This window comes from Marinomonas ostreistagni (assembly GCF_016461785.1).
Lineage (GTDB): Bacteria > Pseudomonadota > Gammaproteobacteria > Pseudomonadales > Marinomonadaceae > Marinomonas > Marinomonas ostreistagni_A.
In genome coordinates, this window is the sequence record NZ_JAEMUH010000006.1 from 1 (window position 1) to 115,343 (window position 115,343).

Annotated in this window: 112 protein-coding genes, 2 tRNA genes and 2 pseudogenes (1 of these 116 running past the window's edge); 53 read left to right on the forward strand and 63 right to left on the reverse strand. The window is 44.5% G+C overall.

The genetic code is table 11. From position 1 onward, the window contains the following. A partial coding sequence (locus JHD44_RS07060) for a retention module-containing protein (RefSeq protein WP_199462065.1) occupies nucleotides 1-636 on the reverse strand: 636 nt, incomplete at its 3' end. A gap of 210 nt (nucleotides 637-846) precedes the next feature. Between JHD44_RS07060 and JHD44_RS07065 the strand changes: the two genes are divergently transcribed. Both JHD44_RS07065 and JHD44_RS07070 read left to right on the forward strand, forming a co-directional pair. After that, nucleotides 847-2,331: a SulP family inorganic anion transporter gene (locus JHD44_RS07065; protein WP_199462066.1), complete on the forward strand. Its 1,485-nt coding sequence runs from the start codon at nucleotides 847-849 to the stop codon at nucleotides 2,329-2,331. 11 nt (nucleotides 2,332-2,342) lie between these two features. Next, nucleotides 2,343-3,188: a universal stress protein gene (locus tag JHD44_RS07070; RefSeq protein ID WP_199462067.1), complete on the forward strand. Its 846-nt coding sequence runs from the start codon at nucleotides 2,343-2,345 to the stop codon at nucleotides 3,186-3,188. On the opposite strand, the gene JHD44_RS07075 is transcribed toward JHD44_RS07070, so the two are convergent. After that, nucleotides 3,175-4,287: a GNAT family N-acetyltransferase/peptidase C39 family protein gene (locus tag JHD44_RS07075; RefSeq protein WP_199462068.1), complete on the reverse strand. Its 1,113-nt coding sequence runs from the start codon at nucleotides 4,285-4,287 to the stop codon at nucleotides 3,175-3,177. The two genes, JHD44_RS07070 and JHD44_RS07075, sit on opposite strands and share 14 nt — an antisense overlap. A gap of 178 nt (nucleotides 4,288-4,465) precedes the next feature. On the opposite strand from JHD44_RS07075, the gene JHD44_RS07080 reads away from it, so the two are divergent. From JHD44_RS07080 to JHD44_RS07105, 6 genes are all read left to right on the forward strand, one after another. After that, on the forward strand, nucleotides 4,466-5,932 hold the full coding sequence (locus JHD44_RS07080) for a RimK family protein (protein ID WP_199462069.1): 1,467 nt from the start codon (nucleotides 4,466-4,468) through the stop codon (nucleotides 5,930-5,932). A 194-nt stretch (nucleotides 5,933-6,126) separates the two neighbouring features. Next, entirely contained in the window at nucleotides 6,127-6,954 is an 828-nt protein-coding gene (gene proC / locus JHD44_RS07085; protein ID WP_199462070.1) for a pyrroline-5-carboxylate reductase, read from the forward strand. Between the two features lie 79 nt (nucleotides 6,955-7,033). After that, the gene (gene dctP / locus JHD44_RS07090; protein WP_199462071.1) at nucleotides 7,034-8,086 is read left to right on the forward strand and encodes a TRAP transporter substrate-binding protein DctP; all 1,053 of its coding nucleotides are present in this window, start codon (nucleotides 7,034-7,036) and stop codon (nucleotides 8,084-8,086) included. Between the two features lie 96 nt (nucleotides 8,087-8,182). After that, on the forward strand, nucleotides 8,183-8,683 hold the full coding sequence (locus JHD44_RS07095) for a TRAP transporter small permease subunit (RefSeq protein WP_199462072.1): 501 nt from the start codon (nucleotides 8,183-8,185) through the stop codon (nucleotides 8,681-8,683). Nucleotides 8,684-8,686: 3 nt separating this feature from the next. Further along, a complete protein-coding gene (locus tag JHD44_RS07100) occupies nucleotides 8,687-10,015 on the forward strand; it encodes a TRAP transporter large permease (RefSeq protein WP_199462073.1) in 1,329 nt (442 codons plus the stop codon). Between the two features lie 155 nt (nucleotides 10,016-10,170). Further along, entirely contained in the window at nucleotides 10,171-10,914 is a 744-nt protein-coding gene (locus tag JHD44_RS07105) for a helix-turn-helix domain-containing protein (RefSeq protein ID WP_199462074.1), read from the forward strand. Here JHD44_RS07105 and JHD44_RS07110 read toward each other — a convergent pair. The 7 genes from JHD44_RS07110 to JHD44_RS07140 form a co-directional block, all read right to left on the reverse strand. Further along, nucleotides 10,911-11,966: an ABC transporter substrate-binding protein gene (locus tag JHD44_RS07110; RefSeq protein WP_199462075.1), complete on the reverse strand. Its 1,056-nt coding sequence runs from the start codon at nucleotides 11,964-11,966 to the stop codon at nucleotides 10,911-10,913. The genes JHD44_RS07105 and JHD44_RS07110 overlap by 4 nt on opposite strands. After that, entirely contained in the window at nucleotides 11,966-13,423 is a 1,458-nt protein-coding gene (locus JHD44_RS07115) for a sensor histidine kinase (protein WP_199462076.1), read from the reverse strand. The genes JHD44_RS07110 and JHD44_RS07115 overlap by 1 nt, the downstream gene beginning before the upstream one ends. Continuing rightward, a complete protein-coding gene (locus tag JHD44_RS07120; protein WP_199462077.1) occupies nucleotides 13,386-14,069 on the reverse strand; it encodes a response regulator transcription factor in 684 nt (227 codons plus the stop codon). Before JHD44_RS07120 ends, JHD44_RS07115 begins: the two co-directional genes overlap by 38 nt. A gap of 91 nt (nucleotides 14,070-14,160) precedes the next feature. Continuing rightward, entirely contained in the window at nucleotides 14,161-15,678 is a 1,518-nt protein-coding gene (locus JHD44_RS07125) for a tripartite tricarboxylate transporter permease (RefSeq protein WP_199462078.1), read from the reverse strand. A gap of 3 nt (nucleotides 15,679-15,681) precedes the next feature. Continuing rightward, nucleotides 15,682-16,122 carry a tripartite tricarboxylate transporter TctB family protein gene (locus JHD44_RS07130; protein WP_133560157.1) on the reverse strand — a complete coding sequence of 147 codons (441 nt, stop codon included), beginning with the start codon at nucleotides 16,120-16,122 and terminating at the stop codon, nucleotides 15,682-15,684. A 66-nt stretch (nucleotides 16,123-16,188) separates the two neighbouring features. Next, nucleotides 16,189-17,181, reverse strand: a complete 993-nt coding sequence (locus JHD44_RS07135) for a Bug family tripartite tricarboxylate transporter substrate binding protein (RefSeq protein ID WP_199462079.1) — start codon at nucleotides 17,179-17,181, stop codon at nucleotides 16,189-16,191. Between the two features lie 280 nt (nucleotides 17,182-17,461). Then, the gene (locus JHD44_RS07140; protein WP_199462080.1) at nucleotides 17,462-18,691 is read right to left on the reverse strand and encodes a pyridoxal-phosphate-dependent aminotransferase family protein; all 1,230 of its coding nucleotides are present in this window, start codon (nucleotides 18,689-18,691) and stop codon (nucleotides 17,462-17,464) included. 700 nt (nucleotides 18,692-19,391) lie between these two features. On the opposite strand from JHD44_RS07140, the gene JHD44_RS07145 reads away from it, so the two are divergent. The 3 genes from JHD44_RS07145 (at nucleotide 19,392) to JHD44_RS07155 (ending at nucleotide 23,324) form a co-directional block, all read left to right on the forward strand. Next, nucleotides 19,392-20,216 carry an HAD-IIB family hydrolase gene (locus JHD44_RS07145; protein ID WP_199462081.1) on the forward strand — a complete coding sequence of 275 codons (825 nt, stop codon included), beginning with the start codon at nucleotides 19,392-19,394 and terminating at the stop codon, nucleotides 20,214-20,216. Nucleotides 20,217-20,278: 62 nt separating this feature from the next. Then, nucleotides 20,279-21,505 (forward strand): glycosyl transferase, encoded by a 1,227-nt coding sequence (locus JHD44_RS07150; RefSeq protein ID WP_199462082.1) that lies wholly within the window; start codon nucleotides 20,279-20,281, stop codon nucleotides 21,503-21,505. A gap of 64 nt (nucleotides 21,506-21,569) precedes the next feature. Then, nucleotides 21,570-23,324: an alpha-amylase family glycosyl hydrolase gene (locus JHD44_RS07155; protein ID WP_199462083.1), complete on the forward strand. Its 1,755-nt coding sequence runs from the start codon at nucleotides 21,570-21,572 to the stop codon at nucleotides 23,322-23,324. Between the two features lie 44 nt (nucleotides 23,325-23,368). Here the strand turns inward: JHD44_RS07155 and JHD44_RS07160 are convergent, their stop codons facing one another. Next, nucleotides 23,369-25,213: an ABC transporter ATP-binding protein gene (locus tag JHD44_RS07160; protein ID WP_199462084.1), complete on the reverse strand. Its 1,845-nt coding sequence runs from the start codon at nucleotides 25,211-25,213 to the stop codon at nucleotides 23,369-23,371. A 196-nt stretch (nucleotides 25,214-25,409) separates the two neighbouring features. Here JHD44_RS07160 and JHD44_RS07165 point away from each other — a divergent pair, with 196 nt between their 5' ends. The 4 genes from JHD44_RS07165 to JHD44_RS07180 all read left to right on the forward strand — a co-directional run bounded on the left by JHD44_RS07165 (nucleotide 25,410) and on the right by JHD44_RS07180 (nucleotide 28,170). Then, entirely contained in the window at nucleotides 25,410-26,612 is a 1,203-nt protein-coding gene (locus tag JHD44_RS07165) for a Bcr/CflA family multidrug efflux MFS transporter (RefSeq protein ID WP_199462085.1), read from the forward strand. Between the two features lie 14 nt (nucleotides 26,613-26,626). Further along, complete coding sequence (locus tag JHD44_RS07170) at nucleotides 26,627-26,974, forward strand: HopJ type III effector protein (protein WP_199462086.1); 348 nt, start codon at nucleotides 26,627-26,629, stop codon at nucleotides 26,972-26,974. A gap of 99 nt (nucleotides 26,975-27,073) precedes the next feature. After that, nucleotides 27,074-27,898, forward strand: a complete 825-nt coding sequence (locus JHD44_RS07175; protein WP_199462087.1) for an HAD-IIB family hydrolase — start codon at nucleotides 27,074-27,076, stop codon at nucleotides 27,896-27,898. Nucleotides 27,899-28,008: 110 nt separating this feature from the next. After that, nucleotides 28,009-28,170: a hypothetical protein gene (locus tag JHD44_RS07180; protein ID WP_199462088.1), complete on the forward strand. Its 162-nt coding sequence runs from the start codon at nucleotides 28,009-28,011 to the stop codon at nucleotides 28,168-28,170. 45 nt (nucleotides 28,171-28,215) lie between these two features. Here JHD44_RS07180 and JHD44_RS07185 read toward each other — a convergent pair whose 3' ends face one another. Then, nucleotides 28,216-29,706: a TyrR/PhhR family helix-turn-helix DNA-binding protein gene (locus tag JHD44_RS07185; protein ID WP_199462089.1), complete on the reverse strand. Its 1,491-nt coding sequence runs from the start codon at nucleotides 29,704-29,706 to the stop codon at nucleotides 28,216-28,218. A 146-nt stretch (nucleotides 29,707-29,852) separates the two neighbouring features. On the opposite strand from JHD44_RS07185, the gene JHD44_RS07190 reads away from it, so the two are divergent. Beyond that, nucleotides 29,853-30,806, forward strand: coding sequence for a LysR family transcriptional regulator (locus tag JHD44_RS07190; protein ID WP_199462090.1), 954 nt, complete (start codon nucleotides 29,853-29,855; stop codon nucleotides 30,804-30,806). Between the two features lie 37 nt (nucleotides 30,807-30,843). Here JHD44_RS07190 and can read toward each other — a convergent pair whose 3' ends face one another. The 5 genes from can to JHD44_RS07215 all read right to left on the reverse strand — a co-directional run bounded on the left by can (nucleotide 30,844) and on the right by JHD44_RS07215 (nucleotide 35,711). Further along, a complete protein-coding gene (gene can, locus JHD44_RS07195) occupies nucleotides 30,844-31,479 on the reverse strand; it encodes a carbonate dehydratase (protein ID WP_199462091.1) in 636 nt (211 codons plus the stop codon). Continuing rightward, on the reverse strand, nucleotides 31,469-32,323 hold the full coding sequence (locus JHD44_RS07200) for a putative RNA methyltransferase (RefSeq protein WP_199462092.1): 855 nt from the start codon (nucleotides 32,321-32,323) through the stop codon (nucleotides 31,469-31,471). The genes can and JHD44_RS07200 overlap by 11 nt, the downstream gene beginning before the upstream one ends. A gap of 115 nt (nucleotides 32,324-32,438) precedes the next feature. Then, a complete protein-coding gene (locus tag JHD44_RS07205) occupies nucleotides 32,439-34,445 on the reverse strand; it encodes a putative bifunctional diguanylate cyclase/phosphodiesterase (protein ID WP_199462093.1) in 2,007 nt (668 codons plus the stop codon). Nucleotides 34,446-34,509: 64 nt separating this feature from the next. Then, complete coding sequence (locus JHD44_RS07210; RefSeq protein WP_199462094.1) at nucleotides 34,510-35,364, reverse strand: DUF1853 family protein; 855 nt, start codon at nucleotides 35,362-35,364, stop codon at nucleotides 34,510-34,512. Continuing rightward, entirely contained in the window at nucleotides 35,361-35,711 is a 351-nt protein-coding gene (locus JHD44_RS07215) for a YqcC family protein (RefSeq protein WP_233401875.1), read from the reverse strand. Before JHD44_RS07215 ends, JHD44_RS07210 begins: the two co-directional genes overlap by 4 nt. Between JHD44_RS07215 and JHD44_RS07220 the strand changes: the two genes are divergently transcribed. Beyond that, nucleotides 35,703-36,842, forward strand: coding sequence for a DUF3549 family protein (locus tag JHD44_RS07220; RefSeq protein ID WP_233401877.1), 1,140 nt, complete (start codon nucleotides 35,703-35,705; stop codon nucleotides 36,840-36,842). The genes JHD44_RS07215 and JHD44_RS07220 overlap by 9 nt on opposite strands. An 18-nt stretch (nucleotides 36,843-36,860) precedes the next feature. On the opposite strand, the gene JHD44_RS07225 is transcribed toward JHD44_RS07220, so the two are convergent. From JHD44_RS07225 to rlmKL, 3 genes are all read right to left on the reverse strand, one after another. After that, nucleotides 36,861-37,121: a formyltetrahydrofolate deformylase gene (locus JHD44_RS07225; protein ID WP_199462095.1), complete on the reverse strand. Its 261-nt coding sequence runs from the start codon at nucleotides 37,119-37,121 to the stop codon at nucleotides 36,861-36,863. A 121-nt stretch (nucleotides 37,122-37,242) separates the two neighbouring features. After that, nucleotides 37,243-38,100: a formyltetrahydrofolate deformylase gene (gene purU / locus JHD44_RS07230; protein ID WP_199462096.1), complete on the reverse strand. Its 858-nt coding sequence runs from the start codon at nucleotides 38,098-38,100 to the stop codon at nucleotides 37,243-37,245. A gap of 89 nt (nucleotides 38,101-38,189) precedes the next feature. Continuing rightward, the gene (rlmKL, locus tag JHD44_RS07235; protein ID WP_199462097.1) at nucleotides 38,190-40,361 is read right to left on the reverse strand and encodes a bifunctional 23S rRNA (guanine(2069)-N(7))-methyltransferase RlmK/23S rRNA (guanine(2445)-N(2))-methyltransferase RlmL; all 2,172 of its coding nucleotides are present in this window, start codon (nucleotides 40,359-40,361) and stop codon (nucleotides 38,190-38,192) included. Between the two features lie 124 nt (nucleotides 40,362-40,485). Here rlmKL and rmf point away from each other — a divergent pair, with 124 nt between their 5' ends. Continuing rightward, nucleotides 40,486-40,695: a ribosome modulation factor gene (gene rmf / locus JHD44_RS07240; protein ID WP_199462098.1), complete on the forward strand. Its 210-nt coding sequence runs from the start codon at nucleotides 40,486-40,488 to the stop codon at nucleotides 40,693-40,695. A gap of 45 nt (nucleotides 40,696-40,740) precedes the next feature. On the opposite strand, the gene JHD44_RS07245 is transcribed toward rmf, so the two are convergent. Together JHD44_RS07245 and JHD44_RS07250 are read right to left on the reverse strand one after the other, a co-directional pair. Next, a complete protein-coding gene (locus tag JHD44_RS07245; protein WP_199462099.1) occupies nucleotides 40,741-41,781 on the reverse strand; it encodes a quinone-dependent dihydroorotate dehydrogenase in 1,041 nt (346 codons plus the stop codon). 37 nt (nucleotides 41,782-41,818) lie between these two features. Next, a complete protein-coding gene (locus tag JHD44_RS07250; RefSeq protein WP_199462100.1) occupies nucleotides 41,819-42,040 on the reverse strand; it encodes a DUF2835 domain-containing protein in 222 nt (73 codons plus the stop codon). A gap of 126 nt (nucleotides 42,041-42,166) precedes the next feature. Between JHD44_RS07250 and JHD44_RS07255 the strand changes: the two genes are divergently transcribed. The 7 genes from JHD44_RS07255 (at nucleotide 42,167) to JHD44_RS07285 (ending at nucleotide 49,949) form a co-directional block, all read left to right on the forward strand. Next, nucleotides 42,167-43,129 (forward strand): AAA family ATPase, encoded by a 963-nt coding sequence (locus tag JHD44_RS07255; RefSeq protein ID WP_199462101.1) that lies wholly within the window; start codon nucleotides 42,167-42,169, stop codon nucleotides 43,127-43,129. Nucleotides 43,130-43,132: 3 nt separating this feature from the next. After that, entirely contained in the window at nucleotides 43,133-44,026 is an 894-nt protein-coding gene (locus JHD44_RS07260) for a DUF58 domain-containing protein (protein ID WP_199462102.1), read from the forward strand. Nucleotide 44,027: 1 nt separating this feature from the next. Next, nucleotides 44,028-44,495, forward strand: coding sequence for a DUF4381 domain-containing protein (locus JHD44_RS07265; RefSeq protein ID WP_199462103.1), 468 nt, complete (start codon nucleotides 44,028-44,030; stop codon nucleotides 44,493-44,495). A gap of 256 nt (nucleotides 44,496-44,751) precedes the next feature. Beyond that, complete coding sequence (locus JHD44_RS07270) at nucleotides 44,752-45,480, forward strand: VWA domain-containing protein (protein ID WP_233401879.1); 729 nt, start codon at nucleotides 44,752-44,754, stop codon at nucleotides 45,478-45,480. Next, nucleotides 45,477-47,180, forward strand: a complete 1,704-nt coding sequence (locus JHD44_RS07275; RefSeq protein WP_199462105.1) for a vWA domain-containing protein — start codon at nucleotides 45,477-45,479, stop codon at nucleotides 47,178-47,180. The genes JHD44_RS07270 and JHD44_RS07275 overlap by 4 nt, the downstream gene beginning before the upstream one ends. After that, nucleotides 47,174-49,003, forward strand: a complete 1,830-nt coding sequence (locus tag JHD44_RS07280; protein ID WP_199462106.1) for a BatD family protein — start codon at nucleotides 47,174-47,176, stop codon at nucleotides 49,001-49,003. The genes JHD44_RS07275 and JHD44_RS07280 overlap by 7 nt, the downstream gene beginning before the upstream one ends. Before the next feature lie 19 nt (nucleotides 49,004-49,022). Continuing rightward, nucleotides 49,023-49,949 (forward strand): Dyp-type peroxidase, encoded by a 927-nt coding sequence (locus JHD44_RS07285; protein ID WP_199462107.1) that lies wholly within the window; start codon nucleotides 49,023-49,025, stop codon nucleotides 49,947-49,949. Nucleotides 49,950-50,007: 58 nt separating this feature from the next. Here the strand turns inward: JHD44_RS07285 and JHD44_RS07290 are convergent, their stop codons facing one another. The 8 genes from JHD44_RS07290 to JHD44_RS07325 all read right to left on the reverse strand — a co-directional run bounded on the left by JHD44_RS07290 (nucleotide 50,008) and on the right by JHD44_RS07325 (nucleotide 58,492). Continuing rightward, entirely contained in the window at nucleotides 50,008-51,837 is a 1,830-nt protein-coding gene (locus JHD44_RS07290) for a SurA N-terminal domain-containing protein (RefSeq protein ID WP_199462108.1), read from the reverse strand. 76 nt (nucleotides 51,838-51,913) lie between these two features. Continuing rightward, a tRNA-Asp gene (locus JHD44_RS07295) sits at nucleotides 51,914-51,990 on the reverse strand. Between the two features lie 7 nt (nucleotides 51,991-51,997). Next, a complete protein-coding gene (locus JHD44_RS07300) occupies nucleotides 51,998-52,270 on the reverse strand; it encodes an HU family DNA-binding protein (RefSeq protein ID WP_067038717.1) in 273 nt (90 codons plus the stop codon). A 120-nt stretch (nucleotides 52,271-52,390) separates the two neighbouring features. Then, nucleotides 52,391-54,784: an endopeptidase La gene (lon, locus tag JHD44_RS07305; protein ID WP_199462109.1), complete on the reverse strand. Its 2,394-nt coding sequence runs from the start codon at nucleotides 54,782-54,784 to the stop codon at nucleotides 52,391-52,393. A gap of 183 nt (nucleotides 54,785-54,967) precedes the next feature. After that, nucleotides 54,968-56,251: an ATP-dependent Clp protease ATP-binding subunit ClpX gene (clpX, locus tag JHD44_RS07310; RefSeq protein WP_199462110.1), complete on the reverse strand. Its 1,284-nt coding sequence runs from the start codon at nucleotides 56,249-56,251 to the stop codon at nucleotides 54,968-54,970. A gap of 16 nt (nucleotides 56,252-56,267) precedes the next feature. Further along, nucleotides 56,268-56,900 carry an ATP-dependent Clp endopeptidase proteolytic subunit ClpP gene (clpP, locus tag JHD44_RS07315; RefSeq protein WP_133560189.1) on the reverse strand — a complete coding sequence of 211 codons (633 nt, stop codon included), beginning with the start codon at nucleotides 56,898-56,900 and terminating at the stop codon, nucleotides 56,268-56,270. Nucleotides 56,901-56,972: 72 nt separating this feature from the next. Beyond that, entirely contained in the window at nucleotides 56,973-58,307 is a 1,335-nt protein-coding gene (gene tig, locus JHD44_RS07320; protein ID WP_199462111.1) for a trigger factor, read from the reverse strand. Nucleotides 58,308-58,415: 108 nt separating this feature from the next. Continuing rightward, nucleotides 58,416-58,492 (reverse strand) — tRNA-Arg (locus JHD44_RS07325). Between the two features lie 359 nt (nucleotides 58,493-58,851). On the opposite strand from JHD44_RS07325, the gene JHD44_RS07330 reads away from it, so the two are divergent. Further along, a complete protein-coding gene (locus tag JHD44_RS07330; RefSeq protein ID WP_199462112.1) occupies nucleotides 58,852-59,703 on the forward strand; it encodes a YihY family inner membrane protein in 852 nt (283 codons plus the stop codon). A 33-nt stretch (nucleotides 59,704-59,736) separates the two neighbouring features. Beyond that, nucleotides 59,737-60,285: a hypoxanthine-guanine phosphoribosyltransferase gene (locus JHD44_RS07335; RefSeq protein WP_199462113.1), complete on the forward strand. Its 549-nt coding sequence runs from the start codon at nucleotides 59,737-59,739 to the stop codon at nucleotides 60,283-60,285. Nucleotides 60,286-60,356: 71 nt separating this feature from the next. Here JHD44_RS07335 and sthA read toward each other — a convergent pair whose 3' ends face one another. From sthA to JHD44_RS07380, 9 genes are all read right to left on the reverse strand, one after another. Then, nucleotides 60,357-61,751 carry a Si-specific NAD(P)(+) transhydrogenase gene (sthA, locus tag JHD44_RS07340; protein ID WP_133560193.1) on the reverse strand — a complete coding sequence of 465 codons (1,395 nt, stop codon included), beginning with the start codon at nucleotides 61,749-61,751 and terminating at the stop codon, nucleotides 60,357-60,359. 18 nt (nucleotides 61,752-61,769) lie between these two features. Continuing rightward, a complete protein-coding gene (gene nqrM, locus JHD44_RS07345; protein WP_199462114.1) occupies nucleotides 61,770-62,003 on the reverse strand; it encodes a (Na+)-NQR maturation NqrM in 234 nt (77 codons plus the stop codon). 17 nt (nucleotides 62,004-62,020) lie between these two features. Next, complete coding sequence (locus tag JHD44_RS07350; protein ID WP_199462115.1) at nucleotides 62,021-63,037, reverse strand: FAD:protein FMN transferase; 1,017 nt, start codon at nucleotides 63,035-63,037, stop codon at nucleotides 62,021-62,023. A gap of 74 nt (nucleotides 63,038-63,111) precedes the next feature. Next, on the reverse strand, nucleotides 63,112-64,335 hold the full coding sequence (nqrF, locus tag JHD44_RS07355; protein WP_199462116.1) for an NADH:ubiquinone reductase (Na(+)-transporting) subunit F: 1,224 nt from the start codon (nucleotides 64,333-64,335) through the stop codon (nucleotides 63,112-63,114). Between the two features lie 42 nt (nucleotides 64,336-64,377). Continuing rightward, the gene (nqrE, locus tag JHD44_RS07360) at nucleotides 64,378-64,986 is read right to left on the reverse strand and encodes an NADH:ubiquinone reductase (Na(+)-transporting) subunit E (RefSeq protein ID WP_133560197.1); all 609 of its coding nucleotides are present in this window, start codon (nucleotides 64,984-64,986) and stop codon (nucleotides 64,378-64,380) included. Beyond that, entirely contained in the window at nucleotides 64,987-65,649 is a 663-nt protein-coding gene (locus JHD44_RS07365; protein ID WP_199462117.1) for an NADH:ubiquinone reductase (Na(+)-transporting) subunit D, read from the reverse strand. A 2-nt stretch (nucleotides 65,650-65,651) separates the two neighbouring features. Continuing rightward, complete coding sequence (locus JHD44_RS07370) at nucleotides 65,652-66,449, reverse strand: Na(+)-translocating NADH-quinone reductase subunit C (protein WP_199462118.1); 798 nt, start codon at nucleotides 66,447-66,449, stop codon at nucleotides 65,652-65,654. Beyond that, nucleotides 66,442-67,638 (reverse strand): NADH:ubiquinone reductase (Na(+)-transporting) subunit B, encoded by a 1,197-nt coding sequence (locus tag JHD44_RS07375; RefSeq protein WP_133560200.1) that lies wholly within the window; start codon nucleotides 67,636-67,638, stop codon nucleotides 66,442-66,444. Before JHD44_RS07375 ends, JHD44_RS07370 begins: the two co-directional genes overlap by 8 nt. 3 nt (nucleotides 67,639-67,641) lie before the next feature. Further along, nucleotides 67,642-68,979 (reverse strand): Na(+)-translocating NADH-quinone reductase subunit A, encoded by a 1,338-nt coding sequence (locus tag JHD44_RS07380; RefSeq protein ID WP_199462119.1) that lies wholly within the window; start codon nucleotides 68,977-68,979, stop codon nucleotides 67,642-67,644. A 399-nt stretch (nucleotides 68,980-69,378) separates the two neighbouring features. On the opposite strand from JHD44_RS07380, the gene folX reads away from it, so the two are divergent. The 3 genes from folX (at nucleotide 69,379) to JHD44_RS07395 (ending at nucleotide 73,928) form a co-directional block, all read left to right on the forward strand. Then, nucleotides 69,379-69,744 (forward strand): dihydroneopterin triphosphate 2'-epimerase, encoded by a 366-nt coding sequence (folX, locus tag JHD44_RS07385; protein ID WP_199462120.1) that lies wholly within the window; start codon nucleotides 69,379-69,381, stop codon nucleotides 69,742-69,744. Between the two features lie 30 nt (nucleotides 69,745-69,774). Continuing rightward, nucleotides 69,775-73,158, forward strand: coding sequence for a transcription-repair coupling factor (mfd, locus tag JHD44_RS07390; protein ID WP_233401882.1), 3,384 nt, complete (start codon nucleotides 69,775-69,777; stop codon nucleotides 73,156-73,158). Nucleotides 73,159-73,232: 74 nt separating this feature from the next. Continuing rightward, nucleotides 73,233-73,928, forward strand: a complete 696-nt coding sequence (locus JHD44_RS07395) for a hypothetical protein (protein ID WP_199462122.1) — start codon at nucleotides 73,233-73,235, stop codon at nucleotides 73,926-73,928. Nucleotides 73,929-73,984: 56 nt separating this feature from the next. Here the strand turns inward: JHD44_RS07395 and JHD44_RS07400 are convergent, their stop codons facing one another. The 3 genes from JHD44_RS07400 to msrP all read right to left on the reverse strand — a co-directional run bounded on the left by JHD44_RS07400 (nucleotide 73,985) and on the right by msrP (nucleotide 75,893). Then, nucleotides 73,985-74,230 (reverse strand): hypothetical protein, encoded by a 246-nt coding sequence (locus JHD44_RS07400; RefSeq protein ID WP_199462123.1) that lies wholly within the window; start codon nucleotides 74,228-74,230, stop codon nucleotides 73,985-73,987. A 66-nt stretch (nucleotides 74,231-74,296) separates the two neighbouring features. Next, entirely contained in the window at nucleotides 74,297-74,902 is a 606-nt protein-coding gene (locus JHD44_RS07405; RefSeq protein WP_325097057.1) for a protein-methionine-sulfoxide reductase heme-binding subunit MsrQ, read from the reverse strand. Between the two features lies 1 nt (nucleotide 74,903). Further along, a complete protein-coding gene (msrP, locus tag JHD44_RS07410) occupies nucleotides 74,904-75,893 on the reverse strand; it encodes a protein-methionine-sulfoxide reductase catalytic subunit MsrP (RefSeq protein ID WP_199462124.1) in 990 nt (329 codons plus the stop codon). Nucleotides 75,894-76,044: 151 nt separating this feature from the next. Between msrP and JHD44_RS07415 the strand changes: the two genes are divergently transcribed. The 5 genes from JHD44_RS07415 (at nucleotide 76,045) to JHD44_RS07435 (ending at nucleotide 80,189) form a co-directional block, all read left to right on the forward strand. After that, nucleotides 76,045-76,296, forward strand: coding sequence for a hypothetical protein (locus JHD44_RS07415; RefSeq protein WP_199462125.1), 252 nt, complete (start codon nucleotides 76,045-76,047; stop codon nucleotides 76,294-76,296). A gap of 44 nt (nucleotides 76,297-76,340) precedes the next feature. Continuing rightward, nucleotides 76,341-76,808, forward strand: coding sequence for a CreA family protein (locus tag JHD44_RS07420; RefSeq protein WP_199462126.1), 468 nt, complete (start codon nucleotides 76,341-76,343; stop codon nucleotides 76,806-76,808). Further along, nucleotides 76,783-77,562 (forward strand): endo alpha-1,4 polygalactosaminidase, encoded by a 780-nt coding sequence (locus JHD44_RS07425; RefSeq protein ID WP_199462127.1) that lies wholly within the window; start codon nucleotides 76,783-76,785, stop codon nucleotides 77,560-77,562. Before JHD44_RS07420 ends, JHD44_RS07425 begins: the two co-directional genes overlap by 26 nt. 84 nt (nucleotides 77,563-77,646) lie before the next feature. Further along, entirely contained in the window at nucleotides 77,647-78,891 is a 1,245-nt protein-coding gene (gene codA, locus JHD44_RS07430) for a cytosine deaminase (RefSeq protein ID WP_199462128.1), read from the forward strand. Nucleotides 78,892-79,106: 215 nt separating this feature from the next. Continuing rightward, nucleotides 79,107-80,189, forward strand: a complete 1,083-nt coding sequence (locus JHD44_RS07435) for a mechanosensitive ion channel family protein (protein ID WP_199462129.1) — start codon at nucleotides 79,107-79,109, stop codon at nucleotides 80,187-80,189. 8 nt (nucleotides 80,190-80,197) lie between these two features. Here the strand turns inward: JHD44_RS07435 and lldD are convergent, their stop codons facing one another. Beyond that, on the reverse strand, nucleotides 80,198-81,331 hold the full coding sequence (gene lldD / locus JHD44_RS07440; RefSeq protein ID WP_199462130.1) for an FMN-dependent L-lactate dehydrogenase LldD: 1,134 nt from the start codon (nucleotides 81,329-81,331) through the stop codon (nucleotides 80,198-80,200). Between the two features lie 115 nt (nucleotides 81,332-81,446). On the opposite strand from lldD, the gene JHD44_RS07445 reads away from it, so the two are divergent. After that, a complete protein-coding gene (locus JHD44_RS07445) occupies nucleotides 81,447-82,346 on the forward strand; it encodes a LysR family transcriptional regulator (protein WP_199462131.1) in 900 nt (299 codons plus the stop codon). A 49-nt stretch (nucleotides 82,347-82,395) separates the two neighbouring features. Here the strand turns inward: JHD44_RS07445 and ribB are convergent. The 9 genes and pseudogenes from ribB to rutA form a co-directional block, all read right to left on the reverse strand. Continuing rightward, nucleotides 82,396-83,019: pseudogene (gene ribB / locus JHD44_RS07450) on the reverse strand (3,4-dihydroxy-2-butanone-4-phosphate synthase); the annotation flags it as partial. A gap of 32 nt (nucleotides 83,020-83,051) precedes the next feature. After that, a complete protein-coding gene (locus JHD44_RS07455) occupies nucleotides 83,052-83,810 on the reverse strand; it encodes an SDR family NAD(P)-dependent oxidoreductase (protein WP_199462133.1) in 759 nt (252 codons plus the stop codon). 103 nt (nucleotides 83,811-83,913) lie between these two features. Beyond that, nucleotides 83,914-85,395, reverse strand: a complete 1,482-nt coding sequence (locus JHD44_RS07460; protein WP_199462134.1) for an NCS1 family nucleobase:cation symporter-1 — start codon at nucleotides 85,393-85,395, stop codon at nucleotides 83,914-83,916. A 140-nt stretch (nucleotides 85,396-85,535) separates the two neighbouring features. Beyond that, complete coding sequence (locus JHD44_RS07465) at nucleotides 85,536-86,099, reverse strand: flavin reductase (protein WP_199462135.1); 564 nt, start codon at nucleotides 86,097-86,099, stop codon at nucleotides 85,536-85,538. Beyond that, a complete protein-coding gene (locus JHD44_RS07470; protein ID WP_199462136.1) occupies nucleotides 86,092-86,682 on the reverse strand; it encodes a malonic semialdehyde reductase in 591 nt (196 codons plus the stop codon). Before JHD44_RS07470 ends, JHD44_RS07465 begins: the two co-directional genes overlap by 8 nt. A 9-nt stretch (nucleotides 86,683-86,691) precedes the next feature. Further along, complete coding sequence (gene rutD / locus JHD44_RS07475; protein ID WP_199462137.1) at nucleotides 86,692-87,468, reverse strand: pyrimidine utilization protein D; 777 nt, start codon at nucleotides 87,466-87,468, stop codon at nucleotides 86,692-86,694. A 19-nt stretch (nucleotides 87,469-87,487) separates the two neighbouring features. Beyond that, nucleotides 87,488-87,880: a pyrimidine utilization protein C gene (gene rutC / locus JHD44_RS07480; RefSeq protein WP_133560219.1), complete on the reverse strand. Its 393-nt coding sequence runs from the start codon at nucleotides 87,878-87,880 to the stop codon at nucleotides 87,488-87,490. A gap of 10 nt (nucleotides 87,881-87,890) precedes the next feature. After that, nucleotides 87,891-88,601: a pyrimidine utilization protein B gene (rutB, locus tag JHD44_RS07485; protein WP_199462138.1), complete on the reverse strand. Its 711-nt coding sequence runs from the start codon at nucleotides 88,599-88,601 to the stop codon at nucleotides 87,891-87,893. Then, nucleotides 88,598-89,689: a pyrimidine utilization protein A gene (rutA, locus tag JHD44_RS07490; RefSeq protein ID WP_199462139.1), complete on the reverse strand. Its 1,092-nt coding sequence runs from the start codon at nucleotides 89,687-89,689 to the stop codon at nucleotides 88,598-88,600. Before rutA ends, rutB begins: the two co-directional genes overlap by 4 nt. 415 nt (nucleotides 89,690-90,104) lie before the next feature. Between rutA and rutR the strand changes: the two genes are divergently transcribed. After that, the gene (rutR, locus tag JHD44_RS07495) at nucleotides 90,105-90,800 is read left to right on the forward strand and encodes an HTH-type transcriptional regulator RutR (RefSeq protein WP_199462140.1); all 696 of its coding nucleotides are present in this window, start codon (nucleotides 90,105-90,107) and stop codon (nucleotides 90,798-90,800) included. Nucleotides 90,801-90,983: 183 nt separating this feature from the next. Here the strand turns inward: rutR and JHD44_RS07500 are convergent, their stop codons facing one another. From JHD44_RS07500 to JHD44_RS07510, 3 genes are read right to left on the reverse strand one after another with little or no spacing between them, the layout of a single operon-like run. Beyond that, a complete protein-coding gene (locus tag JHD44_RS07500) occupies nucleotides 90,984-91,307 on the reverse strand; it encodes a DUF2834 domain-containing protein (RefSeq protein ID WP_199462141.1) in 324 nt (107 codons plus the stop codon). Between the two features lie 37 nt (nucleotides 91,308-91,344). Beyond that, nucleotides 91,345-91,878: a DinB family protein gene (locus tag JHD44_RS07505; RefSeq protein WP_199462142.1), complete on the reverse strand. Its 534-nt coding sequence runs from the start codon at nucleotides 91,876-91,878 to the stop codon at nucleotides 91,345-91,347. A gap of 34 nt (nucleotides 91,879-91,912) precedes the next feature. Further along, nucleotides 91,913-92,398, reverse strand: coding sequence for a GNAT family N-acetyltransferase (locus JHD44_RS07510; protein WP_199462143.1), 486 nt, complete (start codon nucleotides 92,396-92,398; stop codon nucleotides 91,913-91,915). 432 nt (nucleotides 92,399-92,830) lie between these two features. Between JHD44_RS07510 and JHD44_RS07515 the strand changes: the two genes are divergently transcribed. From JHD44_RS07515 to JHD44_RS07525, 3 genes are all read left to right on the forward strand, one after another. Next, nucleotides 92,831-93,610, forward strand: a complete 780-nt coding sequence (locus JHD44_RS07515) for an MBL fold metallo-hydrolase (RefSeq protein ID WP_199462144.1) — start codon at nucleotides 92,831-92,833, stop codon at nucleotides 93,608-93,610. A 73-nt stretch (nucleotides 93,611-93,683) separates the two neighbouring features. Then, a complete protein-coding gene (locus JHD44_RS07520) occupies nucleotides 93,684-94,652 on the forward strand; it encodes a GlxA family transcriptional regulator (RefSeq protein ID WP_199462145.1) in 969 nt (322 codons plus the stop codon). Between the two features lie 252 nt (nucleotides 94,653-94,904). Continuing rightward, on the forward strand, nucleotides 94,905-95,453 hold the full coding sequence (locus tag JHD44_RS07525; RefSeq protein WP_199462146.1) for a YbhB/YbcL family Raf kinase inhibitor-like protein: 549 nt from the start codon (nucleotides 94,905-94,907) through the stop codon (nucleotides 95,451-95,453). 51 nt (nucleotides 95,454-95,504) lie between these two features. Here the strand turns inward: JHD44_RS07525 and JHD44_RS07530 are convergent, their stop codons facing one another. Continuing rightward, complete coding sequence (locus JHD44_RS07530; RefSeq protein ID WP_199462147.1) at nucleotides 95,505-96,341, reverse strand: helix-turn-helix domain-containing protein; 837 nt, start codon at nucleotides 96,339-96,341, stop codon at nucleotides 95,505-95,507. 171 nt (nucleotides 96,342-96,512) lie between these two features. Here JHD44_RS07530 and JHD44_RS07535 point away from each other — a divergent pair, with 171 nt between their 5' ends. Then, on the forward strand, nucleotides 96,513-98,276 hold the full coding sequence (locus JHD44_RS07535) for a hypothetical protein (RefSeq protein ID WP_199462148.1): 1,764 nt from the start codon (nucleotides 96,513-96,515) through the stop codon (nucleotides 98,274-98,276). Nucleotides 98,277-98,357: 81 nt separating this feature from the next. On the opposite strand, the gene JHD44_RS07540 is transcribed toward JHD44_RS07535, so the two are convergent. Together JHD44_RS07540 and JHD44_RS07545 are read right to left on the reverse strand one after the other, a co-directional pair. Then, nucleotides 98,358-98,567, reverse strand: a complete 210-nt coding sequence (locus tag JHD44_RS07540) for a cold-shock protein (RefSeq protein ID WP_199462149.1) — start codon at nucleotides 98,565-98,567, stop codon at nucleotides 98,358-98,360. A 220-nt stretch (nucleotides 98,568-98,787) separates the two neighbouring features. Beyond that, complete coding sequence (locus JHD44_RS07545; RefSeq protein WP_199462150.1) at nucleotides 98,788-99,369, reverse strand: 3'-5' exonuclease; 582 nt, start codon at nucleotides 99,367-99,369, stop codon at nucleotides 98,788-98,790. Between the two features lie 282 nt (nucleotides 99,370-99,651). Between JHD44_RS07545 and JHD44_RS07550 the strand changes: the two genes are divergently transcribed. Both JHD44_RS07550 and JHD44_RS07555 read left to right on the forward strand, forming a co-directional pair. After that, nucleotides 99,652-100,959, forward strand: a complete 1,308-nt coding sequence (locus JHD44_RS07550) for a YjiH family protein (protein ID WP_199462151.1) — start codon at nucleotides 99,652-99,654, stop codon at nucleotides 100,957-100,959. 209 nt (nucleotides 100,960-101,168) lie between these two features. Continuing rightward, nucleotides 101,169-102,023: a PA4780 family RIO1-like protein kinase gene (locus JHD44_RS07555; RefSeq protein ID WP_199462152.1), complete on the forward strand. Its 855-nt coding sequence runs from the start codon at nucleotides 101,169-101,171 to the stop codon at nucleotides 102,021-102,023. A 55-nt stretch (nucleotides 102,024-102,078) separates the two neighbouring features. Here JHD44_RS07555 and JHD44_RS07560 read toward each other — a convergent pair whose 3' ends face one another. Beyond that, the gene (locus tag JHD44_RS07560) at nucleotides 102,079-103,161 is read right to left on the reverse strand and encodes a GGDEF domain-containing protein (protein WP_199462153.1); all 1,083 of its coding nucleotides are present in this window, start codon (nucleotides 103,159-103,161) and stop codon (nucleotides 102,079-102,081) included. Nucleotides 103,162-103,441: 280 nt separating this feature from the next. On the opposite strand from JHD44_RS07560, the gene JHD44_RS07565 reads away from it, so the two are divergent. Beyond that, nucleotides 103,442-104,782, forward strand: coding sequence for a GH1 family beta-glucosidase (locus JHD44_RS07565; protein WP_199462154.1), 1,341 nt, complete (start codon nucleotides 103,442-103,444; stop codon nucleotides 104,780-104,782). A gap of 66 nt (nucleotides 104,783-104,848) precedes the next feature. Here JHD44_RS07565 and JHD44_RS07570 read toward each other — a convergent pair whose 3' ends face one another. The 3 genes from JHD44_RS07570 to JHD44_RS07580 all read right to left on the reverse strand — a co-directional run bounded on the left by JHD44_RS07570 (nucleotide 104,849) and on the right by JHD44_RS07580 (nucleotide 106,573). Further along, nucleotides 104,849-105,193 (reverse strand): cupin domain-containing protein, encoded by a 345-nt coding sequence (locus JHD44_RS07570; protein WP_055461276.1) that lies wholly within the window; start codon nucleotides 105,191-105,193, stop codon nucleotides 104,849-104,851. A gap of 216 nt (nucleotides 105,194-105,409) precedes the next feature. Next, nucleotides 105,410-106,063, reverse strand: coding sequence for a peroxiredoxin (locus JHD44_RS07575; protein WP_199462155.1), 654 nt, complete (start codon nucleotides 106,061-106,063; stop codon nucleotides 105,410-105,412). A gap of 267 nt (nucleotides 106,064-106,330) precedes the next feature. Then, nucleotides 106,331-106,573: a DUF2442 domain-containing protein gene (locus JHD44_RS07580; protein ID WP_199462156.1), complete on the reverse strand. Its 243-nt coding sequence runs from the start codon at nucleotides 106,571-106,573 to the stop codon at nucleotides 106,331-106,333. Here JHD44_RS07580 and JHD44_RS07585 point away from each other — a divergent pair. From JHD44_RS07585 to trpA, 8 genes are all read left to right on the forward strand, one after another. Then, the gene (locus tag JHD44_RS07585) at nucleotides 106,572-106,997 is read left to right on the forward strand and encodes a hypothetical protein (protein WP_199462157.1); all 426 of its coding nucleotides are present in this window, start codon (nucleotides 106,572-106,574) and stop codon (nucleotides 106,995-106,997) included. The two genes, JHD44_RS07580 and JHD44_RS07585, sit on opposite strands and share 2 nt — an antisense overlap. 38 nt (nucleotides 106,998-107,035) lie before the next feature. Beyond that, nucleotides 107,036-107,950, forward strand: coding sequence for a LysR family transcriptional regulator (locus tag JHD44_RS07590; RefSeq protein ID WP_199462158.1), 915 nt, complete (start codon nucleotides 107,036-107,038; stop codon nucleotides 107,948-107,950). A gap of 125 nt (nucleotides 107,951-108,075) precedes the next feature. Then, nucleotides 108,076-108,423, forward strand: a complete 348-nt coding sequence (locus JHD44_RS07595) for a RidA family protein (protein ID WP_047460566.1) — start codon at nucleotides 108,076-108,078, stop codon at nucleotides 108,421-108,423. Between the two features lie 46 nt (nucleotides 108,424-108,469). Continuing rightward, the gene (locus JHD44_RS07600) at nucleotides 108,470-109,300 is read left to right on the forward strand and encodes a PhzF family phenazine biosynthesis protein (protein ID WP_199462159.1); all 831 of its coding nucleotides are present in this window, start codon (nucleotides 108,470-108,472) and stop codon (nucleotides 109,298-109,300) included. Nucleotides 109,301-109,335: 35 nt separating this feature from the next. Continuing rightward, on the forward strand, nucleotides 109,336-109,800 hold the full coding sequence (locus JHD44_RS07605) for a RidA family protein (protein ID WP_065302311.1): 465 nt from the start codon (nucleotides 109,336-109,338) through the stop codon (nucleotides 109,798-109,800). A gap of 56 nt (nucleotides 109,801-109,856) precedes the next feature. Further along, nucleotides 109,857-110,795: a nucleoside recognition domain-containing protein gene (locus JHD44_RS07610; protein WP_199462160.1), complete on the forward strand. Its 939-nt coding sequence runs from the start codon at nucleotides 109,857-109,859 to the stop codon at nucleotides 110,793-110,795. A gap of 871 nt (nucleotides 110,796-111,666) precedes the next feature. Continuing rightward, nucleotides 111,667-112,917, forward strand: coding sequence for a tryptophan synthase subunit beta (gene trpB / locus JHD44_RS07615; protein ID WP_199462161.1), 1,251 nt, complete (start codon nucleotides 111,667-111,669; stop codon nucleotides 112,915-112,917). A 2-nt stretch (nucleotides 112,918-112,919) separates the two neighbouring features. Next, nucleotides 112,920-113,705 (forward strand): tryptophan synthase subunit alpha, encoded by a 786-nt coding sequence (trpA, locus tag JHD44_RS07620; RefSeq protein ID WP_199462162.1) that lies wholly within the window; start codon nucleotides 112,920-112,922, stop codon nucleotides 113,703-113,705. Between the two features lie 26 nt (nucleotides 113,706-113,731). Here trpA and JHD44_RS07625 read toward each other — a convergent pair whose 3' ends face one another. After that, entirely contained in the window at nucleotides 113,732-114,463 is a 732-nt protein-coding gene (locus JHD44_RS07625) for a LysR substrate-binding domain-containing protein (protein WP_325097061.1), read from the reverse strand. Next, nucleotides 114,452-114,592 (reverse strand): annotated as a pseudogene (locus JHD44_RS18910) (LysR family transcriptional regulator); the annotation flags it as partial. The gene JHD44_RS07625 and the pseudogene JHD44_RS18910, both read right to left, overlap by 12 nt. Nucleotides 114,593-114,747: 155 nt before the next feature. Between JHD44_RS18910 and JHD44_RS07630 the strand changes: the two are divergent. Then, on the forward strand, nucleotides 114,748-115,343 hold the 5' portion of the coding sequence (locus JHD44_RS07630; protein ID WP_199462163.1) for a LysE family translocator. The gene runs 49 nt beyond the window's last position; only the first 596 of its 645 coding nucleotides appear in the window; the start codon lies at nucleotides 114,748-114,750; its stop codon lies off the right edge, out of view.

Genomic DNA, 115,343 nt, shown 5'->3' on the forward strand with positions numbered 1-115,343 from the left:
TGGCTCAGCTTCTGGTTCTGGCTCAGCTTCTGGTTCTGGCTCAGCTTCTGGTTCTGCGGCCGGCTCGGTTTGATTTGCTGACGCGGCAGCAGATTCTGAATTGTCATCCGTTGTTACAGTGCCATCATCAGCTTGTGCTTCAGTATCATAGCCGTAAGTAGGACTTGCTTCTTGACTTGAACGTGCGATATCAACTGTTACTCCACCAACATTATCATCTGCTGGCGTTTCACCTGCGGCCGGTGCCTCTTGAACTTGAGTAGGGTCTTGTCCAGCTAAGATGGCTTGCTGAAGCGCTGTAAGATCAGCACCACCATCAGCAACAAAATCGGCACCATTAGGGTTTTCCAAAAATAATCCAGCATCGCCCTGTGTATTTTTGGCTAAAGATAGAACTTCATCATTAATTTCAACCGCTGAGGCATCAGCAACAAATATTTCCGTACCATCAGTGAAGCTTACTGTTGCGCTGCTTTCTGCTGCCGCAACCAGTGTGTCCCCTTGAAAAATTGGATCGCCAACTTTCAATACTCGCTCTTGTCCGTTAGCTGATTGAGCTCTAACAGAGCCATCCAATTGGGTCACGAAGCCAACTGGTTCACCGAGTGTTACGAAAGATTGTTGATTGTCGCTCATGGTAGAATCCCTACTTAAATTTACACTTATTCCAAAGCTAGCCTCTTTAGTCGTACATATCTATTGTACCAAGGTACAGTCAGGGCGATTTCGATCAAATTGCGTTCACAATTATGTCTCTTTATAATGTGACGCTTCATTTAGCAGCGTATGACATGCAAGGTGTCGCACTTACTCAGCTGCGTTTTCTCTATTGAATAAAGGGTGTCCATGACTGATACATTAAAAAGAGAGTGGTTCTCGAACATACGTGGTGACGTATTGTCCGGTACCGTGGTGGCGTTAGCTTTGATACCAGAAGCGATTGCCTTTTCGATCATTGCTGGGGTTGATCCGAAAGTTGGTCTATATGCTTCTTTCTGTATTGCGGTAATCATTTCTTTCTTAGGTGGTCGCCCAGGAATGATTTCTGCTGCCACAGGTGCCATGGCTTTGCTGATGGTAACTCTGGTTAAGGAACACGGTTTAGAGTACTTACTCGCGGCCAGCCTTCTATGTGGTGTGTTCCAGATTATTGCTGGCTATCTCAAACTCGGTAGTTTGATGAGATTTGTGTCACGCTCAGTTGTCACAGGTTTTGTTAATGCTCTAGCAATATTAATCTTTATGGCACAATTGCCTGAGTTAACTAACGTTACGTGGCATGTTTATGCAATGACGGCTGCAGGACTGGGTATCATTTACTTATTCCCTTACCTACCTGTCATCGGTAAGTCTTTGCCAAGCCCGTTAGTTTGTATCGTTGTTCTAACGGCTTTCTCTCTTGCGGTCGGTTTAGACATACGAACCGTAGGCGATATGGGGGAGCTACCAGACTCTTTGCCTATCTTCCTTCTACCGGATGTTCCTCTTAACTTAGAAACACTGATGATTATTTTGCCTTACTCATTGGGTCTTGCGGTTGTCGGCTTGCTGGAGTCTATGATGACCGCCACTATCGTAGATGAATTAACTGACACCACTAGTGATCGTAATCGTGAATGTAAAGGTCAAGGGGTTGCTAACATCGGTGCTAGCTTGATGGGCGGCATGGCAGGCTGCGCTATGATCGGACAATCTGTTATCAACGTTAAGTCCGGCGGTCGCTGTCGTTTATCCACCTTTATAGCTGGTGTGTTGTTGCTCATCATGGTGGTTTTCCTAGATGACCTAATTGGCCAAATACCAATGGCTGCTCTAGTCGCAGTTATGATCATGGTTTCTATTGGTACCTTCTCCTGGGAATCGGTTATCAATCTTAAACATCACCCAATGTCGACAAACGTTGTCATGCTGGCCACCGTAGCCATTGTTGTCGCTACTCATAACCTTGCATTAGGTGTATTCGCTGGTGTTTTACTTGCTTCATTGTTCTTTGCCAACAAGATTGGCCGTTTCATGGTGGTAAAAAACGAACACTCTGCCGAGCACACAACTTACAAAGTCGTTGGCCAAGTATTCTTTGCCTCATCAGAGCAATTCAATCAGTCATTTGATTTCAAAGAAGTTGTGCCGAATGTGACCATTGACCTGTCTCAAGCGCATTTCTGGGATATCACCGCGGTATCAGCCCTAGATAAAGTCGTGATTAAATTCCGTCGCGAGGGAGCAAATGTTGATGTGATCGGGATGAATGAAGCGACTGCAACGGTAGTTGACAAATTTGGCGTACACAACAAACCTGAAGAAGCTGAAAAGCTTTTAAATGGCCATTAAGGAGAGGTTGTATGAAACAGATCATAACTTGCATTGATGGATCACCTTTAACTGAGCAAGTGCTTAATGCCACTGAATGGGTTGCAAAGAAAACAGAAGCGCCTGTCACCTTGCTTCACGCACTAGAGAAAGCAAACTCTCAAACTCATGATTTATCTGGCACCATTGGCTTCAGCAGTCGTGAGCATTTGCTGTCAGAGCTAACTGAGCTTGATGAAAAACGCGCTAAGCTTGCGTTGGAACATGGACGCCTGCTTCTTGACGGTGCACAAGCGCATTTGCAACAAAATGACATAAGCGCGACACCGCTTCAAAGACACGGCGATTTCGTCACAACGCTTAGCGATCTCGAGCAAGACGCACGAGTATTTATTGTCGGCAAACAAGGCACTGAGCATTGTCAGCAACATGTGATTGGCTCTAACCTTGAGCATGCTGCTCGTACGTTATCACAACCCATTTTGGTCATTCCAAGTGAGTTCTCGGCACCAAGCTCTTTCATGGTCGCATTCGATGGTCGCGAAACCTCTATCAAAGCGCTTGAGAAAATCGCCAATAGTCCTTTACTCAAGGATATTCCATGCCACTTGGTTATGGTTAAGCGCGATAAAACTGGCCAACAAGAAACCCTAGATCAAGCAAAATCCCAACTAGTTGATCTGGGCTTCAACGTAACAGGTCATATGATCGAAGGAGACAACATTCAATCTACACTGCTGTCATTTCAACAGCAGCATAATATTGATCTCATTGCCATGGGGGCTTACGCCCATTCAAAAGTTAGGCAGTTTTTTGTGGGAAGCAACACCACCAAAATGCTAACGGAAAGTACAGTACCCGTACTTATTCTGCGTTAGTTTTTGAAACTAAGACCGCCGCTCGCAACTGCGAGCGGCCAAACTTACTCATTTTCTCAAAGTCAGTGATTAACAAAGGCACATACTGACATTCGACTAAGGCAACATCATCCTCAAAATCTGGATCATGCACATATATATGCTGCTCATCATAACCCGTCACAACCACCCAGTGAGGAGCTTTCTTGCCATCAAAGCGATAAGTACTAATTAAGACTATCACCCATTGCCCCCCATCCACAGCCTGCTTTAAATCCAATACCGTCATAGGCTGACCATGGACTTGCACACCTTCTGCAGCACTCTCTTTCAAGAACTTACTATGGCAGGCAGCAAGCACTGTCTTCTTAAGTTCATCACGAACACCATCAAGGAACAACGGCTGATCATCATTCAACCAGACCTCAGCATCAAAGCCGCGACGCTTTGCGGCCAGCGCAAGCCCTGTTGGATGACATCCGCCATGACCACTGGTCATGTAAATAGTCGTGGCTTCACGCCAAATATCCAATTCATGCTCTAGGGAAACATCCGCACTTTCATCATTCGCCGCACACACCATTAACAAAGAAGCAGGACCACAGGTAAACGGCGTGCGCTGCCCAACATAAGGTACTTTTAAGAGCTTACTTTTGTCATCAAATGCTCGAATACGTTTATGCATCCGTACCGCATTACTGGTGTCTTCATAATAGTTTTGATAACTACCAAAGGTTCGATAACCTAGCTTCTTATAAAGCGCAATCGCAGCTTCGTTCCTTTCACTGACTTCAAGTCGCAAAGAAATACAGCCGTGCTTCGCAGCGTGCTTTTCGGATTGCGTAAGCAATAGCGATCCAACTCCCTTGCCACGGGCATGCTGCGATACCGCTAAGGAATACAAGCGAGCATGGGCGCGTCCTTTAAAGAAGTGTACCAATGCATACCCTTGAAGCGCTTCATCTTCATAAGCAACCAACATGACAGACGTCTCCGCCTTAATGGCATGCCGCAAACTACGGCGACTCATGCGGTCTCCTTGGAATGCCTCTTTTTCAAGGATATCTAGCGCTTCTAAATCGGAAAGCTGTGCAATGCGAACGTGTATGTTTGATGTCATAAAAAGGCCCTCTGAGCCTTAACCAAGACAATAATAATGAAGCGGATTCTAGGGCAACGGCCTATTGAAAATATAGTCCTAAATATGCTTAAAATTTGAATAATTGACTACTATTAGAAAAGCAAAAAAGAGCGCATTATCCGCGCATATCAACAAGCCTATAGAAGGACTTTTCTGCATGGCACAAACTTACATCGTGGTCGATCAATTAAAAGACTGGTCAGCATTTCTTCCAAGTGATCACGTCATCACCTTCCCCCAATATCTTTCCCTTACAACGAAGGCGAACGATCGCACACGCATTATTAACTTGTGTAAGAGCAGTCGCTATTTATCAGACGGTTACTACTGCTCTTTGCTTGCAGAAAGCCGTGGCCAGAATGTAATGCCATCGGTTCGCACTTTAAATGACCTTAACAAAAAGGCTCTTTACGACATTGAATTATCCCAATGGCTACCAGCTTTGGCTGAGAAGCTTGGCACACCGAACGAACCAACGACCATTAAAGGCCACGCAGTATTTGGTAACACTTTACGCCCAGAACTGAAGGAATTCGCACGTAAGTTGTTTGAGAAATTTCCGTCTCCAGTCATTGAGTTCACCTTAAGCTTTAAAAAACAGTGGCAAGTGAAATCTTTAAAAGCGACATCACACCAAGTACTAGACGATGCGGAAGAAACCTTGTTTGCCGAGGCACTTGACGGCTTTAGCAATAAGGTATGGAGCAAAGCGCGTAAAAGCCGCAGCATTAAGTTTGACTTGGCCATGTTGGTAAACCCAGAAGAAGAACTGCCACCAAGTGATAAGCAAGCCCTTAAAAAGTTTGTACAAGCAGGTAAGCAACTGGGTATCCAAGTAGACATCATTGGTCCAAAGGACATCGTACGCTTGCCAGAATACGATGGTTTGTTTATTCGCGAAACAACTAACATTGACCACCATACTTACCAATTTGCCAAAAAAGCCGAAGCCTATGGCTTAGTGGTAATGGATGATCCGCAGTCAATCATGCGTTGTACTAACAAAGTGTACTTAGCGGACTTGTTCAATACACACAAAGTACCAAGCCCGAAAACTCGCATTATCCATAAAGGTGAAAGCAATATTGAAGACGCCTTGGAACAGCACATTAGCTACCCTATGGTGGTTAAGATTCCTGACGGCGCGTTTTCAAAAGGTGTTTTAAAAGCCCAAGATCGTGCGGAATTGACCAAGTGTCTAGATGAGTTATTTAAGAAGTCGAGTTTATTGCTGGTACAAGAATACTTGTACACCGAATTCGACTGGCGTATTGGCATTTTGAACAACAAGCCGATCTTTGCTTGTCGTTACTACATGGTGAAAAACCACTGGCAGATTTACCAGCACGGCGAATCAAAAAGTGAAAGCGGCGGCTTTGATACATTGCCAACGTTCGAAGTACCGCGCCGTGTCCTACAAGCTGCGATCGCCGCAACCAAACCGATTGGTAACGGTTTATACGGTGTCGACATAAAAGAAGTAAAAGGTCGCGGCTATGTGATTGAAGTGAATGACAACCCTAGTATCGATCGTGGTGTCGAAGACAAATACTTAGGTGACGAGCTGTACATGCAAATCATGTCGGAATTCCTTCGTCGCATGCAGCAAAAGACTACAAATTAATACCGTATTAAGCCTCTGATTCATGGTCCGTACTTACGGGCCATGAATAACTTAAAATACCTTCCTCCATTTTTTGATCATGAAGTGCTGAGTTTTTCGCACGTTAATTCCTTCCGAGTTCCATAAAATCCTCTAAAAGTCGCGAAGTGGTTTACATATTCACTTCTCATTTGCATACCTCGAGGTTTTTTTAAATGTCACAACACATTGCCTTTATCGGTGCAGGAAACATGTCGAGTGCACTGTACGGCGGACTCATTCACTCCGGCTATTCTGCAACAGATATCACCGCAACTTCACCTGAGCCTCAGATTTTAGAAGCACAGCAGCAAAAATATGGTATTCACACCACCACAGACAACTTACTCGCGGCAACTAAGGCTGATGTATTGGTGTTGGCTGTCAAACCTCAGATTTTAAAGCATGTCTGCATTGAAATCGCATCAGTCATCCAAAACAGAAAAACACCACCTCTGATTATTTCTATTGCAGCAGGTGTTGATTGTTTCGCAATACAAACTTGGCTCAAGACAAATGTCGCTATCGTACGCTGCATGCCTAATACACCGGCCCTCATTGGTGTGGGTGCATCAGGCCTGTATGCCAACCAGCAAGTTACTAACCAACAAAAAAGCTTAGCTGAAACCCTATTCAAAGCAGTTGGTATGGTTGAGTGGGTGAACGACGAAGAATTATTAAATGCTGTAACCGCGGTATCCGGCAGTGCGCCAGCTTACTTCTTTTTAATGCTTGAAGCGATGCAGCAAACCGCCATGAAGCAAGGACTATCAAGCGAAGCTGCACGAAACCTAGCCCAGCAGACAGCTTTAGGCGCGGCCAAAATGGCCACTGAAAGCCCCCTTTCACTATCGACCTTAATGCAGAACGTTATGTCTCCACAAGGCTCCACGGAGCAAGCCATTTTCTCCCTGCAAGGCGATCACTTTAGCCAGATCATTGAACGCGCAATGAACGCCTGCATGGAACGAGCTCAAACCATGCAAAACGAGTTTGGAGTGTAGTCCCCACCCCAACAAGGTGCTCAGGGATGTAGCACCTATTTCTAAAAGGATGACCCAATTGAATGACAAAGGAACCAAGATGAAATTAAAAAAAGTATTCGGTCTTGCAACAGGTCTTTTGGCCGTAACTCTTTCCACTCAAACCCTTGCGGAAAATAACTGGCGTATGGCGACACCTTGGTCCGGTGGTCCTTGGCTAGAACGTGATGCGCAAGGCTTTGTGGACCATGTAAATACCCTAAGTAATGGCGGTTTTAATATTAAGCTATTCCCAGGTGGCACCCTTGGCAGCGCGCTGAAAGTCACCGATTCTGTTCAGTCTGGCGTCGCTCAAATCAGTCATAACTACATCAATTATGATTATGGCATGGACCCAACTACCGCATTATTAGCAGGTCACTCAAGTGGCTTAACCCCTGAAGAATTCATGCTTTGGATGTACCAAGGTGGCGGTGTAGAACTGTATGAACAATACCGTCTTGAGCAGTTCAATGTGGTTGCTTTTCCTTGTTCCATCTTGGGCACAGAGATTTTCTTACACTCCAACAAAGCCGTTCGTACACTGGAAGACTTCAAAGGTCTTCGACTACGCACCTCCGGTGCTTGGGCTGAAATTGCTTCGCGCCTAGGCGCATCAACCGTCGTAATGGCAGGTAGTGAGATCTACAGCGCTCTAGAACGCGGCGTCATTGATGCTGCCGAATGGGGAAGCCCTGAAATGAACAAGCCAACAGGCTTTCAAGAAGTTGCTAAATACGTAATCTTCCCTGGTATTCACCAATCCGGTGGCGTCTTAGAGTGTGAAGTCAACAAACGCGCTTGGGACAAACTATCCGATCAAGAACAAAACCTGCTTCGCCAAGCCGGCAAGCTGTCTGTATTTGATTCTTGGTTAGCAGCTTCCTATGCAGACTTAGATGCTTTTGAAGAACTGAAAGCAGGTAACAATGAGCTAGTCGAACTGGACCCAAGCTTCATCAGCGCAGTCCTAAAGGAAACAAAAGCTTGGGAAGACAGTCATGCCAAGGAGAACACTTGGTTCGCAAAAGTCTTAGCTTCTCAACGTGCTTTCAAGGAGAAAATCCAAAGCTGGCCTGAATACCGTCTGCAAATCGGTAAAACAGAAAGCTAAATCATTATCAATTTTGCCCCTAGCTGAAAGAAATACATCCACAGCAGAAGCCTAAGAGCTTCTGCTGTCCATCCAATCTTTACATTGAAAGCAACTATGAGACTCATCCACTTCCTCGATGGGGTAACACGCCTTTTTGGAGCGTTGGCAGCCCTATTGATTTTGCCACTGACGTTTGCGCTGGTTTATGAAGTATTCAGCCGCTACGTATTAAATCAACCTACCTTATGGGCTTATGAAATCAGCTATATGGTAATGGGCGCATTATTCATGCTGGGGATGGCCAATGCTTTACGTTTGAAGCAACACGTCAGCGTTGACATTGTCACACTACATTTGTCTATAGCAGCTGTCGCTTATCTGCGTACTGTATTTTACCTAGCACTGATTCCACTAATGTTCTGGCTTACATGGGAACTCGCCCACTACACCTATGAAGCCTTTGTACGCCACGAGCGCTCTGGCCGCTCAGCATGGAACCCTGTGATGTGGCCGGTATACACCTCTTGGTTCATTGGCTTTCTGCTTCTGGCCCTACAACTCATTTCCGAACTACTTAAAAACCTATTGATCATCACCACTGGAAAGGAGCACTAACCCATGGGCGAATATTTATCTTTACTCATGTTTCCAGCGCTGATTGCTCTGATTTTCTTAGGGTTGCAGATTTCGTTTGCAATGATGCTGAGTGCAGCGGCATTCGGTTACCTTGTTTTTGAAAATGTGGTCGCCTATCAATTACTGTCGAAAATAGAAGAAACCGCTTCCAATTCAGTATTAGCCGCTGTTCCTTTGTTTATCTTTATGGGCGCTATGCTGGAAAAGTCTGGTATAGCTGAACGTCTATTTCACGCGATCCATTTATGGACTCGCCGCCTACCTGGTGGGATTGGTGTTGGTACTATTCTACTAGGGACTATCTTTGCTGCCGCAAGTGGCGTAGTTGGGGCAACAGAAGCAGTAATTGGTCTATTAGCCATTCCCATCATGCTCAAGCACCAATATGACAAGCGCTTGTTATCCGGAGTCATTTGCGCAAGTGGTTCTTTAGGGACCGCCATCCCGCCGTCCATTACAGTTATCGTTTTAGGACCTGTTGCGGGGGTTTCTGTTGGGCAATTATTTAACGGTCTACTGCTTCCTGGTTTATTGATGGCTGGGTTGTTTATTCTGTATGTAATATTAGCCGCAACTCTAAAACCGAGCCTAGCGCCTTCAGACCATGAAGAGGCTGCGGCCGTACCATTATCTGAAAAGCTAAAACTGACCGTTACAGCACTACTGCCTGCGGCAGCATTAATATTCACTGTCTTAGGTACGATTTTATTAGGTCTAGCCACACCGACAGAAGCCTCAGCCTGTGGTGCCGTAGGTGCCGTGTTGTTGTCCGTTTTATATCGTAGCTGTTCACTATCCGTATTGTGGGAGTCAGTGCTACGCACCGTCAATATCTCTGCCATGATCTTAATGATCGTCATGGCTGGCAATATGTTTGCTGGGATTTTCTTTGCAACTGGTGGTATGGGAACGGTGCAATCCTTGCTAATGGACTCAGGTCTTAACCGTTATGCAGTGTTAGCCATGATCTTATTGATTGCTTTCATAGCGGGCTTTCTTTTAGACATGATGTCTGTTGTGTTGATCATCATCCCAGTAGCGATGCCAATCGTAAGACTTTTAGGCTTTGATGAAATTTGGTTTTGTGTAGCGTTCTTGGTCATTCTACAAACCAGTTACCTCACACCACCATTAGCGCCATCCATTTTCTATCTGCGGGCGATTTCGCCACCAAGCATTACCTTGAAACATATGTATGCAGGTGTCATCCCATTTATATTGATACAGATAATGGTTTTAACCGCTGTCCTAGCGATACCAGAACTGGCCACTTGGCTACCTGAGAAGCTAACCCAAACCACATGGTCGTAGCTGACCGTTTGTACAAACTTTCACGCAAAAGTAAATAGAAATCATTATTGAAAATGTGCCTCAGAAATGGGGCACTATTCGAAAAACGCAATTTAATTGAATACCAATTCAATTTAGGGAAAAATCCTCTTATAACAAACATAACAAGAACGCCTATGCAAATTCGAGATGTCCTTTTACCCAATCATTGTCATGCACACAGTCATGATTTCCATCAGATCATTTTTCACGTCAACGATGAAGCTCTGTTCGACATCAACGGCATTCGAGAAACCATGAATGCACAACGCGGTTGCATTATCCCTACAACAGAAAAGCATTGCTATAAAGGCTTAGGAGACAGCCGTCAGGTGATCATCGACCTACCGATTCTCTCTTTTCATACTCGGGTTGATTCACTCTTTGATAACCCATGCTATTTCGAGGCAGATCGCAACTTAGTACAACTGGTACGATGCATTCAAAATGAAGAAAGGTATTTTAACCATTTCCCAGAGGCGTACCTCAACATCTCAATGGGCTTAATGGCCTCTTTGTATTGTCGGATCGTAGGTGAAAAGCCAGATACAAAGTTTTACAATCGGCTTAATATTTCCTGTATTGAGAGCTTTGTCGAACACCATCTTGCAGACAAAATAAGCGTAGCACAGCTCGCGGATATGAATCACATGAGTCGTGGTCACTTCAATGAGCTATTCATCAAACAGACTGGCATCTCTCCCTATCAATTCATTTTGAAAAAGCGCCTAGAAGGCGCTCACGAGCTGATCGTTACGACCAGAAAGCCATTATCATTGATAGCAGAGCAAGTCGGGTTTAGTTCACAAAGCGCTTTAACTCATGCCTTTGCAAAGTACTTCGGTTATGCTCCTAGGCAATTAAGACAAGTAAGCTGTTAATCATCACTGCTAAGCTCTAGAGCCAGCTCCCAGTTCTTGATAAAGCGACGCTGCTTTACTAAATCACGCCCCACTAGCAGCTGTTGGTCTAAATCTACCGTTCGAATCGTCCGGGTCGGCCCGATGGGCATGGCAAAATGAGGCTCGTATTCAGAGGCACGTATCGGATACAGTAACTCCTCACTGGTCATCAGAGATTGCCCTTCATCTGATAGCAGAAAATCAATAAAAAGACCGGCATCTAGGGCATTTGGTGCATGTTTTGGAATAACTGCTGTACGCATAAGCATGAGGGTGTAGTCCTTGGGAATGATCATTTCAATGCTTGAATCATTATTGGCTCGCTGCGCAGCATAGGACCCTAACAAGTTGTAGCCGACCACTAATTTCCCGCTGGCAACATCATCAATAATATCACTGGAACAACAATAGGTTTTCACCCCATGACTGCCAAAAGCTTCTAACATACGTCCCCAGGTAGCATCTGCTTGCCTCGCATCTTGGCTGGCTAAAAGATAGCCCACTCCACTCTTGCGTATATCATAGGTTCCCATTCGACCGGATACGTACTCATCGTTCTGGCGAATATAACTGAGCAACGCTTGGCGATCTTGAGGCATGTCTATCTCTGCAAACGCCTTTTTATTCACCATCATGACAACAGGCTCATAAGAGAAAGCGAATACTTCACTGCGCCATTTCGCTTTACTTGGAAGTCGCGCAGTTTCATCAGAACGATACGGTTGCGTGAAGCCGTCATTCACTAGCTTTAACTGTAAATCCATGGCACTGCTAATCACTAAACTTGCGCTTGGTTGTGCAGACTCAGAAACGGTTAAGTAATACAGTTCAAGCGTATTAACATCGATGTAGCCGACGCGAATGTCAGGATGACGTGTGACAAAGCGTTCCAATAAAGGCCTAAACGAGCTCATATCCAACGTGGAGTTAATATACAGCACTCTTGTTGCACTCGTAGAACCGAACCAAATCGGCTCCGCATGCAGTACCGATGCGAATAGGCAACTAAACCATACGATAAATCGTTTCATTAGCTATCCTCCCGAAACTTAAAAGCAGGAAAATCAACCGTTACCACGGTGCCGTGAGGGTGATTATCAGACAAGGTAATATCAGCCTGATGATACTTTGTAATGTCTTTGACTAACGATAAACCAACACCTGAGCCTGCTATGTCATAGCGACCACGATAAAAACGCTCAAAAACGCGTTGCTTATCAACATCACTAATCCCTACCCCTTGGTCCATGACTTCGACACGATAAACATTAGGCATGGGAGTAATGCGAATCACCACTTCTTTTTGTTCGACGCCGTTTTCTAACACGCTATAGCGAACCGCGTTTTCAATTAGATTCTGCATCATTTGTTCGATTGCAACAGTATCCCCAACAATGATGGCTTCTTCCAGCTCGCTCTCAAAACACAGCATGACACCTTTGCGCAGTGCCGTTAAAGCTTGAGCTCGACAAGACTCACGGACAGGCTGAACCAGATCAATTAAGCCCATTGGCTGAGATTGCAGTCGATGGCTAATCGTCGCTTGGTTCAAGAGAAAACTTACCGTATCGCTTAGTGCCTCGCACTGTTCAATGATCTTTTCCAGAGCTTGGCGTTGCTGCTCTGGTCTACCGATATCACGCGCGTTTTCTGCTAACGCCTTAAGACTTGCTATCGGTGTACGCAATTGGTGTGCGGCGTTTCCTGTATAGTTTTCTAACTCTTCCAGGTTACTTTGCAAACGCAACATAAAATCATTGATGACGACTTTTAAATGATAGGTTTCTCGAGGAGTTTTCAATGTAAGCGGCGTCAGATCCCCTGGGGTTCGAGACTCTAAAACTTGCTCAATTCGATGCAATGGACGCAACACAATCTGACTGCCGATAACAATCAAAGCAATCGATACCAACGCCACCAGAGTAATTAGTTCAACGGCCCGCTGAGTAATAGAAGCCGCCATCTCTTCCCTAGATAAACGCGTGTGTGCAAGCACCGTTCGCACGGTACCACTAGCATCTGGCTCGGTGATATAACGTTCTAACCAAGCGAAGCGCAACACTTCACCAGAGTATGTTCGATCAAAAAACTGAATAGTGCCATAGTCGACGGGCAAAGCAGGCGAGGAATCTAAATTAAAGTAACCCGTAATAAAACCTTGGGAGGAGCTTTCAACCTTGTAGAAAACTCGGTCCTCACTTGCCTGAGCTAGCGTGGCGAAGGCTGACCAAGGGATATCAATAGTGATTTCACCTTCAATCTGACCAACATTTTCATCCATTTGCAACAAGGCGCTGCGTAACAAGCGATCGTAAGAAATATCAGCTAAGCGTTCACTGTAGTCAAACACCAATTTAATCGCCAATAAAGCAATCAAAATAATTGTAAAGGCACCAACTACAATGAACCGCCCCCTTAAAGAAGGAGAATGCTGATAATCAAGCTGACGCTCATACCCGTTTAACGGACGTAGAGATCTCCGCCACATAGCCAATGCCTCGCAAGGTGCTAATCACCAAATCACTTCCTGAGAGCTTTTTGCGTAGCCTTGCCACGTAAAGCTCAATCGCATTTGGGCCAGGAGTCTCATCAAAATTGAAAAGGTGTTCCGTGATTTCATCTTTACTTAGCACTCGACCTAAATGCCCTAAAAAGATTTCTAATAACCGAAATTCTCTATTCGTAATCGCACGAACTTCTTTGTCCACCATCACCTGACGGCTGTCCCGATCTACGGTGATATTACCATGCTCTGTGATGTTGGAAGCATAACCTTGTTTGCGTCTTAGCAAGGCACGACAGCGAGCTTCAAGCTCGCCAAAATCGAACGGCTTCGTTAAATAATCATCCGCACCTGCATCGAGCAGTCGAATCCGATCATCCACTTGGTCTCGTGCGGTTAAAATCAACACTGGCGTAGCATCTTCTCGCTGTCGTAAAGCTTGCAATATCTGTAAACCGGACACATTTGGTAGGTTTAAATCAAGAATGATGAGATCAACGGATTGATATCGCAAAAACTCGTTTGCTTGTTTACCATCTTGAATCAAGTCTGCACCATGGCCTATGCTAGATAAGCGATCACATATTGCTTGCCCTAGGACCTCAGTATCTTCTACCACTAAAATCCGCATACCTACTCCTTGCAGCCTAAAACGAAACAAGCCCGATTGATCCTCTCAATCGGACTTGTGGCCAACTAATGATTATTCAGTTTAGCAACCCTTAATCGGTCAGACCATCCTTCGAGCGCTTCATTTTCGTACGAAGAATCTTACCAAATACCATTGGTAGAATCAGTCCAGCAAGCGCAACGACCCACAGGCCAATACTCAAACCACTACTCCAAAGTACTGTCCAATCACCGTCAGATAGAACAAGCGCGTGGCGAAGGTTTTTCTCCATTTCAGGGCCAAGCAACATACCAAGAATGACTGGTACTAGTGGAATTTCCACTTTACGTAGTACGTAACCCATGATGCCGAAGCCAACCATGAAGTACAAATCGATCGCACTGCCCGTGATTGAAAAGATACCTACCGAAGCAATCAGTGTCACAATCGGCATTAGATACTTCGGCGGAATGCTAAGTAGCTTAACAAACACACCCACCATTGGGATGTTAAGCAGTAGCAGCACCAAGTTACCTACGAATAATGCAGCAATAACACCCCAAACTAGATCAGGACTTTGCTGGAACAACATAGGACCTGGGTTTACGTTTAGAGAGATCAGCATGGCAAGCAATACTGCTGTAGTACCACTACCTGGCACACCTAGGGTTAGCATTGGTACTAGCGCACCGGATGCAGCACCGTTGTTACCCGCTTCTGGCGCCGCAACACCGCGTGGGTCACCCTTACCAAATTCCCCTGTGTCAGATACTTTCTTCTCAAGCGTGTAACTAACAAAGCTCCCCAAGGAAGCACCCGCACCTGGCAATACACCTGAAACGAAACCTAACAGCGCACCACGTAACGAAGCAGGCAATACAAATAAAATGTCTTTAGCGGTTAATTTCAGCTTGTTGAGCGCCACTTGCTTAAGGCCGTCACCTGCATGTTGCTCTAGGAAGAAGAACAATTCGGAAATAGCAAACAAACCAACAATCGCAATAAGGAAGTCAATACCTTCAAACAGATGCAAACTGTCATAGGTGTATCGCTGAACACCAGACGAAATGTCTATACCAACGGTTGCGATCATTAGACCTAGCGCTGCAGCGATCAGTGTCTTAAATTGGTTTTTACCGGTAATACCACCCAGTGTTGCAAACGCTAACGCAAACAATGCGAAGTATTCTGCAGGGCCAAATTTCAAAGCAAATTTCGCTAGAATCGGCGCTAAAATAACCAGACCGATTGTGGCGATAAAACTACCGATAAACGATGCAATAGCGGAAGTCGCCAATGCCTCAGCAGCTTTACCTTTGACGGCCATCGGATAACCGTCTAGACACGTCATCATCGCCGGCTCATCACCCGGAATGTTTAGTAGAATCGACGAAATACGACCGCCGTACATCGCCCCTGCGTAAACAGAAGTTAAAAGAATTAAAGAAGAAGTAGGAGACAGCCCCAAGCTAAACGCTAATGGAATCAAAATCGCCACACCGTTCGCAGGACCTAATCCTGGTAGCGCACCAATCAAGGTACCTAAAATAGCACCGATCAATGCGAACATAATGCTTTCAGGTGACAACGCCACCGCAAAGCCTTGCATTAATAGTTCAATCGTACCCATAACTTACAGCCCCAAAATACCTGAAGGTAACGCCAACTCGAGCACACGCGTAAACAACACGTAAATCACAACTGATGTTATAGCACCGGTTAGCAAACTTTTTCCTGGGGTTGCCCCCATACGCCAACATAGGAACGCAACAGCAGGAGTTGCCGATAAAACAAAGCCTACATACTCAAGGCCAAAGGCGAATAACACTAATACCAAGCAGACAATACCTAACTCTATAAGCATTGAAACCGCTGGCCATTTTGCATCTTCGTCTGGCTTAACGATCATGTAGATAGAGCCAATCGCCAAAATAATAGACAGTAGAATCGGGAATGTTTCAGGCCCTACGGATTCCTGTCCACCAAAAGGTATAGGAAACTTCGTCGCTTCATAACCGTAGGTAACGGCTAAAATAAGCAATAGAACCCCAAACACACGGTCGGTAATACGCATGTATCTGCTCCAACAATAACAAGGAAAAAACTGAGGGGGAGCGGGTCCCCCTCAAATCGGGTCTAATTAGCGAATTAGACCGATATCTTTAGATAGGATTTGGATATCAAGAGTTTGGTTCTTCACGAATTGAGTGAACTCTTCACCTGATTTTTTGAATGGCATTAGACCGTTTTTGGTCATCACATCCTTCCATTCTTGAGTTTGGTACAACTCATCTACTGTGTTTACCCACCAGTCGTATGAGTCCTGGCTCGCTTCGCCTGGTACATAGAAACCACGCCAGTTTGGTGCAACAGAGCTAATACCCTGCTCCATAGCAGTTGGAATTTGATCGAATGGCGCTGGCAAACGTTCTTCAGATAGAACCGCTAGGACACGTAGGTCACCAGAGTCCATGAAGCCTTTAACTTCTGAGATATCACCTGTAAACGCATCAACGTGGCCGCCCACTACTTGAACAAGAGCTTCAGAACCACCGCTGAACGCCAGGTAACGAATTTTTGGAAGGTTTTCTACTTGCGCTTCTTTCGCAGTAATTAGGACTTTCAAATGATCCCAGCCACCCGATGCACTACCACCGGCAAATTTCACGGAACCTTGGTCATTTTTCAAGGCTTCCATCATTTGGCTTAAAGAAGTGTATTTTGAATCTTTACCTACAGCGATAACACCGTAGTCTGCACCCAGTGTGCCCACCCATTTAACTTGGTCAGCATTCATGCCTGGGAATTGGCCTTGAGCAAGGCGAGTTGTTGTAGCCGTACTTGCTGCAACAATTAGGGCTTCATCATCAGCACGTTTACTTACAGTGTGCGCAAAAGCTACACCACCACCAGCACCTGCCATGTTGACAGTTTGAACGTTACCTTTGATGTAGTCTAAGTCGGTCAATACCTTACCTACACTACGACATGTGAAGTCCCAACCACCACCAGGATTTGCTGGCGCAATACATTCCGCACTGCGTGATTGCTCGAAAGCTTGCGCTTGACCTGCGATCGCTAACGCCGCAGCACCTGAAACGAGAACAGACTTCATTGACATGGTCTTAAGCATGACTTTATCTCCTGCTTTTATTGTTTTTGTATTTAGATAAAAGATGTATCTATACATCCATGTTGTAGAACATACTCCGCTAACCTGTCACAACCCTGTCACTAGTAACGTTTTTGTGCAAAATGTGTAAAAAACACGCTTATCGATAATATTAATGTCATTCACACAACGAGAATTCAGGCTCTTTCGAAGCATAAATTGAGCTTAGACCAAAAATAAAAAAATCCCTGTTTTTTTGCTAAAACAGGGATTTCGATGACTTTAATGTCTAAAAAGTCAATTACGCTACATCTTGATGAATCAGTCTAGGTGTTTTCTGTAGATAAGCTTCCATTTCAGCCATACCGTTAGGCTGGTCTACTTTTACACCAAGGTCACGCATGGTGCTACCAAATGCATGAAGCGTTCTGAACAAGTTGTGTTCTCGGCACTGTTCACCCATTTGCCCAATTCGCACAATCGGCTGGCCAAAAGAGCCAGCAATCTCAACTCGATAAGTCGCTGAAATATGGTCACAGATTTGTTTTGCGGACAGCCCCTCTGGAATGCTAATTCCCACAACCGAGTTGAGTCGAGCAGGCGGCTCTATAAACAACTCAAGCCCCATACCTTGAATTCCGGATTGTAGCGCCTGAGAACAACGTAAATGACGCGCAAAACGCTGCTCAAGAGTCTCTTCACAAACTAGTTTCAGGGCTTCATGTAAGGCCATGATCCCAGACACTGGCGCTGTGTAGTGATAGCCATCGCGGTGCCAAAAGTTTTCCGCTAAACGGACATCAAAACACCAATGTGTCAGTGGCGTTGTGCGATTTTCAATAGCCCGCCAAGCATCATCTGAGAAAGCAACCAGTGATACCCCTGGGATAGACGACAGCCCCTTTTGCCCCCCTGTAATCACGCAGTCAACATTCCACTCATCCATTTTCAGTGGCATGGTACTTAGCGTACACACGGCATCCACTACGACTAAGCAACCATACTCTTTAGCAATCTTTGCTATGTCTTTTAATGTGTAGTTACACACGGTATTAGATGTCTCGCCCTGCACCATGCTGATCACTTTGGGACGAACTTGCTCGATCGCCTTACGCACACGGTCAGGGTCTGCAGCTTCATGTACTGGGATATGAAGTTCATGAACGTCCGCGCCAATGCGAGTTGCCATTTCAGCCATTCGATGACTAAAGAAGCCATTGTTCAAACACAAGATTTTTTCACCCGGTTGCAGCAAGTTCACTGCCGACATTTCCATCGCGGCGGAGGCAGGTCCCGCGACACCAAGCACCCACTTGGATTCCGTTTGAAACACGTAACGTGCCATGCTTTTAACTTGGTTAATCACTTTGGCCATAGTTGGGCCTAAATGATTAATCACAACTGAGTTGGCTTTGGCAACGCGCTCAGGAATAGGAACTGGGCCAGCTCCCATCATCAAAAGTGGCTCTTGAGGAAGAATATCGTCTAAGGATTGAAGTTGTGGACGGGGAATACCCGTTGAAGAGTCCATTATGACCTGCCTTTTAAAGTGTAAAATAAGAAAAATCCTTCTCGACCATCTCAGAAAGCAAATATCGAAATTTACCTTTTTTCAGAGTAAAACTCGGTATATTTAATATTTCCAAAATAATCATCTGAAATAATACTGCAAACAGCTCATGTTTAAGAGTATAGTTTTTGAAAAGAGTCGAATCACCCAAAACTAAGCAACTGACCCATACAAGTCACCAGTAATGGTTTTAAAAGGCAGCATTTTTTACTTCAAGACCAGATTCCTAGAGCTTGAGCAAGTCAGAAAACTCTTGTTCTACAAACTGGCATATTTGTTTCATATCATTGTGCAGACGCACAAACAGCGAACCATAATGGTGCAAAATCTATAACAACCACAACGCCAATCTTGAAGACTATTCACCGCACATCAGCAACCGATCTGGTTAATAAATGCTCACTTTGATAGGGCTTACAGCAATGACCTCATTCTTTTCTAAACCCTTTGAATTCAAGAGCTTTCGCTGTCACAAATCTGTGTTGAACAAACGCTAAATTAACACACACATTATTTTAATTTCGTGCTCTGGCAAGCATATTGCTTTCACTACTATGCCAATCGGTACAGTGAATGTCCCAAAACAGGTCAGAGGTACATTGACTGGTTTTTGCAAAGGAGGAAAGGTGAAGAACGCTATTAAAGCGACCTCACCGAATGTATGACGACTACTTTATTAGTCTTTACAGATTTAGATGGCACGTTACTAGATCATTACGACTATAACTTTTCTGCGGCCAATGACGCGCTTAGCAGTTTAAGAACACTAGGAATTCCTTGTGTTTTAAACACTAGCAAGACTTATGCTGAACTTTTAGAGCTTCGTCATGCACTGCGCCACAAGGATCCGTTTATCGTTGAGAACGGGGCGGCTATTTATCTGCCCATAAACAGCCGTTTCGATCCCAACCCTGAATGGGCACAATGTGGTGATTTTTGGGTGAAAGCATTTGGTCCCAATCGTCAAGAGCTTATTAAGGTTGCTCAATCCATGAAATCCCAGTTTGACTTTATTGGTTATCACGACCTTACGAAAGAGCAACTAATGGAGCACACTGGGCTCGACTTCAATACAGCAGCGCTCTCTATGCAAAGAGAGTTCACTGAACCTCTAATTTGGAATGATTCAAATAATGCTTTGGCTGAGTTTCGCAGTCTCATGGAAAAGGAAGGCATCAAAGTCCAAAAAGGCGGACGTTTTGTTCATCTTATGGGGCAAGACTGCGATAAAGCAATCGCCATGCAATGGCTTATAGAATGCTATCAATCTTGTACCTCTGATACGGTCAAAAGTATTGCTTTAGGTGATGGGGAGAACGACGTTGAAATGATAAGCAAGGCCAATATTCCTGTGGTAGTGCGTTCGCCAGTCCACGCGCCACCAGAAATCCCTAATCGAAATGACGTATGGATAACCGATTCATATGGGCCAAAAGGCTGGAGCGAAGCGATTAACCAAGCGCTAAAAAACGAAGGGTTTATTTAATTTTTTTCGGCTGGTGAACTGGCCCGCCGAACAAGCATGAACAATGCTAAAGGAGACAAACAATGGGTGACTTTTACCAAAACGGCATATTAACTACATTGCATAATTTGTCACAGCGACCGCTGGAAGAAATGGAAAGTGAGCTGTGTGAATTCGCAAAAAAACGCCCAATGGCCTTAATCTTACCTTGCTTGTATTCCGAGCTTGAAACGGAGGCGATGCCAAATATCATTCGCCACCTGAAGCAAGTTCCTTATCCGATTGAGATCATCATCGGCCTTGATCGTGCAACGGAAGAACAATACAAACACGCTTTGGAATTCTTTTCTGAGCTACCGCAGAAACATAAAGTACTTTGGAATGACGGCCCGCGCTTACGCGCCATTGATGAAATTCTTAAAGGTGAAAAGTTATCACCGAATGATCCCGGCAAAGGTCGTAATGTTTGGTTCTGTATGGGCTATGCACTCACATCATCCGATGCAGACGCTGTTGCCATGCATGACTGTGATATCGTCACTTATGACCGTAGTTTACTTGCTCGCTTGATCTACCCTGTCGCTAACCCTAACTTCAACTACGAATTCTGTAAGGGCTTTTATGCCCGCACGGCGAATGGAAAAATGAATGGTCGTGTAAGCCGACTGCTGGTAACGCCATTACTCTACTCGCTCAAGAAAGTTTTAGGTCATTTAGATTATCTAGATTACCTAGACAGCTACCGCTACTCACTAGCGGGGGAGTTTTCATTCCGCCGCGATGTGATGACAGATTTACGAATTCCGAGCGATTGGGGCTTAGAGATTGGTGTGCTATCAGAAATGTATCGCAACTACTCTACCAACCGTTTATGTCAGGTGGACATTGCCGATGCGTACGATCACAAGCACCAGGACTTATCTGCGGATAACGATGATGGTGGCTTATCTAAAATGTCGATCGATATTACCAAAGCGATCTTCCGTAAGCTGGCCACCAACGGCATCGTCTTTAACCAAGAAACCTTCCGCACCATCAAAGCCACCTATTATCGAGTAGCATTAGATTTCATCGAAACCTACCGTAATGACGCGGAGATCAATGGTTTAAAACTGGATGTTCACTCTGAAGAACGAGCTGTAGAGCTATTTGCCAGCAATATTATGAAAGCTGGCAACATGTATTTAGAAAACCCTATGGAAGCTCCATTTATTCCAAGCTGGAACCGTGTGGCTAGCGCCTTCCCAGGTGTAATGCAACAACTTGAAGAAGCAGTGGCACAAGACATGCTGGAGTATGGGCCAAAATAGCCCTTACTCCAAAGCACTGCTTAATATTCAATTTCATGCACAATGATTTATAAGGTAGTTATTTATGGATGCAGCGCCCCTCTCACATTTAGAACAGCGATTAATTGGCCACTTACAAGTTCTGTATCCTCATCTTGATGCAGGGGAAATGGCAAGAAATTGTTTAGCCACATTTGGTTTAGATCCAAAGACAGAATCTCCGCAACCCCATAGAAACATCTGGGATCAGTCGGATATCATGTTGATCACCTATGCCGACACCCTACGTCGTGAGAATGAGCCACCCATTAATACGCTGCATCATTTTGTCAAAACAGAGCTGGCTCAATGTATCTCTACTGTTCACCTGTTGCCATTTTTTCCATACAGCTCGGATGATGGCTTCAGTGTGATGGACTACACCTCCGTTAACCCATCCGCTGGTAAGTGGCGTGATATCTCAGCTTTAGCACAAGATTTCAAAGTGATGGGGGATCTGGTGATCAACCACTGTTCCAGCCGAAGCATGTGGTTTGAGAACTTTAAAGCGGGAGTTGAACCAGGTGCTAGCTACTTTTACGAGGCCGATCCTAACGCTGACTTGAGCAATGTTGTACGCCCAAGAACATCCCCTTTGTTACGTGAAGTCCAAACCAAGAATGGCACTAAGTATGTTTGGTGTACTTTTAGTCATGATCAAGTTGACCTGAACTTCGAAAATCCCAAGGTGTTGATGGAGTTCTTGCGCATCATCCGTCTCTACTTAGAAAAAGGCATTCGCTGGTTTAGGTTGGATGCGGTCGCTTTTCTTTGGAAGAGCCCTGGTACACCAAGCATCAACCTACCCAATACCCATGAAATGATTCGCTTACTGCGTTTGATGATCGAGCATTATGCGCCTGACGCGGTCATTATTACCGAAACCAATATCCCTAACCGAGAAAACTTAACCTACTTTGGTAACGCCAACGAAGCACACCTAATATACAATTTCTCGCTGCCACCACTTTTAATTAACACGCTGGTCTCGGGAGACTGCGATCACTTGAAAAATTGGCTAATGAGAATGCCGCCAGCCCAACAAGGTACGACTTACCTAAACTTTGTCGCGTCTCATGATGGTGTCGGTTTACGACCAACAGAAGGCTTACTAAGTGAATGGGAGCTGGACAACCTCATCAGCACAATGAAACGCTTTGGCGGAAAGATTAGCTCGAGAACAACACTAACAGGCGAAGCGAAACCTTACGAAATCAACATTAGTTTGTGGGATGCCTTAAGCGGTTCCGTTAGCAAAGGTCCAGACCAATGGCAGTTTGCCCGCTTCATGTGTGCTGCGGCAGTACAGTTAGCTTTGGAAGGCTTACCAGCTTTTTATATTCATTCTTTGTTTGGCACTGAAAACGATTGCGCACGTGTCGACAATACTGGGCAATTTCGCTCAATCAACCGCCATATCTGGGACATGGATGATTTAGAGCACAAGCTCAACACTCCTACTCATCACCAAAAAGTATTTCAGGCGTTGAGAAACCTCATCCAAATCAGACGTGCGCAGCCGGCCTTTCACCCTAATGCAACTCAGTATATCCTACATACCGGTAACAAATTGTTTGCATTTTGGCGCCAGAGCTTGGATCGTCGCCAAAGCTTGTTTGCGATCTATAATATCACCGATGAGCCACAAAGCTTTAACTTAGCTGAGCTTAACTTAATCGCTACGGACGATTGGACGGATTTAGTGACTGATCAGAAATACGAGGATAGACTTGCTCAAGTCACCTTGATGCCTTACCAGTTCTTATGGTTAGCCAACAAGAAAAGTAAGACTAAACAATAAATTAGCCTTACTACGATCAATTACTTAGCCGCGCTAAGCGCGGCTTATATATCGTCAATGTCTTCAGCAATAAACCCACCACTTTGATGCGACCACAGCTTGGCATAAATCCCGCCTTGCTTAATCAATTCAGTATGAGAGCCTTGCTCAACAATCGCCCCTTTATCCAACACAATCAAACGATCCATCGCGGCAATAGTAGAAAGTCGATGGGCGATTGCGATCACCGTTTTACCTTCCATCAAACGATACAAACTGTGTTGAATGGCTGCCTCAACTTCGGAGTCCAGTGCAGAAGTGGCTTCATCCAGCACCAATATCGGCGCGTTTTTAAGTAGAACTCGTGCAATGGCGATACGCTGTCTTTGACCACCTGAAAGCTTAATGCCACGTTCGCCAACCATGGCATCGTATCCGGTGTTGCCGTAAGGATCTGTCAGACTAAGAATAAATTCATGCGCTTCAGCACGTTTCGCCGCAGAAATCATTTCTTCTTCTGTGGCCTCAGGGCGACCGTACATCAAGTTATCGCGTACGGTGCGATGAAGCAGTGACGTATCTTGAGTCACCATGCCGATGCCCGCTCTCAACGATTCTTGTTGAACATCACTGATCACTTGACCATCTATTTTAATGGCTCCTTGTTCAACATCGTGAAAACGCATAAGCAAATTAACGATAGTCGATTTACCAGCACCTGAGCGCCCTACTAAGCCCACCTTTTCACCTGGCTTAATATGAAGATCTAACGCATCAATAACTGAAATATCTTCCTTGCCATAATGAAACGCGACTTGATCGAAATGGATGTCTCCATTCGAAATCGACAAAGGCTTAGCATCGTCTTTGTCCTGAATTGTGAGCGGTTTTGAAAGCGTTCCCATACCATCTGCAACCATGCCGATGTTTTCAAACAACGCGCTAACTTCCCACATGATCCACTGTGACATGCCGTTCAGCCGCAAAGCTAAACTCACTGCAATGGCGATGGCTCCAACACTGATGGCACTGCCTAACCAGAGGCCAATGGCCACTGCGGCAATCACAAATGCCAAAAGATAGTTTAAGCTCTGAACACAAACATTTAGCCCCGTTACCATGCGCATCTGCTTATGAACCGTTGCGAGAAACCCATTCATGGACTCCTTTGCATAAGACAGCTCACGTTGATTATGGGCGAATAGCTTGACGGTCGATATGTTTGTGTAGCTGTCCACTATTCGCCCCGTCATGGTGGATCTAGCGTCGGCTTGCTCTTCTGATATACGGCGCAAGCGAGGCACAAAATACAACTGAATAGCGATATAACCTGCCAACCAGCCCAACATTGGCAGCACCAAGCGATAATCAGCTTGGGCAATCAAAACCAGCATGGAAATGAAATACACCAAGATGTACATCAGCACATCAAGCAACTTCATCACTGTTTCTCGAACAGCTAACGATGTTTGCATGACCTTTGTCGCAACACGTCCAGCAAAGTCGTCTTGAAAAAATGACACACTTTGGCGCAATACAAAACGGTGAGCCATCCAACGTATGCGCATTGGGTAATTCCCAAGCAAAGTTTGATGCACAATGGCTGAGTGCAAAAAGGTTACCAAAGGCATTGCCACCAACACCATGATTGACATTGCAATCAAACGACCAGATTCCTCGCTCAAAAACGTTTCAGGGTTTTTAGTCACTAGCCAATCAACCAATTGCCCCATAAAACTAAACAAAGTCACTTCTAATATGGCGGCAATAGCCGTCAACACAGACATGAGCAATAAGGGAATTTCAGCCCCTTTGGAGTAGTAAAGACAAAACGCAAACAATGTCTTTGGTGCTTGTTTGGGGTCTACTTCAGGGTATGCGTTTAGCCACCTTTCAAAAAATTTCAACATAGGTTCTACTACAATCATTAAAGATCAAAAAAATGATACCAAGTGAATCATAGAAATGCGCGCAGCACTATCGTCAACTTTGACTGGTCGTTTAATTAAGAAGTCTTTCCTCAATTGAAGGTTTTCGTATTAATAAGACACCCTTATAATTGATTTAATCAACTAATTAATATTTACACCTTTTAGATGGAGATCTATGCAACTTACACTTCCTATTATTCTTGTCCTCGGACTCTTGTCAGGCATCACTCCTCTCGCCATCGACGCCTACCTACCCAGCTTTCCCAGTATGGCAAACGACTTAAATCAAGATATCAGTCACATTCAGCTTACTCTTAGCGTTTACTTGTTAGTATTTGCGATCTTCCAAATGATCTATGGACCAATATCAGACGCGGTTGGGCGCCGAAAAGTAGTGGTTAGCGGACTGATCATTTTTAGCCTTGGTAGCCTTGCCTGCTCGACTGCTAGTACCTATGAATGGCTTCTTATCGGACGTGTCATTCAAGCCATGGGAGGCGCGGCCGTTGCGGTAACCATTCCTGCTCTTGTTAAGGACAACCTCAGTACCAATCAATTTGCCAAAGCAATGTCGATGGTAATGTTGGTGATGGCTCTAGCACCACTGGTTGCACCAATAGTGGGGGGAGCTATTTTGGTTGTATTCAATTGGAATGCGATCTTTATTTTTTTAATGCTACTTGCCATTTTGGCCATTGCTCTATTCTTAAAAACTATTCCTGAAACATTATCATCAGAACAACGAACACCACTGTCGTTTACAACAGCAATGAGCAATTACTATAAATTAACTCGCCACCCCATCATTATGGGGTACATTATGGCAGGCTCCTTACATTTTGCTGGATTAATGTGTTTCGTTACTGGTGCATCCTTTGTTTACATAAAGGTCTATGGCGTAGACGAAGGTCTTTTTGGTTTCTTGTTTGGCTTAAACGTCATCACGATGATGTTGGCGACGACTATCAACGGCCGATTTGTTGAGCGTCTTGGGATCGACACTCTAATACGCCACGCTATGACCATTTTGATGCTGGATGTCATTTTACTGATTTGTATGAGCTTTATGGAGCAACCTCCTCTACCTGCGTTAATCCTAGGTATGATGTTTTTCACTGGTCCAATTGGTATTTTAGGGAGTGGTTTCATGGGGGGAGCAATGCGTCGAGCAGGATCATTGAATGGTAGTGTTGCCGCCCTTGCTGGCACAATTCGCTTTTCGCTTGGTGCATTAAGCGGTGTAGTTTTAAGTGTACTTCACAATGGTACTTTTGTACCAATGTTAGGTATCATGGCTTTTTGCGGACTGACAACATACATTATTTATCGCATCGTTCGCCATTTTGAACAGCTTTCCCCTATCAGCGAAAAACACTAAGTAAGAGTATTAGCATGTTAACAACGACTACTTTATTGGAAAAACTTTCTTCTGCACCAGAAACGGTCTCGTTTCAAGACACGATTAGTGTCATTGACAATGAGTATGAATTTACACCAACAGCATTCAAAAATGGTGTCCAGATTAACCAAGCCAACGAAAATAACGGCTCTTGCAAAATCTTTTACTTCGCGCAAACCCATCAAATTGACCAAGACCGTGTTCTCAACTTATTTGGTGATTTTTATCGTAAAGATGTATTAGAAAATCCAGAAGGGACGGATCACCAGAACATTCGTCAGTTCATCATTAATGGCTGGTCCGGCATCTCATTTGAGGGGCAAGCCTTAAAAGCAAACTAGTATATAAGGGCGAGTGATCGCCCTTTTTTAATCCATGCGGTGAACTTTTAACGTAGCTGATATTCTAAGTTTGTTGAATAATCGAAGGTGTAAGTTGTTATGGATTTAGTGGTTTTTGATTTAGATGGCACGCTTTTAAATAAACAGCAACGTTTGTCTGCCACCACCATCGACACACTTGAAAAGATGAAGCAAGCTGGCATCGCTTACACTCTAGCGACTGGGAGAACTCATCTGGCAGCGCAGCCTTGTCTCGAAGGCCATAACTTCCCACTCTGGCAAATCTATAAAAATGGTGTTGAATGGTGGCATCCTGAGCTACAGGTCTATCGTCACAATGGCTTGTTGGACCATGAAACCATTCGTGCCACCTTGAATGATTTTGCAGAGCAAGGTGTTACACCCTTTGTATTTTGCCTAGATGCACAAGGTCAACAACAAGTGTTTCATCCGGATACATTGGACAAGTACGGCGAAATGGTACTTGAAGAGTTGTCTGGGCATAATAACTTAACCAAACACAGCCTGTCAGGGCTCACGCCTGATACCCGCATTATTAACATTAGCGCTCTAGGACACCCATCACCATTACAGCAACTCGTAGAACGCTGTTCTAATTACGATGAATTGGTCGCCTACTGTGGTGGTGGCATTTATCACCCCGAAACACATTGGATCGACATACACCACAACAGCACCTGTAAAGGCTCTGCAATCATGCAGCTGATGGAAGAGCTCAGTGCAACGAATCTTATTGTCTTCGGTGATGGCGACAACGATTTGACCATGTTTGACATGGCAAACGAAGCCTACGCGACGGACAATGCACCAGATTATATTAAGCAAAAAGCAACGGCTACGGTCGGACATCATGATGCCGATGGGGTCGCTTTATTCCTTAGGGAGCGGTTTAATTTATCCTAATAGGATACGAATCTTCGTGACATTGTTACGAATTTGCAACAAAACTCTCTTTACGAAGAGAGATTATTAGCCCATATTAGAGTCATAACGAAAACAAGTGGAGAAAGATTATGTTTGAATTTGCCTTATTTGTCGCTGCCGTTGCTGGTGCGTTCTGGATGGCACATTCCCTAATCAGTACTGTATCTACACCTTCGATGAAAGCTCAACCAATTAAAATTGAGCAAGAGAAGCAACTAAAACAGCGCCCTCGCGATCGATTTCCTCGCTAGCTAGTTCTTAGTCGCCATCTTGATACCTAGATGGCGATGCACCTGCTAAACGATGTCATACTCTTTTAGTTTATTTGCAATAGAGCTGTGACTTACGTTTAGAAATTTGGCCAATTTTCGTGTACTCGGGTATTGCGGATACAACTTTCTCAATACCTGAGCTTCATAGGCTTTGACGGTTTTATCAAGCGAGCCATCAATCAAAGCAATTGGCATAGTTTCACCCACCTTTAATGGCAAATCGCTGGTTTCAATTTGCACTCCACTGGCAATATGCCTTGCTTGGTAAAGACACGACTCCAGTTCTTTTAAGTTACCAGGCCAATGATGCATCTTCAGTGATGCCATGGCGTCTTCTGATAACGACATTGGCGTCTCCCCCGAGCGTTCACCGGCATCCGCTAAGATTTCGCGTGACAACCCCGCCAAATCTTCCTTGCGCTCGCGTAAAGGCGGCACATGCAATTGATAGCTGCTTAGCATGAAATACAGCTCATCACGAAGATGGTCCTGCTCTCTTAAACTCTCATCACTTAGTCTCGATAACCCAATCACTCGACAAGGCGCTTGTGTTTGATACAAACGACTTGGCTGCTCTTTTAACCAATCAATTAACAGACCTTGGCAGGAGTCTGACATGCGCTCAACATCGTCAATGGCCAACCAACCACCTTGCTCCAAATATTCCATCAATATTTCAGGAACTAATGCGCCACCTCCAACGTATCGAATCGCTGACTCAAATTCTAAATTTTGCTTTTGCCACGCATGGAAAATAGCATCCAGTAAACGTTTTTTGCCAACGGCAAACTCCCCTGTCATCAACATCGGACTGTCTATAGAGACATAGGCATGAGCAAAGGTTAGGCAACGTTTCATGGCCACACTTCGACATACGCCTGTTTCCAGAAATCCTTGTAAGGCATGCTCAGCATCTGGGGCTTTACGCAAACTAGAGGCCTGCCTTCCCAACCTTTGCGCAGAACGAATATAAATAACGCCACCCGCACAAACATTTATAGCGTTTTCATTTGTCACAAAGTAAGGCTGCATTTCTAACAACATAAGCTGACCATTTAAACGAACCCGTTTCGTCACCCCATGCTGAAAAGTTTGCCAATCCAATCGTTCAAAATTAATACTGGGGATAAATTGACTCAGTGGCTGTCCAAACATCTGAGTCAGAGTACTCGACACATCTTCTGCAGCCTGTTGCGTTGCCATGGTAATGATGCCCTTTAAATCCACAGCAACGACGCCATCCGGCAGAGCTTCCAGCAAAGTATGTAACACGTGTTGCTCGCGCTCTGAGGGCGTGTATTGCACGGTTTTTACATCTGCGACACCACGCAAACGACGGATGTCTGCTAACAATTGAGTCAATTGCTTAAATTCAATATCATCAAAACCTACGTACAAGCAGCCAATACGACTGTTGACTTCCACTCGGCGCATGTCGATATGATAAGGCACCAGCAGATCGAGTATTTCCATTGCCATCCCAACTCGATCTTCACACCTAACTTCTAAACGCATATTTGCCTCAGTTTCGTTTCACATGACGATCTTATTTTAGTTGATCGATGCATACGACATTGGTCATAGTGCAGCCTATGACAAGTTCTATTCATTAGAAAAATACAGTATCATGCGTGACCATTACTAGTCGAAATGGTCTCCCTATGCAGCTCGATAAAATCGACCTCAATTTACTGCGTTACTTAGATTCTTTACTTCGTGAGCAAAATGTTACTCATGCTGCCAACCAACTTGGTATCACACAGCCTGCAATGAGTAATGGCTTACGCCGACTTAGGGACTTATTTCACGACCCACTTTTAGTTCGCACAAGTGATGGCATGATGCCAACTGCTCTAGCGATTCAACTGCAACCTCGGGTACGTAGTATTTTACAGTCTGTCGATGAAGTATTGCATCTGGGACACAACTTTGATGCAGAGTCCAGTGCCCGTGTATTCCGTATTATGGCCAGCGATTATGCCGAGGCGACACTTATTCCACCGTTAATGCAAAAACTGCAGCGCGAAGCACCTAATGTCATTATGGATGTCATGAACCCAAGTGACGTTAGCTTTCATGACGTAGAGAAAGGCAAGGTTGACTTGGTTATTAACCGTTTCGATACACTACCGCAGTCTTTCCACCAGAAATCTGTATGGGTAGACCGATTCTCATGCTTAGTACCAAATGATGATCGTTTTGACGAAGTCATGAGTCTAGAGGACTACCTAGAGGCGCAACATGTTTGGGTAAGCAAAACAGGTTTTGGGGTTGGCGTTGGTATTCAGCCTGAAGAAGTCCAAAAACTTGGCTGGGTTGATTCTACACTGGCAGAACTCGGTCACAAACGAAACATTCGACTTTTCACTCGCAGTTATAATGTTGCTATGCGCTCAACAGAACAACTTGGCCTTGTGGCTACATTACCATCTTTAGCGACACGTTTAATGGTTGATAGCTCAAGCGTTAAAGTAGTCGAGCCACCATTCGAGATCCCACCTATTGAGTTAAAAATGCTATGGAGCCCTTTGCTACAGCATGACCCAGGCCATATTTGGCTGCGCTCAACCATTGCTGGCTGTGCTAAAACGATTGCCGAAAACGCAGATCTATAACTAAAAAAGGCGCTATCACCAGCGCCTTTTAACTTTTTTACGGGACTGTATTTAATCGAAGATAGGCTTCTTCTTCATCCGCGACGGTTACATTTAAATCTGTGATATGGCCATTTTTAATAGAGTAACACCAGCCATGGATTGTTAACGCCTGCCCTCGCTTCCATGCATTACGCACTATGCTCGTTTGACAAACGTTTGCCACCTGCTCTATTACATTGAGCTCGCACATACGATCAAACTTGTCACAGTCATCGTGAATGTCGTCAACCTCAGCTTTATGAATTCGATAAACATCTTTGATATGTCGCAACCAATTATCTATTAAGCCATATTCCTGTGTTTCCATCGCCGCCTTGATACCACCGCAGCCATAATGCCCAACCACCATAATATGCTTTACTTGCAGCACATCCACCGCATATTGAATAACAGATAAACAATTTAAATCCGTGTGCACGACAACATTGGCAATGTTTCTATGAACAAACACCTCCCCTGGCAATAAATCGACTATTTGATTTGCTGGAACACGACTGTCTGCACAGCCGATCCATAGGTAATCAGGTTTTTGTTGCTCAGATAATTTATCAAAAAATTCTGGATCTTCAGCATTGACCTTTGCAGCCCAATCGCGATTTTTATCAAACAACGCCTCTAATTTATTCGGCATAAGTCTTTCCTTGCTTTTGATACCAACGCAACTTTACGTCTGCGGTCAAATCGATTTGCTGTAATGCCTGTGCGGCTCTTCGGCCTTCATAAGGCGCTTTATGGATATGCGGTGTCATACTGAGAAGCTGACCAATATCTTCTGGTGTTGAAAGAGAAAACTTAAATTGATGGTTCTTCTCTAACACCAATTCGAATCCTTCTATCCCTTCCAAAAACGTCGCACGATATGGCTTGATCTCAGGGTACAGTATCTTTCGAAGCTCAATTAAGTGATCTGCCCCCGATTCAATCAACAACAAATAACCCGCATCATTTAACACTCGATGAAACTCTTCAATGACAGGGAAACCGAATGCACAGATAAGCCAATCAAAGCGCCCTGAGGCCACCGGTACATGCGCATTACTGCCGACAATCCAGTCAATGCTTTTGCTGCGTTTACTGGCGTCTGTGATCGCCCATTTGGAAATATCCAAACCGACGGCCGATACCTCACGAGCCGCTGAAAGGTGTTCAGTAAGCTGTCGTAGATAATGACCTTCACCACAGCCAGCATCCAAAACATCTAATCTGTTCGCAGACGCGAGTGAATCAGGTAAGGAAGCAATAATCGCTTCAATAACAGGATCATAGTAACCGTTAGACAAAAAAGCTCTACGGGAAGCGACCATCTCTTTGCTATCACCGGGATCTTTAGAGTGCTTTTTTTGCACAGGCAGCAGGTTAATGTAACCCGTTTTTGCGATATCAAAGGAATGCCCATGCGCACAAACCAAAGTACGCTCTTGACGCTGCAAAACAGACTGATCAAGAGGGCAGCATAAATTTTCTAGATTAGACACTCAGGCTCCGAAATGAAGACGAAAGAACAATTACAGAATGGGCTGAATGTTAACAAAAAGCGAGTCACAAGCGTTAACTTAGAAACCAAGTAAATAGCAAATTACGCAGACTTTTCTAGCCTTCTATTGGGGGGACTATTTGCGTAAATGTTTCTAAGTACTTTTCAAAATCATCACAACACATAGGTTTTGCAAATAAATACCCTTGCACTTCTTGGCATTCGTAGTCGGTCAGTAAATTCATTTGCTGACGACTTTCAACGCCCTCAGCAATCACTTTAAGATTCAAGCTCTGTGCCATGGCAATGGTTGCTTTCACAATCGCATCATCATCCCCGTCAATTCCTAAATCTTGTATAAATGAGCGATCAATTTTAAGCGCTTGAATCGGAAATTTTTTAAGGTAAGCAAGAGATGAGTAGCCTGTTCCAAAATCGTCAATAGATAAAGTAATGCCCATTTCTCGAAAGTCGTGCAGTTTTTTAATGGTGCCGTGAGCGTCCGACATCAACATACTTTCAGTCAGTTCAAGCTCTAATAAGTTTGGATCAATTCCCGTCTCCAGCAATATTTGCTGCACTACCTCTACTAAGTCTGGCTGCAGGAACTGACGTCCTGATAGGTTCACCGATAGGTTTATTGGTGGTAAGCCTTGGTCCTGCCAAGTTTTTAGTTGCTCACAAGCCTTACGGATTACCCACTCACCAAGCGGAAGAATTAAACCACTCTCTTCAGCGACAGGGATAAATTGATCAGGAGGTATCATGCCCTTTTCAGGGTGATGCCATCTAATTAAAGCCTCTGCCCCCACTGTCACTTCGTCTGAAGAACGTATTTTGGGCTGGTAATACAATTCAAACTGGCCTTCTTCAATGGCTTTTCTAAGACCACCACCAAGAGTTAAATAGGCACTAAAGCCTTCGCTCATCTGCTCCTGATAAACACGATAGCCATTGTGAGCATTCGCTTTGGATCGATACATCGCAGCATCAGCATTCTTAAGAAGTGTATCAATATCACCACCATGATCAGGGTAGCATGCAATACCAATACTCGTAGTGATAAGCATCTCCATATCAGAAACAGGGTAAGGTTCAGCACCCGTTGCATTGATCAGTACGGCGATTTCTTCAAGTTCATTTAAGTGTTTGACATGCTCTAACACTACTACAAACTCATCTCCACCGAGTCGATACAAGCACGAACGAGAGGGGATGGTTGTCTTTATACGGTTGGCAACTTCCTGCAGCAGTTGATCTCCGACTCGATGCCCGAAAGTATCATTAACCACTTTGAAACCATCTAAATCTAGGTACATCACCCCAAATTGCCGCTCTCTCTTCTCGGCTGTCGCTTTCGCCTTTTCCAATTGTTGGTAGAGTAGATTTCTATTTGGAAGGTGGGTCAAACTGTCGTAGTTCTGCAACCTATAGAGCTTTACTTCATAATCGCGAAGTTCCTGTATATCCTGAGCGAACATATCAATATTTCCATTCGCAGGATTAATATGTGCTTCTAATTCAAACCATCGAATACCAGAAGCGGTAGAGAGGCGAATCTCTTGATGCACAGCCCCATCACGCTTCACTCTCTCTATAAAATGATTTGCAGCACTGTAGACGGCAAATAACTCTCGAATATTACCTATATTAGGGAATAATGTATGAGCACGCTGACTGACAAATTGTTTGTCACCTGACTTTGAGAATGAAAGAAGAATCAGTGAATTTAATCGTTCAGAAATAGAGTTTTTACCGTAGGTGTACGGCATGGCTTGAGAAACACTCGGCGGGCATGGAAACGCCTCAACAGAAAATCCAAGTGCCTCTTCGCTTCCTAACGAAATAACCGTTGCCGTACAGCGATACAGACTATTGCTAACATCACGAATAAGCCAGTGAAAGCACAAAAGCGAACTTGACTGCGACTGCGCTAAAAAATGCGACAAGTCACTTTTCAAGTCACGATTAATATACGTTAGACCATCGTGACTAACTCCAAGAGCATCTGCAAAGCGCTCCTTTGCAACAGAGTTACTCCATGACACAGTTCCTTGTGCGATATCTATTACCCAAGCCGCTCGTTTCGAGCTTGGCACTAAGAACTCAACAATGTCATTCATCTAATACATCAAAAAAGCGAAAAAAGTGGCGGATAAGTTTGAAGATGATTCAATTTTATATCATCTACCAATCATCTGGGCACACAAATAGCCAAAATAATTCGGAACTGTCTAATTTTATACTACTCACGCACGAAAACAAAACAGGTCTCTCATCACCACGAAAGCGAAGCGATAACTCAAGCATAAGATCATTATTTATCTGTTTTTTAACTGAAATATCTGAATTTGCAGTAATCCAATAAGGTTTATTAGCTTCACACAACTGACTTAAGAAAGGTTGAGCTAAATAAAGATCAGACAACCTAATCCATCCGCCATGCCAATCAGAATGAGCAAAAAAGTTGCACGTTTTGTTTTTCAAAGGGTAGAAGTGACGACCATATATCATCAGGTTTTTCTGGGTATCTGAACATTTAGAAACAGAAGTTAACCATTCCTTACCCTCATTAATGGTTAAAATTTTAAGCTGATGATTACGTGCATGACTCTCTTTTTTATGCAGATTGTCATTTTTATTGGGGCCTATCCAGATTCCACCCATCAAATCAGATCGATACAAGTAGAACTTCAAAGCTATTTCAAATTGATACACCTTACCTTGCAGCTCTGCTAAGAGGTCAACCTCACCATATGTCTTACCATCGACATGAATTTGCTGATGTTCCGCAATGACCCTTAGCGTTGAAAAGTGTTGTATTACAAAGGAAAACAACTGCTCAAAATATGTGCCGAGAAAATGTGATTTAGCAGACGCCATATGCTCCATAAGCTCATGTGGATTCGCTTTAAGCTCTTGTAACTTTTGCGGCCACGTTGGTAACAAAAACTTCGCCAACGGAATATCGATTACAAAACTCTCTCGCTCACAAAGCAACCACTCTAAGTCAGCAAATAGCTGCTTAACAGAATGACTCATTGGGTGGCAACCAATCGACTTAGAAAACGGTCAATTGCATCGGTAATTAAAATTAAATCTTTTACTTTTGCTGGTTCTAGACCACGAAATGCTTCTTCCACCATTGGTGAAATATGACAACGGTTTGGCAGAGGCTCTTGATGTTCGATCATTATTTTAAAACGCTCTATTAATACATAACGCAACCACTGCTCAAAAGTCATTGTATCAATACAGAAAGGTTGTTCTGATGCTAAGGCTTCTATCGATGGTTCGTCTATTTCCCAGACATGAGCGGACTGCATCGCCATCTGCAGTTCTAAAATTAAATCCGCCAGTTCTGAATAGTGTTGGATCGAATGAGACAACTGATTTCTCTCCTAAAAAACGGTATGATGAGGCCATTTAAGTTATTTGGAACGGCCACACTCGCCATGCAAAACATTGAATCTCTTAGCGACCTTTTCGATGCCGTAGGATGCAAAGCCACATTCTACGACGTTGGGCGCTATATTACTAAAATCACACCGCAACAAGTTGTACAGTTTGATAAGAAACAACAGATCTATCCTTACAGTTTTCGTAAACAAGCGTGGCTCGCTTGTGTTCTTAAACAAAGCTCTGACAGCATTTCGACAAACCAAGTTATTTGGTTTTTACGCTTGCCTCTAGATGAATCCGGCTGCCTCAACCTCGGCACCCGCGATCACTTCATCAAAACCATTGTTGACAAGATCATGCACAAGGGCGCGGAGCAAGGTGTTCAAGAAGCTCTGGAAGATAACCCGTATGCTTTTCAGCCAGATCAAGATCGCCTTGCAAGCTTTCATGCCATACTGGCAAGAGATCTAAAACAACCCGCATCAGAATACCTAGATGCCGTTCTCACGTACTTACGTAACGCAAACGCCTCCTTGAGCGATGAGTGGCAGGATCTAGGGGTTCAAGGTTTAGCAGATTTGGCAGCCCGAAATGAAAAAGCAGCATACGAGAAAGAAGTCATTAGAGCGCTATGCACAGCACCTGACGATGTACGTTTTCCTCTATGTCACGCACTAGAGCATCACCTACCAAGCAATGCGTTAGTAAAAGCCGTAAGCAACGAAATGACTGACTCTGTTACGACACCAGCCGGTGCCTCTCACCTCATTAGAGCCATTGCGCGAGGGGATTTTCCTAACGATCTCTTTATCCCACTGTTTACGATGCTCGGGGATATTACTGATTGCAGCGATGAGCAACTAGAGTTGATTGCCGCCTTGGTTTCTAAATGTCCTCATTGGCTAACGGCTCAGGGTCAATTGCTACGTATTATTCTAGAGAAATTGGCTCACCGAGATGATGCGCAGCTTGGCTTTAAACACATCGTTGCTGAGCTGACACAACAACAAGAGACACGCCAAGCTTGCTGGAATATTCTGCGCTCACCTCACGCCAGTGCGGCACTGCAAAAAGCCGTAGCAGATTTGTTTACTCCAAGCACTCAAACCTTACAATAAACAAAGACGCCGCCATACTTAGTGGCGGACGTGCTTTGACTCCACTAATGAGCGCATTTCCTTACGATGCTGTTTGAACTCTTCACTCAGCTCGTAAGTACCCTCTCGAGTGTACTTTAAGGCCCCTCGACTAACTAAAGCCTCTAAGGTTTTTGATAACACTTTTTGACGGCGTTTTCCTTTGACAAAGAAATACTGATCGCCAACTTGTATGAGCTCGAAACCAGTTTCCAGAAACCCAACACACAGGTTTTGGGTTGGTGTAAGTTTTAATTTCATCGCGTCACCCTCAACCAAACAAATAGATTGACTCAGGTAACTATAGTAAAAAAATGAAATAACTGAATGTTATTGAAGGGAAAGAGTAACCAGTTTCACCCTAGTTACCCTTTTTTGCAGTTTATTGAGCAAAGACGACAGTCTTGTTGCCATGAACTAACACACGGTCTTCAATGTGGTAACGCAAGCCACGGGATAGCACCAATTTCTCGATATCTTTACCAAGGCGAACCATATCTGTTGCCGAATGACTGTGACGAACTCGAATCACATCTTGCTCAATGATAGGACCCGCATCTAGATCAGCGGTCACATAGTGACACGTTGCACCGATCAACTTTACACCTCTCACGGCTGCCTGATGATAAGGCTTAGCACCGATAAATGATGGCAAAAAACTGTGGTGAATATTGATAACACGGTGACGATACTTCTCACACAAGTATTCAGGAAAAATCTGCATGTAACGCGCCAGTACAATGGTATCAGCACCTGACTCATCGATGGCCTTTTCAATAGCTTGAAAGGCTGGCATCTTGTCATCTTTAGGGACATTAATGCAGTGATAAGGAATGTTGTACCACTCAACCATTGATCGAAGATCTTCGTGATTCGCAATGACACCCACAATATCGCATTGCAATTCGCCAGTGTGCCAGCGGTGCAGCAAATCATTCAAACAGTGAGACTCTTTAGTCGCCATCAACATAACTTTAGGCTTTTCTTCACTGCTATTAATGAACCAATCCATTTCAAATTTGCTGGCTATTTCTGAAAATTCTTTGCGGAACGTATCAATATCAACACTCATAGTTTCCGCGTCAATTACGTGACGCATGAAGAACCATTTTTGCTCAGGATCAGTGTGATGATTTGCTTCTACAATAGAACCATTGCGCTCATTTAAATATTGGCTGACTGCTGCCACGATACCTACTCGATCAGGACAACTGATCACCAAACGAAATGTTTTACTCATAATATCAATTTACTTCTATGGAATATAATTACAGACCATTCGGTCAGATTTATCTTAAAATTATACTAACTTTCAGGAATGAATCCTAACTAAGCTTTGTGACGCAAAATCCAACACTGGTGAATTTTTTGGTTTCGTTCAAAATCAGGGTCCAACGATTGACGGGTGATATTCTCCACCTCGTAGCGCTCGCTTATCTCGGCATCCAACTCAAATCGACGGTAGTTGTTTGAGAAAATCAGCTCACCTTTAGCATGCAAGCGTGCCATTGCTAAATCGATCAAATCTACATGGTCACGCTGAATGTCTAATACACCTGCCATTTTTTTAGAGTTTGAAAAAGTCGGTGGATCCATGAAAATCAGATCGAACTCACCATCAGCCTGACGCAACCATTCGAAACAATCTGCACGAACAACTTGGTGATCTCGCTCAGAGAACTCATTTAACTCCAAGTTACGACGTGCCCACTCCGTGTAAGTGTTCGACATATCTACACTTAACGAGCTCTTAGCACCACCTTGTCCAGCGTGAACCGACCCCGAAGCGGTGTAACAGAACAAGTTCAGGAATCGAACACCGTTTGCCTTTTCTTGAATCAACTTACGTACAGGTCTGTGATCCAAGAACAATCCCGTGTCTAGGTAATCCTTAAGGTTCACGATAAAATCACAACCGTGTTCTTCTACCACCATTTCGTGTTGCTGCTGATCAACTTTTTCGTATTGTTGCTTACCAGATTGCCTTAAGCGCTGCTTCACCACGACATTAGTCTCAGGAATGTTCAAAGCGGTAGGTATTGCAGCTACGACTTCAAATAAACGCTGTTGAGCTTTTGTTTCATCAACACTCTTAGGCGCCTGATACTCTTGAACATGGGCCCAATCGTTGTAGATATCAATCGCCACTGCGTATTCTGGCATATCTGCATCGTAAACACGGTAACAAGCAATGTTTTCACGCTCTACCCACTTACGCAGTTTCTTTTGGTTCTTTTGTAAACGGTTGAGCACCATTTGCGCGCCTGCAGACAACCCCACCTGCTCGCGACTACCAGCTTTAATATGACTATCGCTGATTGGGAAACGGTAGGCTCGACATTCTAGTCCACCGTTTAAAACGCGCGAACTTTTTTCTGGACGGATTGGGATTTGTCGAGCAAGATTTTCACTGCTGGTAAGCAGCATCATTTCACCTTCTAAAGCATGCTCGATAGCCCAATCCCCAAGCTGGCGATACAAGGACACCAACGCCATTTCATCACCTAAACGCTCACCGTAAGGTGGGTTCACCATAACCAGTGTTGGCTGCTGTTGCCACTCAAACTCATGCTGCTGGAATGCAGACAAGCTGACAGTTACCACATTCGAAAGCCCTGCTCGCTTGATGTTTTCGCGCGCCGCAGCAATCGCTTTTTGCTCGCGATCCGTACCTTGGAAACTGACAGTTAAGTCTTGAGGTTGGAGTCGTTCGTTCTTAGCAAAGTCATTCAACTGTTGCCACAGACGATGATCGTGCTGTTTCCAACCCTTAAAGCCCCAATATTGACGACGTAAACCAGGGGCGATGTTTAGAGACATTAAAGCCGCTTCAACTAAGAAGGTCGCCGAACCACACATCGGATCAACCAGCTGTTGAAAACGTGTATCTTTGCCCCAGCCTGCACGCATCAACAGACCAGCCGCTAGGTTCTCCTTCAACGGGGCCATGGCTCCCTGCTGGCGATAGCCACGACGATGCAAACTTTCTCCAGTCATATCCAAACTCAACACAGCTTGATCTCGCTTGATCTTAAGGGCAATGCGCAGATCAGGGTTTTGTTTTTCAACACTCGGACGTCGTCCAGTTTTCTTAGAGAAATAGTCCGCAATGGCGTCTTTCGTTCTCACTGCACCAAACTGCGTATTGCGAATTGCATGGTTCGTACCATGACAATCAATCGCAATCGTATTGTCTGCGTGCATGTGATCCGACCAATCAATGGCAGCGACAGCTTGATAAAGCTCATCCGCTGAACCAACTTTAAATGTTGCAAGAGGCATCATGATTCGCGTTGCGACACGAGACCATAAGCAGGCGAGGTACATGCCACGCAAATCAGTAGTCAACTTAACCTGAGCCTCACCCAGCCGAGTCTCGGTTAAGCCTATGTCATGTAGCTCCTTTTCTAGAATATTTTCCAAGCCAATTGGACAGGTCAATTCAAGAGCAATGTTTTGTGTCTGGGAGTCACTAGAAGTGAGCTCGGAGTTATGTGTCATGTTTATTACTTTTTGATGAATTTTTAAATTTTATTAGAGCAAAGTGTTTTTAGACAAACACTCTGCTCTCTACTATTAATTAAAGTTCACTTACGTAAAAAAGAGAACTGAGAGGAACGTATTTATGAAGAAACAAAAACGAGATCTTCATCAAAGAGCGTATGTACGCGGTTATCGAGCAGGCATGGCTGGCCGTTCGAAAGCCCTTTCAGAGCAATGTCACGTATCTGCTCGCCCCGATTGGTTAGCAGGGTGGCGTGAAGGTCGCGGTGACATGTGGGATGGTCTCACCCCTGTTGATGGTACGTATAAAGCGGCCAGTTTTTCTCAGTAACTTTTCTTCTAGAAAAAGGCCTGTCTTATGACAGGCCTTTTTCGTTTACTTGTCCAGACTAGCCTCTCTAATGTAAGTATCCGTTGCTGTAACAGCCTCTTGGACTAGCTCAGGCCCTCTATAAATAAAGCCAGAATAAATTTGCACTAACTTTGCTCCCGCCTGAAGTTTCTCTACGGCATCAGTTCCGGACAGAATACCGCCTACACCAATGACAGGCAAAGTACCTTTTAAATGGTCGCACAATACACTGACAACGTGCGTTGACGCATCTTTCACAGGCGCACCACTTAAACCGCCTGCTTCATTCGCATATTTATGCCCAACCACTGCATCACGTGACAGCGTGGTATTCGTTGCAATGATTGCATCGACTTGCTGCTCTACTAAGGTGTCAGCCACCATCTTGATTTCATCATCAGTCATGTCAGGCGCTATTTTAACGGCTAGAGGCACTTGGCGACCATTTTCCTGTGCATAGCGTTTTTTCGCTTCCACAAGAGGTGAAATCAACTCAGCAAGACTCTCACCAAACTGAAGAGAGCGAAGTCCAGGCGTATTTGGCGAGCTGATGTTCGCAGTAATGTAATCAGCGTAAGGAATCACTTCTTCTAGACATGCCAAATAATCTGCCGCGGCATCTTCAACAGAAGTAGTCAGATTTTTACCAATATTAACACCTAAAACACCTTTATAAGCATGTTTACGGATACGCGAAACCATATGGTCTACACCTTTATTATTGAAACCCATACGGTTAATAATGGCGTCATGTTCCGGCAAACGAAATAGGCGTGGTTTAGGGTTGCCTGATTGTCCTTTTGGCGTAACAGTACCGACTTCAACAAAACCAAAACCTAGTGCCCCTAACGCCTCGAAAGCCTCTGCATTTTTATCTAATCCCGCAGCAAGACCTACGGCATTTGGAAACTCAATACCCATCACATTAACTGGCGTAGTTGTTTGCTGGCGTGCATACAAAGAGGTCAGTCCTAAACGACTGGATGCGCCAAGCATATCAAGAGACAATTCATGAGACACTTCTGGGTCTAATTTGAATAGCAAAGAGCGCGCTAAGTTATACATATAGTTCTGCCTTTTGTTCAGTCGAATGTGGGGGGGATTATAAAATTTTTTCGAGTTTGACGAGCTTTTTATTCTCATCAAACTCAATTTCAAAGGCACCATAAACGCCCTTGTGCGTAACAAAACGCTGAAAAGACAGAAGAGGCAACTGTATCATTCGACCATCACGACTTTTCGCAACAAGAAACTTCACTGAGCCCTGATACATTTCCTTGTATTTATATGCGGGTAAACTTACGTCAATAGTCACTTTGGCCATGCTGTACCTTAACTGTCATAACCTTTAATCAAACATATTGATTAAGAGGTTTTATCTTGATCACGATGGTGGTTATTATATTGTCTTGACGGAGATTTTGACAGCAGTATAAGGGCATACCAAGGTATGGAAACAGCAATAGCACAGCTAAAAGCGCAGTTGAATCACGCTGTAGTCGGTCAGACTACATTAGTTAATGATTTACTCATTGCTCTCATCGCGCAGGGCCATGTACTTTTAGAAGGTCCTCCAGGCATTGCCAAAACGACCGCAGCCAAATCGCTCGCAAAAGCAATTCAAGCCAGCTTTCAGCGTATTCAATTTACTCCAGATTTATTACCTGGTGATCTAACAGGTTCTGAAATTTTCCAACAGCATACTGGACAGTTTCAATTTAGAGCTGGGCCAATTATGCATGATATAATATTGGCCGATGAAATAAATCGCGCTCCCGCCAAGGTACAATCAGCACTACTTGAAGCTATGGGAGAGCGCCAAATTACCGTAGGCAATTCAACCTACCAACTCCCTGATCATTTCTTTGTTATCGCTACACAAAATCCGATTGAACAAGAAGGTACCTACCCTCTTCCTGAAGCTCAGCTTGATCGTTTTATTATGAAGCTAATCGTTGATTATCCCGATGCTGAAACAGAATTGCAGGTACTAAAGCTAATTAGGGAACAAAACAAACAAAACACCGCCTCGGACTCCTCAACAATTAGCATGGATGATATCAAATCACTCCAGCAGCAAGCTTTAAATGTGTATATGGCAGATGCGGTGGAGCAGTATATCATTCACCTTGTCATGGCGACTCGACAGCCAACCCAGTATTTTGAAGATCAAGGCCAAATGGCTGCACTGATAGATTATGGCGTCAGCCCAAGGGCCACGCTTGCGTTAGATCGCTGTGCTCGTGCGCACGCTATCCTCAGTGGTCGCGACTATGTTACGCCCGACGATGTCCGAGCCATTGTACACAACGTTTTTAGGCATCGCTTGATTCCATCATTTCAGGCCATCGCCCAAAATCTGTCCAACGAACAGTTAATTAACATGATCTTAGCAAAAGTACCTGTGCTGTAAATTATGGATAACTTGCTCATCCCGCCTTCTCCAGAACTCACCACCGAGGAAATACAGCGTTTCAGCAGTTATGCCAAACAACTTGGGAAGGCGCAATCTGCCCCAATACTGCGACACCAAAATGGGCAAGACATTAGCAGAAAGAAAGGGCATGGAATTGAACTAAGAGAGATACGACCCTATGTCTCCACTGACGATGTGCGTCATATGGATTGGCGAGTGACGGCTCGCACAGGAACGCCACATACCCGTGTGTACACAGAAGATGTTGAACATCGAACCTTCATTATTTGCAGTTTTTCCAAAGATGCCTACTTTGGCACAGAAACAACATTTATCAGTACACGCTTAACGCAAATTGCAGCGCTAATTGGCTGGCGCAGTTATATTACGCGCGACCCTTTGTCCATGCTTACCTGCCAAGAGCAAAGCTTTGAGCTGACAAATATTGTCCGAGACTGGCAAACTTGGGGACAGGGTTTAGCTTACCTTACAAAAATCGATAATCGAGCTTGCAGTAACCAGTATTTTAACTTGCCAAACCACCTACTAGTAAAAGGCAGTAACATTATTATTTTAAGCGACCAAATGTTTGTGAGTGAAAAAAGCAGAGCAATACTCACTCAATTAGCAAAGCATAATCGTGTTCATTGGCTGTCTCTGGAGGATGCAAACACCTTTTCCATCCCAGATGGCATCTACCAGTTTAGCCACCAAAAGAAAGCCATAGAGATTAATACCGCCCACCGTAAGGAAGCCAAGCAACGCTATCTCGAACAGTTTCAAAAACACCACCAGCTATTAGTAAGTTTAGGGATTCCCAAACTCACTTTTAATGTAAATGAATCCCCTATCGCTATTGTAAAAACGTTACTGAATATGGGGGCTTTACATTGAAATGAACACAACGATAGATTTGCCAAATAAAGCTTACTTATTGCCAGAAAGCATTGCTAACTGGCCACCAGCTTGGTGGTTTTGGCCGATCCTTTTCGTCCTGTTAAGTGGGTTTATATTTATAACCTATCTTTTTATAAGGCGTCATAAAAAACGCACTTATCGGCGCGAGGCTCTTGCGAAGCTTCAAGAACTTCATGAATTAAGTGACAGAGCACTGGTCGAGTTATGCTTATCACTTATCAAAAGATGTTTAAAGACAGAGAAAAACGATACGTTACTGCGCTTGTCCAACGCTGAGCTCATCCCTTTACTAGATAAACAAATGGGCAGAAAAAAATACTCATTCCAAAACTTAACTGAGGAGCTGATTGAGTTACCCTACCAGCCCAATACTCAATTAAGCCCAGATAAAAGACAAGCCCTTATAGATACAACCCGATATTGGATAAGGAGTCATCGTGCTTGAGCTTCAGTGGCCGTGGGTTTTACTGTTGTTACCTTTGCCAATCTTTATGCGGATGATAAATCAAAGCCAATCGTCATCACACACTACATATTGGCAGTACAACGAGCTTTTTAATACACATGAAAAGCCTCGCCTAAGACAATTATCCATCAGTTTACTTTTGCTTTATTTAGCTTGGTGTATATTGATAGCGGGGTTAAGCAGGCCCACATGGCTTGGAGAGCCTAACTATATCCCACCAACAGGTCGCGACCTCATGGTGGCTTTAGATCTCTCTGGAAGCATGCAAATACCTGACATGACTCTTAACGAACAACCTGCGGATCGACTTAGCGCAGCAAAAGAAGTGCTATCACAATTCATTCAAGCACGAAAAGGTGACCGGTTAGGTATCATTGTTTTTGGTAGTAAAGCTTACCTCCTAGCGCCACTTAGCTTTGATCTTGCAACCATTAACCAACTTGTCCAAGAGAGTCAAATTGGATTTGCTGGCGAGCAAACCGCCATTGGTGAAGCCATTGGTTTGGGAATCAAACGGTTACAAGATATACCTGCAGAACAGAGAGTGCTCATTCTTATGACAGACGGTGCCAATACTGCCGGTAGAGTCAGCCCTCTTCAAGCCGCCAACTACGCAGCTAAACAAGGCGTTACTATTCATACAATTGGTATTGGTGCGGAGCAAATGGTTGTTCAAGGCTTCTTCGGACCAAAAGTGGTTAACCCATCTAGTGACTTAGATGAACCCCTATTAACGAATATTGCCGAATTGACTGGAGGGCAGTATTTCAGGGCTCGTAGCACACAAGAGCTAAAGATGATTTATCAGCTGATTGAACAGCTTGAGCCAACCCCCTCCGAAGATGTATTTCAACGCCCTCAGACCTCACTGTTCCATTGGTTAGGACTTGCCTCTTTGTTTACATTAGGGATGAGCCTATTGAGTAGTGGTCGTCTTACACTGGCAGGGAAGCAGTCATCATGACCCTGTTTGAGCTAGTACATTTTAATCGCCCAATTTGGCTACTTTTAGTACCAATACTATGGCTTAGCTACCTGTTACTCGGCTTTAAGCCTAAATCCTCTCAGCTAAAGCACAAGGTTGCCTCTCATCTGATTCCCTTTATAGTTGAAACACCTTCTTCTAAACGCTATTTCCACTGGCTTGGTTTAGTCTCTGCCAGCTTTTTTGTAATTGGCATTGCCGGCATTAGCTTTCAGAAAACTGAAACCGAACTGTATGTAGCGCAGCAAAAAACGGTCTTTATTTTTGATCAATCATTATCGATGTATGCAACCGACATTCGACCAAACCGCTTGACTAGGGCTAAGCAGATAGTGAGAGATATCCTCAACGCTGATCTCGAGGGCGATGTTGCTTTGGTTGCCTTTGCCGGAGATGCTTATACCATCAGTCCTTTTACTCAAGATAAGCAAACCTTAACTCACTTCCTTGTTGCTCTTGAGCCAATCATTATGCCGCTATACGGCAGTAATTTAAAATCTGCCATTGAACAATCCCAAACACTCATAAGGTCGGCAACACCCTCATCAGTAAATCATTTTATTATTTTAACTGATGACATTAACGATGCAGATCGCATGGCGTTACAGCGAGCCAGCGAACAAGGTATTAAAATAGACTTAATTGGTATTGGCACTGAAGAAGGTGGGACCATGCTGCTGCCCGATGGACAGCGACTAAAAAAAGACGGAATCGACGCGATCGCTACCGCTCCGTTGTCAAAAATCAAAAACGCATCGCAATACTCTAATAGTCATTTCTATTTGCATACACTTGAGCGAAGTGAGATTGAAAATATTGTAAAAAGCACTGCCCCAAGTAATGCAGAACGATCACAGATATCTGGCCAAACATGGCAAGATCAAGGACACCTTTTCGCTGTACCTTTTCTAATTTGGCTATTACTGCAGTTTCGTCAAGGTTGGTTCATTGGCTTGTTTATATTTGCCCTACAACATCCAGCAACGAGTCATGCATCCCCATTAGATTGGTTTAAAACGCCAGATCAAAATGGACAAACCGCATTCAATAAAGGCCAATGGGAAACCGCGGCTAACTACTTTCAACAACCTCAATGGAAAGCTGCAAGCCTTTACGCAGGACAACGCTATGAAGATTCTGCTAAAGCACTTGAAAACATAGCCAGCAGTGCAAGTGATTATTATAACCTAGGAAATGCATTAGCTTTGAGCCAAAAACTCGATGCAGCAATTACGGCCTACACAAAAGCATTAACACTCAAGCCCAACTTCAACGAAGCACAACAAAACCTAGACTATGTTAAGAAGGTTAAACAACAAAGTGAAAACAATAAGGCGCAAGACAATAGCCGTCAGCCTGATAGCAATAATTCCCAAAAGCAAGAGCCTCCTTCAGAAGCTCAAAACAGAACAAACCAAGAGCACACTAACAAAAATAAGCAAAAGCAAGACAACTCAATTCAAAAGCAGGATAATAAAACATCGACTCAAGCCAGCGATACAAATCAAGATATTGCAAACGAGCAAACTCAAAAAGAGCAACAACAAGCTCTTAATCAATGGCTTAGACAGATTCAAGACGACCCAGGTAACCTACTAAAGCGCAAGCTTTGGTATCTACATCAGGAAAGACGTCACGAGAACCGCTTTAATCAAGAAGAAGGGCAACAGCCATGGTAGCTAACCTTTACTTTCTACCAAGACCAATTATTACAGTATTATGTTTTCTCACAGCCCTTGCGTTCTCAAGTTTTTCTATCGCAGATCAAGTGACAGCAGCTCTTGATAAATCCATTATCAGTGAAAGCGAAGCCGTACAACTAACGATTCGTACTGACTTTGCAAACACAGCAAATGGACCTGACTTATCACCTTTAAAGCGCGATTTTGAGATAGTTAGTCGCACTCAAAATAGCCAATTCAGTTTTAATTTAGGTACCAACCAGGCCCTAAACTTCTGGGTAGTAACCTTAATGCCCAAAGCTGTTGGTAACTTCCAAATTCCACCTATAAAAGTAGGTGAACTTCAGTCAGAGCCGCTTTATTTGGAAGTTAAACCTGCAAAACAAATGACGGACAAGCTGGGAAATCCACTCGTCATGCTCAAGTTCAAAAGTGACATCACAGAACCTTACGTACAGCAGCAAGTTCTTGTTACGTTGGAGCTTTATACAGCTGTGCCACTACAAAGCGCAAACTTGACAACACCAAACCACCCTAGCCTCCTACTGGAACGACTATCAGATGATCAAATGCGCTACGAGGAAATTAATGGTACCTCTTACCAAGTGCTAACCAGAGAATATGTGGCCTTTCCTCAATTAAGCGGCCCAATTGAGTTAGTAAATCAAAGCGTAGAAGCGATGGTCAACACTCACACTGGCATTCATAAAGTAAGCATCAAAAGCACTCCAATTTCATTAAATGTATTATCTATTCCTGCCTCTTATGGCAACAGTAACTGGCTTCCAACGAATGCTGTAACAGCACGATCAGTATTATCAAACGGTGCAAGCAACCCGCGCATTGGTGACACATTATTCTGGGACATAGATATCACCGCTCAAGGTGTTTTAGGCGAACAACTGCCCGTTATCAGCTACCCAAGCAATCGCGCTTATAAGCTATACCCTGCTTCGCCTAATTACGAAACCAACAAAAATATTAATGGTGTGACAGGTCACGCATCGATGCGAATTGAAGTGGTACCAACTCAATCTGGTCCCTTGAAACTTCCTGACGTGCAAGTCACTTATTGGGACCCAATTACACGACAAACAAAAGTTGCAACAGCAAGCGCCGCAGTAGTGGACGTGGCCCCCCTACCAAATAACTCTAGTACAAATCAAAGCGACCCAACGAATCCGATTACGGATTCTGAGAGCACATTGAAACAAGAGATTCCGCCTCAAAGTACTTCGGTTGCCCCGATTTCTTTAGCCAAGTCCAAGCAGCCGAATTCGACTCAAGAAAAAAGTATTGAGAGCCCTGAGCCCGTCGAGGTAATCATTACGACACCAAATAACTCATCGCCCCATTGGATGGCTATTGCCGCAGGAATCATTATGCTAATCGGTGGAATTGGTCTTGGGCTTTGGATCATTTTAAAGCGTCGTAGCAGCTTCGTCGCAGATGCAGCAAGCAGCGTCCCAACTCTTCAAGAGTTCGCACCTTTGTCATCTGGAAATGAAGAGGCCGCTTATCAGCAGCTTATTAAAGGGTGTCGTCATAGTGACCTAAATACTTTACGCCTAAACTTGTTGGAATGGGCTCGACACCGTTGGGGAGATGATGCCATACGAAGCGTCGATGACATTAAGCGTTTGACCGACACACCGCATTTAACGCAATTATTAATGGAAGCAGAGTTAGTCATGTACTCCTCTTCCGCTTCTTCTTATTGGAATGGCGACGCTTTAGCTGACGCTCTTGAAGAATATGTAACAGGCCAAACAAAACCATCACAGGCCAGTCAACTAAAAACTCTATACCCTAATTTCTAGCCTAAGGAGCTCTTTAACTATGACGCAGGTACACCAAACAGGCATTACTGCTGAAGCGTCCAGTGATGCATCTTTCATTGCTCTCAATGCTGTAGTTGGACAAGAAAAAAACTTAAGAGAAGCTCTTGCTTCTTTCCCTAAGTTAATCGAAGCAATACAGTCACAATTCCCTGACGCAGAGCTTCATGCAGCAATTGGCTTCTCGATTCATAGTTTTGAGCGCATAACACAATGCAAAGCACCTAAGCAGCTTACTCAATTCCCTTCACTTAGTGGTCCGCTACTGAGCGTAAAGGATCAAGCATTTGATATGATGTGGCACATTCGCTCAAGCCGTCATGATGTGACGCACCAATTGGCCATGCAGTTATATAAAGCTGTTTCAGGTTACGTGACACTAGAGCAACAAGTAAATTGCTTTAAATATTTAGACAACCGAGATTTCACTGGGTTTGTAGACGGAACTGAGAACCCTCAAGGAGATGACAGAGATGTTGTTGCACTCGTTTCTGATGATGAGCCCCAGTATCAAGGTGGTTCATACTTTAACTATATGAAGTTTGTCCATGATCTTTCTAAATGGGAGCAACAGGATCTAAAAGTCCAAGAGGACACCTATGGCCGAACCAAATACGACAATGAAGAATATGCCGGCGCAGACAAATCACCACATGCTCATACCAAGCGGACGTCATTAAAAGATGAAAATGGAAAATCATTAGAACTGCTGCGTCAAAGCATGCCATTTGGGGACTTATCAGAGCAAGGGCTTATCTTTGCAAGCTATTCTAAAACCCCTGACATTTTTAACTTGATGCTTAAAAGCATGGTAGAGGGCGATGAAGAAGGCAATGTCGATCATCTTATGCAATACACATCCGCCTCATATGGCAGCGTATTTTATATGCCACCGATAAGTTTTTTTGATCAGCTCAAAAATAAATAAGACGGTATACAAAAAGACCACGCTATGCGTGGTCTTTTTTTCACTCAAGGAAACAAAACTAGTTTCTAACAATCTCTGCAGAGTTTGTTAGAAAGTTTTGCTGAGCTCGCAAGGCCATGGTTGTCAGCGTTTGTGACAAATAGTTTTCATAAATGTCTCTTTGAGACGCTTCAACCGTTTGATCGCCGAGTAAAACCTCGTTTAATCGAATCGCAACCACATCACCATTTGCAGCGGTCTCAACACCTGTAGAGGTTTTACCATCAACCGGATGAGGCAAACCGAAAGCTAGACTCGTCACTTCGTCTTGCCCACGCTCTGCTTGCATTACTGAAGACCAATCACCTTCTCCTGATGCTAACGACTGCTCCGCCAATTGATTTAATTTTTCTACTGCTTTCTCTTGAACAACAATAGAAGTAATCGCATCTTTCGCTTCATCAAAGGTTTGTTGAGCTTCAGCTTTATGATCATTAATATGAATCACCGCAACCTGTTCGTCACTTAATTCTATCAGATCACTGTTGTGACCGTCTTCCAAAACCGTTGGGCTGTATGCTGCGGCAATAATTGCTGGAGCAGAAGTAATATCATCTGAACCGCCGTCACGACCAAAGTAATCTGAAGTCAGAACAGCAACCCCATATTCTTTAGCAATAGCTGAAAGGTCATCGCTCGCATATGCTAGGTCCGTAATGGTTTCATGCTGATCCAGAAGCTTATCTTTTGCCTTTTCAGCAACCAAATCAGACATCAATTCGTCACGCATATCTGCAAGTGATGGTGCTTCTGTTTTACTGACACTTTTCAGCTCAATTAGATGATAACCAAATTCAGTTTTCACCTCTTCAACACTGCCCGGCTCCATAGAAAATAACGTATTTTCAAATGGCTCAACCATTATTCCGCGAGATACAAAACCTAAATCACCACCTGAATCTTTAGAACCTAAGTCATCAGAATACTTGGCAGCAAGATCTGCAAACGAATCACCACTATCCAATTTCGCCTTAATTTCAGCGATACGCGCTTGAGCTTCGTCTTCAGAGCGTGATGAAGTATCCACCAAGATGTGCGCTGCTTCACGCTCTTCTCCTTGGAAGCTCGCTACACGCGCTTGATAGGCTTCATTTAGTTCTGTATCAGAGACTTCGATTTGATCTTGAAGATCAGCTGTGGAGATCACAACATAATCAAGCTTCACTTGCTCTGGGGAAACAAAGCTTGTTTGATGATCGTCGTAATATGCTTGTAACGCCTCGTCATCGACTGTGACTTGCTCAGATGCATCCGCAAGAGAAAAACGGATGTAGTCGTAGCTACGCTTTTGATTTTGTAAAGCAACAATCTCATCGACTTGACTAGGCAGAACAAATTCTGATCCTGCTAGCGCATTTCGTGTCTGCTGAATTAGCACGTCTTGCTTAATACGTTCTTTAAACGCTAAAGGCGTAAAACCAAGAGAGCGAATAAAGTTTAAGTATTTGTTCTGATCAAATTGCCCATCTGTTTGGAATTGCTCAGCCTGTAATAGGTAAGCATCTACCTGCGCATCTGACACACCTAAATTTAACTGCTCTGCCTGATTCATCATAACAGTACGTTGAATCAGTTCATCCAATGCACGTCGCTGTAAAGCATTCTCTTCAAGCATTGATGGGTCTATCTGACTTCCCATCATTGAAATAAGCTGACGACGCTGAGTTTCAGCAGATTGCAATAGCTGCGTACGCGTTATTTCTTTGCCGTCTACCTCGGCAACCGTATCGGTCGATGTAAAGCTTTGCACTAATGCTTCAACGCCGAACAGAGCAAAAGTCACGATCACAACACCAATAATGACCTTAACGATAATGCCTTGTGACTTATCTCTAATATCCTGGAGCATCTTGCCTCCACCTTAAAAACTATTATCTGTAAACAAAAAAGGTGCATTCCGCTGGGAACACACCTCTTTGCTCTAATGGCGGAACGGACGGGACTCGAACCCGCGACCCCCTGCGTGACAGGCAGGTATTCTAACCAACTGAACTACCGCTCCAAATTCATTAGTTCACTGCGTCTTTAAGGCCTTTACCTGCTTTAAAGCTAGGTACCTTAGCAGCACTGATCTGGATTTCTTCGCCAGTTTGAGGATTACGACCAGTACGTGCCGCACGCTCTTTTACTGAAAAAGTACCAAAACCAACTAAAGTTACTTGGTCGCCTTTTGCTAGCGCTTCTTCGATTGCAGTCAAAGTCGCATCTAGTGCATTACTTGCAGCAGCTTTAGACAAGTCTGCGGACGTGGCAATAGCATCAATTAATTCTGATTTATTCACGTTCTACCCCTTCAGTATTATCGTGGTTCCTTAGATTTTTAATTCGACCAAAAGTAACGGTCGGATTTAGATGAGCATTTATACAAGCCTATCTTAGGCCCTGTCAACACAGGGTTTGGCCTAATGATGACTCACAGATTCTTGTTCATCAACAGTTTTTTCCTTTCCCGACACAGATTCTTCACTTTTTGGTGAAGGAACATACTCTAATGCCACATCTAACACCTCATCGATCCATTTTACAGGAATAATTTCAAGATCAGACTTAATGTTATCTGGAATTTCTTTCAGGTCTCGAGTGTTCTCCTGAGGAATAAGTACGGTTTTAATCCCACCACGGTGAGCCGCCAGAAGCTTCTCTTTTAAGCCACCGATAGGTAGAACCTCTCCACGTAGCGTAATCTCACCTGTCATGGCCACAGAGGCTTTCACAGGCACTTTAGCGAGTACGGAGACAATAGCAGTACACATTGCAATACCAGCACTTGGCCCATCTTTAGGTGTCGCACCTTCGGGAACGTGTAAATGAAGATCTATTTTCTCATGAAAATCTTCATCAATACCTAAACCAACCGCTCTGCTACGGACAACAGTTAATGCCGCTTGAATAGATTCCTGCATCACATCACCAAGTGAGCCCGTTTTCACATGACGGCCTTTACCTGGAACTCCAGCAGCTTCAATGGTCAGCAATTCGCCACCAACTGACGTCCAAGCAAGCCCCGTTACTTGTCCGATTTGGTTATTCTCTTCGGCTTTTCCGTAGCTAAATTTATGCACGCCACAGTATTCCTCTAAATTCTCAGAGGAAACTTTTACAGCATCTTTACTTTTCTTAAGCGCTTGCTCTTTCACAACACGACGGCAAACTTTGCTGATTTCACGCTCAAGACCACGGACACCCGCTTCTTTTGTGTAGTAGCGAATAATATCCATCAAAGCCTCATCAGAAACTTCAATTTCTGACGCTTTCAAGCCACTAAGCTTGACTTGCTTAGGTAACAAGTAACGCTTCGCAATGTTTAACTTTTCGTCTTCGGTGTAACCAGGAATACGAATAATCTCCATACGATCCACCAATGGGCCAGGAATATTCATACTGTTTGACGTACAAATAAACATCACATCCGAAAGATCGTAATCCACTTCTAGATAGTGATCACTGAACGTATGGTTTTGCTCTGGATCTAACACCTCGAGAAGTGCCGATGCTGGATCGCCTCGTTGATCCATACCCATTTTGTCAATTTCATCTAGCAGGAACAGTGGGTTCTTTACTTTAACTTTTGCAAGCTTTTGAAGCAGCTTACCAGGCATTGAACCGATGTAAGTACGGCGGTGACCACGAATCTCTGATTCATCACGAACGCCACCTAATGCCATGCGTACATATTTTCGGTTGACCGCACGTGCAATAGACTGCCCAAGCGATGTTTTACCCACACCCGGTGGCCCAACCAAGCAAAGGACAGGACCTTTCACCTTCTTCACACGCTGCTGAACAGCTAGAAACTCTAAAATACGATCTTTAACATCCTGAAGACCAAAATGATCTTCATTAAGCACTTTCTCGGCATACGCTAAATCATTACGTACTTTTGAGCGCTTTGACCAAGGCAATGAAACCAACCAATCGATATAACCACGAACCACCGTTGCTTCAGCAGACATAGGCGACATCATTTTTAGTTTCTTTAACTCAGCTTCTGCTTTTTCAGTCGCTTCAGGAGTCATTTTGGCTTCAGTGATTTTCTCTTGCAGCAAATCTAATTCATTACTGCCTTCATCCATATCACCTAGCTCTTTCTGAATCGCTTTCATTTGCTCATTCAGATAGTACTCACGCTGACTTTTCTCCATTTGTTTTTTAACGCGGCTACGAATATTCTTTTCAAGATGAGCAATATCTAATTCCCCATCCATAAGCCCCATTAAATGCTCACCACGCTCAATAAGTGAATTCAACTCCAGCGCACGTTGCTTATCCTCAAGCTTCAGGCTCATGTGACCAGCAATGGAGTCGATCAATTTAGACAAGTCATCAATAGACTTAAGCGACGTTACCACTTCACTTGGAATACGCTTACTACCGGCAACATATTCGTCAAGTTGTTTAATCAAAGCGTTACGGATCGCAGGATATTCCGACTCATCGTCCTGGGCTTCCGCCGCCTCTTCAATGGATGCAGAAACCCACTCATCCCCCTCCTCTAAGCTTTGAAGGGCTGCGCGGTATTGACCTTCAACTAAAACCTTAACAGTACCATCTGGCAGGCGTAATAATTGAATTACTTTTGCAACCGTACCGATTGTATATAAATCATCACGCTTGGGATCATCTTTAGAAGCATCTTGTTGCGCTACCAAAAATACTAATTTATCGCCATCCATAGCCGACTCTAGAGCAGCTATGGATTTTTTTCGCCCGACAAAAAGAGGCAGTACCATATGCGGATACACGACGACATCGCGCAAAGGGAGCATTGGTAAAAATTTAGAATCTGATTCAGACATAATTACTTCCAACTGAACATCAATGAACTCTGCAATGATGTGTGATTTAACTGGTATACAGTAGAGATAAGGTCAACGAACTTAAAATACAAGCATTTATAAGAAGGGAATTAAAAAGAAAAACTAAAGTTTTGAAGAGTATGTCGCTTGGGTGAGGCCACCCAAGCGAAGAACGGATTAAAACTAACCGTTAGATGCGTCTTTCTGCTCACTCTCTAAGACCATTAGAGGTGCAGAGTCACCACGAATCGACGATGCATCCATGACCACCTTAGCCACATCAGTACGGTTAGGTAGTTCAAACATACAATCTAGAAGGGAAGACTCAAGAATACTGCGTAGACCACGAGCTCCGGTCTTACGCTCTAGCGCCAGATGAGCCGCTTCGCGTAAAGACTCTTCGGTAAACTCAAGCTCAACACCTTCTAGCTCGAATAAATGCTGGTACTGTTTAGTCAACGCATTCTTAGGCTGGCTCAAAATCGTCATCAAGGCTTCTTCGTCAAGCTCTGAAAGTGTTGCCACAACAGGCAAACGACCAACGAACTCAGGAATCAAACCAAATTTCACTAAGTCTTCTGTTTCAACGTCATGAATAGATTCAGAGAAAGAACGATTCTCTTCTTTGCTCTTAACCGTTGCCTTAAAGCCGATACTACTTTTCTCTGTACGATCACTGATCACACGCTCAAGGCCAGCAAAAGCACCACCACAGATAAATAGAATGTTCGAAGTATCTACCTGAACAAACTCCTGCTGAGGATGCTTACGACCACCCTGTGGAGGAACGGATGCAACAGTACCTTCGATCAGCTTCAATAGCGCTTGCTGCACACCCTCACCGGATACGTCACGAGTGATAGACGGGTTATCCGATTTACGAGAAATCTTATCGATTTCATCAATGTAAACAATGCCACGTTGCGCTTTTTCGACATCGTAATCACAGTTTTGCAGAAGCTTTTGAATGATATTTTCAACATCCTCACCCACATAACCCGCTTCAGTCAGCGTTGTCGCATCTGCGATTGTAAATGGCACGTCCAGAACACGGGCAAGGGTCTGAGCCAATAGCGTTTTACCACTACCAGTAGGACCAATCAAAAGAATATTACTCTTACCAAGTTCAATATCTTTGTTTGCCAAACCTTGGTGACGCAAACGTTTATAATGGTTATAAACTGCAACCGCCAAGACCTTTTTGGCTCGATCTTGACCAATTACATAATCATCTAACGCTGTGGCAAGCTTTGAAGGTGTCGGCAACTCATCTTTTGCCTCAGTTTCACCCTCACCTTGCATCAATTCTTGCGTAATGATGTTGTTGCAAAGATCAACACACTCATTACAGATATATACCGAAGGGCCAGCAATTAGCTTCTTAACCTCATCCTGACTCTTTCCACAGAAAGAACAGTACAGCAAACGATCAGAATGCTCACCTCGGCTGTATTTATCATCAGACATTAAAGTCCACCCTTTTTTAAACTTCGCGTTTTTCTAAAATATCGTCAATTAGACCGTATTCTTTAGCCAACTGCGGGCTCATGAAATTATCACGATCTGTATCTTGAGCAACCTTCTCAATTGGTTGACCTGAGTGATGCGCAATGATTTCGTTCAAACGATGCTTGATACCCAGAATTTCGCGAGTGTGAATTTCGATATCAGAAGCCTGACCTTGATATCCACCTAAAGGCTGGTGAATCATGACGCGTGAATTAGGCAAACAGTAACGCTTACCTTCAGCGCCAGCCGTCAATAACAATGCACCCATACTTGCTGCTTGACCAATACACATCGTACTTACATCAGGCTTAATAAATTGCATAGTATCATAAATAGACATCCCTGCTGTCACAGAGCCGCCCGGTGAATTGATGTATAGATGGATATCCTTATCAGGGTTCTCTGATTCTAAGAATAACAATTGCGCCACAACAAGGTTGGCCATGTGATCTTCTACTTGCCCCACCAAGAAGATAACTCGCTCTTTAAGCAAACGAGAATAAATATCAAAAGAACGTTCGCCTCGAGCTGTCTGCTCAATAACCATAGGGACTAGGCCATTACTTGTAATCGCGACAGGACCAGTTGTAGGGGTCATTAAATTCATATTCTATTCCTTAAAACGAAAAGGCCGGTATAGCTTTCGCTATACCGGCCTCATTAGAATTATAAGCTATGCTTATGCTTCTTCAGTCTCTTCTGCCTCGGCAGCTTGAGCTTCTGGCTTGATAGCGTCTTCGTAACCTAGAGTTACTTCAGTAATTTGAGCGCTTTCTAGCAGTTTATCAACAACTTGCTCTTCAAGTACAGCAGATTGAACTTGAGCTAGCTGCTCTTTGTTATTTAAGTAGAAGTCAACTACTTGTTGTGGTTCTTGGTAAGCTTGCGCCATATCTTCCAAGAATGCACGTACACGATCATCTTCTACTTTAAGTTCGTTCTTCTGGATCACTTCAGAGATCAAAAGACCGATTTTAGCACGTTTAGTCGCTTCTTCACTGAATAGCTCAGCTGGAAGTTGTGAAGGATCAAAGCCTTCCATGTTACCGAACTGACGAGCTGCTTGTTGACGAAGACCGTTAACTTCCTGCTCAACCAAGGAAGCAGGAACTTCAACCGGGTTAAGTGCTACTAGTTGATCGAAAAGAGAGTTCTTCAGCTTAGTCTTAACAGCTTGACTTAACTCACGTTCCATATTTTTCTGAACTTCAGCACGTAGGCTAGCTAGATCAGCAGTTTCTAGACCAAATTTAGAAGCGAACTCGTCATTTAGCTCTGGAAGTACTTGTTCAGCAACTTCTTGCGCTGTGATTTTGAAGGTTGCTTCTTTGCCTGCTAGGTGCTCAGCTTGGTAGCTTTCAGGGAACGTTACAGTAATGGTACGCTCTTCACCAGCTTTGATACCAACAATGCCATCTTCGAAACCAGGAATCATTGAGTTAGAACCAAGAACAAGCTTGTGACCTTGTGCTGCGCCACCTTCAAATGCTTCTTCACCTAAGAAACCTTCGAAGTCGATCGTTACTTGATCGCCATCTTTTGCTTCACGCTCAACTGCAGACCACTCTGCATTTTGCTTGCGTAACGTTTCTAGCATTGTATCAACGTCTGCCTCTGTTACTTCAGAAACAACACGAGTCACTTCGATTTTAGAAGCGTCAGCAAGTTCAATCGTTGGGTAAACTTCAACTTTTGCAACAAATTCAAGATCAGAGCCTTCAGCGATATTCTTTGGCTCGATTGCAGGCATGCCAGCTGGGTTGATAGATTCAGCTTGGATTGCTTCAACGTAAGCGTCACGCATAACTTGCTCTAGCGCTTCCATACGGATGCTTTGACCGAAACGCTTTTTAACAACGCTAACTGGCACTTTACCTTTACGGAAACCATCGATACGTACTGTCTTAGCTGTTTTAGCTACTTCAGCGTTAACTTTATCATCAATACGTGCAGCAGGAACGCTAATAGTAAGAACGCGTTCGATTGGAGACGTTGTCTCTACAGAAACTTGCATAAAACTTCCTCTTGGGAACGTGCTTTATTTGTTGACGCCGCCGCGAAGAATCACGACTCACTGTTATAGTCCAGTCAACAAGACCAAAAATTTATTAGAGTAATGTAATGGCACGCCTGGAGGGATTCGAACCCCCGACCATCCCCTTAGAAGGGGGATGCTCTATCCAACTGAGCTACAGGCGCAAATACTACATCACAAATAGTGACGCGCTATTATAGGGAAGGAATATAAATCGTCAACTCAAACACACAAAAAATCAACGACATAAAAAAGCCCAGCATGGCTGGGCTAAAAGATAATATATGACTTTTCGTCACCAAGGAACCGAGAATATATCTAAGCTATACCCTAGTCACTCAACAGTACAAATATCACAAAAGGAACGAAGTGAATATTAGACTTCGCCACCTCTTTTTGCAACCAAAATGGTTCACTTTTATTAATCTTGCACTATACATGTGCACTTGACACATTTTATGCACATTAGATTGAAGACACGTTTATCGATACAATCAAATTAGTTCTCTTGAGGTAAAAATGAATGGAAACAAAAGCTGTCAAGAATATTGCCGCTCAGGGCTACCAACTACTAAAGCTGGTTTGGAATCGCGCTTTACGCTACCAAGTATCACTACGAGCAGCTCACTTAACACTGGCAACATTACTTGCCGCCGTTCCAATTATCACGATTGTTTTTGGCATTCTTCGTCTCACGCCCGCCATGGTAGCGATGCAAGACTCCCTCATTTCGTATGTTGAAGCTCATCTTGCCCCAGGTAGTAGCAGCACTGTTATTCCATATTTACTGTCTTTTTCAGAACAAACTAAAAATTTACCCGCAGCAGGGATCGCTACACTAATATTAACCGCCCTACTATTACTAAATAGTTTTGAAGGTTCCGTACAAGCCATCTGGCAAATTAAGCAACGCCGTAAAATTCGCGAAAGGCTACTTACTTACTGGGCAATACTCACCCTAGGACCGATCATGCTTGCAGTTGTTATGAGCCTATATGGAACCTTGCTGTCTTATCAATTGACAGGAGATTATATCCCTAGTTTCTTAGAAGGACTCTTTGAATTCAGCAGCTATTTAGTTTATTTTCTATTGCTGTTCACCATAAACTTCTTGACTCCAAACAACGAAGTTAAGGCAAAATTAACAGCCATTTCAGCCATGTTAGGCGCAGTAGCAATTGTTATTTTAAACTCCATTTTTGCCAACTTCGCGCAGTTTTTTGCAAGTTATCAGATTGTTTACGGCGCCTTTGCAGCCCTACCTGTCTTCCTAATATGGCTACAAGTCAGCTGGTTAATTATTTTGCTGAGCGTCAGCCTCAACGCAACTTTGCACAAACTAGATCGCCTTAAAGATCATTCTAAGTTAGAATGATCGGTCAAACTTTTCTATTACCTAAATAATCCTATGCATAATATCGACGAACTGAATTCCATTATGAGCGAGGCAGATTGCCTAATTTCTGAGGAAGAGCTAAATCACGCCCTAGACAAAATAGCAAAGCAAATCACTGATGACCTATCAGATAAACTTCCTTTGGTCATCTGCGTCATGAATGGCGGTTTATTACCCACTGGCGCACTTATGCAGCGTTTGCAATTCCCACTTGAGCTAGACTACGTCCACGCTAGTCGTTATGGAATGGAAACCTCTGGCAGCACCCTAAATTGGACTCGCTACCCACAAACGGACTTTAAAGGCCGAGACGTTCTTATCGTTGACGACATTTTTGATCAAGGGCACACCTTAGAGGCCATCATCAAATGGTTTGAAGAAAACGGCGCAAAAAACGTTTACTCCGCAACAGTTGTCAATAAGTTACATGATCGAAAAGTAGATATGCGCCCAGACTACAATGGGCTAGACGTAGAAGACCGCTTCTTGTTTGGCTACGGCATGGACTACCAAGGTTACTTCCGTAACTTGCAAGGCATTTACGCAGTGAAGGGTAAATAAGAAACTCGAAGGCGCATACGAGAAGCACAAAAAAAGGCGCATGGCGCCTTTTTTTGTGCTTTCACCCGCTCTTAAAACACACGGTTAAAACCGTTTAATGCCGCAACACGATAAGCTTCCGCCATCGTTGGGTAGTTAAACGTAGTATTTAAGAAATACTTCAAAGTATTCAACTCACCCGGCTGCTTCATGATTGCTTGACCGATGTGAACGATCTCTGATGCTTGGTCACCGAAACAGTGAATACCAAGGATCTCAAGCGTTTCACGATGGAACAGTAGCTTCAACATACCCACTGCTTCACCAGTAATCTGAGCACGAGCTGTATTCTTAAAGAATGCACGTCCAACTTCGTAAGGCACTTTTTCAGCCGTCAGTTCCGCCTCAGTTTTACCTACTGATGAGATTTCAGGGATAGTGTAGATGCCTGTTGGAACTTCTGAAATAAAGTGCCCACCTTCAAGCCCCAACATGTTAGCCGCAACAGAACGTCCTTGGTCATAGGCCGCACTCGCTAAGCTTGGCCAGCCAATCACATCACCCGCCGCATAGACATTCTCAACTGCAGTCTGATACGTATCATTCACAGCCAGCTGACCACGAGAGTTCGTCTCAAGACCAATATTTTCAAGACCAAGATTCTCAGTATTGCCTGAACGACCATTACAGAACAACAATGCATCAGCACGGATTTTCTTACCCGACGCCATCGTCATCACTACATCACGATCAGAACCTTCAACTTTCTCAAACGTCTCATTATGGCGAATTAAAATCCCACCATCACGTAAGTGATAGCTTAGTGCATCTGTGATTTCATCATCCAAGAAGCTCAATAGTTTCTTGCCTGGGTTAATCAGCTCAACTCTTACACCTAGGCCACAGAAGATCGAAGCATATTCACAACCGATAACGCCCGCACCGTAGATAATCAAAGAACGCGGAGTATGGCTAAGCGTTAAAATACTATCAGAGCAGTAAATACGAGGATTTGTGAAGTCGATGTTCGCAGGATGATATGGTCGTGAGCCTGTCGCGATCACAACTTTCTCAGCCACGAGCTCTTCAGGGCCTTTCTCGTAGGTGTTTACTTCAATAGTGTGCGCATCCTTAAAACGGCCACGACCAAAAAACACATCAATACGGTTTCTTGCATAGTACTCAGTACGACCTAGTACCTGCTTATCAATAACTTTGTTTGCATGCTCAAGGACTTTTGGAAAAGAGAACCAACGCGGTTCACCGATGTCTCGGAACATAGGGTTGGTATTGAAAGCAATAATCTCTTTAACCGCATGACGCAGTGCTTTCGACGGAATAGTACCTAAGTGAGTACAGCTACCGCCGACTCGCGGACTAGCTTCAATGACTGCAACTCGCTTACCCGCTTTAGCTGCATTCATCGCAGCCCCCTCCCCAGCGGGACCGGTACCTAGTACCACGACATCATAATGTCTAGTCGTCATAAGATTTTACTACCTCATCTATTTCGTTGCGTCATAAAACTGATCATCAGAGACCTTGGCTGCTTGTGCTTTCTTAGTTTCCTTTTCGCACTTCCCTTTATCACCGCCACAAATATCACAAGCCACTTCCATGCCCAGAGCGCTCATGCCGCCACAGGAACCAGAAATAGGCTTACGCCCCATCAGAACACCCACTGCCATGGCTACTACCAAAGCAAGCATTAATACAAAAGCTAATACAATCGTTGTCATAATTACCTCGATGCAGCTTAATTAGAAAGATACGGTTCAAACGCGTCGGAATACTGTTCCGCGAAACCAAAGTCTTCTTTTACTAACATGTACGCTGCAATGTTGTTGTCTTGAGCAAACTTTAAGCCCGCCTCTGGACCTAGAACCGTTATCGCTGTCGCTAAGCCATCCGCGCGGGTAGCATTGGAATCAACTACGGTTACAGACACCAAGCGATGCGTAATCGGTTTACCAGTTGTAGGATCAATCGTGTGCGAATAACGCACACCATTCTTTTCAAAATAGTTTCGATAGTCACCAGACGTCGCAATCGCAATATCGTTTGCCTCGATAACACGCTGAGCAACATTATGACCACCCGCAGGGCTTTCCACCCCTACCAACCAAGCACTACCGTCAAGCTTAGTACCAGAAACAGACAATTCGCCACCCACTTCAACAAGATAGTTTTGAATTCCCGCATTTCTAAGCACTCGTGCAACTTCGTCTACCCCATAACCTTTAGCAATGGAAGATAGGTCAATATAGACATTACGAGTCTTGGTTAATTCATTACCCTCTAAATCAACGTAACGATATCCGACACTTTCTTTGGCCGCTTGTATTTCTTCATCACTTGGAACCTGATCTTTATGCTTACCCGGACCGAATCCCCAAAGATTAACCAGTGGCCCGACGGTTACATCATATTTACCAGATGTCATGTCACTGATTTTAAGCGCCTCACCCACTACATAGACCATATCATCAGAAACAGTGACTGTTGAACCAGCTGACTGTTTGTTAAACAGAGATAATTCTGAGCTTGGGTCATAGGTAGACATCAGTTTATTTACATGTACCAAGGCATCATCAACCAATGTTTTTAGATCTTCTCGGGACGGACTATCAGCTGTCGTAGTGTATTTAACGGTATACGTCGTTCCCATTGTTGGGCCTGAAAAGCTTTCCAACTCTGGAGAAAAAGAAACAACTTTAAAAAGAATGGTGACAAGAACAATGGCCACTAAAGCCATTAGAAATTTGTTTTTCATAGAGACCTAATGTCCTAACAGGGAAAGAAAAACAAAGACCCACCAGTTACGGTGGGTCTGTGTTTTACTCAGTGCTAGCCACCAAAGTCATCAAGAAGAATGTTTTCCTTCTCAACGCCTAAGTCTTCTAGCATCTTGATAACAGACGCGTTCATCATTGGAGGTCCACACATGTAGAACTCACAATCTTCTGGCGCTGGGTGATCTTTCAGATAGTTTTCATACAACACGTTGTGAATGAAACCTGTCTTACCTTCCCAGTTATCTTCTGGCTGTGGATCAGATAGCGCTAGGTGCCACACGAAGTTATCGTTTTCTTCTTGCAGCATGTCGTACTCTTCTGTGTAGAAAGCTTCACGCAAACTACGCGCACCGTACCAGAAAGACATCTTACGAGTAGAGTTCAAACGCTTAAGCTGGTCAAAGATATGAGAACGCATAGGCGCCATACCTGCACCACCACCGATGAATACCATCTCAGCATCCGTATCCTTAGCGAAGAACTCACCAAACGGACCGTATACTTTAATCTTATCACCTGGCTTCAAGCTGAATACGTAAGAAGACATTTGACCTGGTGGCACATCGTCTTTACCTGGTGGCGGTGAAGCGATACGAATGTTGAACTTAACAACACCTTTCTCTTCTGGGTAGTTCGCCATTGAGTAAGCACGAATAATGGTCTCATCAACCTTAGAAACAAATTTCCATAGGTTAAAGTGGTCCCAATCACCACGGTACTCTTCTTGAATTTCAAAGTCTTTGTAGTTAACCGTATGTGGTGGCGCTTCAAGCTGCACATAACCACCAGCACGGAAATCTACGTTTTCACCTTCCGGTAGACGCAACGTCAACTCTTTAATGAAGGTTGCAACGTTCGGGTTAGACTCAACAGTACATTCCCAAGCTTTTACGCCGAATACCTCTTCAGGTACTTCAACGTCCATGTCTTGCTTAACAGCAACCTGACATGAAAGACGGTAACCTTCTTTTTCTTCACGGCGGGTAAAGTGTGACTGCTCAGTAGACAGCATTGAGCCACCACCCGATGTCACTTTACATTTACACTGGGCACAAGTACCACCACCGCCACATGCAGACGATAGGAAAATACCACTATTAGCTAGGGTTTGTAGAAGCTTACCACCGGCTGGTGCTGTCACTTCCTTTTCCCCGTTAATTCGGATTGTCACGTCACCACTGCTAACTAAGCGAGCACGGGCGAACAAAATGATCGCCACTAGCGCTAGTACGATAGCGGTAAACATCACAACACCTAGAATGATTTCTAAGTTCATGCTAGTTAAACCTTATTCTTGGTTGTCCCAACAGTGCAGCGATTAAAGCTGCACACCAGAAAATGACATGAAGCCCAAGCTCATCAAACCTACAGTGATGAACGTGATACCCAAACCACGTAGACCCGCAGGTACGTCAGAGTATTTTAGCTTCTCACGGATACCGGCCAGAGCTGCAATCGCAAGCGCCCAACCAATACCAGCACCCACACCGTAAACCAAACTTTCAGAGAAGTTGTAGTCACGCTCTACCATGAATAGAGAGGCACCCATGATGGCACAGTTTACAGTGATCAGAGGAAGGAACACGCCCAGTGCGTTGTACAACGCAGGCATGTACTTATCCAATGTCATTTCCAAAATTTGTACGATCGCCGCAATAACACCGATGTAACTCAATAGACCCAAGAAACTAAGGTCAACGTTTGGCAGGCCAGCCCAATCCAACGCACCTTCAGCAAGAAGGTTTTGGTAAAGCAAGTTGTTCACAGGAACCGTTACCGCCAATACGATAACTACCGCAATACCAAGGCCAATCGCTGTCTCTACCTTCTTAGATAGTGCCAAGAACGTACACATACCTAGGAAGAAAGCCAACGCCATGTTTTCTACGAAAACCGCCTTAATGAAAAGACTAATTAGGTGTTCCATTTATAGGGCCTCCTGAGAACGAGAGTTTTTAGCAATAGTAAACTCTGGCTCTTCAACCTGCTCTTTCTTGTATGCACGTAGCGCCCAGATAACTAGACCGATTACGAAGAAAGCACTTGGCGGAAGAAGCATCAAACCATTTGGCTGGTACCAACCACCGTTTTGTACTGTTTCCAGAACAGGAACACCAAATAGTTTACCCGCGCCTAATAGTTCACGGAAGAAACCTACAATGATCAGCATTGCACTGTAACCTAGACCGTTACCGATACCGTCAAGGAAACTCATTGCTGGACCATTTTTCATCGCGTACGCTTCGGCACGACCCATTACGATACAGTTCGTAATGATCAGACCAACGAATACCGAAAGCTGCTTACTGATTTCGAAAGCAAATGCTTTTAGCACTTGGTCTACCACAATTACCAACGAAGCAATGATGATCATCTGTACGATGATACGAATGCTGTTAGGAATGTGTGAGCGGATCACCGCGATGAACAAGTTAGAAAATGCTGTTACAAGCGTCAGTGCAATGGACATAACCAAACTAACACTTAAGCTACTTGTAACCGCTAACGCAGAACAGATACCAAGGATCTGAAGCGCGATCGGGTTATTTGAAAGAATCGGCCCAAAGAGGACTTTTTTCACATCAGACATGCTTACACTCCCTCACTACGCAGCTTGGCAAGGAAAGGACCGAAGCCATCTTCACCCAACCAGTATTGAACTAGGTTCGTTACACCACGGCTTGTCAACGTTGCACCAGAAAGACCATCTACTTTATGAGACGCTTGTGGATCGTTAGGATCAACAGCACCTTTCGCTAAGGCAATTACAGCATCGCCTTGCTCATTGTAAACTTCTTTACCTTCCCACAATGCTTTCCAAGCTGGGTTATCTACTTCACCACCTAGTCCAGGTGTTTCAGCTTGCTGGTAGAAACCAAAACCAACCACTGTAGAGAAATCACCTTCAAGCGCCATGAAACCGTACATTGTTGACCATAGGCCGTAACCATGAACAGGCAAGATGATACGCGCATCTGCGTTTTCGTCTTTCACAACATAAACTGTTGCGAAGTTAGCACGACGCTTGATGCTTGCAGGATCCTGGTCACCGCTCAAAGAAACAGACAGCGCAGGGTCTTTAGCGGCAGCTTGTTGGTTGTAAGCATCAACCGTCACACCTGCTTGCGCAAGTTCTTCTTCTGTTGCGAAACGACCTTCAGATACATTTACTAGACGCTTTTCAACGTTAGCAAACACCTCGTCGATATTTTCACCTGGCTGAAGCATTTGTGCAGCGGCCAAGATATTGCGCTTACGGTCAAGGTCACGGTTTTCTTGCTGAATTGGTTTTAGACCAACCGCCGCACCCGCAACGAAAATTGAACACACCAAACACAGTGCAACCGCAACAATGATGGTTTTTGAAATGCTATCGTTACTGCTAGCCATTGCGAGCGATCCTCCGTTTGATGTTTGCTTGCACTACGAAGTGGTCAATGAACGGAGCAAACAAGTTAGCGAACAAGATCGCCAACATCATACCCTCTGGGTATGCTGGGTTAACCACACGAATCATCACAACCATGACACCAATTAGTGCACCGTAGAACCACTTGCCGCGGTTAGTCATAGACGCAGACACTGGGTCAGTCGCCATGTACATCATACCGAAAGCGAAACCACCGATAACAAGGTGCCAGTACCAAGGTGTTGCAAACATAGCGTTAGTGTCAGAACCAATTGCATTAAATAGCAAAGAGGTAGCCACCATACCAAGCATCACACCAGCTACGATACGCCAAGCAGCAATCTTCATAATTAGTAGTGCACCACCACCAATTAGGATCGCAAGAGTAGACGTTTCACCCATAGAACCTTGGATAACACCGAAGAATGCATCAGACCAAGCAACAGAAACAGCTTCTACACCGCCCGCTGCCATCTGGCTTAACGCTGTCGCACCAGAGTAACCATCCACTGCAGTCCAAACCGCATCACCAGACATAGATGCTGGGTAAGCGAAGAATAGGAATGCACGACCAGCAAGCGCTGGGTTAAGGAAGTTTTTACCTGTACCACCAAATACTTCTTTACCTAGTACCACACCGAAAGTGATACCTAGCGCAACCTGCCACAATGGGATCGTTGCTGGAAGCGTTAGAGCAAACAGGATAGAAGTAACGAAGAAACCTTCGTTTACCTCGTGCTTACGCACAGCAGCGAACAACACTTCCCAGAAACCACCCACAACGAACGTTGTTAGATAGACTGGCAAGAAGTACATCGCGCCATAAATCATGTTGTCCCAAATACTGTCCACATTGTATGCAGTTAACGCACCAATGATACCTTGACGCCAAGTATCAGCAGGCGCTGCACCCATTGCGTCAAGCGCAGTATTCGCTTGGAAACCAATGTTGTACATGCCAAAGAACATGGCAGGGAATGTACACATCCACACCAAGATCATGACACGTTTCATATCAACCGCATCACGAACGTGAGAACCACCTTTAGTTACGTGGCTTGGGCGATAGAAAATCGTATCAACCGCTTCGTACAATGCGTACCATTTTTCGTATTTTCCGCCTGAGTGAAACTCTGGCTCCATTTTATCTAGAATAGTTCTAAGACCCATGGATTAACCCTCTTTCTCAATCGTTGTGAGACAGTCTCGTAGAATCGGGCCGTATTCGAACTTACCAGAACAAGCGTAAGTCATTAACGCTAGATCTTCTTCGTCAAGTTCAAGAGCACCCAATTTCTGCGCCTGCTCAGTGTCGCCTACTACCAAAGCGCGCAATAATTGAGTTGGAAGAATATCCAACGGCATCAAACGCTCAAAGTTGCCAAGAGGCAGCATAGTACGATCACTACCATTCGTCGTGGTGGTCATATTGAACGTTGACTTACCTGTAAGCTTAGAGATAAACACGTTCAATACAGAGTGTTTCTCAAAGCCGGCACGTAAGTAATGTACCATTTGACGCTCACGACCTTCTGCAAGCACTACAACTTGAGAGTGGTATCGACCAAGGAAAGCGTATGGGCCAGTCGCTTTGCGACCAGACAACACAGAACCTGATATAATACGATTATCGCCTTCAAGTAGTTCACCAGCCAATAGCTGAGTTAGATCGGCACCCAACACAGTGCGTAGTAGTCGAGGCTTAGACACTTGTGGTCCACCAATCGATACAACACGTGTTACATCTAATACACCGTTAACAAACAGCTCACCAATCGCTACTACATCTTGGTAGTTGATTGACCAAACCGTTTTCTTATCGCTAACAGGGTCTAGGAAATGGATATGCGTACCCGCTAAACCAGCAGGGTGCTTGCCCGCGAACTCTTCGACAACAACATCAGATGTTGTTGGAATGCTGCTTTCAGGAGCCTTACAAAGGAACACCTTACCTTCAGTCAAACGAGTCAACACGGTTAAACCATCTGCAAACGCTTCAGCCTTATCAGCTAATACCACTGCAGGATCAGCAGCCAGCGGATTTGTGTCGATAGCGGTTACAAAGATTGAGTGCGGTACTGAATCAACTTCAGGAACCTTAGAGAAAGGACGAGTGCGGAGTGCAGTCCAAAGACCAGACTCAACAAGGTTTTCAACAACCTTTTCACGCTCAAGAGATTTCAACTCAGAACCAGAGTATTTGGCAAACTCAACTGCTTCATCGCCTTCAACTGTAATCACTACAGATTGAAGCATGCGACGCTCACCACGATTTATCGCAGTAACAGTACCTGAGGCTGGGGCGGTATACTTTACACCTTCTGTCTTTTTATCCGTAAAGATAACCTGCCCTTTTTTGACCTTGTCACCTTCCGCAACCAACATGGTCGGTTTCATACCATGATAGTCAGGTCCGATGACCGCCACCGATTTTGCTACAGGAGCATCCTCAATCACCTGATTGGGGGCACCACTGATCGGTAGATCTAGGCCTTTCGTAATTTTATACATATGTTCTGCCCAACAAAAATTGAACACCAAAGCGCACTTACGTTACTGAGCCAAATCCCCTCCGGGAAAGCATTTTGACCCTCACACCAGAAATGGTAGTTTTATAACGTAATATCACTTCACCGAAAAAACCGCTGTATTATAGAGATCATTACCATCGTTTACTACTCTTCGACACTCCCTTTACCCACATTGACGAGACAAAAACTTCGAAATAACAACTATAAACGCCATTTATTTTAGTATCTGCGACAGATTTTTTTGTTTTTTTCTTACATCATTAGTGAAGACTGAATTTGCTATTTTTTCCCTTGATGTTCCTACATACAAGGTTGCGGCAACGAGGCTTACGCGCCAGAATACGGACTAAACACGAATCACGTATTAAGGAAGCAGGTTATGTCTCAAGCTGTTGCTCAAATTCGTATTAAGAATTTACGCCTTCGAACGTATATTGGTTTTAACGAAGAAGAAAAGAAGAACCGCCAAGACATTGTCGTGAATGCGCTGATCGAGTATCCGGCTCAGAATGCTTGCCAAACGGATGACGTGGCCAATGCTGTGAACTATAAAACCATCTGTAAAGCGATGATCGCCCACGTTGAAACGAATCGATTCTTACTTTTAGAAAGCTTAACTGAGCAACTTTTGGACATCTGCCTCAAACCAGACCAAGTGACCTTTGCAGATGTCGAAGTCGATAAACCTCACGCTCTTCGCTTCGCAGATTCTGTATCCTTCCGTTTAGCCAAACACAAATCATAATTAGCCAATCAGATGACCAAACACAACGTAATGAATTTTTCTGCCGGGTTCAAAAACCATCTTGAGGCTCAGAACCTTAGCCACAAAGCAAAACAGATCGTTGATCTCGTTGCGCAACATAAAAAACCGCTGCTTTACATCGCAGCCAGTGCGACGGAATTAAATGAAATAGAAGACAACATCCGTTTCTTTGCCGACCAAGCAACGCCCGTATTACGTTTCTCAGATTGGGAGACTTTGCCCTACGACAGTTTCTCCCCACACCAAGACATCATTTCTGATCGTCTTAATACCTTAGCTCAAATTCGTGATTTGTCAGCTGGAATTGTTTTAACGACCACGTCTTCAGCCTTGACTCGAATCTGTCCTGAAGAGCACATCGATGCTCAGCGCTTTGAGATCGTGTTACAACAGAAGATCGATCAAAAGCAATTAGTAGATCGTTTGACCAATGGTGGCTACCTAAATGTTGAAACCGTCAACACTCATGGTGAGTTCGCTGTTCGCGGAGCCATTATGGATGTTTTCCCAATGGGGGTTGAGCACCCCATTCGAGTGGAATGGTTTGACGATGAAATCGAATCCATTCGCTGGTTTGATGTGGACAGTCAACGTACCATTGAAAAAGTCACCGAGATAAAGATTCTTCCAGCACGAGAGATCGCGACCACACAGCATGGTATTACCGGATTTCGTAAGCGCTTTCGTGAACGTTTCGACATCGACCCACTTAGCAGCCCCATTTACCAAGACGTCAGTGAAGGCATTATCCCTGGTGGGATCGAATATTATTTGCCACTCTTCTTTGATCAAACAGGAACGTTGTTCGACTATTTAACACAAGACACTTTGATTGCTCGAAACGAACAGATCAACGAATACGTCGGCGCCACATTACTTGACTATAAAACACGTCACGAATCATTAGCTTACGATATTCAGAAGCCGATTTTAAAGCCAAGTGAACTTTGCCTGATCGAAGATGAGTTTTTCGCCAAGCTCAACCAACACCCTGGTGTGATCTTCGGTGAGATAGCCGATTCTGAATTATTGCTACCCAACTTAGCGACAGATCCTCAAACCCGTTCTAGCTTTGATAAGCTCAGCCACTTTATTGACCAGCAAAACAGTACGTTAATTGTGGCAGAGTCAGCAGGTCGTCGTGAGGCCCTACTGGATCTACTACACGATGCCTCAATTCGCCCTAAAGTCTGTGAGGATTGGCAGGATTTCCTCACCAAAAACAGCGGTATTTTTATAACCGACGGTTTGCTCTCAAAAGGCTTTTTACTAGATGAGCAAAATGCACTTGTCGCCGAAAGTGATTTACTCGGTGAACGAGTCGCACAATCCCGCCGTCGTAAAGCCTCCAACATCGATGAAGATTCAATCATACGTAACCTCACAGAGTTGCGCATGGGCGCTCCTGTCGTTCACATTGATCATGGTGTGGGGCGCTATCTAGGTTTAACCAACTTATCAATTGATGGACAAGAAACGGAACTACTGACCTTAGGCTATGCTAACGACGCCAAGCTATATGTACCCGTTTCCTCGCTTCAGCTGATTTCTCGCTACACTGGTGCTGATGAAGAGCATGCACCTCTGCATAAATTAGGCACAGAAAAATGGAGTGCAGCGAAGCAAAAAGCCGCGGAAAAAGCCCGTGACACGGCTGCAGAGCTGCTCGACATTTATGCCAAACGTGAATCGAAAAAAGGTCATGCATTCGCTTCACCGGATGAGGCTTACAAACAATTCTCGGCCGGCTTCCCGTTTGAAGAAACGCCCGATCAACAACTGGCTATCGATGCAGTCATTCGCGATATGTCTTCAGCCAAAGCAATGGATCGCCTAGTGTGTGGTGACGTTGGGTTTGGTAAAACAGAAGTCGCCATGCGCGCTGCATTCTTAGCGGTTCAAGATGGCAAGCAAGTCGCCGTGTTAGTCCCTACCACTCTACTGGCACAGCAGCATTACGATAACTTCTGTGACCGCTTCGCTGATTGGCCTGTTCAAGTGGAGCTGCTGTCACGTTTTCGTTCAGGCAAACAGACCAATGCCGCCATTGAACGTATTCAAGAAGGTAAAGCAGACATTGTCGTCGGAACACATAAGCTAATCCAAGGCGACATTAACTTTGCCAACTTAGGATTGGTCATCATCGATGAAGAACACCGCTTTGGTGTGAAGCAAAAAGATCAGTTCAAGGCGCTGCGTGCGGAGGTCGACATTCTGACCCTTACTGCAACACCGATCCCTCGAACACTTAACATGTCACTGAGTGGTATTCGCGATTTATCGATCATCGCCACCCCACCCGCTAAACGTCTGTCGGTCAAAACGTTTGTAAAACAAAAAGACGACCATCAAATTCGTGAAGCGGTTCTACGTGAGCTATATCGTGGTGGCCAAGTGTATTACCTACACAATGAAGTCCAAAGCATCGAAAAAGCAGCGGAAGACCTCAAAGCATTGGTTCCGGAAGCACGCGTGATTGTGGGTCATGGGCAAATGCGTGAGCGCGAGCTGGAACAAGTCATGTCTGACTTTTATCACAAACGTGCCAATGTGCTGGTTTGTTCAACCATCATCGAAACTGGTATTGACGTACCCAATGCCAACACCATTTTGATTGAGCGAGCAGACAAGTTTGGTTTGGCTCAATTGCACCAGCTTCGTGGCCGAGTGGGACGCTCACACCACCAAGCTTATGCTTACTTGCTAACGCCAAATGATCGTAAGATCACACCAGACGCTGAGAAACGACTTGAGGCGATTAGCATGGCAGACACTCTAGGGGCAGGCTTCACTCTAGCTACCCACGACCTTGAGATTCGAGGCACCGGTGAACTGCTAGGTGAGGGACAAAGTGGCCACATCGAACACGTAGGCTTCTCGTTGTTTATGGAAATGCTAGATCGTGCGGTGCAGTCTCTGAAAAATGGCGAATCCCCTGATGTCGACATCAGCACACCATCGCAAACCGATATTAACCTGCGCATTCCTGCTTTGATCCCGGAAGACTACCTTGGGGATGTACACACTCGCTTAATGTTGTATAAACGCATAGCAAGCGCTAAAGATGATGCGCAATTAAAAGAACTTCAAGTAGAAATGATCGACCGTTTTGGACTCTTACCTGATCCGACGAAAAACTTATTCCGTCAAACGGCATTGAAATTCAAAGCAGAGAAATTAGGCATTAGTAAAATTGAAGCCAATCAAAGCGAAGGTAAGATTCACTTCAAAGCGAATACCCCGGTCGATCCGATGAAATTGATTGGCTTGATCCAAACCAAACCAGATCAATTCAAGTTATCGGGTTCGGACACCTTGCGTTTTATTGCTAAAATGCCGAATGCGGACGAGCGTTTTACTCACACATTAAAAACATTGGAATTGTTACATTGAAAGCCATCTCTCTAATTTTGTTAGGCCTACTGTGCAATACATGCGTTCAGGCCAATTCACTAGACTCATTAGACTTGAATAAAGCGCGTGCCTACCAAGCTTACGTTATGACCTTCGTATGGCCAGAGAATATGACCTCTGAAGACATCGAATACCAAGATATTTTTTCCCGTGAAGAAATCCAACCAATTGTGGACTGGGAAGATACTGAGAAAAGTGATGCCCTACCGGACTCGTCACCGTTTGACGCTTTTACTAAAACACTTTCTGCGCGCACCGAAGTATTAAGTAATAAAACATGGACACTAATTTTCCCTGATACAGGCAGTTCCATCAGTGAATCTTTTCATAGTACTCAAGCTACGCATGGTTATCCGCTGATGAAAGGGGAAGTTAAGTTCACTCTTGGGCGCTATCTTGAAAGTGACTTAGACTACAAACACTACCAGTTTGGTCAGCCGACTGACTCGGACGAAGCCCCCCTTAATGCTGAAATGGCCACCATTATCGATGGAACAGAAACGCTAACCTCGCAAGGCTACTCAGTCAGTACACCACAGCCAAGCCAAAATACTATTGCCTATACAAACAATGAGTATGCTGTTTGGAATGGTCCAACACAGGTATTGTCATTGCATTTTAACAATAAGACGGCCAGTAAAAAGCTTAATTATATTGACCACCCAGTCATTGGCACACTTATTTACTTTGAGCCGTTAGACTTAGAAGAAGCCATTGATATGGTTACTCAGCCCAGTCTTACACAGTAATACGAACAAAAAACCTCCTTTAATGCCTTAAAGGAGGTTTTACAATAAAAAAGGTTTTAGTGTTTAGTTGGCCCACGGCGAACCAGTTCTTTACCGTTTTCAAATACGTCTTGAGTAACCCAACGACCCAGCAACAACTGATGATTACCGTCTAGCACAGCAACAAATGGGCGGCCATCAGCATTATTTGTCGCCAAGGCAACTCCCGCTACATTGTTCAATCCGAAACTACCATTCTCTACCGCCAGCAAAAACGCCTCTAGTTCTTCAAGGTTATCAATCACTCGTTCGTCATTAATCATTACTAATACTCAATTACCACTTTAAAACAGATAGGATAACAGTTATCCGATTTAGCCAACACCTATTCACGAACTGTACAAGCGCCTTAAACGCTTTGAATGAGTAACCAATCGATAAGCCAGCAAGCCGCCCAATACCGATGAAAAGATAATCGCCAATGAGGTATCGCTTTTCACCTGCCACCACAAGTGCGCAATTATTGCTAAAGCAGCAAGATAGATAAAACGATGCAATCGTTTCCAGTTACGCCCTAATCGCTTCATCATAGGTTTGGTACTGGTCACTGCAAGCAGCAATAAGATAACAAGCGCTAACACCCCAGCATAAATATAGGGTTTCTCCACGAGGTCTGAGCGAATCCACGTCCAGCTTAGACCGGCAAACAACACCAAATAAATGATCAGATGCAGCACTGAGTAGAAAAACGCTGCCAACCCTGTAAAACGCCGATACCTTGCTAAGATTTTGAATCGTTGAAACGTCATCAATGGCGTTACCGATAATGCTCCCGCCATAAACACGCAAGCCCAAATGCCGCTTAAACGCATCAAAAGCTTGCCAGGATCAGGGAAATATTTTCCCAAGAATAACGAACAAAACATCCATAAGAATGGCAATAAGAACACTACCAAGACATAAGGCTTTTCTTTTCGATTCCAAAATGACTTCACGTTAGTAGTTTCTCTTTAGATCCATACCAGCGTATAGACTGGCAACTTCATCGGCGTAGCCATTAAACATTTGTGTTTCAATCACATTTGGAAACAGCACACCACTGGGCAATCTTCGCTCTTCTTTTTGCGACCAACGAGGGTGATCCACTTCAGGGTTCACATTCGCATAGAAGCCATATTCATTGGGTGCCAAAGTACTCCACGTGGTGATCGGCATACTTTCCACAAAACGAATTTTGACAATCGACTTAATACTCTTGAAACCGTATTTCCAAGGCACGACCAAACGCACAGGCGCACCATTTTGATTCGGCAACACGCTGCCATACATCCCTACACTCAACAGCGCCAAGGGATTCATTGCTTCATCGATACGTAAACCTTCTCGATAAGGCCAATCAATAGAACCGCCTCGCTGTTCTGGCATTTGCTTCGGGTCGTACAGTGTTTCGAAGTAAACATACTTGGCCTTTGAGGTTGGCTTAAACTTCTTCAGCACATCCGCCAGCGGAATCCCAATCCAAGGCACCACCAACGACCATGCTTCAACACAGCGTAGGCGATAGATGCGCTCCTCTAACAATGACTCTTTAATAATGTCATCTAAGTCGAAAACGCCAGTAACATCAGCCTCACCTTCAACAGTAATCGTCCAAGGTCGAGTTTTTAATGAACCTGCTCTTTTAGCTGGGTCACCTTTGCCGTAACCAAACTCATAGAAATTATTGTAAGACAACGTTACATCATACGGCGCTGGTGTTTCGTCTTTGCCATAAGGCGTTTCGATAACTCGATCAAACGCCGCTTGAAGAGGTTGAGCGGGAGATAAAGGATTGCCTGACTGCAATGCCGCAAACGCATTACCAAAACCCAAGCCAAATGCGGTACCACCTGTCACCTTCATAAATTGTCGACGGTTTAAATAAACGGATTGATCCGTTACTTCATTTTCTGAACAGTCAGACCGTTTCTTGTTTTTAATCAGCATATCGCGCTCCTTGGTTACTCTTAAGATGGACTATTAAAGTGTGTTCTGGTTCGAGCATTACCGTTATCGTCACATTTAAACCACAATCGTTGACAGGTACTCAGTGAGCAGTCAGGATGGCCCACTTTCCCGTCAACACGAGCGAAGAGTCATGGCAAAACCGAATAAAAAAGGCCCTACGAAAACCATCGATATTTATTGCCAAAACTGCCAAGCCCAGCTGTTTAAGTACCGAAAAGGCGGCAAAGGCGCATTAGTCAAATGCTTCAAGGAACGCATTGTTGAAGACTTCACCAACACACCTTGCCACTGCCCTCACTGCAACAAAGAATTCGCCCGTGACACATTAGTACGAGGTACACCTGCTTATAAGTTTATTGGTGGCAAAGTTTGGTTTAAATAATACACTAGCAACCCAACACAGAACGTTAACAGGGATTAGACGATATGAAGAAGCGATTTATTACAGCCATTTTTGCCCTCGCGCTTACAGGCTGTTCCGACGACGAAGTGGGCGATGTATCTCTTGGCCTATTTACCTTAAAAGACATAAAAATCTCGAACTTGGTGGATGATAAAATCCCAGGCGTTACCTGCCACATCGCATCGGTAGAAGCGAATCTAAGTTTTTCTGATCCAAGTGATAGCTCTATCGCCTGTCGTCAAACGGGGGCCATCACACCTGCAATGCTTGCAACCATTGATAAAAGCCCCTCCGGTGAAGTGGTGTTTAGGAAGTCCAAAAGCATCTTTTTCAAAACCATGAAAGTTCGCCGGATTTTTGATGCAGAAAACCAGACCTTGATGTATTTGTCTTACACTACCAAAGAAACCGAAGGAAGCTTTAAACATAGCCTTTCAACTGTACCGCTTTGGGGAACTCAGGCTTATGTTGAGTCAGTTCAAACACCATAAGCTCTACATTAGTGGCTTTTGCGTGCTATGGGCAACCAACGCTATGACTGAAAATTGGTATCAGCCTAGCGTAAAAACCACTTGGCAATGGCAATTACAGGGGCAACTTGATACACGTTACAACGTAGACGTTTACGATGTGGATTTGTTCGACACCACGGTGGAACAAATCCAATCTTTGCAACGTCAAAATCGTAAAGTCATCTGCTATTTCTCAGCGGGCTCTTTGGAAGATTGGCGTAATGACATTCGATCTATCCCTATAAATGCCATCGGCAAACCATTAGACGATTGGGCCGGAGAACACTGGCTCGATATTCGTAACAAGCAAGTTTGGCGGACTATGCAGAACCGCATTAAACTTGCTCTAAAAAAGGGCTGTGATGGCATCGAACCAGACAACGTAGACGGTTACCAAAATGACTCAGGCTTTCCTTTAACCGCTCAAGATCAAATTGCTTTCAATCGTTTCTTGGCTCAGAGTGCTCACATCTTAAAACTCTCCATTGGCCTAAAAAACAGCCTTGGCATCGTTCCGGAGTTGGTGAATGACTTTGATTTCGCTGTTAACGAACAGTGTTTAGAATTCCAAGAATGCGATTTATTAATGCCCTTTATCCGACAAAATAAAGCCGTATTCCATGCGGAATACCAAGCTAGCAGCAACATATGTCTTCCTGCACAATCCATGGGGTTTAGCACCCTATTACTGCCTCTTGAACTGGATGGCAGCTTTCGCAAAGCCTGCCCATAGCTTTAAAAACACAATCAGGGCTATTTTGCTTTGCGGCTAAAAGTGCGACGATCAAGATTAGGCCATTGAACTAAAGGGACGCTTATGAAGATCATCAATGCACGACTTAGACATTCTGATGCCTTATTTACCATTGAATGCGAACAAGGTGTTTTCACCCACATTCAACAACAAGAACAGCCACTCCAAACTACCTGCGATCTGGATGCTAAACAGAAGCTACTGTGCGCGCCATTCGTTGAACCACATATTCATTTAGATGCCGTACTGACCGCCGGAGAGCCCCGCTGGAATAAGAGCGGCACCCTATTTGAAGGCATAGAGTGCTGGTCTGAACGCAAAAAAATGCTCAGCCATGACGACGTACAGCAACGAGTTCTAAAAGCTGCAGAGCTATTGATCAGCCACGGTGTCCAGCATATTCGAACCCATGTGGATGTGACCGACCCAGAACTCACAGCTCTAAAAGCCATCGTGCCTTTGAAGCAGACCTTAGCCCCCTACTTAGATCTTCAGGTCGTTGCATTTCCCCAAGAAGGCATATTGTCTTACCCCAATGGCAAAGGGTTAATGGAACAAGCCTTAGAGATTGGTGCTGATGTGATCGGCGGGATCCCTCACTTTGAATTCACACGCGAATACGGCGTCGAGTCCATGCTTTGGGTGATCGAGTTGGCACAAAAACACAATAAACTGGTGGATGTACACTGCGATGAAATCGATGATGAAAACTCCCGCTTCTTAGAAGTACTGGCTACAGCTACGCTAGAAAGCGGTCTTGGCAATCGGGTAACAGCAAGCCATACCGTCGCCATGCATTCCTATAACAATGCCTACTGCTCTAAACTGTTTCGCTTGCTGAAAATGTCTGGCATTAACTTCGTTTCCTGTCCCACAGAAAACATTCACCTTCAAGGTCGTTTTGATACCTTCCCCAAACGTCGCGGCATTACCCGAGTGAAAGAGCTTCGGGACGCAGGAATTAACGTTGCCCTTGCCCAAGACTCTATCCAAGATCCTTGGTACAGCTTAGGCAACGGTAAACTGTTACGCCAAGTAGACTTCGCTCTGCACGCTTGTCATATGATGGGATACGACGACTTTAGTCACGCCCTCGACTTTATCACCGACAACGGCGCCAAAGTCATGCATATTCAAGATCACTACGGCATCGAAGTCGGCAAACCTGCTAACTTCATCGTACTTAACGGCGCTGATGATGTGGAAGTGATACGTGAACAAGCAGAGATAATCTACTCAGTTCGTAAAGGCGAGATCATGGTAGAGAGGCAACCCACTCTATTAGTAAACAATCCAAAATTGCTTTGATCCACAATGAAAGATGAAACACTCTGCCCATAATAATCCAGAGTGTTTCAACGTTTGTTAGGTATCTCTTAAACACCAACGTAAAAGCAATCCCATTTTCTCGAATATAGATCAGGCCCATCCATCCTACCAAAGCACAACTTTTTGGACATTCATGTGCTGGAGCGGAATAGAACTTGCAGTCAGTTGTATAACTTATAAACAAGGACGCTTTTATGAATGATATCCTTGCATTTCACCAGTTTATGCCTGATTGGGTAATTTCCGTTGCCATTGTTGTGGCCATTATCGGTGCGTTGTTACTCATTAAGCGTTTGGTTTTATCACGGCTGATACGTTTAGCGGGAAGAAGCCATTATTTCTTCGACTCATTACTACTCAATGCAGTCAAAGTACCATTATCCCTTCTAATTTTGTGCATAGGTCTATTCATCCTAGAAAGACTGCCCGCAGAAGACTCCAACTTTAGTGAAGCCATTGCAGGTTCTTCTACCTATGCTGTGCCAGTTTTACTAATCTTTGCTGCCGTGTTTTTCTTAGACCGGTTGATCACAGGCTCTATCAATCACTACAGCAATAAGTCATCACTCTTACAAAGCAGCCGTCCAATTGTAAAAGGTATCAGTCGATCCTTTGTCTTTGGTATTGGTGTGTTAGTGCTACTTGGTACACTTGGGATTTCCATAACACCATTAATTGCATCACTAGGCATTGGCTCTTTGGCAGTTGCACTGGCTCTGCAACCCACCTTAGAGAACTTCTTTTCAGGCGTTCAACTGTTAGTTGATCGCCCAATTCGTGTGGGAGATTTTATTGAGTTGGACTCTGGTGAACAGGGGTTTGTTGAAAAGATCGGCTGGCGTTCCACTTGGATTAAAATGCTACCTAACAACACAGTTATTATGCCAAATAGCGTATTATCCGAGTCCAAAATCATTAACTATTTTTACCCCTCAAGAGAAATGTCTGTTTCTGTCGAAGTGGGTGTTCATTACGACTCAGACTTGGAACACGTGGAAGCTGTGGTGATTGAAGAAGGTAAACAACTGATGGAAGAGCATGAGTTTGGCGTGCCAACACATACTCCCATTGTGTTTTTCCATACCTTCGATAATTCCAGCATAAACTTTACTGTCATCCTCAAAGGACAAGAGTTTTTCCATCAGTTTTTCTTACGTGCAGCGTTTATCAAAAAGCTCCACAAACGCTTTAAAGAAGAGAATATCGTGATCCCTTACCCCATTCGCGCGATTAACACCGAACAGGAAAATGCTCGTATTATTCAGCAAAATGAGTAAGGTAGATGTTACATCACCAATGAATCACGGCTGAGATCTTGAATGCTGTTCGCTCCAGTAAGCGTCATGGCTACACGCATTTCTTTTTCAATAAGATCCAGTACGTTTTCAACGCCAGCTTGGCCTGCAGTGGCTAACGCATACACAAAAGCACGGCCTAACAAGGTACAGTCAGCCCCAAGGGCCAACATACGAACCACATCCAGACCTGTTCGGATGCCGGAATCCACTAGAATTTTAATATCGCCTTTTACTGCATCAGCGATTTCTGGCAAGGCACGAACAGATGACATAACACCATCTAGCTGGCGGCCACCATGGTTGGAAACAATGATCCCATCAGCACCAAAACGTACAGCGTCTTTGGCATCTTCTGTATCTAGGATCCCTTTGATGATCATAGGGCCATCCCAGAAATCACGGATCCATTCGAGGTCTTTCCAGGAAATAGAAGGGTCGAAATTTTTGCCTAACCAGCCAATGTAGTCTTCCAGTTTCGTAGGTTCACCACGGTAGGTGGAAATATTCCCCAGATCATGAGGTTTACCATTAATGCCCACATCCCATGCCCAAGCAGGATGCGTCATGGCTTGTATGACACGACGAATCGCCGCATTAGGACCACTCATACCAGAGTGCATATCACGGTAACGAGCACCAGGTACTGGCATATCCACCGTAAACACTAGATTTTTAATGCCTTGGGCTTTCGCGCGCTCAAGTACATTTTTCATAAAACCGCGGTCTTTTAGAACGTACAACTGGAACCAAATCGGTCGCGTAACAGCCGCACTGACTTCTTCGATCGGACAAACAGATACTGTCGACAGTGTAAACGGAATGCCTTTGTTTTCAGCGGCTTTAGCCGCTTGGACTTCACCACGGCGGGCATACATGCCAGTCAGACCGACTGGTGCTAAAGCAATGGGTAATGACAGCTTTTCGCCAAATAGCTCAGACTCAAGGTTTAAGTCAGACATATTCTTTAAGATACGTTGGCGCAGCGCGATATCCGACAAATCATCCGTGTTACGTCGTAGGGTATGTTCTCCGTAAGAGCCACCATCAATGTAGTGGAACAAAAACGGTGGTAACTTCGCTTTTGCCGCCGCTCGATAGTCTGTCGATGCTGAAATGATCATTGTTGCACTCCCAAAAAGCGTGGAATTATTTTTGTTGTAGGAGAATCTAATGGTTTATCTTTAGATGATATATACCCATAATCAAAAACATTATTTCCAAAAACAACATAATCCTATGCATTCTGATGATCTGATTTTGTTTTCACAGGTGGTTGAGTTAGGCAGTTTTAGCAAAGCGGCTGAGTTAAATAACTTAACCAATTCTGTTGTTAGCAAGCGTATCGCGCGCTTAGAAAAAGCCCTCAATGTCCAGCTTTTATATCGCACTACTCGAAAGCTAACACTTACCGAAGGGGGCCAAGCGCTGTTTATCAAAGCACAAAAAGTAGCACTTGCCACACAAGAGGCTACCAACTCCGTCGCTGGATTTGGTGAAGCCATTCAAGGTCATATCAAGATGTCCGTGCCAACTATTTCAGGGGAGCTTTTGCTCGCTGATGCGGTCGCGGAATTTTGCAAAATGCACCCTGGACTTACGGTCGATATGTCGCTGAATAATCAGTTTGTGGATTTAGTGAAAGACGGTTTCGACTTAGTCATCCGCACTGGCTATCTGGAGGACTCCAGCTTAATCGCTCGCCATATCTTAGACTCTCATTGGATCGTCTGTGCTTCCCCTGGATACATTCGACAGCACGGCAAACCTCAGACCCCTGAAGAACTAGTCGGACATAACTGTTTGCTGTATTCCTTTCAAACAAACGGTGCCAATGAGTGGGAATTTAAAGGTGATGAGCAAAATTATCGCGTTACAGTTGAAGGGATCTTCTCCAGTGATAACGCCATCGCCCTGAGAAAAGCCGCATTAGGCGGCCACGGTATTGCGTACTTGCCAAGGTGTCTGGTGTACCACGACCTACGTAACGGTGAGTTAATCGACCTGTTACCTCAACAAGTCGGAAAAGTGATCGGTGTTTACGCGGTTTATCCGTTTACACGCCAGCTCCCCAAAAAGCTCAAGCTGTTGATTGAACACATTCGACAGCGCTATCTAGCAATAGAGCATTATTTTTAACCTATTAAGCGAGCTCTAATACTCGGGGATTCGCCTTTGCAGATCTAGCAGTATTTTGGTTTACCAAAGAGCGCCGGTATTCGATCAGATCAGCAATGGTGCCGATCTTTAGCCCATATAATTTAGCAAAGATTTCAAGGTCCGGACGGCGAGCCATACTGCCATCATCGTTGAGGATTTCAATAATGGCACACGAAGGTGTTAGACCCGCTAGTTGCGCTAGATCACAGCCGGCTTCAGTATGCCCATTTCGCTCCAGCACACCGCCCTTTTTCGCGACAATGGGAAAAACATGACCGGGTGATACGATATCCATCGACGTAGATTGCGGTGCGGCTGCGACGTGAATGGTTCGCGCACGATCAAACACAGAAATCCCTGTCGTCACCCCTTCAGCCGCCTCAATAGAGATCGTAAAATTGGTACCAAACTGCTCTGTGTTATGCGCCACCATCGCCGTTAATCCCAACTGTCTCGCTGTCGTTTCCGTCATCGTTTGACATAAAAGACCGCGCCCTTTTGACACCATAAAATTGATAATTTCAGGTGTGACCTTTTCAGCAGCCACCATTAAGTCGCCTTCGTTTTCTCGGTCTTCATCGTCCATTATTATCACCATTTTGCCTTGACGGATGTCTTCGATGATGTCTTCTATGGTGTTGAGTGCTGTCATAATGTACTCCTGCGTAATCGCTGGTTTAGACGTTATTCTCGGTGAATCGCGAACGGAGCCCAAGCTTGCATGGTAGGCATGACTTCCATTCGGTTTATACAAACATGAGGCGGCAACGTTGCGATGTAATACATGGCGTTGGCAATGTCTTCTGCGCTCAGAGCTTCCGTGTTGGCATACAGCGCATCTGATGCAGCTTGATCACCTCCGGTTCGCACCAAGGTAAACTCTGTTTCAGCAATCCCAGGCGCTAAATCTGTCACCCGCACCCCTGTTCCCAAAAGATCACAGCGCAAGTTGTAGCTAAATTGCTGAACAAAGGCTTTTGATGCGCCATATACATGACTTCCAGGATAAGGCCACTGTCCTGCGATCGAGCCGACATTAATGATGCTCGCCCCCTCTCCAACCTTGATTAACGTAGGCAGAAACGCATGGGTCATATTCACCAGCCCAGTAATATTGGTATCGATCATAGTGTGCCAATCGGCCAATTCAGTTTCCTGTGCAGGTTTGGGCGATAAAGCAAGTCCTGCGTTATTAATCAAACAGGCCACGTCATTAAACGGCTCAGGCAAATTATTCAATAAGTCGTTTATCTCATCCTGGTTACGTACATCTAAGACTTTATAGAACACAGGAACCGTTTCCATTAGCTCGGTTTGCAGTGCTTGAAGGCGGTCTTCACGGCGGCCAGTAATCACCAGCGCCCAACCTTCTGAAGCGAACTTGAGTGCAGCCGCTCGGCCAAAACCTGATGTGGCTCCTGTAATGAGTACAACTTTATTCATTCACATGAATCCTTTTTTTAAAGTGGCAACCTAACCCAATCGTGAAAACCATTGCATTAGGTGCCATCAAGATACGTTACATAAAAAATAGCGTTATCCAACGTTAAACATTAGATAGCTCTGAACTGACATAGGACTTAGGGCTAAACTGGCTAATGGCGTAATACAGCACGGCTCCACTCACGGCTCCCGTGAACCAACCGTAATTGTAAAACCACATCAAAGTATCAAAAGTGATTGCCACTATGGTCAGTGAGACAGGGATTAAAAATGCAAACATGCCAGTCCAATTAACCGATGGATAAGCATCTTCTTTATAAAGCGCCAACACATCCAATGACTGCTTTTTAATCATGAAGTAATCAACGATCATGATGCCCGCAATAGGGCCAAGTAAGCTTGAATAAGCCAGTAACCAGTTGGAAATAAAGCCTTCAACACTGACATCGGAAGCGATCCAACCTAGCTTTTTCATTAACTCCCAGCTCATCAACAAAATACCAACCAACCCCGTTAACAAAACACCCTTGGTATGATCAATGTACTTTGGTGCAATGTTCTGAAAATCATTAGTAGGCGACACTACATTTGCCGCGGTATTCGTTGACAAGGTCGCAATCACAATCATGACCATAGCAATCGCAACAATAAATGGATTTTCGATTTGACCGATCAGTGAAATAGGATCCGAAATAGTGACACCAAACATTTGTACCGATGCAGCAGTCATCACCACACCCAGAGACGAAAACATAAACATGGTCAATGGCAAGCCAATGACTTGACCAATGATCTGATCTTTTTGCGATTTAGCGTAGCGGCTAAAGTCAGGAATATTCAGAGACAAAGTGGCCCAAAAGCCCACCATAGCAGTTAAGCCAGAAAAGAAATATTTAGCAAAACCATCTGTTTCTGGGCGGCTGGCTGGGGTTGCTAACAACTCAACGTAGGACACCTTGCCGCTGGCCCAAAACAACAGGCCCAATGACACGATTAAAAGTAAAGGGGCAGAAAGGGTTTCTAGCCATTTGATGGAGTTGGCTCCCTTGAGTACGACTATGATATTCAGTAGCCAGAAGATGAAAAAGCCTATCACCTCTCCTATACCACCTAAGCTTGCCCAGGCAGACGAGATCGACGATAAAAACAGATGGATGGCCAAGCCTCCAAACATGGTTTGAATACCGAACCAACCACAGGCCACTAAGCCACGGATCATACAGGGAATGTTAGACCCTTTAATGCCGAACGAAGAACGCAGCATAACAGGGAAAGGGATACCGTATTTGGTCCCAGCAAAAGCGTTTAACGTTAACGGAATCAGTACGATAATGTTCGCGATTAAGATCGTCACTAACGCTTCCACTACAGATAAACCAAAGTAATTCGTTAAGATACCACCAAGCGTATAAGTGGGCACACAGATGGCAATCCCAACCCATAACGCAGCGATATTAAATTTACTCCAAGTTCGCTCGGAGACTTTTGTCGGCGCTAAATCTTCATTGAAGTTTTTGCTCGACTTAAGATCATCCCCTACTTCTAACTCGTAAAACTCATCAATCTTTTTCATGCTTGAATTCATTTCTACGTCTCCATTCGACTAGAAAACAGTTTTAGTTAATCACTCATTTCACCTACACATTGCACAAACATGACTTTGTTTTTATTAAGATTTCAGAGGTTTGCCGGATTTTCGTAAAGCTAAACAACTACCAAAACCAGTTAACTCAGGCTTTGATATTTGCGATTGAAATACACTAAGTTCGTCGCTTCCTCGGCTAACCCCACAGCAAGCACTTCGCAGAAAAATACTTCGTGAGTACCAACGGTATTACGCGATGTAATACAACAATCAAATACGGTTGCACTGGCGGTCAATGACGGAGCGCCCGTCACCATCGGCTGCCATTGGGTCAACTCAAATCGCTCTGGCTGGGTCAGTTTGCTGGCAAAAGTACTCGATACAGCTTCTTGCCCAGCCCCAAGCACATTGACACAAAGATGCTCAGCTTGATCAAAAACCGAGAACACCGAAGAAGAGCGGTTTAAACAAACCAATAACGTTGGCGGTGTATCCGTGACACTGGTGACTGCAGTGGCGGTGAAACCAACTGGCCCAACTGGGCTCATCGTGGTGATGACATTGACCGATGCGCCCAACCTCGACATGCCTTCTCTATAAAGCTTGGACACCTCTTCTTTCTGAATCGGAGACTCAACAGCAAGGGCGCTCACATCAAAGACAGTTGTTTGTCCATTAACGTTTGTGGAAATAGAATCAGACATACAGGCATGCCTCCTCTGCTGGTAGGCGTGGCAAACGTCCATACAACTTAGAGTCGTCGCCATAGCCAATGTTGATGATTAAATTTGCAGACCAATCAGTATCAGCAAAAAATTCGCGGTTAAGTGCCTCCACATCAAACCCAGACATCGGCCCGGTATCCAACCCCATGGCTCGTGCAGCAAAGATCAAATATGCTGCTTGCATAGAGCTGTTACGCATAGCGGTTTCTTGGGCTAGCGCTTCACTTGAGGTGAACCAACTTTTCGCATCCCCGTGAGGAAATAAGGTCGGTAATTGGTCATAAAACTTACGGTCGTAGGCCACGATCACCGTCAAAGGCGCGGTCATGGTTTTCTCTAGATTACCTTTTGATAATGTAGGGGCTAATCGAGCTTTGCCCTCTTCTGAGGTTACAAATACAAACCGAGCCGGAGAGCAGTTTGCAGAAGTTGGACCAAGGCTGGTTAAGCGATATAGCTCATCCAGTTGCTCTTTCGTTAGGCTTTTATTCAACCATCCGTTATGGGTTCTTGCCGCGGTAAACAGTTGTTCAATACTGGCCTGTTCTAATTCTGCTTTCATTTTTTGCTCCTAACGCAAAGCATCGTAAAACGTCTCAAGTATGTGGTTGAACGCCTCCGGTTCAGTCACATTGCATCCGTGACCGCCGTGTTCTAAGACATACAGACTTGATTGGGTTAATTTTTTATCAAGCTCCAAAGAGCAGGAATACGGCACCAGTAGATCATCTTTGCTGGCCACCACACCGACTGGACAAGCCAGCTCGGACAAGGATTGAGAGACATCAAAGGCTTCAATCGCCGTGATTCTTGCGAGCAAGTTGTCTTTACTAAAACCGGATGACAAAAGATGATCTAGCTCTCGATCCAGCAGCGCACGATTGGTTTTCATCCATTCGGATGGGTACAAAAATAGAGGCTGCGCTTGGAGATAGGCTTCCAAGCCGACCTGCTTAAGAATCGATTTTCGAATGTCGAAACAGCGCTTGGTATGCTCGTCGGTTTTATCCCAAGCATTAATAAGCAATAAACTCGAGACCTTTTCAGGGCTTTGCAAAGCCAACTGCAAGCCAATTAAGCCACCCAGGGCATGTCCGATAATATGCGCGCACTCGGTTCCACTTTGCGCCATAACGGTTTCGATTTCGGTCGCCATATCGGCAATCTTGTAGCCATTTGGCAGCACACCAGCACTTTTTCCAGTACCGTATTGATCGTAAATTACGACCTTAAAACGTTTGGCTAACTCCGGTACTTGCGCTTGCCAATACTGATGAGAACCTCCCAACCCTGAGGATAATAAAACCGCCTCAGAGTGGGATGCATCACCATGGATTTCGTAATACATGGTCTTCCTTAGCCTGTGCTTAGCTGTCTTTGCCAACATGAGCAATCGATGCGATCTCAATAAGCGCCGCTTCTTTCACAAGACCACATTGGATGCAGTATCGAGCCGGTTTATCGCCAGGGAAAAACTCCGCGTACACTTCGTTGATGGCGGCGTAATCACTCCAGTCTTTGATCATGATCATATTGAATGTCACGTCGGCCATGGTGCCGCCCGCTTCTTCCACTACGCCTTTGATAATCTCTAGAACATGGCGTGTTTGCGCACTCGCATCCCCTGGGTAGACCACATTGTTTTCACTATCAAATGGTAGGGTTCCTGATACATAAACAATGCCATCAGCCATCGTTCCTGGGACAAAAGGGGCAAGTGGCTTTCCGGTTCCTTTAGGCATTACAGTTTGCTTTGGCATGAATGATTCCTTATACAGAGAGAGCGTTTTGATAGTCTTCTAGGCTGGCAACCCAACCAAAAAACGTACTGATGTTTTTCAATGCTGCGTCATGGGCCGATGGCGGCCCTGCTGGATACGTTGCATCGGACAAAGCGATTCCAAAATATTCAAGATGGAAGCCATCACGCAGGGTCGACTCCACACATACGTTGGTGGCGATACCGGTAAACACGAGGTTTCGAATGCCGCGAGCACGTAACATGCTGTCTAAGTTGGTATTAAAGAAACCGCTGTAACGGGTTTTCGGAATGACCCAATCTCCTTCCTGAGGTGTTAGCTCATCAACCAAGGCATAATCCCACCCCCCTTTAGCCAAAAATCGGCCTTCCAGCTCAGGATTTTTACGCATGGTTTTTAAAGCATTGGATTTATGCCAGTTTGGAGAGCCTTCACCACCAGCTTCCACGTATTGTGGATCCCAGCCATTTTGTAAAAACACAACTTGAATGCCGGCTTTGCGGGACAGTTCAATGGCTGAATTGATATTCTTCACCACTGGCGCCGTCGCGGAGACATCAAATCCCGCTAGGTCCAAATACCCCTCAATGGTGGTGTAGGCGTTTTGCATATCCACCACGATCAAAGCCGTTTCACTCGGTTTAATCGAAATGGGCTCTGGCTCTGCTTGAATCAGCTTGCTCGCTTGCGCACCAGTATTTAAGGCATACCCTGAAATCATGCAGCGTACTCCCCATCAACCGTCACATGCTGACGGGTTTTCATCAGAGGTTGAATGCGTTCACCAAACGCGGTCACTCCTTCAACAAAATGATCAAAGGTCAACAAGACACCGCCCGTCCCTTCTACTTCCGCCACTTCATCCAGCAGCTTCGCCACGGTTTCGTATGAGCCAACTAACGTCCCCATATTGATATTGACCGCTGACGTTGGGTCCGACATTTGACGCACATTAGTATCCGAACCAGACGTTTTGTCTTTGGCGGCTTGAACACCTAACCACTCTAATGCTTCGTCGTCTTTACCTTCTTTGTAGCTTTCCCATTTAGCGCGCGCCGCTTCATCGGTTTCATCGGCAATCACCATAAAGAGAACAAACGAGCTCACATCACGACCTGTTTTTTCAGTCGCATCTTGCAAACGGTTGACCGCAGGTTGGAAAGCTTTTGGGGTGTTCACTCCTTTACCAAAAATAAAGTTGTAGTCGGCAAACTTCGCTGAAAACGCCATGCCCGCATCACTTGAGCCAGCACAGATGATTTTCATTTTGTCTTGTGGTTTGGGGCTTACGCGACAATCGTCCATGGTGAAGTGATCACCTTTGAAATCGGATTTGCCTTCGTCCCACAAGTCACGCAGTACTTGCGCATATTCAGACAAGTAATCATAGCGAGAGGCGAAAAACTCATCCCCTGGCCAAAGGCCCATTTGCGTGTATTCAGGTTTTTGCCAACCGGTCACAAGGTTCACCCCAAAGCGGCCATGGGAAATGGAATCAATGGTGGATGCCATGCGCGCCACAATGGCAGGAGGCAATGTCAGAGTGGCCGCGGTTGCGAAAAGTTTGATTTTTGAGGTGGCTGCGGCAAGACCCGCCATCAGCGTGAAAGACTCTAGGTTGTGATCCCAGAACTCGGTTTTACCGCCAAAGCCACGTAACTTAATCATGGATAAAGCGAAGTCCAGACCATAATGCTCAGCACGTAAAACAATCTCTTTATTGAGATCAAACGTCGGCATGTACTGAGGTGCATTTTCAGAGATAAGCCAACCATTGTTTCCAATCGGAATAAAAACACCAATTTGCATAAAAACTCCTTGTATCTTTCAAACTATTTTATTGATCACGTTTTGATCTATATCAAGAAAGATGCCAAATAATTTTTATTTATAGTTTACAGAGACTTAGCTAAAAACAGCCCTATCTTTTCAGACCAAATGGTCTGTTTTAAACCAACTAGAATGGTGCAAGCATTTTCATTACGCACTTAAATTGCTCAAAAAGTGCACTCGAAAGACGAATCAAAAACAGCCTAAAGAGTCAGAAACGCGTCGAAGCCAGCCCTTAAAAAGATGCAGAAATCAGGCATATTCAACACAGGAAAACTTAGATAAGAGACAAATAAATCAAGTTAGTCACACACAGCGAAGCAAGTGGTACAATCAATGCTCAATACAGCTCTGAGCGAAAAGAAAAACCCTCTGTAAGGAAGTAGCGTTTTCAATGACTAAAGCCGACATTTCTCTTAAAGGCACAAAGGTTCAACCATTAAAGAAGCCTCGTACCGAGTTGGAACCAGGTGCACGTAGACGTAAGAAGTTTGATGATAAAAGGCAATTCATTTTGGAAACCGCATTGTCTGTCTTCTCGAAATACGGCTTTCATGGCACGACCATTGAGCAAATCGCCAACAGTGCAGACATTTCGAAAACCAACCTGTTTTACTATTTCAGTAATAAAGAAGAGCTGTATCTAACGATCTTAGAAAACATCCTCAATGACTGGCTAAAGCCAATTACCATTTTTGAAGAAGTGGATGACCCTGAAGATGTGTTGAAAAACTACATCCGTTTGAAACTAGAACTGTCTCGCGATCAACCCGAAGCGTCTCGTCTATTCTGTCTTGAGATTATCCAAGGTGCGCCCATCCTAAAAGGCTACCTGGAAAACGAGCTGAAAAGCATCTTGCAAGACAAGTCCAAAGTTATCGAAAGCTGGGTCAGTAAGGGGAAAATCAAGCCGATCAATCCTATTCAATTGATCTTCTTTATCTGGTCAACCACCCAGCACTTCGCAGACTTTAATGTTCAAGTGAAAGCCATCACAGGCAAAGACTTATCGAATAAGAAATTCTTCGAAGAAACCTGCAGTGCAATCCAGCAACTGATTATTGATGGTTTGAAGCGACCAAGGCTTTAAGCCTCGCGCCGCTTAAAAGGCAGTGAGAGAATGGGGACAAAAAACAACTGGACGCTTAGTCAAACTACTTCCGGACTACAAACTCCCCAATGCGGACATCGTAGCACTGGTTTCGTCCACTCAAGAAAAGCGCCCTGCTAAAGTGAATCGGTTTATTGATTACTTAAAGCAGGGTCTAAAAAATTAATTGTGCGTTTCTAAGTTGCGCTCGCGCATATATAAATACAGAGGCAGCCCTAAGGACACTCCAACACAAAGAGTCGATAAAACAGGTAACCAAGGCATAGGAACGAAGTACTTTCTGCTATCCACCAGAATAAACACGATGAGAACCACAGCGGAAACAATAACATCTAGACCAAAAAAAGCGCCTATGCGTGTACTGAATAGCTCACGAAGAATTAAATCAGGTGCCAAGCCATATTCCATAAACCAAGGGATGAATTGAGAAAAAGGCAGTACGATGCCTGCGACACATAAAACTAAGTACAAGCTTTTTAAATTCATTGAGATACACTCCCTGATCTCTTGTGTGATTGGACGATTAAGATTCTTGATCAATTAACGCCAGTAAATCCGTTACACCAACCTCCTCACCCGCTTGCGATAATAACGTAGTCACTTGACCGCGATGGTGAGTTTGATGGTTAAAAAAATGAAGAATAAGACTTCCAAAATGCTTATTCGCAGGAATGCCTTTCGTATTGTAATAGCTTAAAAGTGAGTCTAGGTCTTGATCGGATAATTGCTCAACCCAATGGATTATATGATTATCTAGCCAAGCCCTTTGCTTCGCTAATTCGCCAATATCTTCAAAAAGAATCTGATCTAAGTGACTGGGTGTTGGCAACTCGATTACATCAGGCAAAGAAGGGCTTGTAGGATGAGAGGAAAATCGCTTCAGCCAGATAATGTCTCCCACATAGATATGATTCAACGTCCCAAGGATAGAGCCAAAAAAGGCCCCCCGATCTTTTGTTAATTCTGTATTGTCGAGTCGTAAAGCTGCGTCATAAACCTTGTTATTCATCCACTGATTATAAGTGGCCAACAATTCGAAATGTGCCTTAACAGTCATCTCTATTCCTTGTTATAAATGCCTTTAACACTTCTCATTCTAGCGCTCGCCTTACTACTTTCTCAACGTTCAATTCATAAGTAGTAAATTTATCTCCCATCATATTTGTCTCGAATGTACGCTGTGCAAGCTTATCTAAAAAGCGGTAGCTGGGACGTGTATGCAATAAATGAATATAAACAGTATGGTGTTGAAGCTCGTGACACCAAATCATCAATTGTTTAAAAACGGTTTTTCCTAATCCCCAGCTGCTATCGTCGAGCACAATCGCAATCTCATGACCTTGCTCAGATTGTTGAATACCGCACCAACCAATAAGCGTTTCGCCCTTTAGAATGGCGCGCACCAAACACCCCGCTTTAGCATCCTCCGCCATTTTGGCGTTTACCCATTGACGAACCAAGCTTTCATCAAAAACATCATGCTGAATTAGATGCTTTCGAGTACTCGTCTTGTTCAAGATGGGTAGCAACTTTTGCGGTGCGACCGTATTTAATGACTGGAATTGAATGCTGTCCATAGTCTTCCTACTGTTTTGATTTTTTATTCAACACTTCTTTGTCGGAGGAGGCACTGTATTTATTACAGCGAGATAAATTAAAAGCCTGCCCCTTCCTTTTCTTAGAAGCTCAAAATCACAGGGACCGTGACTTTTTAGCCCAGCTTTCTAAAAATGCATGAACCTCTCTTTGCGTGACGTCGTCATCAGCATTGCGATAGCGTACGCTTCGTTGAGCTAAGTGTTATTGTTCTAGCAGTCGACTGGCCTCACTTGTACTACGATGCATTTTCTAGACTGCTGGCCTTATCGCGAAAGGATTTCGCTCGTACAAAAGACAGTCTCATTTACTTTGGCCCAATTCCGTTGAAGAATGTCTCTAAGGCCAATTTTTCGTTATGACCATGACTTCTACTATATCCCCTGACTTAACCATTTTAAGCAGGAGTTATGATGAAGATTACCCAAATACGCAATGCGACCTTACACATTAATTATGGCGGTGTGCGCTTTTTGATTGATCCAATGTTGGCTGAGCAAGGGGCTTATCCAGGTTTGCCAGGCACAGTCAATTCGGAGGTCCGCAATCCAACGGCACCACTGCCTATGCCTATCGCTGAGATATTGGATGTGGATGTGATTTTGTTGACCCATTTGCATCCAGATCATTGGGATGCGAAAGCCCAAGAAGTGGTATCAAAGGATCAGCTGTTGTTGGTACAAAATGAACAAGATCGCCAAACGCTGTCTAAACAGGGCTTTAACAATATTCAAATTATCGAGAACGGTGCAGAATTTCGCGGGATTACGCTGACCACCACCGAGTGTCAGCACGGTTATGATATCTTGTTTGAAAACCCTGATATGGCAGCCCGAATGGGAGAAGTGACAGGGGTGATTTTCTCCCATCCCGCAGAACAAACTCTGTATTTGGTGGGCGACTCCATTTGGACGCCAGCCATTGAAAAGACTATGAAAGCAGCGCAGCCTGATGTCGTCATTATCAATGCTGGTTGGGCTCATGTTTTAGACTTCGGTCCGATTATCATGGGCAAAGAAGACATTTTGAAAACTCATCTGGTGCTCCCTCATGCTAAGATCGTCGCCAGCCACTTAGAAGCCGTGAATCACCTGTTGCTAACCCGAGCGGAGCTTCAAGAATACGTTCAGCTTAATCAAATTGAAGCCTTTGTGGCGATACCAGCAGATGGTGAAACCATCGTGTATGAATGATTAACAAGCTTTCTAACATCGAAGCTTTCTAACATCAAAGCAATACCAAACAGACAGACTAAAGGAATCGAATATGGAAGACACTATTGCACCATCGGAGGATTTACCGTCAGTCGCGGTGCTTGTATGTCAGCAATTTAGTCCGTTTCATATCTCGGTTCCTTGCTTGGTGTTTGGCTCGGAAATGCTAAAAAAAAGCCTGTTCCGCATCACCATAATTCCTGCTGATGAGGGGCCATTGCTTTCCCAGGAAGGTATGCAGATGCATAGCACTGGGTCCCTCGATCAGCTGAGCCAATTCGATATCATTATTGTGCCCTATTGGCGCAGCTTTGAAGAACGTCCTAATGATGCCTTGCTCGACGCCTTACGACATGCCTATGGGCAAGGCTCTACCCTCGTTGGTTTGTGTCTGGGAGCCTATGTTTTGGCTTATGCGGGGTTGCTAGATGGTAAGCGAGCCTCAACCCATTGGGGATTGGAGCAAGACTTTATGCAGCGTTTTCCTAAGGTAGAGATGGATTGTAACGCCTTATACGTGGATAACGATCGTTTAATTACTTCGGCCGGCGTGGCCGCGGGTATGGACTGCTGCTTACATATTTTTCGTAAGTTCTACGGGGCAGACATCGCCAATACCGTGGCAAGGCGTATGGTGCTACAACCCCATCGTGAGGGCGGACAAGCGCAATTTATCGAACGTCCGATGGCACCATCTAACGACTTACGAATCAATCAGCTCATGGATTTCTTACGACAAGATCTTTCGAGAGCTTACACATTAGATGAGCTAGCCAATCAAGTTGCCATGACACGTAGAACTTTTACGCGTAAGTTTCAAAAAGCGACGGGGATGTCTTTAGGTAAATGGCTGATGAATGAAAGGCTCCATCATGCTCAAACGTTACTGGAGAAAACGGATTGGTCAGTTGAACGTATATCTGCTGAGACGGGCTTTCTATCGACGAGCTCTTTTCGTGAACAATTCAAACAGAAGTTTTTTGTATCCCCCAGTGCTTGGCGCAAGACATTTCAAGCTTAAAGGCCACATTTATTGTTCAAAGGCATTAACCTTCACATATTTAAGACAACTAAGTGATGAATAAAGTAAACCTATACGAATATTAATTAAGCCCTAAATCAGTCTTACTCTATCAAAATTGGGCGTAGGTCTGCTGAAAAATCATCACCTATGACAGAAAAAGGCTAAAAATTGAAATGATTGGTGACAGCTGAGAGTCAGTGAAACTCATAAAATAATATCTCTCTAAACGACTTATTAAGGGAATAACTTATGAAACTTCGCTCAATCGTGCCTTCCGTTCTTATGGCAACATCCGTCTCTGCCATGGCGGGTGACTTCACTCTAACCAGTACCGACATTGCTCAGGGAAAAACGCTGTCCTCTGATCACGTATACCAAGGGTTTGGTTGTACAGGTGGCAACCTATCACCACAACTTTCTTGGAATAATGCGCCAGAGGGAACGAAAGCCTTTGCAGTATTGGCCTATGACCCTGACGCTCCAACAGGCAGTGGTTGGTGGCATTGGCAAATCGTCAATATTCCAAGTGATGTGAACACCTTGCCTAAAGGAATTGGCACCTCAGAGAATCAACATGTTCTTGGCGCTACGCAGTATTCAAACGATTACGGTGAAATTGGTTTCGGTGGTGCCTGCCCGCCAAAAGGTCATGGTCCACATCGTTACCAATTTACAGTTCATGCTTTATCGAAAGTGCTCGATCTGCCTGAGAACCCGACCTCAGCAATTGTTGGTTACATGGTGAACGGGCACACAATTGATACAGCATCCATTGAAGCTATTTACGAAGCAAAATAGCTTTATAAAGTTGAAGCTTAATAGACACGCATGATGCAATAAACTGCGTGTCTATTCACTCTGGGGCAAAACGATCGCTTGTCGGGTTTTTTTCAGCTCAGCTGGTGTGATGCCAAAGTGTTTTTTAAAACGCATGGAAAACTTAGAATGGGTCTGATAACCACAACGATCCGCAATGACTCCTATTGGCAAGTCCGTGGTTTGTATCAAATGCAATGCCGTCCCCATACGGAATCGATCTTTTATTTCCTTAATAGACGTGTTTTCTTCTTTTAGTTTTCGATGGAGGGTTGATTCAGATAAGCCAACCAGACGACTTATATAGGGAATATTGATGCTGTTTGCATCCGATTGCTTCATGATCTCGGTGATCTTATCCGTCAGTTTATGCGCCCTTCTGATTGCAAAAACACCTTCATAGCCAATCGAAATAAGAAGGCTAATAATCTCTTTGCGTCTTAACTTGAGTAACTCTTCGGGATAAACCGCACTGATTTCAAGAAACTGGGCAATGGATTCTCTCAACAGAGCATTCATGTCGCCAATGAAAAAATCTACGGGATCACTAGTCTCCCCGTTATCTTTTAGTGGCAGCTCATCGTCCTCAAACTCAATTAACACCGCATGATATGAATAATCTTTGGGGATATTTCTCATACCAATCGAGTTGGAGCCAGCAATAAACACAAATTGATCGTGATAACAGGTTTCAACTCTCCCCTTAGACTCAAGTTGCTTTTCGCCACTGCAGATAATAATCAGAACAGGTTTAAGAATCGGAACATTCAGTAGATCTTGCTGGTAGACAGGGGCATACACTGAAAACGCATCTGACTGAAGTGTTTTACGTTGAGAGAGGTCTTTTATGTTTGCTGTCTGATTAGCCATTATCGTTTCCGTTGAAAGCCTGATTCCTTACGAAAACCGATTATAAGCCCTCTTTATTTTTAAACACACAACTTGAGGTAACAAACCAAAACACTTCTGCTCAAGTTTTAACCATATCCGCCGCTAACATTCCATTGGCTCAGAAAAGTGGCTTATAAAAGGATTTAAGGTATGGCGCATATTTCCATCACTGGTTTGAACTCAACAACACTCTCGTTATCCAGTTCTCGTTCAATCGACACGACAGTTACTCAATCCTCTTCCAGTGAACTGCAGGCCGCTCTGACTGAGTTAAGTACGTCCATCGTGAAGCAAAGTGACTCAGACATTCTCGCTGATTCAACTTTTTCTTTAACTCGCCCCAAAGGCGATCCATACAATTTGTATGAAGATCAACCCGAGCTTAAAGAGCTCGCCAAAGCGTTAGCAGAACGCTTAGATGGGCCTGTTCATGAAGCCAATTCAGACCACTTTTTTTATCAAGACAGCATGCGTGATTTTCTACGGGCCGGAGTATTAACCGACCCAGAGTTCCTAGATATGGCAACTTCCATGAGTGATGAGGAGCTGGCAGATTTTGCCGTAACGATTAAAGCGATGATGTTGCCTGCCTCTTTAAACTACACAAGTCATAACGAAGCCGATCGCTCTTACAAGGATAAAGTGGCCGAGTTTGTTAACGTATTAAAAGACAGCAATACGACTGACCGCGCAGCCATTCTCAATCGCTCTGCGGACTATGCGAACCAGGTGGATCTCGATGCTGCGGTGAGCTTTGAGCAAAATGTCTTTGGCCAAACGCTGACAAACTTTAAGTTTGATCCTTATCGAAGCGATACCTCGGCCAACAATTTACATAATTATATTTCCGCTGTTGTCACGACCGAAGATCCTGCTGCACTCACTCAACAGCTTGATAATATGAGCGATGAAGCCCAAAAAGGACTGCTCAATATTTATGGTTTAGATACTGAACTTGGTGAGCGCTTATCAACACTCATTGGTACAGAAGGAAGTAATGTTCCAGCCTCACTACTCAGCGCTCTGGGAGAGATGGCAGATTCGGTCAAGATTTCCTTAATCACTTCGGATGTGGACAAACAGTTTGGTTACTCTTGGCTCGGTAATGAAGCGTTATTAAAAGATAATGAAGAAAGCCAAGGACGAGACTTTGCGCTAGATGCTGTTTCCGGCATGATCACAACACTGGAGCGATACGACTTTTCGCAAGAGCAAAAAGAAACCATGGGCAGTGAGTTAAGTCATTTATCGAACCCAGAAAAGCGTGCTTACATCGAGATCACCACCACTGGCCTTGATGATATGTTACAAAGCAAAGTAGATGAAAGCTTTAACAAAAAGAACCTAGATGAAGCGATCGAAGTGGTAAGCACTCTTCGCAGTAATCAAAATGTGCTCTCACTGGTGAATGGCGCTCGCTATCATGACGTAACACTTATTGAACGACCTGATATCGAAGAGGGACAAACCGTGGTAGCGCTAGAAGGTGCCGCCGTGTTTAAAGACTTAAATACAGCTATACGGGAATCCCGAGTTTTATTAAACGCATTTCCAGAACGAGCGAACATGGTGAACGGTCACTCTGAAAAAGGCCATGAAAGCGAAAATCTTTACAGCGCCAAAAGCTTTGATGTGTACAAACAAGACGTCAATAACCTCGTTAGCACATTGGTCGCCTTTGAAAGCCTGCGTGGTGACAGCACAGCCGCTGAAACGGCCTCTCTCGACCAATTTGCCGAGACTCTGACAGATATGCATTCCGGTATTCGTGATGAAACCTTAGCACGAGTCAGCGAAGAGCTAGATACCAACACACTTCGAGAAAAAGCCACGGAAAACACTCAACTGGCCTTCTTCTCAAGCCTCATACAGCAAATGGCGTTTGAAACTGAGCGAGATTTTCGGAACCAGTAATAGCATATTTAACTAAACATACTTCCAAATAAAAAAGGCTGCACAATGGCAGCCTCTTCTAAAACGATTAATCAATACTGATTAGATCGCTACAATGTTCTCAGCTTGAGGACCTTTTGGACCTTTAGTCACAATGAACTCAACCGCTTGGCCTTCAGCCAATGTTTTGAAGCCAGAGGTTTGAATAGCACTGAAGTGAGCAAACACGTCTGGACCAGACTTTTGCTCGATAAAGCCAAAACCTTTCGTTTCGTTAAACCATTTTACGGTGCCAGTAGTTGTCGTAGACATAATATGTATCCTGTAGATATAAAAAAGAGTGCCTTGAATAGGCGATATAGCATGGAAAGAGAGACAAAGTTTTAAATACTGCAGGACGGAGAACTACGAATAACGCTACGCAAAGAGGAAGTAAAAAGACGCTGTGTTTCTAGCTGCGTTCAAGATATAGACAATAGTTAACTGAGTCAATGTTTATTTAATATATTTATTAACGCAGAACATAGACGATTCAAAGCTCTTTGATCGTATGCTGAATACAAATCGCAGAATGGGCATCGTTGGCCGCGTACAATATTTGGCTTTCAGTTAAAGGATAAGCACCCCAATTAGATTTTTGTGCGCCCTTACCCAGACGCGCATGCAACACCATCGCTACTCCAGCTCTGGCGCCAATGTCATTCTTATCACAGGCTAAGCGTTTCAAGGTTTTAGCGAGGTCTTCTGTATTAACGATGCTAATGCCAAGCTTGCCACGTAACTCGCGGTTATCGTCCTTTAGACCAAAGCCTACTTTTTGAATCTGAGGATTTGCTAAGATTTCCGCTGCTGCGTCAAGTGCTTCAGGAAAACGTGTTGGGAATAAAAAACCCTGCGTCGCCGTGGCCAGTTGTATCAATGTTGGCCCAGGACTCACTTCACCTTTCCGGAAAATCGGTTTGCTTTCCGTGTCATAACCAACACTGGCTTGTTGTCGCAATACTGCCAATGCTTGAGCCGCGTCTTCTTCGCTCTCGACGACCAAGATATCGGCCAGCGCTAATCCCTTATAAGTGGGCAATTGATTAATCTGTTCTTTTGTTGGCCGTTGCATCGCGCTGCTCTTTTCTTGTCTCTAGGTAGGGCTGTTTATTTACGCGAATTATATAAACTTGTCGAGCTAGGATCGTATTCAATAGCGAAATATAAGAAGAGAAAGAGCTGCCTCATTTGTATATACAAATAAATACAATTTGCACAATTTATGTGCTAATTTGACATTTGGCGCACTCTAAAGCGCCATAAAATAAAAATAAACACATTGAGATTGTATATACATGCTGGCATAAGAATTGCTATCCCATGTTTATCCATCTCATCAAAAGGGAGCTACCTAATGGATACTAACCAGGTTCAAACAGCCTCAATGGGCTCATCTGTTTTCAAACTGATTCTTTTCAGTCTGATCGGCATTGTGTTCTTCTTTGTGCCCATCACGATCAACGAAAAAAACACTATTCCTCTTGATCACATCATCTCTTGGCTGCGATCTGATCATACGTCGACCATACGAATTTACGCCTTAGCGGTAGTCATTGCTGGTGGCATTTACCCTTTTGTAAATGGCTCATGGAAGCAAGGCACCACCAATGTGGTGCTATCGGCCCTAAAAGTCTTAGGGATATTTGCCGCAATACTGGCATTTTTCAGCGTTGGACCTGCATTCTTGTTCGAAAAAGACATGCTGCCATTCCTGTTTGAAAAACTCGTCGTTCCTGTAGGTCTGATCGTGCCGATTGGCGCTATCTTCTTAGCCTTTCTACTTGGCTTTGGACTACTTGAATGGGTCGGCGTCTTACTCCAACCGGTGATGAAGCCGCTGTTTAAAACGCCTGGTAAGTCGGCCATTGATGCGGTCGCTTCTTTTGTCGGTAGCTACTCAGTTGGTCTATTGATCACTAATAAGGTTTACAAAGAAGGCCAATACTCAGCCAAAGAAGCGGCTATTATCGCTACGGGCTTCTCGACAGTCTCTGCCACATTTATGATCGTTGTTGCTAAAACCCTAGGCTTAATGGAAGTGTGGAATACCTTCTTTTGGAGCACTTTAGTTATCACGTTCGTTGTAACCGCTATTAGCGTGCGTTTGCCACCCATTCGCTCAATGGATGACACCAAAGCGCAACCCGAAACTACGGACTTCCCACATTCTCGTTGGAAACAAGCTATGACAGAAGGCCTAGCAGTGGCTCAACAAGCGGAGCCGTTATCCAAACTGATCCTTAAAAATGCGAAAGACGGCTTGATCATGGCCATGAGCATCTTACCGTCGATTATGTCTATTGGCCTGATCGGGTTGTTACTTGCGAAATACACTCCAGTGTTCGACTGGTTGGGGCTACTGTTTTACCCATTTGCTTGGTTACTTCAATTACCTGACCCTGCTCTCGTGGCGAAAGCCTCAGCAACGGGCTTGGCTGAAATGTTCTTACCAGCCTTGATCGCAGCGAAAAGTGTGTTTGTAGTGAAATACGTGGTGGGTGTGGTCTCTATCTCGTCGATCCTGTTCTTCTCTGCTTCTATCCCATGTATTTTATCGACTCAAATCCCGATCTCGGTTAAACAAATACTGATTGTTTGGTACATCCGAACCGTACTGACCATGATCCTAGCCACACCTGTTGCTTACTTCTTAGCTGGCTAACCTCACTAGCGTTAACCTTTACGTAACTTTTGGCGGCGGATGAATGCTTTTTTATCCGCCGCCAATGCTCCCCTCTTGTATATCCAACCTAAGCATCCGATACTCTGCGTTTAGCTTATTCATTACCATTTCAAGGAGCTTGTTAATCTAGTGCCTGCTATTCACGTTTCCACTTCCCTGTTACGAATTTCTCAAAGCAAAGGATTGTTATGAAAACGCCCAAGAGACTACAACCCCTTATTGAAGACGGCTTAATCGATGAAGTCATCAGCCAACTGATGAGCGGTAAAGAAGCGACCGTGTTTATGGTCCGCTGTGGGTCAGAGATTCGCTGTGCCAAGGTGTATAAAGACGCAGGCAAACGCAGCTTTAAACAAGCGGTACAATACCGTGAAGGCCGTAAAGTGCGTAACAGTCGCCAAGCCCGCGCCATGGCCAAAGGTTCAAAATACGGTCGTGAAGAACAAGAGTCTCTATGGCACAACGCCGAAGTGGATGCGCTCTACAAACTGGCCCAAGCCAATGTGCGTGTGCCTAAGCCCTATGGTTGCATTGATGGCGTACTGTTAATGGAACTGATCACCGATGCGGACGGCGATGTGGCACCGCGTTTAAACGATGTGAAACTCACACAGGAAGAAGCCCTAGCACATCACACGCAAATCATCCGCGATGTGGTGCGCATGCTCTGCACTGGCCTCGTCCATGGAGACTTATCCGAATTTAACGTGCTAGTCGACCAAGATGGCCCCGTGATCATCGACCTCCCTCAAGCTGTCGACGCCGTGGCGAATAACCATGCAGAATGGATGCTAGAGCGCGATATCAACAATATGCGCGATTTTTACGGCCAATTCGCCCCCGAGCTACTTACTACACAGTACGCCAAAGAAATTTGGGAGATCTATGAGTCAGGCAAGCTTACCCCTGAAACAGAGTTAACTGGCCACTTTGATGAACCGACTGAATCCGCTGATGTGGATGCCGTATTGTCAGAGATCCAAGAAGCATTTAAAGAAGAGCAAGAGAGATTGGCACGGATGCAAAGCACGGATGAGGATTGAGTAATTCGGTAGTCAACTAGGGCAGAATGGACCAATTTGATCTGCCCTAACATTTCTAAGCAGATACCAGTCTGTAGCAGTTTTTGCCGGACATTTTGGCAGAATACAAGGCTTCGTCCACCGAGCGTAACGCTGTACGATGCGCTTTAGAGTTATGCCGCACTCCACCCAAGCTAATCGTAACTGAGCGCCCGATGCCAAATGAATGATGTGAGATGCTTTCTAACAAACGTTCAAGTTTAGCAGTAAAACCATCCTCACTCTCACCGTACATGACGAGAATAAACTCTTCGCCCCCCCAACGGCCAGCAACGCCATTCTCGCCACATATACTGCGCATAATATCAGCGATGCCCACTAATACCTCATCACCAGCACTATGACCAAATTCATCGTTCACTTGTTTGAAATTATCAACGTCCGCCATAGCAATAAACAAATCTTGGTCAGAATTGAGGAGTAAATCCTCCATATAACGACGGTTATAAAGACCTGTCAGAGGATCCGTCAACGCTTGTATTTTCAGTTTTTCATTGGATTCTTGTAGCAGTTTATGGGATGCCCGACGACTGAATTCGTAGTAGCACGACAAGATAAACAGCAGCAAATAGATCACAACTGTATTTGAAAAAGAATCAATGTCCCATGGGGCAGGCTGCCATACACCTAGGTTGCTCTCAGCAAACCAAGCAATAAAAACTAAATACGCAACGCTGTACAACGCACCATATAGAAACCCTAAAAGGAAGACACTCAAGACAGGGGTAACAAATGCCCAAGCCAACGAATAATCCAGGTTGTGACGATCTAAAATCACCATCAAACAGACACCGGAGACCATTAACAACAATATGAAGGACGCCAGAAGAACGCGCCGAAAGAACAGCAAAGCGGATAATGAGATAAGCCCCATTAACGTACCAACAGCGTCCACATATAAAAGAGGTGGGTAGTAATCAATGACTAAGTTATAAAAGGCAAAAAAAGCAGCAGCACCCGTACAGGCAAAGATGGAGATCAGTACCAAACTGAGGTGGCGATATTGTTCATCTGATTTAGACACGCCTAAATATTTCACTAATAGAGATTCAATCACCCTTGCACCTTTCATTATCAGCGTGGCCAATCCTTTCCTCATCCCTGTACTTCCTTGCAAGAATTATCCAGACGATAATACATAAAAAATCGCTTTGATACTTTAGGCGCAGGTCAAAACAGCCTATTTGAAATTGGCATTGCTTGATGACATTAAGTCATGAGAGGAATACATGACGCTTAACATTCACCTGCAACCCCCTACCCTCTACTTAAAATCATCTTAAATTCTCGATGTACCGCCCTTCGTGTTGACCAAATTTACGTATCTCCATTACCTTTGATGACAACATCCCATTACAAGCTAGGCACGAGGGGAACTTATGACTATAAGCTTACCGACAAATTCTAAAATGCTGACGAAAGAGTTTACTTTCGGTGTCGCAACGGCCTCCTTTCAGATCGAAGGTGCCACCAGCGCTGATGGCCGCTTACCTTGTATCTGGGACACATTTTGCGCAACACCCGGCAAAGTATTGAATGGTGATGATGGCTCTAAAGCCTGTAACCATTACAACCTTTGGCAAGAGGACGTACAACTCATCAAAAGCATGGGAGTCGATGCCTATCGGCTTTCGATTGCATGGCCAAGGCTAATGGATGAGAAAGGACAAGCCAATGAAAAAGGCATCGAGTTTTATCGTAACCTCCTAAAATCTCTAAAAGCAGAAGGTTTAAAAACCTTTGTGACACTTTATCACTGGGATTTACCCCAATACCTTGAAGATCGTGGCGGCTGGGTCAACCGAGAAACGGCCTACCGTTTTGTCGAGTACGCTGAACTGGCGACCAAAGAGCTCGGTGAGTGGGTGGACTCTTGGGCGACCTTCAACGAACCTTTCTGTGCCGCTATTTTGGGTTACGAATATGGCATCCATGCTCCAGGGCTAACCTCTCCTAAATATGGCCGACAAGCAGCGCATCACATTCTATTAGCCCACGGTTTGGCATTGCCTGTGATTCGTCGTAACAGCCCCAATAGCCAAGTTGGCATCGTACTCAATATGAATCGTACCTACCCAGCTTCAGCCAAAAGCGAAGACCAGTTCGCAGCCTTGGTTCGTGAGACCCTAGATAATCAATTCTTTATCGAGCCATTGCTTAAAGCACAATATCCGAAACTGCTGAAAAAAGTACTACCAGACCATCTACCGACAGTACTGCCCGGAGACATGGACATCATCTCTCGCCCTATCGACTTTCTAGGTATGAACTTCTACACCTGCAATCATAATGAATTCGATGAAAACACTTTATTCAAAGACGTTAAGAGCAAACAACAGGTTGAATACACCGACATCGGCTGGGAAATCGCACCCCACGCCTTCAGCGAACTGCTGATCAACCTAAATGAACAATATTCACTACCACCTATGTTTATCACTGAAAATGGTGCCGCCTGCGCAGATGTGATGATTGATGGAGAAGTAAATGATGAGCAGCGCGTTCGCTACCTAAACGGCCATATTAACGCCGTGAACGACGCGATCGAAGCCGGTGTGGATATTCGTGGTTACTTTGCTTGGAGTTTAATGGACAACTTCGAATGGGCCGAAGGATACAGCAAACGTTTCGGGCTTTGTTACGTCGACTACGAAACCCAAAAGCGTACCATCAAACGCAGTGGCAAAGCTTATAAAGCCTTACTGGAAAGTCGCAGCTAAGCCCGACTCGATTTAAGTTTTAGGGGCCGCTAAAATAGAAGTAATTTTAACTGCCCCTTAAGAAACTTACGCGAATACGAAGTATTTGCGAACGGTTTCAACCACTTCCCATGTACCTTTCATACCTGGCTCGATCACGAATACATCACCGCCTTTAAGGTGCTTAGGCTCTTCACCTTCTGGCGTGATGATGCAGTAACCTTCTAGAAAGTGACAGAACTCCCATTTGTCGTAAGCAACTTCAAATTTACCAGGAGTGCAAATCCAAGTGCCCATGATCTTGCTGCCATCTTCGGATAGGTAAGCATTTAGGTTTACAGTATGTGGCTCACCTTCGATACGCTTCCATTTTGTTGCATCAACAACAGGTGTAGGGCAAGTTTCACGCATTACGGTAATGAAATCAGACATCACAGTTCCATTTATAGAGTTAATGAGACTGCATTGTAGAGCGCACAAAAGCGCTAGGGTTGCCTCGTTCCGACCAAATGTTGTGTGATTCCTGCTCTACTCTACTGGTTGGGAAACGATAAGGGCTGGTATGACTTTGAGTTTTTTGGCTGACACTGATTGTTTAAAAAAAACCGGCTTCTGATATGAAGTCGGTTTTTCAGTATCGAAACTAAGCTATTTATCGAGCTTAGTAGTACGTAGATAAGGTAACTTGATGTCAACCTCGCCGTATTTGGCTTTAGCCTGTTCATCATTTAAAGATAATGCCACAATCACCTCATCACCCACCTGCCAATTTGCTGGCATAGCGATAGGTTCTCCGTAGCTCGCTTGCAACGCGTCCAAAGCTCGTAGCACTTCAGCAAAGTTGCGACCAACTGACATTGGATAAGACATGGAAAGCTGAAGCTTTTTATCTGGGCTAATAATAAAGACTACACGGACACTCGCTGAATCCGCTGCGGTACGTCCATCCGGCAAATAAGCGTCAGCTGGTAACATGTCTAATGCTTTAGAAACCGCCAACGATTCGTCCGCTATGATTGGGAAAGTAGGCGTAGCACCAGAGAAGGTCTCAATGTCTGCCTTCCACTGCTTGTGTTCTTCAACACCATCAACAGATAACCCCATCACTTTCGTACCGCGTTTTTCCCACTCTGCTGCTAACGTCGCTACAGCGCCGAATTCTGTTGTGCAAACCGGTGTAAAGTCTTTAGGGTGACTAAAGAGAATCGCCCAGCTATCACCAATCCAGTCATGTAGTTTAAAAGTACCTAAATCAGTTTCTAGCTCTAGGTTAGGTACAGTGTCATTGATACGTAGTGCCATATTGAATACCTCTTTGGTAGATTGATTTTGCGTTGCTTTGATATATTCAAATATAGAATAAGCTTATAACTATTTAAACTACAATTTACATATCACCTCAATAGTATTTCACTATAAAGACTCGTAGTGGTAATGGATCAGTAAGTTAGTTTGATGAATGCAAACGAAAGATGGTCAGGATTCAAGAGGTCTGTGCAAAGGAGCAAGTAAGACTAGCGAAGGTGGGGAGTGTTGAGCACGATTTCTTCTCAACTCAAAGATTAGAGCCTAATGGTTAGGCTCTAAATGGGCTTTTAAAAACTCTGGCGCTAAATCCGCACCGTTCGGCCAAACTACCGTTTCCAACTCAGGATCGACAGTAAACGCCTTAAACTGATCAAGTTCTTGAAGGGGCTCAAAGATAGGACCTTTTAGAAGATTTGATAAATTCACCACACCGTCAGAGCCGTCGTCGAAGGACACCCAGATACGGTAGTCAGATAGATATTTAGCGTCTAGTACATGCAGCATGGTTTGTTCTGATGGGAATTTTTTATCTGAGTCTGATTGTTTGGTGATTGGCTTTGAGGCAGATGATCTTAATTTTCATCTGACCCCAATAGTTGTGAATCAGCCAATCGATTTTACCTTAGATGTGTCAGAACGTTTTTTTGGACAAAAGTTTGCCAATGCTCTTGCTAATTTAGTAATCAATGAATTACCCCAAGTAGCTTATGAGACCGTAGAAATTATTACCGAAATAGCCTTAGTCTCTGCGGGCTTAGGTTGCACGCTAGTAGGCGAGTCAATATCGAGTTATCAGAGTCATGGTGTAGTGTTTATTCCAGTTGATGATCTTAAAATAAAAAGTGTTGTGGGAGCGATTTTCCTAGCTGACGAAAAAGGCGTACTGATAGAGAAATTTCTTGATTGTTTGAGCTTAGACCAAGAATAATCACGTATTGCGTTTACTTGACCGTAGGCCCCCTATTTATGATGAAAATTAACAGCCAACATATTGATGAAATTGCGGCACTGCTAGCCGTTGCTTCTAACGACACTTTTGCCGCAGCCGGAAAAGCAATTGGACGGCATCCTACCATTATTTCTAAACGTATCGCTTCATTGGAGACCCGCCTTGGTGTTCGTTTGGTCGAACGCACGACACGCCAAGTTCAACTAACAGATACAGGCAAACATCTCGCTGATAAATATAGGGTAGCGACTGACCTTATAGAGGAAGCGCAGGAAGAAGCGACTGAAAATGCGAATAATCTAAGTGGAAGACTAAAACTGGCTTTTCCAGCCACTATGGGACGTTTGTGGTTAGCACCCAAAATTCCGGAGTTCATGGTGAAGTATCCCAATCTAGAGCTAGATATTAGCTATAGCGATAATTATGTCGATCTTATTGAAGGTGGCTTTGATGCTGCCATTCGAATTGGGCATCTAACCGACAGTCGTCTCGTTGCTCGTAAGCTGACCAGTCATAAACGAATACTCGTTGCGTCACCTAATTATTTGCAACAGCATGGAACGCCTACAGAGCCAGACCAACTACTTGAGCACAATTGTATCGGTAACCCAAGTCTTCACTCCTACCCAATATGGCGCCTTTCCGATGGACAGCAACTAGCTATGGTTCGTACCAACGGAACCTTAGTCACTAACGATAGTATCGCCATGCTAGAAGCGGCACGGGCTGGCATTGGAATACTTGGTGCTGGTGAGTGGCTTGTTGCTCAAGAGATACATACAGGAACCTTAGTACAACTGATGCCGCAATGGCATTTTGATAGTGATGGCGGCATCTATTTGGTTCGAGCGTCGCGTCACTATGTATCAGCTCGAACGGACGCATTTGGTGAATGGATTTCACAGCTATTTCAGCCAGTACCATGGAAATAGTTAGTGCTACTTTAAAGCATGATTCATGCAAATAATGCATGAGTATTGTGCAAATTTAAGATATTGCCTCCCACGGTGCATGTGACACAATCATCTCCAGCAGAAAAAATACAGGAGATTTCGATATGCCACACCTTTCCCCAGCAATAAAAACAGGCTCGCTACTTTTCTTATCTGGTCAACTTGCGTTTGATAGCAACGGCAAAATCCAAGGGGATATTGAAGAGCAGACAGCTTTAATTCTTGCTCATCAGTTTAAGGTCCTAGCTGAATATAATTTGGGGCCAGAAAACGTCGTAAAAGCCGGTGTATGGATTACGGAGCGAAATAATTTTCAGAAATTTGATGCCGCATTTGCCCGCGCATTTGGCGACCATTTGCCAACTCGTTCTACCGTTATCTCACAACTGGCTCTTGAAGATGCTTTGGTTGAAATAGACTTAGTGGCTTCCTTTGAACCACTTACCCGTTGATATATTGACATATCTTTGTAATTCCCTAATTTCGGAGAAAAATATTATGAATATTCAGCGTATTGCTGCATTCTCAAACGGTTCAGAAGGGGGAAATCCCGCCGGCGTTGTTCTATGTGAATTGATGCCTGACACCAAAACCATGCAAACATTGGCAGCAGAGATTGGTTATTCGGAAACTGTATTTGCAGCTCCTAACGATGCAGGTTGGCGAGTTCGGTATTTTTCACCAGAAGTTGAAGTAGACTTTTGCGGTCATGCAACCATTGCGCTCGGCTCCGCTCTTGCGCGAGATTTTGGGCCTGGAACCTTTCAATTAACACTCAATCACGCGCAAATAAGTGTCGAAGGCTACTTCTCGGAGCAGGACTGGGGGGCTTCATTTATCTCTCCACCTACTCATAGCCGCCCAATTGGTAAGGAATTACTCTCTGAAGCCCTCGCTTTATTTGGCCTCAGTGAGGCAAATCTTGATCTACGAATTCCACCAGCTATAGCTCATGGCGGTGGAGATCACTTGATCCTTGCCTTAAAAGACAGACAAACATTGCAAGCGATGCAGTATAACCAAGAAGATGGTCGTCATTTATCTCTTCGAGAAAAGCTTGTGACATTCAACCTGATTTACGCTGAACAGAATCAAGTATTCCACTCGCGAAATCCGTTTCCTGTTGGAGGAGTATTTGAAGACCCTGCAACTGGAGCGGCGGCAGCAGCACTTTCTGGATATCTCAGAGATATCACTTGGCCTCATCAGGGATCTATCGTGATTTATCAAGGGGAAGATATGGGTATGCCTTCACGCTTAACCGCTGAGATCTCACCTCAAATTGGCTCTGGGATCAAAGTGTCAGGCAGCGCACGATTGCTTAGCTGATCAAATAACATTCACTAATGATTGAGAAGATTGGTATGCCAATATCACCAGAGAAAGCACTTGAATCACTTAATATTATTTTACCCTCAGCTCCTAAACCGGCAGGTCAATATCAACCTGCACGTTTAGTTGGAAATATGCTTTATTTATCTGGGCAAGGACCAAGAAGCGAAGATGGGCAATTTATAGCAGGAACTTTGGGTAACGATCTTACCGTTCAGGAAGGTTATTTAGCTGGGCGCAATGTGGGGTTGCAAATACTGGCCGTTGCTAAAGATGTATTAGGTGATTTATCACGTATTGATTCGGTCGTTAAATTATTTGGTATGGTCAATGCCAGCGATAGCTTCGTTGATCATGCCAAAGTTGTGAACGGTTGCTCTGACTTACTGGTCGAAGTTTTAGGCGAAAAGGGCTGTCACACTCGCTCTGTTATGGGTGCGAATTCACTGCCTTTCAACATGATTCTCCAGGTAGATGCCATTTTCGCCATCAAATAAACACAACTTTAATAACCCCCTACTTCTAACGCTAAAAATATCTTTCAGGAATCAGCATGTCATTCATTGAAATTATTCTGTCTTCAGGTCGGTTCTCTGTTGATATCGCGCTCTATACGCTTCTCCCTGTCATGATAGTCATGCTGTGTATCATGAAAGTACTGGAAACAAAGGGGATAATGGATATCATTGTTAAGAAGTTGACTCCAATTTTTAAGCCGTTTGGCTTAACGGGAATGAGCACCTTCGCCTTACTTCAGATGAACTTTATCAGTTTCGCGGCTCCACTTGCTACATTGTCTATTATGCAAAGTCGAGGTGTATCAGACAGACACTTAGCCGCAACCTTGGCGATGCTATTAGCAATGGCGCAAGGCAATATTCTCTATCCAATGATCCCTTTAGGCCTCAATTGGACGGCGGCAATTGCCATTTCTATCATCGGTGGATTATGTGCATCTTCATTGACTTGGTATTTCTCAGGGCGAAATTTATCAGATAAAGACAGCCATTCTTCAGACCAAGAATCAAATGACAGTTCGTCCCATAGTGGTTTAATAAAGGTGATTAATGATGCCGGCCTTGACGCAATTCGATTAGCTGTAGGTGCTATCCCAATGCTAACTTTGTCAATTACTATTGTCGGCATTCTCAAAGCCGCTGGAGCCGTTACAGCTCTAGAGCAAACATTATTGCCTCTGTTGAACGCCGTCAATATATCTTCCATGTTTGTTATGCCCACTCTGGCAAAATACCTAGGTGGAGGGACTGCTTATTTAGGTGTTGCGACCGATTTGATTCAACAAGGCAATATGTCCGCTACGCAGATAAATACCTCCGCCGGATTTCTGGTTAATACATTCGACTTACCGGGTGTAGGGATATTCTTAGGTTTAAGCTATCGTTTTGTACGACTATTTAAATATGCAATACCAGGAATATTATTAGGGATCTTGGTGAGAGCATTACTGCACTTTTTTATTTTCTACAGATAAAAAACAATCTCTTATAATATTACGTGACGTCGATTACCTGTTAACAACTCATATTCATACAACTTTATTTTTGCGGCTTCGAACAACGACTCTTGATCCTCTCCACCGCCAGAAATTGCCTATCATTCACCATTCAATTCACCATTGCCTGTTCAGCAAGCAATCAGGAAGGCGTGTTCTGATATTTCAATTTTATATGGGTATACCAGTACCTGAAATGGTGCTCTCGTTGAATTGGATCCATTATTATTACGCTTCAATAGATATTACAACCATTAGGAAAAGTCAGATAATTCTCAGCTTAAATTCTTCTCGGTTTTGTTGCACAAACTTGGAATGGGGCACAAACAAGTTACAGTGATGAGCTATTGGGGTCAGATGAAAAATTCTTGAGCTGGTCATCAGGAGCTTAGCGATATTTATCCCCGACAGAGCCGGGTCGTACGACTTTGAAGCTTCGATTTGTCGTGGAGGTTGTTGGTTTTGTCGCGGGTACAACCCGCTCACACAAAAGATAGTTTGGTTAGTGGTTTAGCAAGGTTTTCGAGTTTGCAGGTTGATCCCTCGGGAACCGAGGTCCTACAACTTTGATTCTTCGATTTATCTCAGGAACTGCAGGTTTGGTCGCGGAACAGAGTCCGCTCGAACGCGTTGGGGCTTCGACTTGCCGTGGAGGTTGTTGGCTTGATCGAGGAACGGAGTCCGCTCGTACAAGGGCTGTAGGACGCTCCCAAATTATTAAATGAACGATATAGTAAAGAAATTCGCGTAAACCTATTGACCCTCGGCTTTTTCTCCATTAATTTTACCTTATCGTTTAGTTATTAATTTTGATGCCAAAGAGGCATTTTTCATCCGATAGGAGTCTTTCATGCAAAGCAATAATGGTTACTACGGTGAGTTTGGTGGGAGTTACATCCCTGAGATTCTCTACTCTAGCCAGCAGCAAATTCTTCACGCTTTTGAAGAGGCGAAGAACGATCCAGCGTTTATTGCGGAGTTGAAGGACACTTGGCAGAACTATTCTGGCCGCCCTACACCGTTGACGTTCTGTAAGAACCTAACCGACCACTTCGGCGGTGCGCAGATTTATCTAAAACGTGAAGACTTGAACCAGTCTGGCGCGCACAAGATGAACAACGTGATCGGCCAAGCGCTGTTGGTGAAGCGTATGGGTAAAAAGCGTGTGATCGCGGAAACCGGTGCGGGTCAGCACGGTGTGGCGACGGCGTTGATCGCGGCCCGTTTGGGTCTTGAATGTACTATTTACATGGGCGCCAAAGATGTGAAGCGTCAGTATCCGAACGTGTTCTGGATGAAACAGTTGGGCGCGACGGTTGTGCCTGTTGCTGAAGGTGCGCAAACTCTGCGTGACGCTTTGGACGAAGCATTACGTGACTGGTCTTCGAGCCATGAAGACAGCCACTACCTGATCGGTACGACTTGTGGTTGTGCGCCGTTCCCAGAGATGGTGGCGTTCTTCCAGTCGGTGATTGGTGAAGAAGTGAAAGAGCAAAGTATGGCGCAGTTTGGCCAATACCCTGATCGCTTGTACGCGTGCGTGGGTGGCGGTTCCAATGCTTGTGGTTTGTTCTTGCCATTCCTAGAAGAGAAAAACGTAGAAATGGTCGGCGTTGAAGCCGGCGGTAAAGGATTGGAGCTGGGCCAGCACTCGATCCGCCTATCCAACGGTTTGGGTCAAAAAGGCATCGCGCAAGGCTTTGCAACTATGTTCTTGCAAGACGATAACGGTCAGCTACAAGAAACACATTCGATCGCGGCGGGTCTGGATTACGTGGGCGTGTCCCCCATCATTGCTCACTTGGCGCAAGAAGGTCGCATTCAGATGACCTACGCCATGGACGACGAAGTGGTTGCAGCGTGTGCATTGTTGCTGAAAAAAGAAGGCATTATCCCAGCGTTGGAGTCGTCTCACGCTCTAGCGGGTGCGTTTAAAGATGCAGCCAACTTGCCAAAAGAATCACGTATTGTGATTAACTTGTCAGGCCGTGGCGATAAAGACATCTTTAACGTGGCGAAAGCCATGAACGATGCGACCTTCCCAGAGTTCTTGGAAGATTACTTAGCCGACTACAACACAGACAATCAAGGGGAAGCGTAAGCATGAGTCAGTTAGCACAATACATCGCTGAAAAGCGTCAGCAGAAGCCTATTTTGTCCATGACGCACGTGGTTTACGGCTACCCTACAGTAAAAGATAGTTTGGATTGGATGGCAACGCTATTAGAAGCGGGCGCGGACTTTATCGAAGTGCAGTTCCCGTTCTCTGATCCAGTGGCCGATGGCCCGACGATTGTGGCGGCTTGTCACGGTGCCCTACACGATCAGCAGTTATCTGTTGAACAGTGTTTAAAAGACATCGGGCAGTTAGGCCGTGATTTTCCTCAAGCGCGTATCGCGCTGATGAGCTACCTCAACCCAATGTACCGTTACGGCTTGGAAAAGTTGGTCAAGCGTTGTGCCGAGGAAAATATTCTTGGTTTGATCCTACCGGACTTACCATACGAGCAAGCCGCTGATTTGCGCGCTTACTGCGATGCTAATGGCATTGATCCAGTATGGTTGGTGACACCTGTGACGCCAAAAGATCGTTTGGCGTTCTTGGCGAGCGAAGCGCGTGGTTTCCTGTACTGTGTAGCGCGCTCTGGCGTAACGGGTAACTCAAATCATAACGGCGGCCCACAGCAGTCATTAGATGAATACTTAGCGGAAATCAACGAGCATTCCAATGCGCCAATTGGTGTTGGCTTTGGTATCCGTGAAAAAGCCCATGTAGACGCGCTAAAAGGCAAAGCTGACGTGGCAATTATCGGTTCTGCGCTGCTGGATGCGTACAACAAAGGCGGTAAAGAAGAAGGCTTGAAGCTGTTTAATAGCTTGTTTAACTAGTCACTGATCCGTTACGAAAAGACGCTTCAATTCGTTGAAGCGTCTTTTTTTGCTTTAAATAACGACAGTAACCAGTTTTCCAGCTGAATCACTCTTGAATCTGGTGTCGGTTTATCGAGGCTTAACACTTGATAGCAATAGCAAGTCGGCTCCACTCCCCAAGGGGCCACTAATAGTCCTTGCTCTAAATCTGTCTCGATCACGGGATAAGAGCCAATGGCCATGCCTAAGCCACTTTGTGCGGCCTGTAATGTATAAAAGAAATGATCAAAATATCGATCATCTCGTACTGCATCGTGCTCTTCCGGTACCTCCCTTCCTTGACGCGCTATCCAGTCACGCCATGCCGCAGGGCGTGTTCGGCTATGAAACCGAACGCCTTTATTCCAATCTTGTGCGATGGATTGAGCATAGGCTTCGGTACACACTGGGCCTGCCAGTTCTTCCACAAAAGGCGTAATGCGATAGTCATCCGGTACGCCAAAGTCTGAACGCCTGATCGCCACATCACAGCCTTCGGCTAAAAGGTCAATCGGGCCACCTGCCATGCGCACATCCATACTGATCTCAGGATGCAGGCGATAAAACGCCCCTAACTTTGGCAATAACCAGCGCATGGCTAGGGTTGGCTCGCAGGATACAACAAAGATAGGAGACGTAGTAGATTGGCGATGAATCTTTTCCACCGCATCGTCTAGGGTATCTAGGCTCTTTTGTGTGGCTTTGAACAGCAACTCCCCTGCATGGGTAAGCACCACCCGTCGATTACGGCGATAAAATAGGGGCGTGCCAAGGCGCTCTTCCAAACCCGCAACCGCACGACTCACCGCCCCATGAGTCATATTGAGACTTTGCGCGGCTTTAGAAAAGCTCTCGTAGTGGGCGTCGGCTTCGAATACCGGTCACGCATTGAGCGATGTCACCACTCTCTTTCTGTGAAAATCACTCACACATATTCCCATTTATTGTCGATTTTAAAGCATCACAAGATACTTCATGATTGTTTTATTCACACAGTAAAGCAATCTTTTTAGGAGTTTCAATGGACTATTTCACAATTGAGTGGGTCAGTGTTGTGTTGATTAGCAGCCTTGCGATTATTAGCCCTGGTCCCGATTTCGCCATGGTGTCTAAAATCGCCGTGAGCAAAGGTCGACCAGCAGGCGTTTGGTGTGCGGTAGGCATTGGCATGGGCGTCACCGTGCATTTGACCTACACCTTACTCGGTTTTGGACTGTTGCTCAGTCAGCAAGTTTGGTTGCTGAATACCCTAAAAATCATTGGCGCGAGCTATTTGATCTGGCTGGGGCTGCAAGCCTTTTGGCCTGATATTAAGGCCCGTTTCTTTCCAAGCCCTACTATTGAGCAAGCTGTGAAGCCGAAGCCCAGATGGATGCAACTGAGCCAAAGCCCTTTTTTCACGGGTTTTCTGTGTAATGCGCTAAACCCTAAAACCATGCTGTTTATTGTGGCGTTATACAGCCAAATGGTGTCACCCGATACCAGCATAGCAATCGAGCTAAGCTATGGTGCCTTTATCGCAACCGCACATGTGGTTTGGTTTGCTTTAATCGCTAGCTTGTTTACTGGTGGACATTTTAAGCAGCATCTGGCGCGATTTAAGCGGATAATCGAGTG

What these genes read in the sequence shown, in the direction of transcription:
- JHD44_RS07065 (WP_199462066.1), top strand. Translation starts at nt 847, where the DNA reads ATGACTGATACATTAAAAAGAGAGTGGTTCTCGAACATACGTGGTGAC.
- JHD44_RS07070 (WP_199462067.1), top strand. Translation starts at nt 2,343, where the DNA reads ATGAAACAGATCATAACTTGCATTGATGGATCACCTTTAACTGAGCAA.
- JHD44_RS07075 (WP_199462068.1), bottom strand. Translation starts at nt 4,287, where the DNA reads ATGACATCAAACATACACGTTCGCATTGCACAGCTTTCCGATTTAGAA.
- JHD44_RS07080 (WP_199462069.1), top strand. Translation starts at nt 4,466, where the DNA reads ATGGCACAAACTTACATCGTGGTCGATCAATTAAAAGACTGGTCAGCA.
- proC (WP_199462070.1), top strand. Translation starts at nt 6,127, where the DNA reads ATGTCACAACACATTGCCTTTATCGGTGCAGGAAACATGTCGAGTGCA.
- dctP (WP_199462071.1), top strand. Translation starts at nt 7,034, where the DNA reads ATGAAATTAAAAAAAGTATTCGGTCTTGCAACAGGTCTTTTGGCCGTA.
- JHD44_RS07095 (WP_199462072.1), top strand. Translation starts at nt 8,183, where the DNA reads ATGAGACTCATCCACTTCCTCGATGGGGTAACACGCCTTTTTGGAGCG.
- JHD44_RS07100 (WP_199462073.1), top strand. Translation starts at nt 8,687, where the DNA reads ATGGGCGAATATTTATCTTTACTCATGTTTCCAGCGCTGATTGCTCTG.
- JHD44_RS07105 (WP_199462074.1), top strand. Translation starts at nt 10,171, where the DNA reads ATGCAAATTCGAGATGTCCTTTTACCCAATCATTGTCATGCACACAGT.
- JHD44_RS07110 (WP_199462075.1), bottom strand. Translation starts at nt 11,966, where the DNA reads ATGAAACGATTTATCGTATGGTTTAGTTGCCTATTCGCATCGGTACTG.
- JHD44_RS07115 (WP_199462076.1), bottom strand. Translation starts at nt 13,423, where the DNA reads ATGTGGCGGAGATCTCTACGTCCGTTAAACGGGTATGAGCGTCAGCTT.
- JHD44_RS07120 (WP_199462077.1), bottom strand. Translation starts at nt 14,069, where the DNA reads ATGCGGATTTTAGTGGTAGAAGATACTGAGGTCCTAGGGCAAGCAATA.
- JHD44_RS07125 (WP_199462078.1), bottom strand. Translation starts at nt 15,678, where the DNA reads ATGGGTACGATTGAACTATTAATGCAAGGCTTTGCGGTGGCGTTGTCA.
- JHD44_RS07130 (WP_133560157.1), bottom strand. Translation starts at nt 16,122, where the DNA reads ATGCGTATTACCGACCGTGTGTTTGGGGTTCTATTGCTTATTTTAGCC.
- JHD44_RS07135 (WP_199462079.1), bottom strand. Translation starts at nt 17,181, where the DNA reads ATGCTTAAGACCATGTCAATGAAGTCTGTTCTCGTTTCAGGTGCTGCG.
- JHD44_RS07140 (WP_199462080.1), bottom strand. Translation starts at nt 18,691, where the DNA reads ATGGACTCTTCAACGGGTATTCCCCGTCCACAACTTCAATCCTTAGAC.
- JHD44_RS07145 (WP_199462081.1), top strand. Translation starts at nt 19,392, where the DNA reads ATGACGACTACTTTATTAGTCTTTACAGATTTAGATGGCACGTTACTA.
- JHD44_RS07150 (WP_199462082.1), top strand. Translation starts at nt 20,279, where the DNA reads ATGGGTGACTTTTACCAAAACGGCATATTAACTACATTGCATAATTTG.
- JHD44_RS07155 (WP_199462083.1), top strand. Translation starts at nt 21,570, where the DNA reads ATGGATGCAGCGCCCCTCTCACATTTAGAACAGCGATTAATTGGCCAC.
- JHD44_RS07160 (WP_199462084.1), bottom strand. Translation starts at nt 25,213, where the DNA reads ATGTTGAAATTTTTTGAAAGGTGGCTAAACGCATACCCTGAAGTAGAC.
- JHD44_RS07165 (WP_199462085.1), top strand. Translation starts at nt 25,410, where the DNA reads ATGCAACTTACACTTCCTATTATTCTTGTCCTCGGACTCTTGTCAGGC.
- JHD44_RS07170 (WP_199462086.1), top strand. Translation starts at nt 26,627, where the DNA reads ATGTTAACAACGACTACTTTATTGGAAAAACTTTCTTCTGCACCAGAA.
- JHD44_RS07175 (WP_199462087.1), top strand. Translation starts at nt 27,074, where the DNA reads ATGGATTTAGTGGTTTTTGATTTAGATGGCACGCTTTTAAATAAACAG.
- JHD44_RS07180 (WP_199462088.1), top strand. Translation starts at nt 28,009, where the DNA reads ATGTTTGAATTTGCCTTATTTGTCGCTGCCGTTGCTGGTGCGTTCTGG.
- JHD44_RS07185 (WP_199462089.1), bottom strand. Translation starts at nt 29,706, where the DNA reads ATGCGTTTAGAAGTTAGGTGTGAAGATCGAGTTGGGATGGCAATGGAA.
- JHD44_RS07190 (WP_199462090.1), top strand. Translation starts at nt 29,853, where the DNA reads ATGCAGCTCGATAAAATCGACCTCAATTTACTGCGTTACTTAGATTCT.
- can (WP_199462091.1), bottom strand. Translation starts at nt 31,479, where the DNA reads ATGCCGAATAAATTAGAGGCGTTGTTTGATAAAAATCGCGATTGGGCT.
- JHD44_RS07205 (WP_199462093.1), bottom strand. Translation starts at nt 34,445, where the DNA reads ATGAATGACATTGTTGAGTTCTTAGTGCCAAGCTCGAAACGAGCGGCT.
- JHD44_RS07210 (WP_199462094.1), bottom strand. Translation starts at nt 35,364, where the DNA reads ATGAGTCATTCTGTTAAGCAGCTATTTGCTGACTTAGAGTGGTTGCTT.
- JHD44_RS07220 (WP_233401877.1), top strand. Translation starts at nt 35,703, where the DNA reads ATGAGACAACTGATTTCTCTCCTAAAAAACGGTATGATGAGGCCATTT.
- JHD44_RS07225 (WP_199462095.1), bottom strand. Translation starts at nt 37,121, where the DNA reads ATGAAATTAAAACTTACACCAACCCAAAACCTGTGTGTTGGGTTTCTG.
- purU (WP_199462096.1), bottom strand. Translation starts at nt 38,100, where the DNA reads ATGAGTAAAACATTTCGTTTGGTGATCAGTTGTCCTGATCGAGTAGGT.
- rlmKL (WP_199462097.1), bottom strand. Translation starts at nt 40,361, where the DNA reads ATGACACATAACTCCGAGCTCACTTCTAGTGACTCCCAGACACAAAAC.
- rmf (WP_199462098.1), top strand. Translation starts at nt 40,486, where the DNA reads ATGAAGAAACAAAAACGAGATCTTCATCAAAGAGCGTATGTACGCGGT.
- JHD44_RS07245 (WP_199462099.1), bottom strand. Translation starts at nt 41,781, where the DNA reads ATGTATAACTTAGCGCGCTCTTTGCTATTCAAATTAGACCCAGAAGTG.
- JHD44_RS07250 (WP_199462100.1), bottom strand. Translation starts at nt 42,040, where the DNA reads ATGGCCAAAGTGACTATTGACGTAAGTTTACCCGCATATAAATACAAG.
- JHD44_RS07255 (WP_199462101.1), top strand. Translation starts at nt 42,167, where the DNA reads ATGGAAACAGCAATAGCACAGCTAAAAGCGCAGTTGAATCACGCTGTA.
- JHD44_RS07260 (WP_199462102.1), top strand. Translation starts at nt 43,133, where the DNA reads ATGGATAACTTGCTCATCCCGCCTTCTCCAGAACTCACCACCGAGGAA.
- JHD44_RS07265 (WP_199462103.1), top strand. Translation starts at nt 44,028, where the DNA reads ATGAACACAACGATAGATTTGCCAAATAAAGCTTACTTATTGCCAGAA.
- JHD44_RS07270 (WP_233401879.1), top strand. Translation starts at nt 44,752, where the DNA reads ATGGTGGCTTTAGATCTCTCTGGAAGCATGCAAATACCTGACATGACT.
- JHD44_RS07275 (WP_199462105.1), top strand. Translation starts at nt 45,477, where the DNA reads ATGACCCTGTTTGAGCTAGTACATTTTAATCGCCCAATTTGGCTACTT.
- JHD44_RS07280 (WP_199462106.1), top strand. Translation starts at nt 47,174, where the DNA reads ATGGTAGCTAACCTTTACTTTCTACCAAGACCAATTATTACAGTATTA.
- JHD44_RS07285 (WP_199462107.1), top strand. Translation starts at nt 49,023, where the DNA reads ATGACGCAGGTACACCAAACAGGCATTACTGCTGAAGCGTCCAGTGAT.
- JHD44_RS07290 (WP_199462108.1), bottom strand. Translation starts at nt 51,837, where the DNA reads ATGCTCCAGGATATTAGAGATAAGTCACAAGGCATTATCGTTAAGGTC.
- lon (WP_199462109.1), bottom strand. Translation starts at nt 54,784, where the DNA reads ATGTCTGAATCAGATTCTAAATTTTTACCAATGCTCCCTTTGCGCGAT.
- clpX (WP_199462110.1), bottom strand. Translation starts at nt 56,251, where the DNA reads ATGTCTGATGATAAATACAGCCGAGGTGAGCATTCTGATCGTTTGCTG.
- clpP (WP_133560189.1), bottom strand. Translation starts at nt 56,900, where the DNA reads ATGAATTTAATGACCCCTACAACTGGTCCTGTCGCGATTACAAGTAAT.
- tig (WP_199462111.1), bottom strand. Translation starts at nt 58,307, where the DNA reads ATGCAAGTTTCTGTAGAGACAACGTCTCCAATCGAACGCGTTCTTACT.
- JHD44_RS07330 (WP_199462112.1), top strand. Translation starts at nt 58,852, where the DNA reads ATGGAAACAAAAGCTGTCAAGAATATTGCCGCTCAGGGCTACCAACTA.
- JHD44_RS07335 (WP_199462113.1), top strand. Translation starts at nt 59,737, where the DNA reads ATGCATAATATCGACGAACTGAATTCCATTATGAGCGAGGCAGATTGC.
- sthA (WP_133560193.1), bottom strand. Translation starts at nt 61,751, where the DNA reads ATGACGACTAGACATTATGATGTCGTGGTACTAGGTACCGGTCCCGCT.
- nqrM (WP_199462114.1), bottom strand. Translation starts at nt 62,003, where the DNA reads ATGACAACGATTGTATTAGCTTTTGTATTAATGCTTGCTTTGGTAGTA.
- JHD44_RS07350 (WP_199462115.1), bottom strand. Translation starts at nt 63,037, where the DNA reads ATGAAAAACAAATTTCTAATGGCTTTAGTGGCCATTGTTCTTGTCACC.
- nqrF (WP_199462116.1), bottom strand. Translation starts at nt 64,335, where the DNA reads ATGAACTTAGAAATCATTCTAGGTGTTGTGATGTTTACCGCTATCGTA.
- nqrE (WP_133560197.1), bottom strand. Translation starts at nt 64,986, where the DNA reads ATGGAACACCTAATTAGTCTTTTCATTAAGGCGGTTTTCGTAGAAAAC.
- JHD44_RS07365 (WP_199462117.1), bottom strand. Translation starts at nt 65,649, where the DNA reads ATGTCTGATGTGAAAAAAGTCCTCTTTGGGCCGATTCTTTCAAATAAC.
- JHD44_RS07370 (WP_199462118.1), bottom strand. Translation starts at nt 66,449, where the DNA reads ATGGCTAGCAGTAACGATAGCATTTCAAAAACCATCATTGTTGCGGTT.
- JHD44_RS07375 (WP_133560200.1), bottom strand. Translation starts at nt 67,638, where the DNA reads ATGGGTCTTAGAACTATTCTAGATAAAATGGAGCCAGAGTTTCACTCA.
- JHD44_RS07380 (WP_199462119.1), bottom strand. Translation starts at nt 68,979, where the DNA reads ATGTATAAAATTACGAAAGGCCTAGATCTACCGATCAGTGGTGCCCCC.
- folX (WP_199462120.1), top strand. Translation starts at nt 69,379, where the DNA reads ATGTCTCAAGCTGTTGCTCAAATTCGTATTAAGAATTTACGCCTTCGA.
- mfd (WP_233401882.1), top strand. Translation starts at nt 69,775, where the DNA reads ATGAATTTTTCTGCCGGGTTCAAAAACCATCTTGAGGCTCAGAACCTT.
- JHD44_RS07400 (WP_199462123.1), bottom strand. Translation starts at nt 74,230, where the DNA reads ATGATTAATGACGAACGAGTGATTGATAACCTTGAAGAACTAGAGGCG.
- msrP (WP_199462124.1), bottom strand. Translation starts at nt 75,893, where the DNA reads ATGCTGATTAAAAACAAGAAACGGTCTGACTGTTCAGAAAATGAAGTA.
- JHD44_RS07415 (WP_199462125.1), top strand. Translation starts at nt 76,045, where the DNA reads ATGGCAAAACCGAATAAAAAAGGCCCTACGAAAACCATCGATATTTAT.
- JHD44_RS07420 (WP_199462126.1), top strand. Translation starts at nt 76,341, where the DNA reads ATGAAGAAGCGATTTATTACAGCCATTTTTGCCCTCGCGCTTACAGGC.
- JHD44_RS07425 (WP_199462127.1), top strand. Translation starts at nt 76,783, where the DNA reads ATGTTGAGTCAGTTCAAACACCATAAGCTCTACATTAGTGGCTTTTGC.
- codA (WP_199462128.1), top strand. Translation starts at nt 77,647, where the DNA reads ATGAAGATCATCAATGCACGACTTAGACATTCTGATGCCTTATTTACC.
- JHD44_RS07435 (WP_199462129.1), top strand. Translation starts at nt 79,107, where the DNA reads ATGAATGATATCCTTGCATTTCACCAGTTTATGCCTGATTGGGTAATT.
- lldD (WP_199462130.1), bottom strand. Translation starts at nt 81,331, where the DNA reads ATGATCATTTCAGCATCGACAGACTATCGAGCGGCGGCAAAAGCGAAG.
- JHD44_RS07445 (WP_199462131.1), top strand. Translation starts at nt 81,447, where the DNA reads ATGCATTCTGATGATCTGATTTTGTTTTCACAGGTGGTTGAGTTAGGC.
- JHD44_RS07455 (WP_199462133.1), bottom strand. Translation starts at nt 83,810, where the DNA reads ATGAATAAAGTTGTACTCATTACAGGAGCCACATCAGGTTTTGGCCGA.
- JHD44_RS07460 (WP_199462134.1), bottom strand. Translation starts at nt 85,395, where the DNA reads ATGAATTCAAGCATGAAAAAGATTGATGAGTTTTACGAGTTAGAAGTA.
- JHD44_RS07465 (WP_199462135.1), bottom strand. Translation starts at nt 86,099, where the DNA reads ATGTCTGATTCTATTTCCACAAACGTTAATGGACAAACAACTGTCTTT.
- JHD44_RS07470 (WP_199462136.1), bottom strand. Translation starts at nt 86,682, where the DNA reads ATGAAAGCAGAATTAGAACAGGCCAGTATTGAACAACTGTTTACCGCG.
- rutD (WP_199462137.1), bottom strand. Translation starts at nt 87,468, where the DNA reads ATGTATTACGAAATCCATGGTGATGCATCCCACTCTGAGGCGGTTTTA.
- rutC (WP_133560219.1), bottom strand. Translation starts at nt 87,880, where the DNA reads ATGCCAAAGCAAACTGTAATGCCTAAAGGAACCGGAAAGCCACTTGCC.
- rutB (WP_199462138.1), bottom strand. Translation starts at nt 88,601, where the DNA reads ATGATTTCAGGGTATGCCTTAAATACTGGTGCGCAAGCGAGCAAGCTG.
- rutA (WP_199462139.1), bottom strand. Translation starts at nt 89,689, where the DNA reads ATGCAAATTGGTGTTTTTATTCCGATTGGAAACAATGGTTGGCTTATC.
- rutR (WP_199462140.1), top strand. Translation starts at nt 90,105, where the DNA reads ATGACTAAAGCCGACATTTCTCTTAAAGGCACAAAGGTTCAACCATTA.
- JHD44_RS07500 (WP_199462141.1), bottom strand. Translation starts at nt 91,307, where the DNA reads ATGAATTTAAAAAGCTTGTACTTAGTTTTATGTGTCGCAGGCATCGTA.
- JHD44_RS07505 (WP_199462142.1), bottom strand. Translation starts at nt 91,878, where the DNA reads ATGACTGTTAAGGCACATTTCGAATTGTTGGCCACTTATAATCAGTGG.
- JHD44_RS07510 (WP_199462143.1), bottom strand. Translation starts at nt 92,398, where the DNA reads ATGGACAGCATTCAATTCCAGTCATTAAATACGGTCGCACCGCAAAAG.
- JHD44_RS07515 (WP_199462144.1), top strand. Translation starts at nt 92,831, where the DNA reads ATGAAGATTACCCAAATACGCAATGCGACCTTACACATTAATTATGGC.
- JHD44_RS07520 (WP_199462145.1), top strand. Translation starts at nt 93,684, where the DNA reads ATGGAAGACACTATTGCACCATCGGAGGATTTACCGTCAGTCGCGGTG.
- JHD44_RS07525 (WP_199462146.1), top strand. Translation starts at nt 94,905, where the DNA reads ATGAAACTTCGCTCAATCGTGCCTTCCGTTCTTATGGCAACATCCGTC.
- JHD44_RS07530 (WP_199462147.1), bottom strand. Translation starts at nt 96,341, where the DNA reads ATGGCTAATCAGACAGCAAACATAAAAGACCTCTCTCAACGTAAAACA.
- JHD44_RS07535 (WP_199462148.1), top strand. Translation starts at nt 96,513, where the DNA reads ATGGCGCATATTTCCATCACTGGTTTGAACTCAACAACACTCTCGTTA.
- JHD44_RS07540 (WP_199462149.1), bottom strand. Translation starts at nt 98,567, where the DNA reads ATGTCTACGACAACTACTGGCACCGTAAAATGGTTTAACGAAACGAAA.
- JHD44_RS07545 (WP_199462150.1), bottom strand. Translation starts at nt 99,369, where the DNA reads ATGCAACGGCCAACAAAAGAACAGATTAATCAATTGCCCACTTATAAG.
- JHD44_RS07550 (WP_199462151.1), top strand. Translation starts at nt 99,652, where the DNA reads ATGGATACTAACCAGGTTCAAACAGCCTCAATGGGCTCATCTGTTTTC.
- JHD44_RS07555 (WP_199462152.1), top strand. Translation starts at nt 101,169, where the DNA reads ATGAAAACGCCCAAGAGACTACAACCCCTTATTGAAGACGGCTTAATC.
- JHD44_RS07560 (WP_199462153.1), bottom strand. Translation starts at nt 103,161, where the DNA reads ATGAGGAAAGGATTGGCCACGCTGATAATGAAAGGTGCAAGGGTGATT.
- JHD44_RS07565 (WP_199462154.1), top strand. Translation starts at nt 103,442, where the DNA reads ATGACTATAAGCTTACCGACAAATTCTAAAATGCTGACGAAAGAGTTT.
- JHD44_RS07570 (WP_055461276.1), bottom strand. Translation starts at nt 105,193, where the DNA reads ATGTCTGATTTCATTACCGTAATGCGTGAAACTTGCCCTACACCTGTT.
- JHD44_RS07575 (WP_199462155.1), bottom strand. Translation starts at nt 106,063, where the DNA reads ATGGCACTACGTATCAATGACACTGTACCTAACCTAGAGCTAGAAACT.
- JHD44_RS07585 (WP_199462157.1), top strand. Translation starts at nt 106,572, where the DNA reads ATGGTTTGTTCTGATGGGAATTTTTTATCTGAGTCTGATTGTTTGGTG.
- JHD44_RS07580 (WP_199462156.1), bottom strand. Translation starts at nt 106,573, where the DNA reads ATGCTGCATGTACTAGACGCTAAATATCTATCTGACTACCGTATCTGG.
- JHD44_RS07590 (WP_199462158.1), top strand. Translation starts at nt 107,036, where the DNA reads ATGATGAAAATTAACAGCCAACATATTGATGAAATTGCGGCACTGCTA.
- JHD44_RS07595 (WP_047460566.1), top strand. Translation starts at nt 108,076, where the DNA reads ATGCCACACCTTTCCCCAGCAATAAAAACAGGCTCGCTACTTTTCTTA.
- JHD44_RS07600 (WP_199462159.1), top strand. Translation starts at nt 108,470, where the DNA reads ATGAATATTCAGCGTATTGCTGCATTCTCAAACGGTTCAGAAGGGGGA.
- JHD44_RS07605 (WP_065302311.1), top strand. Translation starts at nt 109,336, where the DNA reads ATGCCAATATCACCAGAGAAAGCACTTGAATCACTTAATATTATTTTA.
- JHD44_RS07610 (WP_199462160.1), top strand. Translation starts at nt 109,857, where the DNA reads ATGTCATTCATTGAAATTATTCTGTCTTCAGGTCGGTTCTCTGTTGAT.
- trpB (WP_199462161.1), top strand. Translation starts at nt 111,667, where the DNA reads ATGCAAAGCAATAATGGTTACTACGGTGAGTTTGGTGGGAGTTACATC.
- trpA (WP_199462162.1), top strand. Translation starts at nt 112,920, where the DNA reads ATGAGTCAGTTAGCACAATACATCGCTGAAAAGCGTCAGCAGAAGCCT.